Source organism: Cupriavidus sp. CP313, from assembly GCF_054072015.1.
This window is the reverse complement of the sequence record NZ_JBSVZB010000005.1, coordinates 57,374-169,666: the sequence shown is the minus strand read 5'-3', so window position 1 is coordinate 169,666 and position 112,293 is coordinate 57,374. Positions and strand designations below refer to the sequence as shown.

Annotated in this window: 103 protein-coding genes, 2 tRNA genes and 1 pseudogene (1 of these 106 running past the window's edge); 53 read left to right on the top strand and 53 right to left on the bottom strand. The window is 66.8% G+C overall.

The genetic code is table 11. The annotated features are described in order from the left end of the window. Positions 1–16: 16 nt before the first annotated feature. Complete coding sequence (locus ACW4E8_RS09395) at positions 17–451, bottom strand: hypothetical protein (protein ID WP_456804246.1); 435 nt, start codon at positions 449–451, stop codon at positions 17–19. 218 nt (positions 452–669) lie between these two features. Beyond that, positions 670–1,617, bottom strand: coding sequence for an LOG family protein (locus ACW4E8_RS09390; RefSeq protein ID WP_456804245.1), 948 nt, complete (start codon positions 1,615–1,617; stop codon positions 670–672). Positions 1,618–1,621: 4 nt separating this feature from the next. Between ACW4E8_RS09390 and polA the strand changes: the two genes are divergently transcribed. The 4 genes from polA (at position 1,622) to ACW4E8_RS09370 (ending at position 7,970) form a co-directional block, all read left to right on the top strand. Continuing rightward, positions 1,622–4,438: a DNA polymerase I gene (gene polA / locus ACW4E8_RS09385; RefSeq protein ID WP_456804244.1), complete on the top strand. Its 2,817-nt coding sequence runs from the start codon at positions 1,622–1,624 to the stop codon at positions 4,436–4,438. A gap of 157 nt (positions 4,439–4,595) precedes the next feature. Next, positions 4,596–5,921 (top strand): NAD(P)/FAD-dependent oxidoreductase, encoded by a 1,326-nt coding sequence (locus ACW4E8_RS09380; RefSeq protein WP_456804243.1) that lies wholly within the window; start codon positions 4,596–4,598, stop codon positions 5,919–5,921. 158 nt (positions 5,922–6,079) lie between these two features. Continuing rightward, a complete protein-coding gene (locus ACW4E8_RS09375; RefSeq protein WP_456804242.1) occupies positions 6,080–6,958 on the top strand; it encodes a dienelactone hydrolase family protein in 879 nt (292 codons plus the stop codon). Positions 6,959–7,079: 121 nt separating this feature from the next. After that, the gene (locus tag ACW4E8_RS09370; RefSeq protein ID WP_456804241.1) at positions 7,080–7,970 is read left to right on the top strand and encodes a ZIP family metal transporter; all 891 of its coding nucleotides are present in this window, start codon (positions 7,080–7,082) and stop codon (positions 7,968–7,970) included. Positions 7,971–7,972: 2 nt separating this feature from the next. On the opposite strand, the gene ACW4E8_RS09365 is transcribed toward ACW4E8_RS09370, so the two are convergent. The 3 genes from ACW4E8_RS09365 to ACW4E8_RS09355 all read right to left on the bottom strand — a co-directional run bounded on the left by ACW4E8_RS09365 (position 7,973) and on the right by ACW4E8_RS09355 (position 11,112). Beyond that, positions 7,973–8,830: a sulfurtransferase gene (locus ACW4E8_RS09365; protein ID WP_456804240.1), complete on the bottom strand. Its 858-nt coding sequence runs from the start codon at positions 8,828–8,830 to the stop codon at positions 7,973–7,975. A 41-nt stretch (positions 8,831–8,871) separates the two neighbouring features. After that, positions 8,872–9,795 (bottom strand): DMT family transporter, encoded by a 924-nt coding sequence (locus tag ACW4E8_RS09360; RefSeq protein ID WP_456804239.1) that lies wholly within the window; start codon positions 9,793–9,795, stop codon positions 8,872–8,874. 213 nt (positions 9,796–10,008) lie between these two features. Then, positions 10,009–11,112, bottom strand: a complete 1,104-nt coding sequence (locus ACW4E8_RS09355; RefSeq protein WP_456804238.1) for an aromatic ring-hydroxylating oxygenase subunit alpha — start codon at positions 11,110–11,112, stop codon at positions 10,009–10,011. A gap of 392 nt (positions 11,113–11,504) precedes the next feature. Between ACW4E8_RS09355 and ACW4E8_RS09350 the strand changes: the two genes are divergently transcribed. The 4 genes from ACW4E8_RS09350 (at position 11,505) to folE2 (ending at position 15,664) form a co-directional block, all read left to right on the top strand. Continuing rightward, positions 11,505–11,819 (top strand): exodeoxyribonuclease VII small subunit, encoded by a 315-nt coding sequence (locus ACW4E8_RS09350; protein WP_042886746.1) that lies wholly within the window; start codon positions 11,505–11,507, stop codon positions 11,817–11,819. Further along, positions 11,816–12,700 (top strand): polyprenyl synthetase family protein, encoded by an 885-nt coding sequence (locus ACW4E8_RS09345; protein ID WP_456804237.1) that lies wholly within the window; start codon positions 11,816–11,818, stop codon positions 12,698–12,700. The genes ACW4E8_RS09350 and ACW4E8_RS09345 overlap by 4 nt, the downstream gene beginning before the upstream one ends. A gap of 25 nt (positions 12,701–12,725) precedes the next feature. Then, entirely contained in the window at positions 12,726–14,642 is a 1,917-nt protein-coding gene (gene dxs, locus ACW4E8_RS09340) for a 1-deoxy-D-xylulose-5-phosphate synthase (protein ID WP_456804236.1), read from the top strand. 218 nt (positions 14,643–14,860) lie between these two features. Further along, positions 14,861–15,664 (top strand): GTP cyclohydrolase FolE2, encoded by an 804-nt coding sequence (gene folE2, locus ACW4E8_RS09335; protein ID WP_018311640.1) that lies wholly within the window; start codon positions 14,861–14,863, stop codon positions 15,662–15,664. Positions 15,665–15,724: 60 nt separating this feature from the next. Here folE2 and tsaD read toward each other — a convergent pair whose 3' ends face one another. Further along, positions 15,725–16,759: a tRNA (adenosine(37)-N6)-threonylcarbamoyltransferase complex transferase subunit TsaD gene (gene tsaD / locus ACW4E8_RS09330; protein WP_456804235.1), complete on the bottom strand. Its 1,035-nt coding sequence runs from the start codon at positions 16,757–16,759 to the stop codon at positions 15,725–15,727. Positions 16,760–16,916: 157 nt separating this feature from the next. Here tsaD and ACW4E8_RS09325 point away from each other — a divergent pair, with 157 nt between their 5' ends. The 4 genes from ACW4E8_RS09325 to dnaG all read left to right on the top strand — a co-directional run bounded on the left by ACW4E8_RS09325 (position 16,917) and on the right by dnaG (position 21,121). Continuing rightward, positions 16,917–18,176 (top strand): NAD(P)/FAD-dependent oxidoreductase, encoded by a 1,260-nt coding sequence (locus tag ACW4E8_RS09325; protein ID WP_456804234.1) that lies wholly within the window; start codon positions 16,917–16,919, stop codon positions 18,174–18,176. A gap of 141 nt (positions 18,177–18,317) precedes the next feature. Continuing rightward, positions 18,318–18,530, top strand: coding sequence for a 30S ribosomal protein S21 (rpsU, locus tag ACW4E8_RS09320; protein WP_456804233.1), 213 nt, complete (start codon positions 18,318–18,320; stop codon positions 18,528–18,530). 128 nt (positions 18,531–18,658) lie between these two features. Next, complete coding sequence (locus tag ACW4E8_RS09315; protein ID WP_456804232.1) at positions 18,659–19,108, top strand: GatB/YqeY domain-containing protein; 450 nt, start codon at positions 18,659–18,661, stop codon at positions 19,106–19,108. Between the two features lie 201 nt (positions 19,109–19,309). Further along, positions 19,310–21,121, top strand: a complete 1,812-nt coding sequence (dnaG, locus tag ACW4E8_RS09310) for a DNA primase (protein WP_456804231.1) — start codon at positions 19,310–19,312, stop codon at positions 21,119–21,121. Positions 21,122–21,216: 95 nt separating this feature from the next. Here the strand turns inward: dnaG and ACW4E8_RS09305 are convergent, their stop codons facing one another. Beyond that, entirely contained in the window at positions 21,217–21,612 is a 396-nt protein-coding gene (locus ACW4E8_RS09305; protein WP_456804230.1) for a hypothetical protein, read from the bottom strand. Between ACW4E8_RS09305 and rpoD the strand changes: the two genes are divergently transcribed. Next, a complete protein-coding gene (gene rpoD / locus ACW4E8_RS09300) occupies positions 21,602–23,878 on the top strand; it encodes an RNA polymerase sigma factor RpoD (RefSeq protein WP_456804229.1) in 2,277 nt (758 codons plus the stop codon). The two genes, ACW4E8_RS09305 and rpoD, sit on opposite strands and share 11 nt — an antisense overlap. 10 nt (positions 23,879–23,888) lie before the next feature. Next, positions 23,889–23,967 (top strand) — tRNA-Ile (locus tag ACW4E8_RS09295). A gap of 61 nt (positions 23,968–24,028) precedes the next feature. On the opposite strand, the gene ACW4E8_RS09290 is transcribed toward ACW4E8_RS09295, so the two are convergent. Together ACW4E8_RS09290 and ACW4E8_RS09285 are read right to left on the bottom strand one after the other, a co-directional pair. Beyond that, positions 24,029–26,275: a phosphocholine-specific phospholipase C gene (locus ACW4E8_RS09290; protein ID WP_456804228.1), complete on the bottom strand. Its 2,247-nt coding sequence runs from the start codon at positions 26,273–26,275 to the stop codon at positions 24,029–24,031. A gap of 33 nt (positions 26,276–26,308) precedes the next feature. Continuing rightward, positions 26,309–26,500 (bottom strand): hypothetical protein, encoded by a 192-nt coding sequence (locus tag ACW4E8_RS09285; RefSeq protein ID WP_456804227.1) that lies wholly within the window; start codon positions 26,498–26,500, stop codon positions 26,309–26,311. A 409-nt stretch (positions 26,501–26,909) separates the two neighbouring features. Between ACW4E8_RS09285 and ACW4E8_RS09280 the strand changes: the two genes are divergently transcribed. The 3 genes from ACW4E8_RS09280 to ACW4E8_RS09270 all read left to right on the top strand — a co-directional run bounded on the left by ACW4E8_RS09280 (position 26,910) and on the right by ACW4E8_RS09270 (position 30,722). Continuing rightward, on the top strand, positions 26,910–27,263 hold the full coding sequence (locus ACW4E8_RS09280; RefSeq protein ID WP_010813628.1) for a DUF1428 domain-containing protein: 354 nt from the start codon (positions 26,910–26,912) through the stop codon (positions 27,261–27,263). A gap of 603 nt (positions 27,264–27,866) precedes the next feature. Continuing rightward, positions 27,867–29,513: an acyl CoA:acetate/3-ketoacid CoA transferase gene (locus ACW4E8_RS09275; protein ID WP_456804226.1), complete on the top strand. Its 1,647-nt coding sequence runs from the start codon at positions 27,867–27,869 to the stop codon at positions 29,511–29,513. 198 nt (positions 29,514–29,711) lie between these two features. Then, the gene (locus ACW4E8_RS09270; protein ID WP_456804225.1) at positions 29,712–30,722 is read left to right on the top strand and encodes a tripartite tricarboxylate transporter substrate binding protein; all 1,011 of its coding nucleotides are present in this window, start codon (positions 29,712–29,714) and stop codon (positions 30,720–30,722) included. A 36-nt stretch (positions 30,723–30,758) separates the two neighbouring features. On the opposite strand, the gene ACW4E8_RS09265 is transcribed toward ACW4E8_RS09270, so the two are convergent. Beyond that, positions 30,759–30,905: a hypothetical protein gene (locus ACW4E8_RS09265; protein ID WP_456804224.1), complete on the bottom strand. Its 147-nt coding sequence runs from the start codon at positions 30,903–30,905 to the stop codon at positions 30,759–30,761. A gap of 318 nt (positions 30,906–31,223) precedes the next feature. Here ACW4E8_RS09265 and ACW4E8_RS09260 point away from each other — a divergent pair, with 318 nt between their 5' ends. Beyond that, complete coding sequence (locus tag ACW4E8_RS09260; RefSeq protein ID WP_456804223.1) at positions 31,224–32,720, top strand: DEAD/DEAH box helicase; 1,497 nt, start codon at positions 31,224–31,226, stop codon at positions 32,718–32,720. Positions 32,721–32,939: 219 nt separating this feature from the next. Here ACW4E8_RS09260 and gluQRS read toward each other — a convergent pair whose 3' ends face one another. Together gluQRS and ACW4E8_RS09250 are read right to left on the bottom strand one after the other, a co-directional pair. Next, positions 32,940–33,866 (bottom strand): tRNA glutamyl-Q(34) synthetase GluQRS, encoded by a 927-nt coding sequence (gene gluQRS, locus ACW4E8_RS09255; RefSeq protein WP_456804222.1) that lies wholly within the window; start codon positions 33,864–33,866, stop codon positions 32,940–32,942. 11 nt (positions 33,867–33,877) lie between these two features. After that, positions 33,878–34,798, bottom strand: coding sequence for a LysR family transcriptional regulator (locus ACW4E8_RS09250; RefSeq protein ID WP_456804221.1), 921 nt, complete (start codon positions 34,796–34,798; stop codon positions 33,878–33,880). 152 nt (positions 34,799–34,950) lie between these two features. Here ACW4E8_RS09250 and ACW4E8_RS09245 point away from each other — a divergent pair, with 152 nt between their 5' ends. Together ACW4E8_RS09245 and ACW4E8_RS09240 are read left to right on the top strand one after the other, a co-directional pair. Then, positions 34,951–35,649: a pirin family protein gene (locus ACW4E8_RS09245; RefSeq protein ID WP_456804220.1), complete on the top strand. Its 699-nt coding sequence runs from the start codon at positions 34,951–34,953 to the stop codon at positions 35,647–35,649. A 179-nt stretch (positions 35,650–35,828) separates the two neighbouring features. Continuing rightward, a complete protein-coding gene (locus tag ACW4E8_RS09240; RefSeq protein WP_456804219.1) occupies positions 35,829–36,824 on the top strand; it encodes a CobD/CbiB family protein in 996 nt (331 codons plus the stop codon). Positions 36,825–36,854: 30 nt separating this feature from the next. On the opposite strand, the gene ACW4E8_RS09235 is transcribed toward ACW4E8_RS09240, so the two are convergent. The 3 genes from ACW4E8_RS09235 to ACW4E8_RS09225 are packed head-to-tail and all read right to left on the bottom strand — an operon-like array spanning position 36,855 to position 39,409. Continuing rightward, positions 36,855–37,160: a putative signal transducing protein gene (locus ACW4E8_RS09235; protein ID WP_456804218.1), complete on the bottom strand. Its 306-nt coding sequence runs from the start codon at positions 37,158–37,160 to the stop codon at positions 36,855–36,857. 33 nt (positions 37,161–37,193) lie between these two features. Beyond that, positions 37,194–38,165: a ribosome small subunit-dependent GTPase A gene (rsgA, locus tag ACW4E8_RS09230; protein ID WP_456804217.1), complete on the bottom strand. Its 972-nt coding sequence runs from the start codon at positions 38,163–38,165 to the stop codon at positions 37,194–37,196. Beyond that, entirely contained in the window at positions 38,162–39,409 is a 1,248-nt protein-coding gene (locus ACW4E8_RS09225) for a M48 family metallopeptidase (RefSeq protein ID WP_456804216.1), read from the bottom strand. The genes rsgA and ACW4E8_RS09225 overlap by 4 nt, the downstream gene beginning before the upstream one ends. Positions 39,410–39,636: 227 nt before the next feature. Between ACW4E8_RS09225 and orn the strand changes: the two genes are divergently transcribed. Both orn and ACW4E8_RS09215 read left to right on the top strand, forming a co-directional pair. Beyond that, positions 39,637–40,278 (top strand): oligoribonuclease, encoded by a 642-nt coding sequence (gene orn, locus ACW4E8_RS09220; protein WP_456804215.1) that lies wholly within the window; start codon positions 39,637–39,639, stop codon positions 40,276–40,278. Between the two features lie 123 nt (positions 40,279–40,401). Continuing rightward, a complete protein-coding gene (locus ACW4E8_RS09215) occupies positions 40,402–41,283 on the top strand; it encodes an AEC family transporter (RefSeq protein ID WP_456804214.1) in 882 nt (293 codons plus the stop codon). Positions 41,284–41,343: 60 nt separating this feature from the next. On the opposite strand, the gene mog is transcribed toward ACW4E8_RS09215, so the two are convergent. After that, on the bottom strand, positions 41,344–41,982 hold the full coding sequence (gene mog, locus ACW4E8_RS09210; RefSeq protein ID WP_456804213.1) for a molybdopterin adenylyltransferase: 639 nt from the start codon (positions 41,980–41,982) through the stop codon (positions 41,344–41,346). Then, entirely contained in the window at positions 41,979–42,599 is a 621-nt protein-coding gene (gene yjgA, locus ACW4E8_RS09205; protein WP_456804212.1) for a ribosome biogenesis factor YjgA, read from the bottom strand. The genes mog and yjgA overlap by 4 nt, the downstream gene beginning before the upstream one ends. A 49-nt stretch (positions 42,600–42,648) precedes the next feature. Here yjgA and pmbA point away from each other — a divergent pair, with 49 nt between their 5' ends. Then, the gene (gene pmbA, locus ACW4E8_RS09200) at positions 42,649–44,016 is read left to right on the top strand and encodes a metalloprotease PmbA (RefSeq protein WP_456804211.1); all 1,368 of its coding nucleotides are present in this window, start codon (positions 42,649–42,651) and stop codon (positions 44,014–44,016) included. A 66-nt stretch (positions 44,017–44,082) separates the two neighbouring features. On the opposite strand, the gene ACW4E8_RS09195 is transcribed toward pmbA, so the two are convergent. The 3 genes from ACW4E8_RS09195 to ACW4E8_RS09185 form a co-directional block, all read right to left on the bottom strand. Continuing rightward, positions 44,083–44,583 (bottom strand): dihydrofolate reductase, encoded by a 501-nt coding sequence (locus ACW4E8_RS09195; RefSeq protein ID WP_035815758.1) that lies wholly within the window; start codon positions 44,581–44,583, stop codon positions 44,083–44,085. Then, a complete protein-coding gene (locus ACW4E8_RS09190) occupies positions 44,580–45,374 on the bottom strand; it encodes a thymidylate synthase (protein WP_456804210.1) in 795 nt (264 codons plus the stop codon). The genes ACW4E8_RS09195 and ACW4E8_RS09190 overlap by 4 nt, the downstream gene beginning before the upstream one ends. A gap of 143 nt (positions 45,375–45,517) precedes the next feature. Next, complete coding sequence (locus ACW4E8_RS09185) at positions 45,518–46,219, bottom strand: TerC family protein (protein ID WP_456804209.1); 702 nt, start codon at positions 46,217–46,219, stop codon at positions 45,518–45,520. A gap of 521 nt (positions 46,220–46,740) precedes the next feature. On the opposite strand from ACW4E8_RS09185, the gene egtD reads away from it, so the two are divergent. Continuing rightward, complete coding sequence (egtD, locus tag ACW4E8_RS09180) at positions 46,741–47,838, top strand: L-histidine N(alpha)-methyltransferase (protein WP_456804208.1); 1,098 nt, start codon at positions 46,741–46,743, stop codon at positions 47,836–47,838. A 143-nt stretch (positions 47,839–47,981) separates the two neighbouring features. Further along, positions 47,982–49,238, top strand: coding sequence for an SUMF1/EgtB/PvdO family nonheme iron enzyme (locus tag ACW4E8_RS09175; RefSeq protein WP_456804207.1), 1,257 nt, complete (start codon positions 47,982–47,984; stop codon positions 49,236–49,238). A 105-nt stretch (positions 49,239–49,343) separates the two neighbouring features. Here ACW4E8_RS09175 and ACW4E8_RS09170 read toward each other — a convergent pair whose 3' ends face one another. Beyond that, the gene (locus tag ACW4E8_RS09170) at positions 49,344–49,511 is read right to left on the bottom strand and encodes a hypothetical protein (RefSeq protein WP_456804206.1); all 168 of its coding nucleotides are present in this window, start codon (positions 49,509–49,511) and stop codon (positions 49,344–49,346) included. Between the two features lie 266 nt (positions 49,512–49,777). Here ACW4E8_RS09170 and ACW4E8_RS09165 point away from each other — a divergent pair, with 266 nt between their 5' ends. Together ACW4E8_RS09165 and ACW4E8_RS09160 are read left to right on the top strand one after the other, a co-directional pair. Beyond that, complete coding sequence (locus ACW4E8_RS09165; protein ID WP_456804205.1) at positions 49,778–50,617, top strand: hypothetical protein; 840 nt, start codon at positions 49,778–49,780, stop codon at positions 50,615–50,617. 6 nt (positions 50,618–50,623) lie between these two features. Then, entirely contained in the window at positions 50,624–51,061 is a 438-nt protein-coding gene (locus ACW4E8_RS09160; protein ID WP_456804204.1) for a hypothetical protein, read from the top strand. 404 nt (positions 51,062–51,465) lie between these two features. Here the strand turns inward: ACW4E8_RS09160 and ACW4E8_RS09155 are convergent, their stop codons facing one another. From ACW4E8_RS09155 to ACW4E8_RS09135, 5 genes are all read right to left on the bottom strand, one after another. Beyond that, positions 51,466–52,047 (bottom strand): TetR/AcrR family transcriptional regulator, encoded by a 582-nt coding sequence (locus ACW4E8_RS09155; protein WP_022535913.1) that lies wholly within the window; start codon positions 52,045–52,047, stop codon positions 51,466–51,468. Positions 52,048–52,074: 27 nt separating this feature from the next. Continuing rightward, positions 52,075–52,566, bottom strand: coding sequence for a DUF302 domain-containing protein (locus ACW4E8_RS09150; protein ID WP_456804203.1), 492 nt, complete (start codon positions 52,564–52,566; stop codon positions 52,075–52,077). 65 nt (positions 52,567–52,631) lie between these two features. Further along, complete coding sequence (locus tag ACW4E8_RS09145) at positions 52,632–54,098, bottom strand: amidase family protein (RefSeq protein WP_456804202.1); 1,467 nt, start codon at positions 54,096–54,098, stop codon at positions 52,632–52,634. Between the two features lie 672 nt (positions 54,099–54,770). Continuing rightward, complete coding sequence (locus ACW4E8_RS09140; RefSeq protein ID WP_456804201.1) at positions 54,771–56,714, bottom strand: DEAD/DEAH box helicase; 1,944 nt, start codon at positions 56,712–56,714, stop codon at positions 54,771–54,773. Positions 56,715–57,545: 831 nt separating this feature from the next. Continuing rightward, positions 57,546–57,788 (bottom strand): hypothetical protein, encoded by a 243-nt coding sequence (locus ACW4E8_RS09135; RefSeq protein ID WP_013957500.1) that lies wholly within the window; start codon positions 57,786–57,788, stop codon positions 57,546–57,548. Between the two features lie 473 nt (positions 57,789–58,261). Here ACW4E8_RS09135 and ACW4E8_RS09130 point away from each other — a divergent pair, with 473 nt between their 5' ends. Next, positions 58,262–60,316 carry a protein kinase domain-containing protein gene (locus ACW4E8_RS09130; RefSeq protein ID WP_456804425.1) on the top strand — a complete coding sequence of 685 codons (2,055 nt, stop codon included), beginning with the start codon at positions 58,262–58,264 and terminating at the stop codon, positions 60,314–60,316. A 38-nt stretch (positions 60,317–60,354) separates the two neighbouring features. Here ACW4E8_RS09130 and ACW4E8_RS09125 read toward each other — a convergent pair whose 3' ends face one another. Next, positions 60,355–61,431 (bottom strand): formylglycine-generating enzyme family protein, encoded by a 1,077-nt coding sequence (locus tag ACW4E8_RS09125; RefSeq protein WP_456804424.1) that lies wholly within the window; start codon positions 61,429–61,431, stop codon positions 60,355–60,357. A 425-nt stretch (positions 61,432–61,856) separates the two neighbouring features. Between ACW4E8_RS09125 and ACW4E8_RS09120 the strand changes: the two genes are divergently transcribed. The 8 genes from ACW4E8_RS09120 (at position 61,857) to ACW4E8_RS09085 (ending at position 74,184) form a co-directional block, all read left to right on the top strand. Further along, positions 61,857–62,282 carry a DUF4399 domain-containing protein gene (locus tag ACW4E8_RS09120; protein ID WP_340526780.1) on the top strand — a complete coding sequence of 142 codons (426 nt, stop codon included), beginning with the start codon at positions 61,857–61,859 and terminating at the stop codon, positions 62,280–62,282. 59 nt (positions 62,283–62,341) lie between these two features. Further along, the gene (locus tag ACW4E8_RS09115; RefSeq protein ID WP_010813600.1) at positions 62,342–62,770 is read left to right on the top strand and encodes a DUF4399 domain-containing protein; all 429 of its coding nucleotides are present in this window, start codon (positions 62,342–62,344) and stop codon (positions 62,768–62,770) included. A gap of 417 nt (positions 62,771–63,187) precedes the next feature. Further along, a complete protein-coding gene (locus ACW4E8_RS09110; RefSeq protein WP_456804200.1) occupies positions 63,188–64,708 on the top strand; it encodes an efflux transporter outer membrane subunit in 1,521 nt (506 codons plus the stop codon). A gap of 228 nt (positions 64,709–64,936) precedes the next feature. After that, a complete protein-coding gene (locus ACW4E8_RS09105; protein ID WP_456804199.1) occupies positions 64,937–67,549 on the top strand; it encodes an FHA domain-containing protein in 2,613 nt (870 codons plus the stop codon). Beyond that, positions 67,546–68,928: an HlyD family efflux transporter periplasmic adaptor subunit gene (locus ACW4E8_RS09100; RefSeq protein ID WP_456804198.1), complete on the top strand. Its 1,383-nt coding sequence runs from the start codon at positions 67,546–67,548 to the stop codon at positions 68,926–68,928. Before ACW4E8_RS09105 ends, ACW4E8_RS09100 begins: the two co-directional genes overlap by 4 nt. A gap of 90 nt (positions 68,929–69,018) precedes the next feature. Then, positions 69,019–69,771, top strand: a complete 753-nt coding sequence (locus ACW4E8_RS09095; RefSeq protein ID WP_456804197.1) for a peptidylprolyl isomerase — start codon at positions 69,019–69,021, stop codon at positions 69,769–69,771. Continuing rightward, positions 69,752–72,871 carry an ABC transporter transmembrane domain-containing protein gene (locus ACW4E8_RS09090; RefSeq protein WP_456804196.1) on the top strand — a complete coding sequence of 1,040 codons (3,120 nt, stop codon included), beginning with the start codon at positions 69,752–69,754 and terminating at the stop codon, positions 72,869–72,871. The genes ACW4E8_RS09095 and ACW4E8_RS09090 overlap by 20 nt, the downstream gene beginning before the upstream one ends. Next, the gene (locus ACW4E8_RS09085) at positions 72,868–74,184 is read left to right on the top strand and encodes a sigma-54 interaction domain-containing protein (protein ID WP_456804195.1); all 1,317 of its coding nucleotides are present in this window, start codon (positions 72,868–72,870) and stop codon (positions 74,182–74,184) included. Before ACW4E8_RS09090 ends, ACW4E8_RS09085 begins: the two co-directional genes overlap by 4 nt. A gap of 38 nt (positions 74,185–74,222) precedes the next feature. Here ACW4E8_RS09085 and ACW4E8_RS09080 read toward each other — a convergent pair whose 3' ends face one another. Both ACW4E8_RS09080 and ACW4E8_RS09075 read right to left on the bottom strand, forming a co-directional pair. Then, a complete protein-coding gene (locus tag ACW4E8_RS09080) occupies positions 74,223–74,999 on the bottom strand; it encodes a PP2C family protein-serine/threonine phosphatase (RefSeq protein ID WP_456804194.1) in 777 nt (258 codons plus the stop codon). 74 nt (positions 75,000–75,073) lie between these two features. After that, positions 75,074–75,439, bottom strand: coding sequence for a hypothetical protein (locus ACW4E8_RS09075; protein WP_456804193.1), 366 nt, complete (start codon positions 75,437–75,439; stop codon positions 75,074–75,076). Between the two features lie 393 nt (positions 75,440–75,832). Between ACW4E8_RS09075 and ACW4E8_RS09070 the strand changes: the two genes are divergently transcribed. The 3 genes from ACW4E8_RS09070 to ACW4E8_RS09060 all read left to right on the top strand — a co-directional run bounded on the left by ACW4E8_RS09070 (position 75,833) and on the right by ACW4E8_RS09060 (position 76,726). After that, positions 75,833–76,324, top strand: a complete 492-nt coding sequence (locus tag ACW4E8_RS09070) for a lecithin retinol acyltransferase family protein (RefSeq protein WP_456804192.1) — start codon at positions 75,833–75,835, stop codon at positions 76,322–76,324. 34 nt (positions 76,325–76,358) lie between these two features. Continuing rightward, positions 76,359–76,589 carry a hypothetical protein gene (locus ACW4E8_RS09065; RefSeq protein ID WP_456804191.1) on the top strand — a complete coding sequence of 77 codons (231 nt, stop codon included), beginning with the start codon at positions 76,359–76,361 and terminating at the stop codon, positions 76,587–76,589. Positions 76,590–76,651: 62 nt separating this feature from the next. Continuing rightward, positions 76,652–76,726 (top strand) — tRNA-Arg (locus ACW4E8_RS09060). A 420-nt stretch (positions 76,727–77,146) separates the two neighbouring features. Here ACW4E8_RS09060 and ACW4E8_RS09055 read toward each other — a convergent pair. Further along, positions 77,147–77,668: a DUF1643 domain-containing protein gene (locus ACW4E8_RS09055; RefSeq protein WP_456804190.1), complete on the bottom strand. Its 522-nt coding sequence runs from the start codon at positions 77,666–77,668 to the stop codon at positions 77,147–77,149. Positions 77,669–77,696: 28 nt separating this feature from the next. Between ACW4E8_RS09055 and ACW4E8_RS09050 the strand changes: the two genes are divergently transcribed. Then, positions 77,697–77,900: a hypothetical protein gene (locus ACW4E8_RS09050; RefSeq protein WP_456804189.1), complete on the top strand. Its 204-nt coding sequence runs from the start codon at positions 77,697–77,699 to the stop codon at positions 77,898–77,900. Here the strand turns inward: ACW4E8_RS09050 and ACW4E8_RS09045 are convergent. From ACW4E8_RS09045 to ACW4E8_RS09030, 4 genes and pseudogenes are all read right to left on the bottom strand, one after another. After that, complete coding sequence (locus ACW4E8_RS09045; protein ID WP_456804188.1) at positions 77,891–78,271, bottom strand: hypothetical protein; 381 nt, start codon at positions 78,269–78,271, stop codon at positions 77,891–77,893. The two genes, ACW4E8_RS09050 and ACW4E8_RS09045, sit on opposite strands and share 10 nt — an antisense overlap. Before the next feature lie 226 nt (positions 78,272–78,497). Further along, positions 78,498–78,908, bottom strand: a pseudogene (locus tag ACW4E8_RS09040) (helix-turn-helix domain-containing protein); the annotation flags it as partial. Positions 78,909–79,536: 628 nt separating this feature from the next. Continuing rightward, positions 79,537–79,803: a hypothetical protein gene (locus ACW4E8_RS09035; RefSeq protein ID WP_456804187.1), complete on the bottom strand. Its 267-nt coding sequence runs from the start codon at positions 79,801–79,803 to the stop codon at positions 79,537–79,539. After that, entirely contained in the window at positions 79,793–79,960 is a 168-nt protein-coding gene (locus ACW4E8_RS09030; protein ID WP_456804186.1) for a hypothetical protein, read from the bottom strand. The genes ACW4E8_RS09035 and ACW4E8_RS09030 overlap by 11 nt, the downstream gene beginning before the upstream one ends. A gap of 769 nt (positions 79,961–80,729) precedes the next feature. On the opposite strand from ACW4E8_RS09030, the gene ACW4E8_RS09025 reads away from it, so the two are divergent. The 4 genes from ACW4E8_RS09025 (at position 80,730) to ACW4E8_RS09010 (ending at position 83,198) form a co-directional block, all read left to right on the top strand. Beyond that, complete coding sequence (locus ACW4E8_RS09025) at positions 80,730–81,890, top strand: glycosyltransferase family 4 protein (RefSeq protein WP_456804423.1); 1,161 nt, start codon at positions 80,730–80,732, stop codon at positions 81,888–81,890. An 18-nt stretch (positions 81,891–81,908) separates the two neighbouring features. Continuing rightward, the gene (locus ACW4E8_RS09020; protein WP_456804185.1) at positions 81,909–82,634 is read left to right on the top strand and encodes a polysaccharide deacetylase family protein; all 726 of its coding nucleotides are present in this window, start codon (positions 81,909–81,911) and stop codon (positions 82,632–82,634) included. An 87-nt stretch (positions 82,635–82,721) separates the two neighbouring features. Further along, complete coding sequence (locus tag ACW4E8_RS09015; RefSeq protein ID WP_456804184.1) at positions 82,722–82,931, top strand: hypothetical protein; 210 nt, start codon at positions 82,722–82,724, stop codon at positions 82,929–82,931. Between the two features lie 30 nt (positions 82,932–82,961). Further along, positions 82,962–83,198 (top strand): hypothetical protein, encoded by a 237-nt coding sequence (locus ACW4E8_RS09010; RefSeq protein ID WP_456804183.1) that lies wholly within the window; start codon positions 82,962–82,964, stop codon positions 83,196–83,198. Positions 83,199–83,228: 30 nt separating this feature from the next. Here the strand turns inward: ACW4E8_RS09010 and ACW4E8_RS09005 are convergent, their stop codons facing one another. The 3 genes from ACW4E8_RS09005 to ACW4E8_RS08995 form a co-directional block, all read right to left on the bottom strand. Further along, the gene (locus ACW4E8_RS09005; protein ID WP_456804182.1) at positions 83,229–83,600 is read right to left on the bottom strand and encodes a helix-turn-helix domain-containing protein; all 372 of its coding nucleotides are present in this window, start codon (positions 83,598–83,600) and stop codon (positions 83,229–83,231) included. A gap of 5 nt (positions 83,601–83,605) precedes the next feature. Beyond that, positions 83,606–83,908 (bottom strand): type II toxin-antitoxin system HigB family toxin, encoded by a 303-nt coding sequence (locus ACW4E8_RS09000; protein ID WP_456804181.1) that lies wholly within the window; start codon positions 83,906–83,908, stop codon positions 83,606–83,608. A 74-nt stretch (positions 83,909–83,982) separates the two neighbouring features. Next, positions 83,983–84,315, bottom strand: coding sequence for a DMT family transporter (locus ACW4E8_RS08995; protein WP_010813574.1), 333 nt, complete (start codon positions 84,313–84,315; stop codon positions 83,983–83,985). Between the two features lie 265 nt (positions 84,316–84,580). Here ACW4E8_RS08995 and ACW4E8_RS08990 point away from each other — a divergent pair, with 265 nt between their 5' ends. Then, positions 84,581–85,090, top strand: coding sequence for a hypothetical protein (locus ACW4E8_RS08990; protein ID WP_456804180.1), 510 nt, complete (start codon positions 84,581–84,583; stop codon positions 85,088–85,090). 9 nt (positions 85,091–85,099) lie between these two features. On the opposite strand, the gene ACW4E8_RS08985 is transcribed toward ACW4E8_RS08990, so the two are convergent. Then, a complete protein-coding gene (locus tag ACW4E8_RS08985; protein ID WP_456804179.1) occupies positions 85,100–86,278 on the bottom strand; it encodes a benzoate/H(+) symporter BenE family transporter in 1,179 nt (392 codons plus the stop codon). A gap of 333 nt (positions 86,279–86,611) precedes the next feature. Between ACW4E8_RS08985 and ACW4E8_RS08980 the strand changes: the two genes are divergently transcribed. After that, positions 86,612–88,543, top strand: coding sequence for an ATP-binding cassette domain-containing protein (locus ACW4E8_RS08980; protein WP_456804178.1), 1,932 nt, complete (start codon positions 86,612–86,614; stop codon positions 88,541–88,543). Between the two features lie 19 nt (positions 88,544–88,562). Here the strand turns inward: ACW4E8_RS08980 and ACW4E8_RS08975 are convergent, their stop codons facing one another. Next, a complete protein-coding gene (locus tag ACW4E8_RS08975; protein WP_456804177.1) occupies positions 88,563–88,703 on the bottom strand; it encodes a hypothetical protein in 141 nt (46 codons plus the stop codon). Further along, on the bottom strand, positions 88,703–89,914 hold the full coding sequence (locus ACW4E8_RS08970; RefSeq protein ID WP_456804176.1) for an MFS transporter: 1,212 nt from the start codon (positions 89,912–89,914) through the stop codon (positions 88,703–88,705). Before ACW4E8_RS08970 ends, ACW4E8_RS08975 begins: the two co-directional genes overlap by 1 nt. 347 nt (positions 89,915–90,261) lie before the next feature. On the opposite strand from ACW4E8_RS08970, the gene ACW4E8_RS08965 reads away from it, so the two are divergent. The 3 genes from ACW4E8_RS08965 to parC all read left to right on the top strand — a co-directional run bounded on the left by ACW4E8_RS08965 (position 90,262) and on the right by parC (position 95,581). Then, the gene (locus ACW4E8_RS08965) at positions 90,262–92,253 is read left to right on the top strand and encodes a DNA topoisomerase IV subunit B (RefSeq protein WP_456804175.1); all 1,992 of its coding nucleotides are present in this window, start codon (positions 90,262–90,264) and stop codon (positions 92,251–92,253) included. Positions 92,254–92,368: 115 nt separating this feature from the next. After that, entirely contained in the window at positions 92,369–93,166 is a 798-nt protein-coding gene (locus ACW4E8_RS08960; protein ID WP_456804174.1) for a lytic transglycosylase domain-containing protein, read from the top strand. 72 nt (positions 93,167–93,238) lie between these two features. After that, positions 93,239–95,581 carry a DNA topoisomerase IV subunit A gene (parC, locus tag ACW4E8_RS08955; RefSeq protein ID WP_456804173.1) on the top strand — a complete coding sequence of 781 codons (2,343 nt, stop codon included), beginning with the start codon at positions 93,239–93,241 and terminating at the stop codon, positions 95,579–95,581. A gap of 68 nt (positions 95,582–95,649) precedes the next feature. On the opposite strand, the gene ACW4E8_RS08950 is transcribed toward parC, so the two are convergent. After that, the gene (locus tag ACW4E8_RS08950) at positions 95,650–97,479 is read right to left on the bottom strand and encodes an ABC transporter ATP-binding protein (RefSeq protein ID WP_456804172.1); all 1,830 of its coding nucleotides are present in this window, start codon (positions 97,477–97,479) and stop codon (positions 95,650–95,652) included. Between the two features lie 161 nt (positions 97,480–97,640). Further along, the gene (locus tag ACW4E8_RS08945) at positions 97,641–99,323 is read right to left on the bottom strand and encodes an L-lactate permease (protein ID WP_456804171.1); all 1,683 of its coding nucleotides are present in this window, start codon (positions 99,321–99,323) and stop codon (positions 97,641–97,643) included. Positions 99,324–99,734: 411 nt separating this feature from the next. Here ACW4E8_RS08945 and ACW4E8_RS08940 point away from each other — a divergent pair, with 411 nt between their 5' ends. Beyond that, positions 99,735–100,388 (top strand): LysE family translocator, encoded by a 654-nt coding sequence (locus ACW4E8_RS08940; RefSeq protein WP_456804170.1) that lies wholly within the window; start codon positions 99,735–99,737, stop codon positions 100,386–100,388. A gap of 34 nt (positions 100,389–100,422) precedes the next feature. On the opposite strand, the gene ACW4E8_RS08935 is transcribed toward ACW4E8_RS08940, so the two are convergent. The 8 genes from ACW4E8_RS08935 to ACW4E8_RS08900 are packed head-to-tail and all read right to left on the bottom strand — an operon-like array spanning position 100,423 to position 106,243. Continuing rightward, a complete protein-coding gene (locus ACW4E8_RS08935) occupies positions 100,423–101,067 on the bottom strand; it encodes a glutathione S-transferase family protein (protein WP_456804169.1) in 645 nt (214 codons plus the stop codon). Between the two features lie 32 nt (positions 101,068–101,099). Beyond that, positions 101,100–102,290, bottom strand: a complete 1,191-nt coding sequence (locus ACW4E8_RS08930; RefSeq protein ID WP_456804168.1) for an aminotransferase-like domain-containing protein — start codon at positions 102,288–102,290, stop codon at positions 101,100–101,102. A 52-nt stretch (positions 102,291–102,342) separates the two neighbouring features. Beyond that, positions 102,343–102,672 (bottom strand): DHCW motif cupin fold protein, encoded by a 330-nt coding sequence (locus tag ACW4E8_RS08925; protein WP_010813560.1) that lies wholly within the window; start codon positions 102,670–102,672, stop codon positions 102,343–102,345. A gap of 7 nt (positions 102,673–102,679) precedes the next feature. Next, on the bottom strand, positions 102,680–103,138 hold the full coding sequence (locus ACW4E8_RS08920) for a RidA family protein (RefSeq protein WP_456804167.1): 459 nt from the start codon (positions 103,136–103,138) through the stop codon (positions 102,680–102,682). A gap of 11 nt (positions 103,139–103,149) precedes the next feature. Further along, positions 103,150–104,133 carry a DMT family transporter gene (locus ACW4E8_RS08915; protein WP_456804422.1) on the bottom strand — a complete coding sequence of 328 codons (984 nt, stop codon included), beginning with the start codon at positions 104,131–104,133 and terminating at the stop codon, positions 103,150–103,152. A 46-nt stretch (positions 104,134–104,179) separates the two neighbouring features. Beyond that, positions 104,180–104,818 (bottom strand): LysE family translocator, encoded by a 639-nt coding sequence (locus ACW4E8_RS08910; RefSeq protein WP_456804166.1) that lies wholly within the window; start codon positions 104,816–104,818, stop codon positions 104,180–104,182. Continuing rightward, a complete protein-coding gene (locus ACW4E8_RS08905) occupies positions 104,818–105,531 on the bottom strand; it encodes an alanyl-tRNA editing protein (RefSeq protein ID WP_456804165.1) in 714 nt (237 codons plus the stop codon). Before ACW4E8_RS08905 ends, ACW4E8_RS08910 begins: the two co-directional genes overlap by 1 nt. Positions 105,532–105,565: 34 nt before the next feature. Further along, positions 105,566–106,243 carry a VOC family protein gene (locus ACW4E8_RS08900; protein WP_456804164.1) on the bottom strand — a complete coding sequence of 226 codons (678 nt, stop codon included), beginning with the start codon at positions 106,241–106,243 and terminating at the stop codon, positions 105,566–105,568. Positions 106,244–106,327: 84 nt separating this feature from the next. Here ACW4E8_RS08900 and ACW4E8_RS08895 point away from each other — a divergent pair, with 84 nt between their 5' ends. The 3 genes from ACW4E8_RS08895 to ACW4E8_RS08885 all read left to right on the top strand — a co-directional run bounded on the left by ACW4E8_RS08895 (position 106,328) and on the right by ACW4E8_RS08885 (position 110,489). Further along, complete coding sequence (locus ACW4E8_RS08895) at positions 106,328–107,878, top strand: aminotransferase-like domain-containing protein (RefSeq protein ID WP_456804163.1); 1,551 nt, start codon at positions 106,328–106,330, stop codon at positions 107,876–107,878. Between the two features lie 123 nt (positions 107,879–108,001). Next, positions 108,002–109,903 carry a molecular chaperone HtpG gene (htpG, locus tag ACW4E8_RS08890; protein WP_456804162.1) on the top strand — a complete coding sequence of 634 codons (1,902 nt, stop codon included), beginning with the start codon at positions 108,002–108,004 and terminating at the stop codon, positions 109,901–109,903. Positions 109,904–109,976: 73 nt separating this feature from the next. Continuing rightward, on the top strand, positions 109,977–110,489 hold the full coding sequence (locus ACW4E8_RS08885; RefSeq protein ID WP_456804161.1) for a DNA-deoxyinosine glycosylase: 513 nt from the start codon (positions 109,977–109,979) through the stop codon (positions 110,487–110,489). An 18-nt stretch (positions 110,490–110,507) separates the two neighbouring features. On the opposite strand, the gene ACW4E8_RS08880 is transcribed toward ACW4E8_RS08885, so the two are convergent. The 3 genes from ACW4E8_RS08880 to ACW4E8_RS08870 all read right to left on the bottom strand — a co-directional run. Further along, entirely contained in the window at positions 110,508–111,302 is a 795-nt protein-coding gene (locus ACW4E8_RS08880) for a type IV pili methyl-accepting chemotaxis transducer N-terminal domain-containing protein (protein ID WP_456804160.1), read from the bottom strand. A gap of 13 nt (positions 111,303–111,315) precedes the next feature. Next, a complete protein-coding gene (locus tag ACW4E8_RS08875; protein WP_456804159.1) occupies positions 111,316–111,996 on the bottom strand; it encodes a methyl-accepting chemotaxis protein in 681 nt (226 codons plus the stop codon). 242 nt (positions 111,997–112,238) lie between these two features. After that, a protein-coding gene (locus ACW4E8_RS08870) for a LysR substrate-binding domain-containing protein (RefSeq protein ID WP_456804158.1) crosses the window boundary here: on the bottom strand, positions 112,239–112,293 show its final stretch. Its footprint extends 857 nt past the window's final position; only the last 55 of its 912 coding nucleotides appear in the window; its start codon lies off the right edge, out of view; it ends in the stop codon at positions 112,239–112,241.

The window sequence follows — 112,293 nt, the reverse complement described above, 5'->3', positions numbered from 1 at the left end:
CCGTGGGCAAACGAACTCAGAACTTCAGGTTGACCGAAGGCACGCGGTTGACATCGTGCTCGCGGATCTTGGGCGAGCTGTCTTCCGGCTTGCTCATCTCGTATTTGGTGCCGAAACCCGATTTGACCTGGATATCGGTGGCCCGTCCCTTGTCGCGGTACTCGCGCACCTGGGTGCCATCGCGTTCATTGAGCTGGAAGCTCGGCTGGCGCGGCTGGTTCAGTTGCGACTTGGCCGCCGGGGCGATCGGCTGGTTGTTGATCTGGTTCAGCTCCTGCTGCGTCAGCGCACTGCTTTCCTGCGCGACGGCCCAGCCGGAAGCCAGCGCCAGCGCGGCGGCCGCCACGGCGGCGAGGCTGGACACGGACCGCCTGGCAGGCGATTCAGGCTCGCCGGCCACGACGGAAGACCGCGTGGACCGGACCGAGCGGGCGGTGGAGGGGGAGGTCATCAGGTGCTCCTGTGCGGGGCTGCGGCGCAGCTTGCGCGCAGCGCCGCAGCATGCGGCGGTTGGACTGCAACCCGGCGGCGCCGGGCTTGGCAGACGGATAGGTTCCATTCTAGCAATTCCTGCCGTGCGCAGGCCGCCGCCGTGCCCCGAGGGGCACCTGCGCAACGGTACCGGGTGCCGGGTACGTGGCTTGGCGCCGCGCGCCTGGCGTCCATGCCTTACAGGTAGAACATCTCTTCCTTGGGCGGGATCGGCTTGTCGCCGCCGCGCTGCTCGTAGTAGTCGTAGACCGCTTCCAGCACTTCGTGCGGCTCGTCGACGATCTTCATCAGGTCCAGGTCGTGCTCGGCGATCAGGCCCATCGGCAGCAGCGTGAAGCGGAACCAGTCCAGCAGGCCCTTCCAGAAGCGGCTGCCGAACATGATCACCGGCACCGAGCGCGACTTGCCGGTCTGCACCAGCGTCAGCACCTCGGCCAGCTCGTCGAGCGTGCCGAAGCCGCCCGGCATCACGATAAAGGCGTCCGAATTCTTGACGAAGGTGACCTTGCGCGTGAAGAAGTGGCGAAAGCGCATGGCAATGTCCTGGTACGGATTGCCCTGCTGCTCGTGCGGCAGTTCGATGTTCAGGCCGACGCTGGCGGACTTGCCGGCGTGCGCGCCCTTGTTGGCCGCTTCCATGATGCCTGGGCCGCCGCCCGAGATCACGGCAAAGCCGGCGTCCGAAAACAGCCGGGCGATCTCGATGGTGCGCTGGTAGTACGGCGAATCCTCGCGCAGGCGCGCGCTGCCGTAGATCGACACGGCCGGGCGGATCTCGGAGAGGTACTCGGTCGCCTCGATGAACTCTGCCATAATCGTGAACATTTGCCACGAGGCGCGCGCCTTCTTTGCGGTAGCGCGGTCTTCGTCGGCCAGCGCACGCAGGCTGGGGATCATCTTGCGCGGATTGGCGCGCGCGGCCGCAGCAGCGGCCTTTTCAGCAGCAACTTCGGGCGGATTGCCCGCGGCAGCAGCATCGGCCGCCGCGGCGATGGCCGCGGCGTGCTCGGAAGCAGCCTCCGGCGGGGGTTGCACGGTATCGCCGGAAAGGTCAGAAACATCCGGGTCAGCAAGGGGGGCGGTCGAGGCACCGCCTGCAGCGGCACCAGTCAATTTTGAGTCCATGGGAATGTCGGATAGTCCAAAAACACTCTTGCTCGTCGACGGATCGAGCTATCTGTATCGCGCTTATCACGCTCTGCCGGACCTGAGGAATGGGGAGGGTCTGCCCACAGGGGCAATCTACGGCATGATCAACATGCTGCGCAAGTTGCGCAACGACTACCCGGCAGAGTATAGCGCCTGCGTGTTCGACGCAAAGGGCAAGACCTTCCGCGACGACATGTATCCGGCCTACAAGGAACATCGCCCGTCGATGCCGGAAGACCTGGCGCGCCAGATCGAGCCGATCCATGAGGCCGTGCGCGCCATGGGCTGGCCGATCGTGGTGGTGGACGGCGTGGAGGCCGACGACGTGATTGGCACGCTGTCGCGCCAGGCCACGGAGCAGGGCGTGCGCACGGTGGTGTCCACCGGCGACAAGGACCTGGCGCAGCTGGTCAACGGCCAGGTCACGCTGGTCAACACCATGAGCGGCGAGGTGCTCGATCCCCCCGGCGTGGCGGCCAAGTTCGGCGTGCCGCCCGAGCGCATCATCGACTACCTGTCGCTGATCGGCGACGCGGTGGACAATGTGCCGGGCGTGCCCAAGGTGGGTCCCAAGACCGCGGTCAAATGGCTGGCCGAGCATGGCTCGCTCGACGGCGTGATGGCCGCCGCCCCCGGCATCAAGGGCGTGGTGGGCGAGAACCTGCGCAATACGCTGGACTGGCTGCCGATGGCGCGCCAGCTGGTCACGGTCAAGACCGACTGCGACCTCTCCGCCGCGGTGGCGGACTTCCACGCGCTGCGCGAAATCGGCGAGGACAAGGACAAGCTGGTGGCGTTTTTCTCGCGCTACGGCTTCAAGACCTGGCTGCGCGAAGCGACCGGCGAAAGCCTGCCCGATGCCCGCGCCCAGGCCCGCGCCCGCGCGGCCGCCGCCCCCGCGCAAGGCGGCCTGTTCGATGCGCCGGCCGCGGCCGGCGAAGCCGAGGCACCGGCAGCGGACGAGGCTGCGCCGACCGAGATCCGCTACGAGACGGTCAGCACCCAGGGCCAGCTGGACGACTGGATGCGGCGCATCGAGGCCGCGCCGCTGGTGGCGATCGACACCGAGACCACCTCGCTGGACCCGATGCAGGCGCAGCTGGTTGGCATCTCGCTGTCGGTCGTGCCGGGCGAGGCCTGCTATATCCCGGTGGCGCACCGTGGCCCGGACGTGGCGGGGCTGCCCGACCACGGCCAGCTGTCGCGCGAGTTCGTGCTGGGGCGCATGCGTGCGTGGCTGGAAGATGCCAGCCGCCCGAAGCTGGGCCAGAACCTCAAGTACGACGTCCATGTCTTTGCCAACCATGGCGTGACGCTGCGCGGCGTGGCGCACGACACCATGCTGCAGAGCTACGTGCTGGCCTCGCACCGCAACCATGGCATGGACAGCCTGGCCGAGCGCCTGCTGAGCCTGAAGACCATCACCTATGAAGAGGTGTGCGGCAAGGGCGCCAGCCAGATCGGCTTCGACCAGATCGACCTGGCGCGCGCCACCGAATACGCTGCCGAAGACGCTGACGTGACGTTGCGCCTGCACCGCAAGATGTTCCCGCAGGTGGAAGCCGCGGCGGGCCTGCGCCGCGTGTATGAAGAGATCGAGATGCCGGTCTCGGTGGTGCTGCAGAAGGTCGAGCGCAACGGCGTGCTGATCGACGCCGGCCGCCTGGCCACGCAGAGCGCCGAGCTGGGCCAGCGCATGCTGGCGCTGGAGCAGGCCGCCTACGAGGCCGCCGGCCAGCCCTTCAACCTGGGCTCGCCCAAGCAGATCGGCGAGATCCTGTTCAGCCAGATGAAGCTGCCGGTGGTGAAGAAGACCGCCAGCGGCGCGCCCTCGACCGACGAAGAGGTGCTGCAGAAGCTGGCCGAGGACTACCCGCTGCCCAAGCTGCTGCTGGACTACCGCGGCCTGGCCAAGCTCAAGTCCACCTATACGGACAAGCTGCCGAAGATGGTCAACCCGCAGACCGGCCGCGTGCACACCAGCTACGGCCAGGCCACCGCGGTGACCGGCCGGCTGGCGTCGACCGAGCCCAACCTGCAGAACATCCCGGTGCGCACCGAGGAAGGCCGCCGCATCCGCGAAGCCTTTATCGCCGAGCCCGGCAGCGTGATCGTGTCGGCCGACTATTCGCAGATCGAGCTGCGCATCATGGCCCATATCTCGGGCGACGAGAACCTGCTGCGCGCCTTTGCCAACGGCGAGGACATCCACCGCGCCACCGCCGGCGAGATCTTCGGCGTCGCGCGCGAGGCGGTCAGCAGCGAGCAGCGCCGCTACGCCAAGGTGATCAACTTCGGCCTGATCTACGGCATGAGCGCGTTCGGCCTGGCCGGCAACCTGGGCATCGAGCGCGAGGCCGCCAAGCACTATATCGACCGCTACTTCATGCGCTACCCGGGCGTGGCCCACTACATGGAAGAGACCCGGCAGACCGCGCGCGAGCAGGGCTATGTCGAGACCGTGTTCGGCCGCCGGCTGTGGCTGCCCGACATCAACGGCGGCAGCGGCCCGCGCCGGCAGGCCGCCGAGCGCGCCGCCATCAACGCGCCGATGCAGGGCACCGCTGCCGACCTGATCAAGCTGTCGATGATCGCGGTGCAGGACTGGCTGGAGCGCGACGGGCTGCAGACGCGACAGATCATGCAGGTGCACGATGAACTGGTGCTGGAGGTGCCGGAGCACGAACTGGAGCTGGTCAAGGTGCGGCTGCCGGAGCTGATGTGCTCGGTCGCGCAGCTGCGCGCGCCGCTGGTGGCCGAAGTGGGCAGCGGCGCCAACTGGGAAGAAGCGCACTGACGAGGCGGCCTGTCACCCAGCCTGCGCCGCCCATGCGTTGTGGTATCGAATGAAGCGACTGCTGAGTCAGGCTTGCTGGCTTGCCAGTCATGCTGCAATGCAGCAGACTGTGGAAAACGCCTCAGGCAAGAATTCACAAAAACGCATCAGGTAGACCATGACAAAAACAAAGACGCCCCGCATTGTTGTCGTCGGTGGGGGAGCAGGGGGGCTGGAACTGGTAACGAAGCTGGGCGACAAGCTCGGCCGCAAGGGGCAGGCGCAGGTGGTGCTGGTGGACCGCCTGCCCACCCACATCTGGAAGCCGCTGCTGCATGAAGTGGCAGCCGGCAGCATGGACCCCAACACGCACCAGCTGGAATACGCGGCGCAGGCGCGTTGGCATCACTTCGAGTTCCAGCTGGGCGAGCTGACCGGCATCGACCGCAGCCGCAAGACCATCTCGGTGTCGGCCAGCTTCGACGAGGACGGCGCCGAACTGCTGCCGGCGCGCGAGCTGCCCTATGACACGCTGGTGCTGGCGATCGGCTGCGTCACGCATTTCTTCGGCGTGCCCGGCGCGGCCGAGAATGCCATCGCACTGGACGTCGTGGCGCAGGCCGAGCGCTTCCGCAAGCGGCTGATCGCGGCCTGCGTGCGGGCCCAGAACGGGCGCGGGCGCGTGGGCGAGGACGGCCGGCCGCGCGTGGACGTGGCTATCATCGGCGCGGGCGCCACCGGCGTGGAGCTGTCGGCCGAACTGCGCAACACCGCGCACGTGCTCAGCGCCTACGGTCTGCACCAGCTTGACCCGCGCCGCGATGTGCATATCCACGTGATCGAGGCCGGCCCGCGCATCCTGCCGGCGCTGTCCGAGCGGGTCTCGGTCGAGACCGCCAAGCTGCTGAAGAAGCTCGACGTCGATGTCCTGACCAGCGAGCGCGTGACCGAGGTCACGCCGCAGGCGGTGCTGACCGCCAGCGGCAAGCATATCGATGCTGACCTGACCGTGTGGGCGGCCGGCATCACCGCGCCGCCGGTGCTGGCCGCGCTGGGGCTGCCGGTCAGCCGCCAGGGCCAGATCGTGGTCGGCCCGACGCTGCAGAGCGAGGGCGACCCGGACATCTTCGCCTTCGGCGACTGCGCCAGCTGTCCGTGGGCCGAGAAGCAGACCACGGTGCCGCCGCGCGCACAGGCCGCGCACCAGCAGGCCACCTTTCTCTACAACGCGCTGCGCGCCCGGCTGGACGGGCGCCCGCTGCCGTCGTTCGCCTTCAAGGACCTCGGCTCGCTGGTGTCGCTGGGGCATTTCAGCGCGGTGGGCAGCCTGATGGGCGGGCTGATCGGCGGCTCGATGTTCATTGAAGGGCTGATGGCGCGCGTCATGTACACGTCGCTCTACCGGATGCATGTGATGGCGCTGCACGGCGCCGTGGGCATGGCGCTGGACACGGTCTCGCACTGGCTGCGCCGCAAGACCAGCCCGCGCGTCAAGCTGCACTGACGCGCGCCGGGCCGGGGCTTCCCGCGCTGCACCATGCCGCGCGGGCGGTTGGCGTGCGGGGGTGGCTGGAAAGCCGCCCCATGTTTTCTCCATGTCTGCTTAAAATCTGCCGCTGGCGCCGCATGTCGGCCCAGCCACCAACGATCCTGGAGACACGCATGCTCAAACCGGAAGTGGATAGCCTCGTCCCCGGCCAGACGTTCGACCGCCGCGGCTTTGTCAAGACGGCGCTGGGTTCCGCCTTTGCGGCGGCGGCGCTGCCGGTGATGGCCCAGCAGGCCATCAAGACCGACTTTGCCGGCCTGACCGCCGGCGAGGTCACCATCCCCTCGGGCGGCTTCAGCATGCCGGCCTACCGCGCCCAGCCCGAAGGCAAGAAGAACCTGCCGGTGGTGCTGGTGGTCAGCGAGATCTTCGGCGTGCACGAACATATCGCCGACGTCTGCCGGCGCTTTGCCAAGCTGGGCTACCTGGCGATCGGGCCGGAACTGTTCGCGCGCCAGGGCGATCCGCAGAGCTTCGGCACCATCCAGGAGCTGCAGCGCGAGGTGATCGCCAAGGTGCCTGACACGCAGGTCATGGGCGACCTGGACGCCGCGGTGGCCTGGGCCGGTGCCAACGGCGGCGACGTGTCGCGCCTCGCCATCACCGGCTTCTGCTGGGGCGGGCGCATGACCTGGCTCTATGCCGCGCACAGCAAGCGCCTGAAGGCCGGCGTGGCCTGGTACGGCCAGCTGGCGCCCGAGCCGACCCCGCTCAAGCCGAGGAACCCCATCGACCTGGTCGGCCAGCTCCATGCCCCGGTACTCGGCCTGTATGGCGGCAAGGACACCGGCATCCCGCTGGAGCAAGTGGAGAAGATGAAGTCCGCGCTGGCGGCGTCGTCCGACCCGGACGCCAAGGCCTCGCGCTTCATCGTCTATCCCGACTCCGGCCATGCCTTCCATGCCGACTACCGGCCCAGCTACCGTGAAGCCGACGCCAGGGACGGCTGGCAGAAGTGCCTGGACTGGTTGAGGCAGCACGGCGTGGCCTGATCCGGCTGTCCAGGCGCCGCGAGGCGCCTCTCGCCCGACAGCAGGATTGCAAAGTCCCGGCGGATACGTACAATGCGGCCTTTGAGTTATTGCAACATTGTTGCGTTAGCCGCCCGGCGCGATGCGGGCGGAACGGCGGGGCCGCCCGGTACCGCCACCCCGGGAGCCCATCATCCATTCGACGCTTTTGTATATCCTGCTCGCCGCCACGATCTCGGGGGTGGGCAGCATCTTCGGGGCAGCGCTGCTGTCGCTGACGGTGGCGTCCCGCGTGGTCGAGCGCATGGTGAGCTTTTCGGTGGGCGTGCTGCTGGCCACCGCGCTGCTGCATTCGCTGCCCGAGGCATTCGAGTCCGGCGCCGACCCGCGCGCGCTGTTCGGCACGCTGCTGGCGGGGCTGCTGGGTTTCTTCCTGCTGGAAAAGATCTCGCTGCTGCGCCACTCGCACCACCACGAGGGCGACGGGCACCACCACCACCACGGCCATGACCGCGAGGAAGCGGGCCGCAGCGGCCTGACCATCCTGGTCGGCGACACCTTCCACAATTTTGCCGACGGCATCGTGATCGCGGCGGCCTTCCTGGCCGATCCGCATATCGGCGTGGTCACCGCGCTGGCGATCGCGGCGCACGAGATTCCGCAGGAAGTGGGCGACTTCATCGTGCTGCTCAACGCCGGCTTTTCCAAGGCGCGTGCCTTCGCCTTCAATCTGGTGTCGAGCCTGGCGGCCATCGCCGGCGGCGTGGTCGGGTATTTCCTGCTCGACCAGCTGAGCGGCTGGATTCCGTATGTGCTGGTGATTGCCGCCAGCAGCTTCCTCTATATCGCGGTCAGCGACCTGATGCCCCAGATGCAGCGCAAGCCGCGCTGGCGCGAGTCGGCGATCCAGGTGGTGCTGGTGGCCGCGGGCATCTCGGCGATCGTCTTCATCACCAACGGCGTGCACGAGAGTCACAGCCACGGCGGGCACGGCCATATCGCGCCCGCCGCGCCCATTGCCTCGTCACGCTGACCTCAGGCGGCCCCGGTAGCAACCGGGCGCGCCGGGTCGGCGCACCATTCGCTCCATGATCCCGGGTACAGCGCCGCGCCGCCCAGGCCGGCCGCTTCCAGCGCCAGCAGGTTGTGGCAGGCCGTGACGCCGGAGCCGCACTGCATCACAGTCTGCGCCGGGGCGCGTGCACCCAGCACTGCGCCGAATTCCGCGCGCAGGGTCTCGGCCGGCTTGAAGCGGCCGTCCGTCCCCAGGTTGTCCTTGAAGAAGCGGTTGACCGCGCCGGGGATATGGCCGCCAACCGGGTCCAGCGTCTCGTTCTCGCCGCGGAAGCGGTCGGGGGCGCGCGCATCCACCACCAGCAGCGAGGCGCGCTCGAGGTTGTCCATCAGCGCGGCGGCGTCGACGGTCGGCACCAGCGACTTGCGGCGTTGGAACTTGCCGGGGAATTCCGGCTCGTCCGCGGCATCGTGTTCCAGCGGCAGGCCGGCCTTGACCCAGGCGTCCTTGCCGCCGTCGAGCACGGCCACGGCATCGTGGCCGAGCCAGCGCAGCAGCCACCACAGCCGCGCGGCGAACATGCTGCCCTGCGCATCGTAGGCCACTACCGGGGTGTCGTCGTCCACGCCCAGCGCGTGCAGGCGCGCCGCCAGGTCGTCGGCGTCGGGCAGGGGGTGGCGGCCGTTGCCGCCGGTCCTGGGGCCGGACAGCTCGTTGTCCAGGTGCAGGTAGAAGGCGCCGGGCAGGTGGCCGGTGCGGTAGGCCTCGCGGCCGGCGGCCGGGTCGGCCAGGTCGAAGCTGCAGTCGATCACGACGCAGTCGCCGGGGGTGGCCAGCAGCGATTGCAGCGCGGTGACGGAGATCAGCGGTTTCTGCATGGGAATCCTGTTGCGATCGATGGAAATGGGCTTAGAAGATGCTACACCTCGGGATGGACTTCCGCCTCCGGCGACTTGACCGGCGTGGCCGGCGTGGGCTTGGCATCGGTGCCCTGGCGCGCGCGCATCAGCGTGGTGGCGATGCCGCTGGCGATGATCAGCCCCATGCCCAGCCACGACAGCCAGTTCAGCCGGTCGGACCAGATCAGCATGCCCCACACGCTGGAAAAGACGATGCCGGCGTATTGCAGGTTGGCGGTCAGCAGCGTATTGCCGCGCTTGTAGGCGCGCGTCATCGCGGTCTGGCCCAGCGTGGCCAGGATGCCGATGGCCAGCAGCAGGCCGGCGCCGTACCAGGTGTGCGGGCTGGTGCCGCCCAGCAGCATCCACACCAGCCCGGCGATCATGCCGACCAGCGAGAAATAGAACACGATGCGGCCCCCGGGCTCGCCCAGCTGGCCGAGCTGGCGCACCTCGACATAGGCCAGCGCCGTGAACATGCCCGAGATCAGCCCGACCAGGCCGCCGGTCAGCTGGTCCTTGCCGACTGAAGGCTGCAGCAGGCAGATCACGCCGGCAAAGGACAGCAGGATCGCCAGCACCAGGCGCCGGTCGGCATTGCCGCCGGTGCCGGCCAGCGCCGCGCCGGCGCCCAGGATCAGCGCGATCCACACCGGCGACATGTAGTTCAGCGTCATCGCGGTGGCCAGCGGCAGCAGCGAGATCGAGGTGAACCACAGCATCAGCGCGGTCACGCCGAATACGCTGCGCTTGATATGCGACAGCATGTAGGGCGTGCGCACCGGGACCCCGCGCGAGGACAGCAGCACCCACATGATGACCACGCTGATCAGGCCGCGGTAGAAGACGATCTCGCCGGTGGTGTAGAGATCGGATGCCAGCTTGACGCCAACCCCCATCAACGAGAAGGCGAAGGCGGCGAACAGCATCCAGAGCGATTGCATGGCGAGGGCGTGGTGAAGCGAAACGAAGCGAGAAGGAGAGGCGGTCCGGCGCGCGAGCGGGGCTTCGTGTCTGGCCTCGCGTCGCGAAAGCGGTCTGGCGCGGCGGCATGCGCTGCCGGCACCGGACAATGATTCTAGCAGCGCACTTCGCGTCCCAAAGGAAAACGGACCGCCAGGGCGGTCCGTTCTTGCGTGCGTTGTGCGGTTATCGTACTAGCCGGCGTAAGCCATGGCGCGGCGATACCACTCATGGAAATGCTGCATGCCGTCTTCCATCGGCGACTGGTACGGGCCGACCTCGCTGGTGCCGCGCTTGAGCAGCGCCAGCCGGCCGGCATCCATGCGCTCGGCGATCTCGTCGTCCTCGATGCAGGTTTCCATGTAGGCGGCGCGCTCGGCCTCAACGAACTCGCGCTCGAACAGCGCGATTTCCTCGGGGTAGTAGAACTCCACCACATTGCGCGTCTTGCGCGGGCCGACCGGGTGCAGCGTCGAGATCACCAGCACGTTCGGGTACCACTCCACCATGATGTTGGGGTAGTAGGTCAGCCAGATCGCACCGTGCCTGGGCAGCACGCCGTCGTTGAAGCGCAGCACCGCGTCGTGCCACTTCTGGTACGTCGGGCTGCCGGGGCGCTTCAGGCCGGCATGCAGGCCCACGGTCTGCACGCTGTGCCACTCGCCGAACTCCCACTTGAGGTCGTCGCACGAGACGAAGCTGCCCAGCCCCGGGTGGAACGGCACGACGTGGTAGTCCTCGAGATAGACCTCGATAAAGGTCTTCCAGTTGTAGTCGCACTCGTGCACCTCGACGTGGTCCAGCATGTAGCCGTCGAAGTTCAGGTCCTGCGCCACGCCCAGCCTGGCCAGGTCGGCACGCACGTCGCGCTTGCCGTCGAACAGCAGGCCGTTCCAGTTCTGCAGCGGCGAGCGCTTCAGGTGCAGGCAGGGTTGCTTGTCGAAATGCGGCGCGCCGAGCAGCTCGCCCTTCAGGTCGTAGGTCCAGCGGTGCAGGGGGCAGACGATGTTCTGCGCATTGCCGCGGCCGTTGAGCATGATGGCCTGGCGGTGGCGGCAGACGTTGGACATCAGTTCGATGCCGGCGGCGTTGCGTACCAGCATGCGGCCTTCGTCCTCGGCCCTGAGCGTGTGGTAGTCGCCGATTTCCGGAACCATCAGCTCGTGGCCGATATAGCCCGGGCCATTCCTGAACAGCAGTTCGAGTTCTTGTTGATGCAGCGCTTCGTCGAAATAGACGCCGACGGGCAGTTGCGAATCAGCCGGCGCCAGGTTGAGCGCGGTGCTGAGATTGGACATTATCCCCACTCCCAGATGAACAGGTGAAAGCAGTGAACAACCCAACCATCGAAAATTGAATCGATTTGGGAAAGACAGTCGCCAGGTCGGGAGAGACTCCCGTACACCCCTGGCGGCGAACGGGGGATTGTACCCGAGCCAAAAAGTTAAGGGCCTGATTTTTTTGCCTTTTTAGCGAAAAAGTCGACCCGGGTCGTCATTGGGGTGCCGTACCGGGCGCATTCGGAAAGACGACCCGAGCGCACAAGTCACATATGCCCCAAAGGCACTCATCGGAGGCTGCCCCGCGGATGCGCAAGGATGGGGCAGGGGCCGGCTTTGGCGTAAAATCCGGGCTTCCCCATCCGGGTTTCCTTATGATTCGACCGGATTCCATATTTCCAGGGCCAGACATGCCAAAAACGATGACCGCTCCGGTCCAGACCGACGACACCACCGCGGCCTCGGCGCCGCCCGCTTCCTACGAAGCGGCAATGGCCGAGCTCGAGACCCTGGTGGCCAGCATGGAGAGCGGCGAACTGCCGCTCGAGGCATCGCTGGCGGCCTACCGCCGAGGCGCCGAGCTGGTGCGCTACTGCCAGCAAAAGCTGGAGCGCGTGGAGCAGCAGGTCAAGGTGCTGGAGGGCGACGTGCTCAAGCCGCTGGCCGGCGAAGGCAGTGGTGCAAACGGTGGCAATGGCGGCGCGTTGGGGGCGGACGACGAATGACCGACTTCGCCCAATGGATGCAGGCGCAGGGCGCCCGGACCGAAGCCGCGCTGCAGGCAGCGTTGCCCGATGCCAACACCGTGCCGCATACGCTGCACGAGGCCATGCGCTATGCTGCACTAAGCGGCGGCAAGCGCGTGCGGCCGCTGCTGGTGCATGCCGCCGGCGAGGTCAGCGGGGCGGCGCCGGCCGCCTGCGACGCGGCGGCCTGCGCGGTAGAAATGATCCACGCCTATTCGCTGGTGCACGACGACATGCCCTGCATGGATGACGACGACCTGCGCCGCGGCCGGCCCACCGTGCACAAGGCCTATGACGAGGCCACCGCATTGCTGGTTGGCGACGCGCTGCAGACCCAGGCCTTTATCGTGCTGGCCGGTGCCGGGGCGCTCGCGCCCGCGGCGCGGCTGCAGCTGGTGGCCGAGCTGGCGCTGGCGTCGGGCTCGACCGGCATGGCCGGCGGCCAGGCGATCGACTTGCAGAACGTGGGCCGGGCCATGACGCGCGAGGCGCTCGAGGCCATGCATCGCATGAAGACCGGCGCGCTGTTGCGCGCCAGTGTGCGCATGGGTGCGCTATGTGGTGAAATCGACGCCCAGGGCCTGGCTGCGCTGGACCGCTATGCGGCGGCAGTGGGATTGGCGTTCCAGGTGGTTGACGATATTCTGGACGTCACTGCCGATACCGCCACGCTGGGCAAGACCGCCGGCAAGGACGCCGCCCATGACAAGCCGACCTATGTATCGTTGATGGGACTTGACCCGGCACGCGCACTGGCCGGGACGCTGCGCGCCGAGGCACACGAGGCGCTGGCCAGCTTTGGCGAGCGCGCGGACCGCCTGCGGGACCTGGCGGACCTGATCGTGCTGCGCACACATTAAACAGAGAGCCGGCCGAACGGACATCATGACCTACGCACTTCTCAACAAGATTGACGCCCCCGCAGACCTGCGCAAGCTCGACCGGCGTGAGCTCCAGACCCTGGCGGACGAACTGCGCGCCTATGTGCTGGAGTCGGTCTCGCAGACCGGCGGCCACCTGTCGTCCAACCTCGGCACGGTCGAGCTGACCATCGCGCTGCATTACGTCTTCAACACCCCGGACGACCGGCTGGTGTGGGACGTGGGCCACCAGAGCTACCCGCACAAGATCCTGACCGGGCGCCGCGAGCGCATGGGCACGCTGCGCCAGTGGGGCGGCATCTCGGGCTTCCCGCGCCGCAGCGAGAGCGAATACGACACCTTCGGCACGGCGCATTCGTCGACCTCGATCTCGGCCGCGCTGGGCATGGCGCTGGGCGCGCGCACGCTGGGCGAGAAGCGCGTCTCGGTGGCGGTGATCGGCGACGGCGCCATGACCGCGGGCATGGCCTTCGAGGCCCTGAACAACGCCGGCGTCTACAAGGACCTGCCGCTGGTGGTGGTGCTCAACGACAACGACATGTCGATCTCGCCGCCGGTGGGCGCGCTCAACCGCCACCTGGCGCGGCTGCTGAGCGGCCAGTTCTATGCGGCCACCAAGAAGGGCATCGAGAAAGTCCTGTCGGTGGCGCCGCCGGTGCTGGAGTTCGCCAAGCGCTTCGAGGAACATGCCAAGGGCATGATGGTGCCGGCCACGCTGTTCGAGGAATTTGGCTTCAACTACATCGGCCCGATCGACGGCCATGACCTGAGCTCGCTGGTGCCGACGCTGCTGAATATCCGCCAGCGCGCGCTGGAGGGCGGCGGCCCGCAGTTCCTGCACGTGGTGACCAAGAAGGGCCAGGGCTACAAGCTGGCCGAGGCCGACCCGATCCTGTACCACGGCCCCGGCAAGTTCAACCCGGCCGAGGGCATCCGTCCGGCGGCCAAGCCGGCGCGCAAGACCTACACGCAGGTGTTCGGCGACTGGCTGTGCGACATGGCCGCGGCCGACAAGCGCCTGGTCGGCATTACCCCGGCGATGCGCGAAGGCTCGGGCATGGTCGAGTTCGAGAAGCGCTTCCCGGACCGTTACTACGACGTGGGCATCGCCGAGCAGCACGCGGTGACCTTCGCCGGCGGCCTGGCCTGCGAGGGCCTGAAGCCGGTGGTGGCGATCTACTCGACCTTCCTGCAGCGCGGCTATGACCAGCTGATCCACGACGTGGCGCTGCAGAACCTGCCGGTGGTGTTCGCGCTGGACCGCGCCGGCCTGGTCGGCGCCGACGGCGCCACGCACGCGGGTGCCTACGATATCGCCTACCTGCGCTGCATCCCCAACATGATGGTGATGACGCCGTCTGACGAGAACGAGTGCCGTCAGTTGCTGACCACGGCGTTCCACCAGACCTGCCCGAGCGCCGTGCGCTATCCGCGCGGCTCCGGCCCGGGCGCTGCCATTGCCGCCGAGCTCACCACCGTGCCGGTCGGCAAGGGCGTGATGCGCCGCGAGGGCGGTGCGCGCGCGGGGCATCGCGTGGGCTTCCTGGCGTTCGGCTCGATGGTGCACCCGGCCCTGGGTGCCGCCGAGGCGCTGGACGCCACGGTCGCCGACATGCGCTTCGTCAAGCCGCTCGACGTGGAACTGGTCAAGCGACTGGCCGCGGAGAACGACTACCTGGTGACGGTGGAAGAGGGCAGCGTGATGGGCGGCGCCGGCAGCGCCGTGCTCGAAGCGCTGGCCGAGGCCGGCATCGACAAGCCAGTGCTGACGCTGGGCCTGCCTGACCGCTTCGTCGACCACGGCGACCCGGCCTACCTGCTGCAGCAATGCGGCCTGGATGCGGCCGGCATCGAGCGCTCGGTGCGCGAGCGCTTCGGGCTGGACCAGCCCAAGGTCACGGTCGCCTCGCGCGTGGCCTGATCACCTGCTGTCCCGAAGGGGATTCGGCCCTCGCACCACGAGTGCGTCCGAATTCCCTTAAACTCCCCCTTTTTTGTGTTCGCAGCTGCGGGCCGGCGTGCCATTTGCCGGGTCCCGTGGTTTCACACTCGTTGCGCGGCATGGATGGACTGCGAAAATGCCGCGACCGTAAGGGCTCGTGCCGCCCCCCTTGGGCGCGACCCTGGAGGAAACCGTAGATGAATGACATCAATCCCGCCTTTGTCATGCCCGACGTCCAGTCGAGCCCCGACACCCGCCAGATCCCCATCCAGCGTGTCGGCGTCAAGGGCGTGCGTTACCCCGTGACCCTGAAGACCCCGACCGGCATCGTGCCGACCGTGGGCACCTTCAATCTCGACGTGCACCTGCCGGCGGACCAGAAGGGCACGCATATGTCGCGCTTCGTCGCGCTGCTGGAAGAAGAGCGCGCACCGCTGGAGCTGTCCAGCTTCCGGCTGATGCTGGACAAGATGCTGGAAAAGCTGGAAGCCGAGGCTGGCCGCATCGAGGTCACCTTCCCGTACTTCATCAGCAAGATCGCGCCGGTGTCGGGCGTGGAGTCGCTGCTGGACTACGAGGTCACGCTGACCGGCGAAGTGCGCAACGGCGCCACGCGCGTGTTCCTGAAGGCGCTGGTGCCGGTGACCAGCCTGTGCCCGTGCTCGAAGAAGATCTCGCAGTACGGCGCGCACAACCAGCGTTCGCATATCACCATGGACGTGGAACTGGCCGGCGAGCTGCCGGTGGAAGCGCTGGTCCGCATGGCCGAGGAAGAGGCCTCGTGCGAGCTGTGGGGCCTGCTCAAGCGCCCCGACGAGAAGTTCGTCACCGAGCGCGCCTATGAGAACCCCAAGTTCGTCGAGGACCTGGTGCGTGATATCGCCATGCGGCTGAATGCGGATGACCGCATCGTGGCCTATGTGCTGGAGGCGGAGAACTTTGAGTCGATCCACAACCACAGCGCGTATGCGGTGATCGAGCGGGACAAGCGCGTCGACTGACCGTGTTGTCGCTGCCATGAAAATAGCCACCGCATGCGGTGGCTATTTCTTTGATCCGGTTCAGGCCGCCGAAGGCAGGCGGATATCCACCAGGTCCCAGCGCGGCGTCACGCCGTAGCCATACTCGTGCCGCGCCAGTTCGGGCGCGGCCTGCAGCCGCATTGCGCCGGCAAACGCGATCATCGCGCCGTTGTCGGTGCAGAACGCCAGGTCCGGGTAATAGACCTCAAGCTTGCGTTGCTTGCCAAGCTGGTCCAGCCGCTCGCGCAGTTGCCGGTTGGCGCCCACACCCCCGGCCACCACCAGCCGCTTGTGCCCGGTCTGCTTGAGCGCCGCCATCGACTTGGCGGCCAGCACGTCGACAATGGCATCGACAAAGGCGCGCGCCAGGTTGGCGCGGTCCTGCTCGCAGGTATTGGCGAGCTTGCGGGTTTGCGTCAGCACCGCGGTCTTCAGCCCGGCGAAGGAGAAATCCAGGTTGCCCGAATGCAGCATCGGCCGCGGCAGCGCAAAGGTGCCGGGGATGCCGAATTCGGCCAGCCGCGACACTTCCGGGCCGCCTGGATAGCCCAGGCCCAGCAGCTTGGCGGTCTTGTCGAAGGCTTCGCCGGCGGCGTCGTCCAGTGTTTCGCCCAGCAGCGTGTAGTCGCCGATGCCGCGCACTTCCATCAGTTGCGTATGCCCGCCCGACACCAGCAGCGCCACGAACGGGAAGGGCGGCGGCTCGCGCGTCAGCAGTGGCGACAGCAGGTGGCCTTCCAGGTGGTGCACGCCCACCATCGGCACGTTCAGCGCAAAGCCCAGTGCGTTGGCCACCGAGGCGCCCACCAGCAGTGCGCCGGCCAGCCCGGGGCCCTGGGTGAAGGCAATGGCGTCGATGTCCTGGCGGGTACGGCCGGCATCGGCCAGCACCTGCTCCAGCAGCGGCAGCACGCGGCGGATATGGTCGCGCGACGCCAGTTCCGGCACCACGCCGCCGTAGTCGCGGTGCATGGCGATCTGCGAGTGCAGCGCGTGCGCGAGCAGGCCGGCCCCGGTGTCATAGAGGGCGAGGCCGGTTTCGTCGCAGGAGGATTCGATGCCGAGGACAAGCATGGGAAGCGCATAGGGCCGTCTCCGGTCAGGGAAACGGCTGTCGAAACAACAGGTTGCAGGAAGCGCGCAGGGTAGCACAGCGGCGCGCGGCGTGCTTTTCGCTACAATCTGCCCTTTCTCTGGCGGTGGCAATACACATGGATGCGCGAGGCGTGCAATGAGCGGGGCAACATCGGCCCGGACGGGCCGGTATGACGTGGCCGTGCTGGGTGCGGGCGCGGCCGGCATGATGTGTGCCGCCGTGGCCGGCCAGAACGGCGCGCGCGTGGTGCTGATCGACCATGCCACCAAACTGGCCGAGAAGATCCGCATCTCCGGCGGCGGGCGCTGCAATTTCACCAACCTGCAGGCCGGGCCCGCCAACTATCTGTCGTCCAATCCGCACTTCTGCCGTTCGGCGCTGGCGCGCTACACGCCGCAGGATTTCCTTGGACTGATGCGCCGCTACGGCATCGACTGGCACGAGAAGCATCGCGGCCAGCTGTTCTGCAACGACAGCGCCGAAGACGTGATCGCCATGCTGCGCGCCGAATGCGACACCGGCCATGTGCGCTGGCAGACCGGCTGCACCGTGGCCGAGATCCGGCGCGAGGGCGACGACTTCCTGCTGCTCACCGCCACCGGCACGGTGCGGGCCGGGGCGCTGGTGGTGGCCACCGGCGGCCTGTCGATCCCCAAGATCGGCGCCACCGACTTTGGCTATCGCATCGCGCGGCAGTTCGGACTGGGCATCGTCGAAACCCGGCCGGCGCTGGTGCCGCTGACCTTCGACGGCAAGGACTGGGCGCCGTTCGCGCCGCTGGCCGGCGTGTCGCTGGAGGTGGATGTCGCCACCGGCAACGGCAAGGCGGCCGGAGCCTTCCGCGAAGACCTGCTGTGGACGCACCGCGGCCTGTCTGGCCCCGCCGTGCTGCAGATCTCCAGCTACTGGCGCCCCGGCACGCCGATCGCCATCGACCTTTTCGATGGCCAGGATGCCGCCGCCTGGCTGCTGGAGCAGAAGGCCGGCAGCCGCAAGCACCTGGGCAACCTGCTGGCGCAACGGTTGCCGGCGCGGCTGGCCGATGCCTGGTGCGCGGCCTCGGGCGTGGATGCAACCATGCCGCTGCATGATGTGACCGACAAGGCCCTGCGCAAGCTGGGCGCCACGCTCAACGGCTGGCGCATCGTGCCGTCGGGCACCGAGGGCTACCGCAAGGCCGAGGTCACGCTGGGCGGCGTCGACACGCGGGCGCTGTCATCAACCACCATGATGGCCCGCGAGGTGCCGGGCCTGTATTTCATCGGCGAGGCGGTGGACGTGACCGGCTGGCTGGGCGGCTACAACTTCCAGTGGGCCTGGGCGTCCGCGGTGGCGGCGGGGCAGGCCGCGGCCGAGGCGGCGCGCACGTCTTCAGTAGGGCAATCGGTGGCATAAAGGCGGCACGAAGCCGCCAGATGGGTGGCAATTGCCACTTGGGGAGTGTCCGTTGCGCGCCACTTCCGCGGCAGATTGTTGGTGCTACAATCCAGAACTTCGTAAAGGCGCTATCCCGATAGTTCTTTATTTTCTGGCCAAATGACTACGATCCGTCTCAAGGAAAACGAGCCTTTTGAAGTTGCCATGCGCCGTTTCAAGCGCACCATCGAGAAGAACGGGCTGCTCCCAGAACTGCTGGCGCGCGAGTTTTACGAAAAGCCCACCGCCGCGCGCAAGCGCAAGAAGGCAGCCGCCGAAAAGCGCCATTACAAGCGCATCCGCAGCCAGACGCTGCCGAAGAAGCTGTACTGACCCCGGCGCTCCCGCTTGCATCCGACCCGCTGTGGCATACGCTTCGGCGGGTTTTTGCATTCCGGGCCTTGCAGTGGGCGGTCGCCGTCGCCACCTGTGAGTGTCCACCCACTTTCTGGAAGATCACGATGTCCCTCAAAGCCCGTATCAGCGAAGACATGAAGGCCGCCATGCGCGCCCGCGAATCGGAGCGCCTCGGCACCATCCGCCTGCTGCTGGCCGCCATCAAGCAGCGCGAAGTCGATGAGCGCGTGGAACTGGACGATACCGCCGTGCTGGCCGTGGTCGAGAAGCTGATCAAGCAACGCAAGGATTCGATCTCGCAGTTCCAGCAGGCGGGCCGCAATGACCTGGCCGACAAGGAACTGGCGGAAGTCGAGGTGCTGAAGGCCTACATGCCCGCCGCGTTGTCGGACGAGGAAGTCGCCGCCGAAGTCCAGCAGGCCGTTGCCGCCACTGGCGCGGCCGGTCCGCAGGACATGGGCAAGGTCATGGGCGTGCTCAAGGGCAAGCTGGCCGGCCGTGCCGACATGACCGCCGTATCGGCCCTGGTCAAGGCCGCACTTGCAGTAAAGTAAATACTGATTTAATCGGTTGCAAGCAAGATAAGCACCGGATCTGCGTGGTTCGGTGCAGTTGCACGGAGATGTCACGCAGTCCGGGCGGCCCTATCACGCTGCACTACAATATTCCGATAGCAGCCGGGCGCCGCACCGGTCACGCATTCCTAAAAGAAGCCGCCCGCCGCGGGACGGCCATGCCTCAGGACGGTCAGTCGGGTGATTCCGCAATCCTTTATTCAGGACCTGCTCAACCGTGTCGACATTGTCGATGTGGTGGGCAAGTATGTGCAGCTGAAGAAGGGCGGCGCCAATTTCATGGGGCTGTGCCCCTTCCATAACGAGAAATCGCCGTCATTCACGGTGTCTCCGACCAAGCAGTTCTACCACTGCTTTGGCTGCGGCGCCCACGGCTCGGCCATCGGCTTCCTGATGGAATTTTCCGGCCAGTCCTACCCGGAAGCGGTGCGCGAGCTGGCCCAGTCGGTCGGCATGAGCGTGCCGGAAGAGCGGGACCGGCTGCCGCCCGGGCAGCGCGCGGAGCAGCAGGCCCGTTCGGTGGCGCTGTCCGACGCCATGACCCGCGCCACCGATTTCTACCGCCGCCAGCTGCGCGGCGCGCCGCAGGCGATCCAGTACCTTAAGGGCCGCGGCCTGACCGGCGAGATCGCCGCGAACTTTGGCCTGGGCTATGCGCCGGATGACTGGCAGGGCCTGGAGGCCGTGTTCGGCAGCTATCGTGATGACAACGTGTCGGCGCCGCTGGTCGAGTGCGGCCTGCTGATCGAAAGCGAGAAGCGCGATGCGGACGGCAAGCCGCGCCGCTACGACCGCTTCCGTGACCGCATCATGTTCCCTATCCGCAACACCAAGGGGGCCGTGATCGGCTTCGGCGGCCGCGTGATGGGGCAGGGCGAGCCCAAGTACCTGAACTCGCCCGAGACCCCGCTGTTCAGCAAGGGCACGGAGCTGTACGGGCTGTTCGAGGCCCGTCACGCGATCCGGGAAACCGGCTACGTGCTGGTGGTCGAAGGGTATATGGACGTCGTCGCGCTGGCCCAGCTCGGTTTTGCCAATGCCGTTGCCACCCTGGGCACGGCGTGCACCCCTGTGCACGTGCAGAAGCTGCTGCGCCAGACCGACGCCGTGGTGTTCTCGTTCGACGGCGACTCTGCCGGGCGCCGCGCGGCCCGGCGCGCGCTGGAAGCCTGCCTGCCGCACGTGGCGGACAACAAGACCATCCGCTTCCTGTTCCTGCCGGCCGAGCACGATCCGGACAGCTATGTGCGCGAAGAGGGCACCGAGGCCTTTGCCACCCAGGTGCGCAACGCCATGCCGCTGTCGCGCTTCCTGCTGCAGTCGGTCACCGAAGACCTGGACCTGCGCCAGCCCGAAGGCCGCGCCCGGGCCCAGTACGAGGCCAAGCCGCTGCTGCAGGCCATGCCCGCCGGCGGCCTGAGGCTACAGATTGTGCGCGAACTTGCCGATGCCACGGGTACGACACCCGCGGAGATCGAAGCCATCTGCGGTCTGCGCAGCGACCCGGCCCGCGTCGGCCGCTTCGCCCAGCCGCGCCCGCGCACACGCCGCCAGGCCCCGACCGGGCTGGAGCAGCGGGTGATCCAGTTGCTGATGTGCTATCCGGCGCTGTCGGCAAGGCTTGACGAGGATGCGCGCGCGCTGCTGCTGGGCGGCGAGAGCGGCGACAGTGAAGTGCTGGCGCACCTGGTGGAGGCGTGCGACAGCGTGCAGGGCGAAGTCAATTTTGCGGCCTTCAGCGAACACCTGGCCCAGTCGCCCTATGCCGAGGTGTATGCCGTGGCGCGTACCGCGGTGCTGCGAGAAGAGATCGAAGAAGCACCCGCAATACAGGATTTCGATGCGGCCATTACCAAGCTGCTGGCCGAGCCGCTGCGGCGCGAACTCGACGGCCTGCAGGCGGAGGTGGTGGCCGGCACGGCCGATGAAGCGGCCAAGCAGCGCATGCGCTGGCTGGTGGGCGAAATCCACCGGCGGCGCCAACTTGGCTGAGGTGCCTGTGGGTGCCCTGGCTATCAACCAGGAGGCAGCAGTAAGCGTTGGATAAGGGACTGGGCCCGGCCCCGCCGAGCTTAAGCCTTGATTTTTCAGGTGAAAACCTCACCTGACAGGGAGCCGGCTATGTGTGGCGTGCTACAATAGTTGGTTTGGATTGCGAAATCTTTCTCTCCAGTTCTGGTGAAAGTGAGCGTGCCAATGGCAAAGGCCAAAGCAACCGAAAGGGTTACCTCTAAAGCTCCCCAATCAGGGAGCGGCAAGGCGTCTGTGAAAACAACGGCGGCGAAGACATCGACCGCGTCAGTCAAGACACCAGCCCGGTCTGCGCCATCAAAGTCCGTGCGTAGCGCGCAAGCGCCCGCCGTGACGACTCCCACCAGGACTCGCACATCCGAAAAGACAAAGGCCTCGACTTCGGCACGCGAGAGCGGCAAGAGCGCCAGTACGAGCGGCAAGGTCGCCGCGTCTGCACCAGTGAAAGGCAAGAGTATCACCGTGGCGAAACAGCAGAATACCGAAGTCGAGAGCAAGCGAGCGGCAGCCGCCGGCGCCAAGAGTGGGGAAGCCAAGGCTGGCACCACCACTACGGCAACCAAGGCGCGTGCCGCGACACCTGCATCCGTTGCATCCGAGCGTCCCGCTGCGCCGGCAATCAAGCCGGAGCCGAAAAAGCGTGGCCGCAAGCCCAAGGCCGAGATGCAGCACGACGACAGCACAACAGACGACGTGACTGAAGAGTTTTACGAGAACGATACGCGCGCGGCGGCAACACCGTCCGCGGCGCCGAAGACCGAAAAGCAGAAAGCCAAGGACCGCAAGGCCAAGGAAAAGGCCCTGCTCAAGGAGTTCGCCTCGACCCAGCAGGGCACCGAGGAGGAGCTTGAACTGCGTCGCCAGAAACTCAAGGCGCTGATCAAGCTGGGCAAGTCGCGCGGCTACCTGACCTACGCGGAAATCAACGATCACCTGCCGGACGACATGGTCGATTCGGAAACGATCGACACGCTGGTCGCCACGCTGAACGACATCGGCATTGCTGTCTACGAACAAGCGCCGGATGCCGAGACGCTGCTGCTCAACGACAACGCCCCGTCTGCCACCAGCGAGGAAGAAGCCGAGGAAGAGGCCGAAGCGGCCCTGTCCACGGTGGACTCCGAGTTCGGCCGCACCACCGACCCGGTGCGCATGTACATGCGCGAAATGGGCACGGTCGAGCTGCTGACGCGCGAAGGCGAAATCGAGATCGCCAAGCGCATCGAGGCCGGCCTCAAGGACATGGTGATGGCGATTTCGGCTTGCCCGGTCACCATCTCCGAGATCCTGGCCCATGCCGAGCGCGTGGCCAACGACGAGATCAAGATCGACGAATTCGTCGACGGCCTGATCGACCCGAACGCCGAGGTAGTGGCCGAGTCTCCGGCCGCCGCCGCTGCGCCTGCCGCTGACGAGGACCTCGAGTCCGACGACGAGGAAGACGCCGACGAGGACGAGGACGATGAAGGCGACGCCGGTGCCGGCGCCTCCGCGCGCCAGCTGGAAGAACTGAAGCAGAACGCGCTGGAGAAATTCCGCGTGATCGCCGAGCAGTTCGACAAGATGCGCCGCGCGTTCGAGAAGGAAGGCTACAACTCCAAGTCCTACGTCAAGGCGCAGGAAGCCATCCAGGCCGAACTGATGGGCATCCGCTTCACCGCCCGCAATGTCGAGCGCCTGTGCGACACGCTGCGCGGCCAGGTGGACGAAGTGCGCAAGCTCGAGCGCTCGATCCTGAACATCGTGGTCGACAAGTGCGGCATGCCGCGCTCGGAATTCGTTGCCCGCTTCCCGGGCAACGAGACCAACCTCGAGTGGGTCCACACCATCGTCGCCGACGGCAAGGGCTACAGCACCATCGTCGAGCGCAACGTGCCGGCCGTGCACGAGCTGCAGCAGAAGCTGATCGACCTGCAGTCGCGCGTGGTGCTGCCGCTGAAGGAACTGAAGGGCGTCAACCGCAAGATGGCCGAGGGCGAGCGTCGTGCCCGCGAAGCCAAGCGCGAAATGACCGAGGCCAACCTGCGCCTCGTGATCTCGATCGCCAAGAAGTACACCAACCGCGGCCTGCAGTTCCTCGACCTGATCCAGGAAGGCAACATCGGCCTGATGAAGGCGGTGGACAAGTTCGAATACCGCCGCGGCTACAAGTTCTCGACGTACGCCACATGGTGGATCCGCCAGGCCATCACGCGCTCGATCGCCGACCAGGCGCGCACCATCCGCATCCCGGTGCACATGATCGAGACGATCAACAAGATGAACCGCATCTCGCGCCAGATCCTGCAGGAAACCGGCAATGAGCCGGATCCGGCAACGCTGGCCGAGAAGATGGAGATGCCGGAAGACAAGATCCGCAAGATCATGAAGATCGCCAAAGAGCCGATCTCCATGGAAACGCCGATCGGTGACGACGACGACTCCCATCTGGGCGACTTCATCGAGGACACCAACACGCTGGCCCCGGCCGAAGCGGCGCTGCACGGCTCCATGCGCGACGTCGTCAAGGACGTGCTGGACTCGCTCACGCCGCGCGAAGCCAAGGTGCTGCGCATGCGCTTCGGCATCGAAATGAGCACCGACCACACGCTGGAAGAAGTCGGCAAGCAGTTCGACGTCACGCGTGAACGGATCCGCCAGATCGAGGCCAAGGCACTGCGCAAGCTGCGCCACCCGAGCCGCTCGGACAAGCTGAAGAGCTTCCTGGAAGGCAACTAAACGCTTCCAAGGGCCTCTAGCTCATGCCTGGTTAGAGCAGCGGACTCATAATCCGTTGGTGCCGTGTTCGACTCACGGGAGGCCCACCAATGTGAAAAGGGACTGCAGGTTGATACCTGCAGTCCCTTTTTTCTTGCCTCGAAATACTGCTCAGTCCTGCGCCACCACCAACCCCATCGCCGGATCGCTCACCGTATGCCTGCCGGTCTCCACCCGCCCCGCAAAGCGGCGGTAGAAGCCCGGGTCGCTATCGCACGTCACGGCAAAGTCATACCACTGTCCGCTTTCCTCGAGCGACCAATGCACGGATTTGTCGCCGTTGGCGCCGACGGTGACCGGCCACGGGCCATCGGTTCGGTACGCGAGCGCCTGGATGTTGAAGTGGCAGGCCCTGCGGCCGGCGTTGATCAGGTCGACGTAGGCATCGCCATTGGCAATGTCGTAGCAGACGCGGATCTCCGGTGCGATGCCGGTGTCGCCGATGCGGTTGGTATCGCCGCGGAAATGGCGGTGGAAGCCGTTGGGGCCCAGCACCCACAGGTCGTATTGCCCGGCGTTGTCCTGGAACACGTTCCAGGTGTCGCTCAGGGACTTGCCGGCTTCCACGACATAGCGGCGCGGAATGCGGCCCAGCTGGTAGCGGTCGTAGACGTGGAACACCGCGGCTTGCGTGCCAGTGTTGGCGAACACCAGTTCGACCTGCCCCACGGCGCTGCAGCGTGCGCTGGTGTGCAGCTCATACGGCAGCGCGCGTGACGGGCGCGTGCCGGTGGCCTGCAGCGGCAATTGCATGTCGACGGGCAGCGGTACCGCGGGCAGGGCCTGCTGGGCCTTGCGGAGTTGGTCGGCGTCGCTGCGCGTGGTGCGGCCGCCCAGGGTGGGCAGGGCTTCTGAGTTAGGCGTTTTGAAGTTGAACGCGCTGGTCAGGTCGCCGCAAACGGCGCGGCGGAACGGGCTGATGTTGGGTTCGGCCACGCCGAACCGCGCTTCCAGGAAGCGCAGCACGGAGGTGTGGTCGAACACCTGGGAGTTGACCCAGCCGCCGCGGCTCCACGGCGAGATCGCGTAGAGCGGCACGCGCGGCCCGGGACCGTAGACGCGGCCGTCCGCAGCGGGCTGGGTCCTGCTGCCCGGCGGCGCCGGATGGTTGAAGTATTCGGCCTGCATCTCGGCATCGCTCAGCGTCGCCTTGCCGGCCAGCGTCTTGTCGGGGTTCACCGACGGCGCGGAGGGGGAGGGGACGTGGTCGAAGTAGCCGTCGTTCTCGTCGAAGTTGACCAGCAGCACGGTCTTGCTCCAGACCTCGGGCACGGCGGTCAGTGCGTCCAGCACTTCCTGCAGGAACCAGGAGCCCTGGACCGGGCTGGACGGGCCGGGATGCTCGCAGTAGATCGATGGTGCGTTGATCCAGGAAACCTGCGGCAGCCTGCCTTCCTTGATATCGCGGCGGAAGGCGTCGAGGTATTCCTCGGGTTTGGTGCCGGGCAGGGTGTTGGCCACGCCCTTGTACAGCGGGTTGGCGGCGTTGTCGGTGGCCGCATCGTAGGCGTGGTACGGCAGCGGCTGGCCGGTGTTGGCATAGGGTGCGCCCGGTGCGCCGCCGCTGGATACCGGGAAGCCCGACGCCAGGTTGGCCTTGCGGAACTGCTGGAACGCGCCCAGCATGTTGTCGCCCCATTCGTCCGGCATGTTCTGGTAGCAGATCCAGCTGATGCCGGCTGCTTCCAGCCGCTCGGCGTAGGTCTTCCAGGTGTAGCCGGTGTTGGCCGATGCGGGCAGGCCGTCGATTGCGTCCCACTCATTGTTGACGAAGGCCACGTTGGCGGCGGTCGGGCCGTTGGTGCCGGTCAGGTGGAACGAACGGTTCGCGTCAGTGCCCGTATGCATCGAGCAGTGGTACGCGTCGCACAGCGTAAAGGCATTGGCCAGCGCGAACTGGAACGGGACCTCCTTCTCCTTGAAGTAGCCCATCGACGTATTGGTCTTGTACGTCGGCCAGTTGGCCATGCGGCCGTGGTCCCAGGCCTGCTGGCTGTCCACCCAGGCATGCGGTGTGCCGGCCGCGCGCTGCGCGTTGTTGTTGGTGCCATCTAGGTGATACGGGGTCAGCACGGCGCCGTTGGAGCGCTGTTGCTGCCATACCTTGCGCGCATTGGGCAGCGGGATGGTGAAGCGGTCGCCGAACCCGCGCACGCCCTTGAGCGTGCCGAAGTAGTGGTCGAAGGAACGGTTCTCCTGCATCAGGATCACCACATGCTCGACATCCTTGATGGTGCCGGTGGCATTGTTGGCCGGGATGGCCAGGGCCTTGCGGATGCTGGGCGGGAACGCGGCCAGCGCGGCGGCGGCGAAGCCGGTGCCGGCTGCGGCTTGCAGGAAGTTGCGGCGAGAGACCATGGTCTTGTCGGATTGGCGTCGGGACTTGTGTTGTCAGGGGGCGCAGCGGATCACCGGGTCGAGCCGCTTGTCCGGCTTCTTGCCGGTCTGTTCCGGTTGTGCGTTCGGCGTGACAGTCGCGGACGGCGACAGGTTGCCGCCGCCGTCATCGCCACCGCATGCGGTGAGCAATGCCGCCGCGATCAGGGTCGCGGCCAGGGTTCTTGGGAGTTTGCAGGGGAGCATCGGGTTCGCCTGGCTGGGTTGGTGTGGCGGCTGCTGGGAGCCGGAGCCAGGCGAGTGTAGGAAGGCGGGGTGACGTGTCGATGACAGCATGTCCAACGCACGATCCGTGCCGTCCGCCGGGTTGGGGCGGACGGCAGGCAAAGTGGCTACTTCCAGAAGCCTGCGTGCGGTGCCGCGGCTTCGTCCTCCAGGACCGGCCCCACCACATCCACCTGGCGCTGCCCGCGCCGGGCCGAGCAGAGTGGCTGCGGCAGCGGTTTCGGGAAAACATGGTGTTCGAGGTCGACCGGCGTGGGCACCGGACCACCCGCTGAGGGCGCGGCGATGGACTATGGTAGTCAGACGCAATCGCGCGTTTGATCCGATTCGCCCGATTCAATCCGGTTCAATCTGACCAGGAGTGGAATCCATGTCCTATATCGACGGATTTGTATTGGCCGTACCCCAGGCCACTCGCGAGACCTATCGCCAGGTGGCGCAGAAGGCAGCCGCGGTGTTCAAGGAGCACGGCGCGCTGAAGGTGGTGGAATGCTGGGGTGACGATGTGCCGGAAGGCAAGGTCACGTCCTTTACGATGGCGGTGCAGCGCAAGGAGGATGAAGCGGTGGTGTTCTCGTGGATACTGTGGCCATCGCGCGAGAAGCGCGACACCGGCATGAAGGCGGCGATGGCAGACCCGCGCCTGAAGGAAGGAATGGATCCGATGCCGTTCGATGGCCAGCGGATGATCTTTGGCGGCTTCGAGGTGATTGTCGACGAGTGAGCGGGCCGGGCGCCGGCGTGGCAGCGCCGGCGCGCAGGCAAGCCAGTTCAGATCAGGTGGAAGACCATGCCCAGGGCAATCGCGCCGCCCAGGGTTTCCACTGCTGCGAGGGCGAGAAGGTTCTTCAGTACGAAAGCGTCTTCTTTCTTCGTCACCATGGTCTGTCTCCCGGTCATTGGACTTGTTCTGAGGCACCATCGGCTGCGGCGATCCGGCGTTTGCGGTGCCAGGCCGTCGATGTGAGTCCAGTAGACCGCATCCGCCCGCTGGCCGGAAGCTGGCGAAAACCCGCTCGGCGAAAACCCGGATTCCTTCAGGAATGCGACAGGGCCATGATTGACGGGCTTTGCAGGGCGCGTTTGCGGCCTGCCGGCAACGCGGCATGGCAATGGCCCACATTTGGGGGATGCCCGCCGTGGCGCGATGCGCCAAGATCAAGGCGTGGGTGGTCGAGCAGATTGCCCCGCTACCATTTGAGCCCCGCTGCCTCCCCGGCACGCGGGGCTTTTCTACATGGGCCGACGGCGGCTTCGCAAAAATGAAATGCACGGAAAAAACGTCTCGCCACCGATGCGGGACGGCACAACGAAACCGGAGACAGCGATGAAGGTGATCACCGCACGCGAAGCGGCGGCACTCGTGCAGGATGGCTGGACCGTGGCCAGCGCGGGCTTTGTCGGCGCCGGCCATGCCGAGGCCGTGACCGAGGCGCTGGAGCAGCGTTTCCTGCAGAGCGGGCTGCCGCGCGACCTGACGCTGGTGTATTCGGCCGGGCAGGGCGACCGCGGCGCGCGCGGCGTGAACCACTTCGGCAATGCCGGCATGACCGCCAGCATCGTCGGCGGCCACTGGCGCTCGGCCACGCGGCTGGCCACGCTGGCCATGGCCGAGCAGTGCGAGGGCTACAACCTGCCGCAGGGCGTGCTGACGCACCTGTACCGCGCCATCGCCGGCGGCAAGCCCGGCGTGATGACCAAGATCGGCCTGCATACCTTCGTCGACCCGCGCACCGCGCAGGATGCGCGCTACCACGGCGGCGCCGTCAACGAGCGCGCGCGCCAGGCCATTGCCGAGGGCAAGGCATGCTGGGTCGATGCGGTCGACTTCCGCGGCGACGAATACCTGTTCTACCCGAGTTTCCCGATCCACTGCGCGCTGATCCGCTGCACCGCGGCCGACACCCGCGGCAACCTCAGCACGCATCGCGAAGCCTTCCACCATGAGCTGCTGGCCATGGCGCAGGCGGCCCATAACTCGGGCGGCATCGTGATCGCGCAGGTGGAAAGCCTGGTCGACCACCACGAGATCCTTCAGGCCATCCACGTGCCCGGCATCCTGGTCGATTACGTGGTGGTCTGCGACAACCCCGCCAACCACCAGATGACGTTTGCCGAGTCCTACAACCCGGCCTACGTGACGCCGTGGCAGGGCGAGGCAGCCGTGGTCGAAGCGGCAGCGGCGCCGGTGGCTGCCGGCCCGCTCGACGCGCGCACCATCGTGCAGCGTCGTGCGGTGATGGAGCTGGCGCGCCGTGCGCCGCGCGTGGTCAACCTGGGCGTGGGCATGCCGGCAGCGGTCGGCATGCTGGCGCACCAGGCCGGGCTGGACGGCTTCACGCTGACCGTCGAGGCCGGCCCCATCGGCGGCACGCCTGCGGATGGCCTCAGCTTCGGTGCCTCGGCCTATCCGGAGGCGGTGGTGGACCAGCCCGCGCAGTTCGATTTCTACGAGGGCGGCGGCATCGACCTGGCCATCCTCGGCCTGGCCGAGCTGGATGGCCACGGCAACGTCAATGTCAGCAAGTTCGGCGAAGGCGAGGGCGCGCTGATTGCCGGCGTCGGCGGCTTTATCAACATCACGCAGAGCGCGCGCGCGGTGGTGTTCATGGGCACGCTGACGGCGGGCGGGCTGGAAGTCCGCGCCGGCGACGGCCGCCTGCAGATCGTGCGCGAAGGCCGCGTGAAGAAGATCGTGCCGGAGGTGTCGCACCTGAGCTTCAACGGGCCCTATGTGGCGTCGCTCGGCATCCCGGTGCTGTATATCACCGAGCGCGCGGTGTTCGAGATGCGCGCTGGCGTAGGTGGTGAAGGAAGCGAAGACGGCGAAGCCCGCCTCACGCTGGTCGAGATCGCCCCGGGCGTGGACCTGCAGCGCGATGTGCTGGACCAGTGCGCGACGCCCGTGGCCGTGGCGCCAGACCTGCGCGAGATGGACGCGCGCCTGTTCCAGGCCGGGCCCCTGCACCTGTAATCCTGTCATTCGCGGCCGGCGGCGCAAGCACCGCCGCCATATGCATCAAGCAGACGGGCCGGCCATGACCGGTTCGCGAGGAGGCACGCCAGGATCTGTCATGACGTTACTGAACCGCTGTCGCTTCATCCCGGCGCGGCACTGAGCCGCGTATCGATTTTCGACTTATCGCGATTTACCGCAGGACTTAGCCATACCATGCAGAGCACTAGCCGCCGTACCTTCCGCCGTCACTTCGCGCGCCGCCTGGGCGCCGCCTTCCTGACCGCCACGCTGCCGCTCGCCGCCGCGCCGGCCTTTGCCGAGGCCTATCCCGGCAAGGCGATCCGCCTGGTGGTGCCGTTCCCGCCGGGCGGCCCGACCGACACCGCCGCGCGCATCATCGGCCAGAAGATGAGCGAAGCCCTCAAGCAGCCGGTGGTGGTGGACAACCGCCCCGGCGCCTCCGGCACCATCGGCGCCGAGAACGTCGCCAAGAGTCCCGCCGACGGGTACACGCTGCTGGTGCTGGCCACGCCCACGCTGCTGGCGCCGCACCTGATCAACCGCAAGGGCTACGACATCTTCAAGGACTTCACGCCCATCGGCGCGGCCTATGACCTGCCCATCGTGATGGTGGTCAATCCGCAGGCGATGCCGGACGTGAGCAGCCTGCCGCAGTACATCGCCAAGGCCAAGGCCAAGCCCGGCGCGCTGAACTACACCAGCGCCGGCAACGGCAGCTTCGGCCACCTGTCGACCGAGCTGCTGAAGAACCTGGGCCACTTCGACGTGCAGCACGTGCCGTACAAGGGCAGCGCGCCCGCCATCGCCGACCTGCTGGCTGGCCAGGTGCCGATGATGTTCTCGGACATGATCGCCGCGCTGCCGCACATCAAGGCCGGCAAGCTGCGCCCGATCGCGGTGGGCTCGTCCAGGCGCGTGAGCTTCACGCCCGACGTCAGGACGGTGGCCGAACAGGGCTTCCCGGGCTTCGACGCCACCGCCTGGGGCGGGCTGCTGGCGCCGGCCGGCACGCCCAAAGAGGCCGTGGCCACGCTGTCGGCCGAGTTGAAGAAGGCGCTGGCCGATCCGGCCGTGCAGCAGAAAATGCTGGGCGCCGGCACGGTGGCCGCTTATATGCCGCCCGACCAGCTGGCCGCGCGCATGAAGGCCGACTACAGCAAGTGGAGCAAGGTGATCCAGGACAACGGCATCCGCGGCGACTGAGTGATTCGGATGCCGCTACGGTGGCCCGGCTGAAGCTCAGGCGGGCTGCTGCGCTTGCGGCTGGCTGGCCGGCAGCGCCGGCAATGGCAGTGCCGGCTGGCAGGCGGCCGCGGCCAGGCCAAGGAACTGGCTGGAGGTGCGCAGGAACTGCTGGCAGGTCTGGCGGAAAAGCTCGAAGTCCATGTAGGTCTCGGTGAGATGGGGTTGCGCGGTCCGGCCGTGGCCACCGCGCCGCCGGCATCTTGCGTGGCCGATATGACAGTTTCTTGAAATCCCGCCAGCCTGCGCCGCCAACTGTCGCGCCAGGCGCACGCTGCTGCCAGAACGCCCACTGTGCTGGCAGAGGTGCTAAAATGTAAGTCTTTGATTCTCTTGGCCAAATGCTGCAGCCAGCACGGCCGTGCCGGAACCCTCCCGGCGCCAGGCGAGAGTCAGGGCGAGATGAGTTCCAGACGCGTATCCGTTTGTGCCGGGTTCGCCTCCCGCCAGACACCGATACCCATGACCACTACGAACGCACCAGAACCCACTACCGCGGGGCAGACCGCCGTGCAGACATTCGACAGCTTCGGCCTGGACGCGCGCATCCTGCGCGCCTTGTCCGAGCAGGGCTACACCACGCCCACCCCGATCCAGGCACAGGCCATCCCGGTCGTGCTGATAGGCAAGGACATGATGGGCGCCGCTCAGACCGGCACCGGCAAGACCGCGGGCTTCGCGCTGCCGATCATCCAGCGCCTGCTGCCGCTGGCCAATGCCAGCGCCTCGCCGGCACGCCACCCGGTGCGCGCGCTGATGCTGACCCCCACGCGCGAGCTGGCCGACCAGGTCTACGACAATGTCGCCCGCTACGCCAAGCACACCGACCTGCGCAGCACCGTGGTGTTCGGCGGCGTGGACATGAACCCGCAGACCGACGCCCTGCGCCGCGGCGTGGAGATCCTGGTGGCCACGCCCGGCCGCCTGCTGGACCACGTGCAGCAGAAGTCGGTCAACCTGTCGCAGGTGCAGATGCTGGTGCTGGACGAAGCCGACCGCATGCTCGACATGGGCTTCCTGCCGGACCTGCAGCGCATCATCAACCTGTTGCCGGCGCATCGCCAGACGCTGCTGTTCTCGGCCACGTTCTCGCCGGAAATCAAGCGGCTGGCCTCCAGCTACCTGAAGCACCCGGTCACCATTGAAGTGGCGCGCAGCAACTCGACCAACGAGAATGTGCGCCAGATGGTGTACCTGGTCGAAGACGGCCACAAGCAGGCGGCGGTCGTGCACCTGCTCAAGCAGCGCGCCGAGCAGGGGCTGTCGCGCCAGTGCATCGTCTTCGTCAACAGCAAGATCGGCTGCTCGCGCCTGGCGCGCCACCTGGAGCGCGAGGGCATCAACGCCGCCGCCATCCACGGCGACAAGACCCAGACCGAGCGCATGCAGACGCTGGAAGGCTTCAAGACCGGCACCATCGACGCGCTGGTCGCCACCGACGTGGCCGCGCGCGGGCTGGATATCCCCGACATGCCGTGCGTGGTCAACTTCGACGTGCCGTACAGCGCCGAAGACTATGTGCACCGCATCGGCCGTACCGGCCGTGCCGGCGCCAGCGGCGATGCGCTGTCGATCTACGTGCCGGGCAATGACGAGCGCCTGCTGTCCGATATCGAGAAGCTGATCAAGCGCAGCATCCCGCGCGGCAAGCTGGAAGGCTTCGACCCCACCGGCGAGCGCGCCCGCCAGGGCGACACCGAGCGCCGCCGCGAGCGTAGCGACGTGCGCCGCGCGCGCGGCGAGGGCGAAGAGCGTCCGCGCCGCCACGACCACAGCGCCAACCGCCAGGTGTTCCGTACCGCGGATGATCCGTTCTTCTCGCGCCCGTACGAGCCCAGCGCCGCCAGCGTCGCCCAGGCCAAGGCGGCCGATGAAGTGGCCGCTGCGCTGACCCGCGGCCGCCAGGCGCCCAAGCGGCCGGTGGCGGCATTGCTGGGCGGCGCACCGCGCAAGTCCTGATCCTGCCGTAGCCCAACAATGGCCCGCCTGCGCGGGCCATTTGCTTTTATGGGCCCGTTAGTGTCCTGTTCCGCAGATACCTTGCCATGAAATCGCCCAGTTGGCCGCCATGCGTCGTTGCTCGTCGTTGCCATAGCTATGGCTATGGCGCCTCCTCGCGCCTAGCCTGACAGACAACTGGACGATTTCATTTTGGCAAGTTATCTACGGAACAGGACACTAGCCGTGCGGGGGCTGCGGCAGCCTGGCCAACAGCTGGCGCCACCCGTCGGTGGCACGCGCAAGCCAGTCCTTCACATTCTCCGCGTGGTTCGACAGCCCCAGGTGGGTGCCGGCTTCGCGCAGCGCGTCCAGCGGTGCGGTGGTGTCGATTGCCTGCGCACCGTTTTGCTTGCTCAGCTTCTCGCCGGTCTCGTTGACCACCACCGGCACGTGCAGGTAGGCCGGCGTGGGCAGGCCCAGCAGGTGCTGCAGGTGGATCTGGCGCGGCGTCGAGTCGAGCAGGTCGGCGCCGCGCACGATATGCGTGATTCCCTGCAGGCCGTCATCCACCACTACCGCCAGTTGATACGCCCACAGCCCGTCCGCGCGGCGCAGCACGAAGTCGCCCAGCTCGGTCTCCAGGTCCTGGCACTGGCGGCCCTGCCAGCGGTCGTCGAAGCTGAGGGTGGCGGCCGGGCCGTCAGGCACGCGCACGCGCCAGGCGCGCGGCAGCTTGCCGTTCAGGCCGTGGCGGCAGGTGCCGGGATAGCCCAGGGTCTGGTGCCGCTCGCGCACGTGCACCAGCGAATCGGCGATCTCCTTGCGCGAACAGCCGCAGGGGTAGAGCTGCCCGGCGGCGTCGAGGCGGCGCAGCGCATCGGCATAGAACGGTTCACGCCGGCTCTGCCACACCGGCGGCTCGTCCGGCGTCATGCCCAGGCGCTCGAGCGTGAGCAGGATGCCCTCGTCCGCGCCGCGCACGCAGCGCGGCATGTCGATGTCCTCGATGCGCACCAGCCACTGGCCGCCGTGCGCGCGCGCGTCCAGCCAGCTGGCCAGCGCGGTGACCAGCGAGCCCGTATGCAGCGGCCCGGTGGGCGAGGGGGCGAAGCGGCCGCGATAGCCGGCTGCCGCGGCAACCGTCGGTACTGCCGTCACTACCATGAGGCCTGCCCTCAGCCGGCGAAGTCGGGTTGCTGCAGCAGCGCCTGCGCCAGGCGCGGGTCTTCCAGCTTGCTGGCCCACCACTGCAGCGCCTTGCCGCGGTTGCTGGTGCGCCAGGCTACCTTGAAGTTGCCGGGCGCGCGCACCTCGACGGTCTCGCGCGCCTGCAGCACGCCGCTTTCGATATGGGGTTGCGCCATCGGCGCCGGCAGCCAGCCGCAGCCCAGCCCGCGGATCTGCGCTTCCAGCTTGTCGCGCATGGTGGGCACCACCAGCACGTCCTGGCCGGCCAGCACGCCGTGGGTGCGCGCCGGCAGGTTGCGCGAGGTGTCGCCCACCGCGACGATGCGGTGCCTGGCGATCTGGATGGTGGTGAGCGGGCCTTCCTCGGTGGCCAGCGGATGGTGCGCGGCCACCGCGAACACGAATGGCATCGCCCCCATCGGCCGGATCTGGAAGCCCTGCGTGCTGGGCGCATCGTAGGCGCCGCCGATCACCAGGTCGGCGCGGTTGTTGACCAGCGCATCCCAGGCGCCGCCCAGCACTTCCTTGGAAAAGCGCAGCCGGGTGGCGGTGTTCTCGGCATAGAAGTCGTGGATCACCGGCAGCAGCGCGCGGAAGTTGATCAGGTCGTCGACCACGATGGTGAGGGTGGCCTCCCAGCCGGTGGCCAGGCGCTTGACGCGCCGTGCCAGGTCATCGGCGGCATGCAGCAGGTGGCGGCCCTCATCGAGCAGGGCGCGCCCGGCCGGCGTCAGCTCGGCGCGGTGGCGGCGCCGGTCGAACAGCAGCACGTCCAGGTCTTCTTCCAGCTTGCGCACCACGTAGGTCAGCGCGGAAGGGACCTTGCCCATCTCGTGGGCGGCGGCTGCAAAGCTGCCCTTGCGTTCGATGGCGTCCAGGACTTCGAGGGATTCTAGCGAGAGTGCCATGTTCAGAAATTCTGAATGACTGCTTCTAAGTCGATCCCCGTAAATATACGCCTCAAGCCCTAAACTTCCTAGCATCAAAAGCGAAAACGTATGCCGCGACACGGTTACCAAGCCAGTGCTTGCGGGCAACAGGCTCAAGGAGGGCCATCAAAATGATTGAAATCAGAAAGTCTGCAGAGCGTGGCTACGCCGATCATGGCTGGCTGAAGTCCTTTCATTCGTTCTCGTTCGCCGACTACTATGACCCGCAACATGTGCAGTTCGGGCCACTGCGCGTGATCAACGAGGACCGCGTCGCGCCGGGCATGGGCTTTGGCACCCACGGCCACCGCGACATGGAGATCATCAGCTACGTGCTTGAGGGCGAACTGGCCCACAAGGACAGCATGGGCAACGGCAGCGTGATCCGCCCGGGCGACGTGCAGCGCATGAGCGCCGGCACCGGCGTGCGCCATTCGGAGTACAACCACGCCGCGCACGACACCACCCACTTCCTGCAGATCTGGATCATGCCGGCCGAGAACGGCATCGACCCCGGCTACGAGGAAAAGCATTTCAACGCAGCCGACAAGCGCGGCAGGCTGCGCCTGGTGGCCAGCGCCGACGGCGCCGAGGGCTCGGTGGTGGTGCACCAGGACGTGCGCCTGTACGCCGGCCTGTTCGATGGCGACGAGGCCGCCACGCTGGCGCTTGCGCCGGGCCGCCGCGCCTATGTCCACGTGGCGCGCGGCCGGGTGACGGTCAACGGCAAGGCGCTTGAAGCCGGCGACGCAGCCAGGCTGGCGGACGTGGCTGAAGTTGCGCTATCCGGCGGCGATGGCGCCGAAGTGCTCGTGTTCGACCTGCCCTGAGCATCGTCCATTGCCGCATGCGAGAGCCCGCCTTCTGGCGGGCTTTTGCTTTTTGCACTGCGCGCCGGGCCCCGGCAGGTAGCGCTGTGCTATCTTCTCGCTATGCATTGCGCCTGCACCGGCACATCGCCGGCAAGCCCGGAAGGGCCAGGCGTGCCCTTGGAACACCCCGTACCAAGATGACCTTTGTTTCTATTCTCCTGGCGCTGATCGCTGAACAGTTCCGCGCCCTGGGCCGCAACAACCCGATCCACGAGATCGTGCGCGCACTCGGCGACCGCGCGGAACACGCCTTCGACACCGGCCGGCCGCGCGATGCCGCGCTGGCCTGGCTGACCGTGGTCGTGCCGCTGACCCTGGCGGTGATCGTGGTGCACTACCTGCTGGCCTCGATCAGCGTGGCGCTGACGCTCGCCTGGAATGTGCTGGTGCTGTACATGACGCTGGGCTTTCGCCAGTTCAGCCACTACTTCACCGACATCCACGAGGCCCTGAACCGCGATGACGTCCATACCGCGCGCACGCTGCTGCACGAGTGGACCGGCCTGGACACCGTCGAGATGCCGGTCTCCGAGATCGTGCGGCACACGCTGGAAGCGGCAATCATCGCCGTGCACCGGCATGTGTTCGGCGTGTTCTTCTGGTTCCTGGTGCCGGTCGGCCCCGGCGGGGTGGTGCTGTACCGCACCGCCGAATACCTCGGCCGCTACTGGAACCTGCCCTCGACCGAGCGCAGCCCCGCGCTGGGCCGCTTTGCGGCGCGCGCCTTCTATTTGCTGGACTGGATTCCGTCGCGGCTGACGGCGATCGGCTTTGCCATCGTCGGCAACTTCGAGGATGCGGTCTACGCCTGGCGCAACCATGCGCGCAAGTGGAACGATGCCGTCAACGGCATCCTGCTTGCCAGCGGGGGCGGGGCGCTGGGCGTGCGCCTGGGCACGCCGCTGGCCGAGGACGATTCCACCGTGGTGCTGCGCGCCAGCGTGGCCGGCCCGGCCGTGGACTATGCGCCCGGCATGGAAGAGGACAACGGCGGCCCGGAACCGGTGCCGCCCGAATTCGGCACCGAGCCCGGCGTGCGCACGCTGCAGTCGGCCGTGGGCCTGGTATGGCGCGCGGTGGTGCTGTGGATGCTGCTGCTCGCCATGCTGTCGCTGGCGCTCTGGGTCGGCTGAAGCGGGGATGGAAACCGCGCTGCCGGCGCGCTAGTCGCGGGCCGAGCCGCAGCGCCAGCAGGCCCCGAACTGGGCCTCGTGCCATTCCAGGCAGTGGCGGCATTGCCAGCTGGGCCCCGGCGCCGGGTTGGCGGCGGCATTGAGCACGGCCCACGCCTGTGCTTCCATCTCGTCATCGACCAGCCACACCTGTGGCGCACTCTCCCGGAACGGGATCTCGCCGGTTGCCCCGGCCAGCCAGGTATTGCGCAATTCCGCCCGGATGCCGGCCGCCTGCAGGACGTTCCGGCAATGGGCCGCATGGACGAGGGAAGTGGCGGACAGCAGCAGTTTCATGGCAGCGCACCGGGTAACCCAGGTGCGCTTACCTTACCACGGCTTCTGCTGGTTGGATTCGTGCAGCAACTGCATGTAGAGCTGGTGGCGGCGCTCGGAGATCGCTCCCGATGCGACCTCGGCCAGCACGCCGCAGCCGGGCTCGTTGACATGGTGGCAGTTGTAGAAGCGGCACTCGGTCAGCAGCGGCCGGAACTCCGGGAAGGCGCGTTCCAGCATGCCCTCGCTCAGGTGGTACAGGCCGAATTCCTGGAAGCCAGGCGAATCGATCAGCGCGCCCGGGCGGCCGTCCACGGTGCCCCATTCGGCCGGCAGGTGATAGAGCCGCGTGAAGGTGGTGGTGTGCTTGCCGGAGTCAAGCTTGGCCGAGATCTCGCGGGTCTGCGCATCCACGCCCGGAATCAGCAGGTTCAGCAGCGACGACTTGCCCATGCCCGATTGCCCGATCAGGATGCTGGCCAGCCCCGCCAGGCGCGGCTTGAGCGTGGCCAGCGTCTGCGCCGGGTCGGCGCGCACCGACAGCTCCAGCGTGTCGTAGCCCAGCTCGCGGTACAGCGCCAGGCGCCCTCGCGCTTCTTCCAGCCGGTCGGGCAGGTCGGTCTTGTTGAGCACGATCAGCGGCCGGATCTCCATCGCCTCGGCCGACACCAGCGCGCGGCCGAGCAGGTCTTCGGAGAAGCCCGGCTCGGTTGCCAGCACGATCACGACCTGGTCGATATTGGCGGCCAGCAGCTTGGACTTGAACTGGTCGGAGCGGTGCAGCAGGTTCTTGCGCGGCGAGGCCGCGGTGATCACGCACTGGTCGGCGGCGGCGCGTTCCACGCTGACATGGTCGCCCACCGCGCAGTCGCTCTTCTTGCCGCGCGGGAAGGCATGCATGCGCGTGCCGTCGCCCAGCTCGACCACGTAGTGGCGGCCATGGGCGGCGATGATCAGCGCGGATTCGGTGGTCTTGCCGGCATGGCTGCCGCCGCCGGCGTTGCGGTGACGCGCGGCGCGGCTCATGCGTGCGCCAGCAGGCGGTCGATCCGCTGCGCGGCGGGCGGATGCGAGTAGTAGAAGGCGCTGTAGAGCGGATCTGGCGTCAGCGTCGAGGCGTTGTCCTTGTACAGCTTCACCAGCGCGGACACCAGGTTGCCGGCATCGGTCTGGTCGGCGGCAAAGGCGTCGGCCTCGAACTCATGGCGGCGCGACGACAGGCTCGACAGCGGCCCCAGCAGGAAGGTGAACACCGGCAGCGCCAGGAAGAACAGCACCAGCGCCAGCGCGTTGTTTGACACACCCAGGTTGGGCACCACGCCCAGCCCGGTGTAGAACCAGCTGCGCGTGGCCAGCCAGCCCAGCAGCGCCAGGAACACCAGGCTCAGCGCAAAGGTGACGACGATGCGCTTGGCCACGTGGCGGCGCTTGAAGTGGCCCAGCTCATGTGCCAGCACCGCCTCGATCTCGTCGCCCGACAGGCGCGCCAGCAGGGTATCGAAGAAGACGATGCGCTTGGCCGCGCCAAAACCGGTGAAATAGGCATTGCCGTGGGCACTGCGCTTGCTGCCGTCCATCACGAACAGGCCCTTGCTGGCAAAGCCGCAGCGTTTCATCAGGGCCTCGATGCGCTCGCGCAGCGCTTCGTCGGTGAGCGGCTCGAACTTGTTGAACAGCGGCGCGATAAAGGTCGGGAACACCACCAGCAGGAACAGGTTGAAGGCCATCCACACCAGCCAGGTCCAGACCCACCACAGCGAGCCGGCGCGCTCCATCAGCCACAGCACCGCCAGCAGCAGCGGCAGGCCCAGCGCGCAGGCCACCACCAGCATCTTGGCCACGTCGGCCAGCCACAGGCCGAACGTCATCTTGTTGAAGCCGAAGCGCTCCTCGATGCCGAACTGGCCGTACAGCGAGAACGGCAGGTCGACCAGCCCGCCGATCAGCGCCACGCTGGCCACCAGCGCCACGCCGTAGGCATAGCCCGGGCCGAACGTGTCCAGCCAGGACTGGTTGAGCCACTGCAACCCGCCCAGCATGGTGAAGCCGATCAGCACCGCGGCGCCGGCCAGCACCTCGAGCATCGACAGCCGGGTGCGGGCGATGGTGTAGTCCGCGGCCTTCTGGTGCGAGGCCAGGGTGATGGTGTCGGCAAAGCGCGGCGGCACCGCATTGCGGTGCTGCGCCACATGCCGGACCTGGCGGGCGGCCAGCCAGAGCCTGGTCAGCACCATCAGCACCAGGGCGGCGAGAAAGACAATCGTGAACATCGGCAAGAGCCTTGTTGTGGGTGCGGGCGCCCGGCTTTGTGCGCGGCGGGCGTCCGTTGGGACCGCCGGGCCCCGGGGTGGGGCAGGCGGCGGTCCGGGATATCCGGAAAACGCCCCGGCGCTGGTGCGCAAACGGCCATTCCGGACGGATATGCGAGAATTATAAATTGTTCGCGCCCGGCCCTGCCGCGGCCGCTTCCCTGAAATCCCTATCTTCCGCAGTCCCGATGACAAGCCAAGCCACCGCCAAATCCGTCAAAAGTGAAAACAACCTGATCTGGCTGGACATGGAAATGACCGGTCTGCAGCCGGATACCGATCGCATCATCGAAATAGCGATCGTCATTACCGACTCCGAACTCCATATCCTGGCCGAAGGCCCCGTGCTGGTGATCCACCAGAGCGACGCCGTGCTCAATGGCATGGACAACTGGAACAAGGGCACCCACGGCCGCTCGGGCCTGATCGACAAGGTCAAGGCATCGACCCTGACCGAAGATCAGGCCGAGGCCGAGCTGCTGGCCTTCCTCAAGCGCTGGGTGCCGGCCGGCAAGTCGCCGATGTGCGGCAACTCGATCTGCCAGGACCGCCGCTTCATGGCGCGCTACATGCCCAAGCTGGAGTCGTTCTTCCACTACCGCAACCTGGACGTGTCCACGCTGAAAGAGCTGTGCAAGCGCTGGGAGCCGGCCATCCACAAGGGCTTTATCAAGCGCCAGCTGCATACGGCCCTGGCCGACATCCTGGAATCGGTGGAAGAACTGCGCTACTACCGCACGCACTTTATCCGTCACACCGTGCCGGGCGCTGCACCGGCTGCCGATGCGCCGGCGGCCGACGCGCCAGCCGCCGACACGCCCGCGCAATAACCGGGGCCAGCTGCTCCCAAAACAACAACCCACCACAAGCGACGGGTCGCCCGCACCGGGCGGCCGCGTTGCCGCTGCCGGGCGGCCGTGCGCTGCCCCGGGGCGCGCCCCACCCGCCTGCCCATGCTTGAGCGCATCGTCTCCATCATCACGCCGGTCATCCTGATCATCCTGGTCGGGTGGCTGTACGGGCGCAAGGCGCATCCGGACATGGCCGGCATCAACCGCGCCACGCTGGACGTGATCGCTCCGCTGCTAGTGGTGTCGGCCTTCGGAAGCAAGGATTTCGTGCTGGCCGACCAGCTGGTGCTGCTGGGCTGCGCGGTGGCGGTGGTGCTGGGCTCGGGCGTGCTGGCGTGGGCGCTGGCGCGGCTGCTGAAGGCCGATCCGCGCACCTTTGTGCCGCCGATGATGTTCAACAACTGCGGCAACATGGGCCTGCCGCTGTCGGTATTTGCCTTCGGTCCGGCGGGGCTGGCGCCGGCGGTGGCGCTGTTCGCGGCATCGAACCTGATGCACTTCACCATCGGCATGAAGATCGTCAACCGCCATGCGTCGATGGCGCAGATCGCGCGCAACCCCATGGTGCTGGCCACCGTGGCGGGCGTGGCGCTGGCGCTGGCGCGGCCATGGTTCACGCTGCCGGACCCGGTCTACCAGTCGGTCAAGCTGCTGGGCGACGCCACCGTGCCGCTGATGCTGTTTGCGCTGGGCGTGCGCATGAAGGACGTCAGCCTGCGCAACTGGGGCATGGGCCTGGTCGGCGCCGCGGCGTGCCCGCTGACGGGCATTGCGGTGGCACTGCTGCTGGCGCAGTGGGTGCCGCTGACCGAATTGCAGCGTGGCCTGCTCTTTGTGTTTGCCGCGCTGCCGCCGGCGGTGCTGAACTTCCTGGTGGCGGACCATTTCCGGCAGGACCCGGACCAGGTGGCGTCGATCGTGCTGCTGGGCAATATCGCCGCGGTGGTGTTCGTGCCGGTGGGTTTGTACCTGGGCTTGCGCTGAGGCGCGGGGAGGGGGAGCCCGCAGGCGGGCGCCTGGGGGCGATTGGCGCGATTGGTGAGATTACGCCGCGGGCTTGGCCCGCACGGCGTTTTTCGGGCGCCAGGCCTTGACGATGGCCTCATCGGTTTCCATGTAGGGGCCGCCGATCAGGTCGATGCAATACGGCACCGCAGCAAAGATCCCTTGCACCACGGCCTTGCCATCGGCATCGCGCAGGCCCTCAAGGGTCTCGCGGATGGCGCGCGGCTGGCCGGGCAGGTTGATGATCAGCGCGGCGCGGCTGGCGGTCTCGCGGATCACCGCCACCTGGCGCGACAGGATCGCGGTTGGCACGAAATGCAGGCTGACCTGGCGCATCTGCTCGCCAAAGCCGGGCATTTCCTTGGTGCCCACGGCCAGCGTGGCCTCGGGCGTCACGTCGCGGCGCGCCGGGCCGGTGCCGCCGGTGGTCAGCACCAGGTCGCAGCCGGCCACGTCGACCAGGTCGATCAGGGTGCGCGAGATCTGCGCCTGCTCGTCCGGGATCAGCCGCTCCAGCGCCTGCCAGGGCGTGGTCAGCGTGCGCCCGAACCACTCGCGCAGCGCCGGGATGCCTTCGTCCTGGTAGGTGCCGGCCGAGGCGCGGTCCGAGATCGAAACGAAGCCGACAACGAGTTCGTCGGGATGGTTGCGGACAACCGGCTGCGTGGTCTGGGTCATGCCTCGGGCTCCGGGGTAGGGGGTTGGTCCTCGGCGGCGCCGGCCTTGCCATCCTTCACGTCCAGCGCCGTCTTGATCGCCTGGAACAGCTCGCGGAAATAGCGCGGCGGCTTGCTTTGCTCCTTTTCCTTGCGCGCGTTGCGGATGGTGTTGCGCAGCGCCTGCACGTCGATACCGGGATGCTCGGCGAGGAAGCGCGTCAGCGCCGCGTCGTCGGCCAGCAGCAGCTCGCGCCAGCGCTCGATCAGGTGCATGCGGGCGGTTTCGGCCTTGCTGGTGCCCTTGAAGCCCTCCAGCGCTTGCCGGATCACCTCGACCTCTTCGTCCTCGAGGCCGCGCATGATCTTGCCCACGAACTGCATCTGGCGGCGCTTGCCTTCGTGGCTGTTGATGCGGCGGGCCTGGTGGATGGCGTCGGCCAGCGCTTCGGGCATGGGCACGCGCGCCAGGCGGTCCTTGGCCAGCGCTTCCAGCTCGGCGCCAAGGCCCTGCAGGGCGGTCATGTCGCGCTTGCGCTGCGACTTGCTTTTCGGTTCGTCGTCTTCCGGTTCGGGCGCAAAGCCTCCGGGAAAGCGCGAGCCATTCGGATTACGGGAATTTCGCGTCATGCCCGGCATTTTATCTTGCTATGATTGCCGCTTGGACTTTTGATGACACCCGCCCAGCATGGACCAGATCGCAGAACAGACCGCGCACTTCACCTACACCCAGGCCCAGCTCAGCGAGATGGCCGCCGATGTGCTGCGCGTTGCACGCGAACTTGGGGCGACCGACGCCGCCACGGAGATATCCGAAGGCAGCGGCCTGTCGGTATCGGTACGCAAGGGGCAGGTGGAAACCATCGAGCAGAACCGCGACAAGGTGGTCGGGGTCACGGTCATGATCGGCAAGCGCCGCGGCAATGCCAGCACCTCGGACTTCTCGCCGGCCGCGCTGCGCGCCACTGCCGAGGCCGCCTACAACATCGCCCGCTTCACGGCCGAGGACGATTGCGCCGGCCTGGCCGAGGAAGAACTGCTGGAACGCGCGCCACAGGACCTGGAGCTGTTCCACCCCTGGGCGCTGGACGCCGAGCGCGCCATCGACATCGCCACCCGCGCCGAGGCCGCCGCCTTCGCGGTGTCGCCGCGCATCCGCAACAGCGACGGCGCCAGCGTGTCGGCGCAGCATTCGCAGTTCGTGCTGGCGACCACGCGCGGCTTCTCGGGCGGCTATCCGTATTCGCGCCATTTCATCTCGTGCGCGCCGATCGCCGGCAGCGGCAGCGGCATGCAGCGCGATGACTGGTACTCGTCCAAGCGCTCGCCGCTGGCGCTGGCCGCGCCTGAGGACATCGGCCGCTACGCCGCCGAGCGCGCGCTGGCGCGGCTGCAGGCGCGCCAGCTGTCCACGCGCCGCTGCCCGGTGCTGTTCGAGGCGCCGCTGGCCGCGGGGCTGCTGGGTGCCTTCGTGCAGGCGGTGTCGGGCGGCGCGCTGTACCGCAAATCCACTTTCCTGTGCGATTCGCTGGGCCAGGCCGTGTTTGCGCCGCATATCCAGATCCATGAGCAGCCGCATACCCCGGGCGCCATGGGCAGCGCCCCGTTCGACGAGGAAGGCGTGCGCACCCGTGCCCGCGACGTGGTGCGCGACGGCGTGGTGCAGGGTTATTTCCTGTCGACCTATTCCGCGCGCAAGCTCGGCATGCAGACCACCGGCAACGCCGGCGGCTCGCACAACCTGACGCTGACGAGCACGCTGACCGAGCCCGGCGACGACTTCCCGGCCATGCTGCGCAAGCTCGGCACCGGCCTGCTGGTGACCGAGCTGATGGGACAGGGCGTCAACTACGTGACCGGCGACTATTCGCGCGGCGCCTCGGGCTACTGGGTCGAGAACGGCGTGATCCAGTACCCGGTGGAGGAAATCACCATCGCCGGCAATATGGCCGAGATGTTCCAGCAGATCGTCGCCATCGGCGCGGATTCGCTGGTGCGCGGCACCAAGGAAACCGGCTCGATCCTGCTTGAGCAGATGACGATTGCCGGCACCTGAGCGGCGCGCGCCACCCAAAGAAAAAGCAGGCCGGCTGGCCTGCTTTTTTATTTCCCGCGCAATGCCTTACGACTCGTCCGACGGCGGCCGCTCATACGTGACGAAGGCATAGTCGAAGCCATTCGCCTCCGAATGATGCGTTTCGCGCGCGGTTTCAATCCATTGAGTGCGGTCGATCGCCGGGAAGAAGGCATCGCCTTCCACGTCCGCATCGATCTCGGTCACCACCAGCCGGTCCGCGCACGGCATGGCCTCGGCATAGAGCTGCGCACCGCCGATCAGGAAGATCTGCTCCGCGCCCACGCACAGGCGCTGGGCGTCTTCCAGCGAGGCCGCCACCTCGGCGCCCTCGATGCGCAGGTCCGGGTTACGGCTGACCACGATATTGCGGCGCCCCGGCAGCGGGCGGCCGATCGAGTCCCAGGTCTTGCGGCCCATGATCACGGGCGCGCCCATGGTGGTGCGCTTGAAGTGCGCCAGGTCTTCCGGCAGGCGCCAAGGCAGCGTGTTGTCGCGGCCGATGGTGTTGTTGCGGGCGCGGGCGACGACCAGTGTCAGCAGCGTCATACGGCCACCGGTGCCTTGATGGCGGCGTGCGACTGGTAGCCGGTCAGTTCAAAGTCTTCGTAGCGGTAGTCGAAGATGCTGTCGGGCTTGCGCAGGATCTTCAACTGCGGCAGCGCCAGCGGCTCGCGCGCCAGCTGGGTCTGCACCTGCTCGAAATGATTGTTGTACAGATGGCAGTCGCCGCCGGTCCAGACGAAGTCGCCCACTTCCAGCCCGGTCTGCTGCGCCATCATGTGGGTCAGCAGCGCATAGCTGGCGATATTGAACGGCACGCCCAGGAAGATATCGGCGCTGCGCTGGTAGAGCTGGCACGACAGCCGGCCATCGGCCACGTAGAACTGGAAGAACGCGTGGCAGGGCGGCAGCTTCATGCGCGGGATGTCGGCCACGTTCCAGGCCGATACGATCAGGCGGCGCGAATCCGGGTTGGCGCGGATCTGCGCCACCAGGTCGGTGATCTGGTCGATATGGCGGCCGTCCGGCGCCGGCCACGAGCGCCATTGCGAGCCGTAGACCGGACCCAGTTCGCCGTTCTCGTCGGCCCACTCGTCCCAGATGGTGACGCCGTGCTCCTGCAGCCAGCGCACGTTGGTCGAGCCCTGCAGGAACCACAGCAGCTCATGGATGATCGACTTCAGGTGCAGCTTCTTGGTGGTGACCACCGGGAAGCCTGCGCGCAGGTCGAAGCGCATCTGGTAGCCAAACACCGAGCGCGTGCCGGTGCCGGTGCGGTCGGCCTTGTCGGTGCCATGCTCGTACACATGGCGCATGAAGTCGAGGTACTGTTTCATCGGCGCGGGGCGGGATGGGAAGTGACGCGGGCGCTGGTCCCGCAAAGCTGGCATTTTAAAGCAAAAGGGCCATCCCTCAGGATGGCCCTTCACCGGGCTGGCCGGGGCGGGTGCCCCGGCCATGCCTGGCACGGCTTGCCGACTTAGTGGCTGCTGGCCGGTTGCTGCACGCGGCGCTTCTGCACCAGGTAGCCGGCGCCCAGCACGCCGCCGACGATCAGCACGTACAGGCCCCAGTTGACCACCGGGTTGGCTTCGAAGAACGCCTTGATCATCGGCTCGTGCACGATCATCTTGACCGCCGTGAACGCCAGCACGCCCGCGCCCAGGTAGATGATGATCGGGAAGCGGCCCATCAGCTTGAGCACCAGGCTCGAGCCCCACACCACGATGGGGATGCTGATCAGCAGGCCCAGCACCACCAGCAGGAAGCTGCCGTGCGCGGCACCGGCCACGGCCAGCACGTTGTCCACGCCCATCACCGCGTCGGCGATGATGATGGTCTTCATTGCGCCCCACAGGGTCGAGGCGCCCGAGCCGTGCCCCTCGCCGTCGCCTTCATCGGACAGCAGCTTGTAGGCAATCCACACCAGCGCCAGGCCGCCAACCAGCATCAGCCCCGGGATCTTCAGCAGCCAGACCACGCCGATCGTCATGGCCGAGCGCACCACCACGGCACCGACGGTACCCCAGATGATGGCCTTTTTCTGCAGGTGGGCGGGCAGGTTGCGCGCCGCCAGGGCGATCACGATGGCATTGTCGCCAGCCAGCACCAGGTCAATGACGACGATGGACAGCAGTGCCGTCAGGAACTGCATCGTGAACAGATCGGTAAACCACTCCATGAACTCTCCTCAGGGTACGAATCAGCGCGGGGCGCGTATTGGGTTCGCCTGGATTCCTGGAGCACGGGGGATGGGGCCGCCTTTGCAAACCATGAAAACCAGGTTGCAAAGGTCTTGCTCGACCACAGGCGCGGTATGCGCACCGGCGGTCAGCACAACCGGGGACACGGGTCCCGGAATGACGATTGTGCTAAGGGCATGGGCCCCGGAGCTACTCCCCTTTGAGGGACGCGACCCGTTGTGGGGGTCGCGTTGGGCCGCATTATAAACGAACTGCAAGGGATATGCCTCATTAGGAAAGATACTGACTCAAGGTTTCTGATATGCCGCATACGGCGCATATGGGGATCTTGCGGTGCGCGATCCGCCGGATGGGCCTATCCTTTAAGTTCGGCTTCGCCCGATGCGTCCCGGACAGCACAGGGAGGTGTTGCGGAGACCGGCGCGCACGACATGCACAGCGCGGCCTTGGGGATTACGCATTGAAGCAGTGACCATTCGCGACCACACAAGGAAACGACATGCCGGCTGTCCCGAATCCGCCGAATACCCCCTTCCAGAACAAAGCCCCGCAGACGCCTTTCCCACCCCTGAACCACCACAACGGCCATGCGGCCGCACCGCCCGCCTTGGTCGCGCTGGCCAATGGCCGTGCGCACCGGCCGCCGCCCCAGCCGGAGTTCGTGCAGCAATACCGCGAGGACAGCGGCGCGCTGCGCGAGCAGGTGCTGGCCGGGCTGCGTGCCGGGCAGGCCGCCATCAGCCCCAAGTTCTTCTACGACGTGCTGGGCTCGCGCCTGTTCGAGGCCATCACCGACCTGCCTGAGTACTATCCGACCCGCACCGAGGCCGCGATCTTTGCCAGCGCGTCGCCGGCCATCGCCGCGCGTGCCGGCAGCGGCTGCGTGCTGGTGGACCTGGGTGCGGGCAATTGCGAAAAGGCTGCCAGGCTCTTTGGCAGCCTGCGCCCGGCGCAGTACGTGGCGCTGGATATCTCGGTGGAGTTCCTGCGCGCGACGCTGTCGTCGCTGCAGCAGCAGCATCCCGACATTCCGATGCTGGGCCTGGGCGCCGACCTGTGTGCGCCGTTCGATTTGCCCGCCAACGTCAGGCGCGGCAGGCGGCTGTTCTTCTATCCGGGCTCGAGCATCGGCAATTTCGCCCCGGTCGAGGCACTGGCATTGCTGCAGCGCATGCGCGGCGCGGCCGGGCGCGGCGACGGCGTGCTGATCGGGGTCGACCTGCACAAGGACGAAGCCACGCTGGTGTCTGCCTATGACGATGCGCTGGGCGTCACCGCCGCGTTCAACCGCAACGTGCTGCGCAACGTGAACCGCATCGTCGGCACGGATTTCTCGCTGGACGACTGGCGCCATGTGGCGAGCTTCGACCGCGCGGCATCGCGCATCCAGATGCATCTGCAAGCGTGCCGCGACGTGCGCGTGCAGTGGCAGGGCGGGGCGCGCGAGTTTGCCGCGGGCGAGCGGATCCATACCGAGGACTCCTACAAGTACCGCCCGGAGGATTTCACGCTATTGCTGGAAGCCGCCGGGTTTGACGACCCGGTGTACTGGACCGACCCGAGCGGCTGGTTCGCCGTGTTCCACGCGCGCGGCTGATCCGCCCGCGCGGGCGCCATCCGGCAGGGATGGCAGGGAGTGTCATAATGGCCGCGGCCGGCCTGGCGTGCGAGCGCCTGGCCAACAGTTGCCTGCTTCGGTCACTGCCTGTCCACTGTTTACTCCCTGTACCGACTTTCCCGATGAGCGGCTTTCCCATGCTTCCCGATCTCTACTTCACCGGCGGCAAGGCGACCTGGTCCGACCCGCGCCGGCTGCCGCGCGAAGGGCTGGCGCAGGCGCTGGTCGATGCGCGCAACCGCATGCTGGCGTGGCTGGCACCGTTCGGGCAGACGCGCCGCGCCTGGGACGTGCCGCATCAGTACGATGCCGATCCGCCGCTATGGACGCTCGGGCACGTGGCCTGGCATGCGGAGTGGTGGTGCCTGCGCGGCGTGCGCCAGGTGGACCGCGGCGGCGTGCCGGTGCCGGTGGCGTTGGAGCCGTCGCTGCTGGACGGCGCCGACGAGTGGTTCGACCCGGACCGCATCGGCCCCGACGAGCGCTGGGAGGTCACGCTGCCCGACGTCGCGGTGGTCAAGCGCTATGCCGCCGACGTGCTCGACGGCGTGCTGCGCCGGATCGCGCTGCTGCCCGACGACAGCGACCTGACCCTGTACCCGTACCGCCGCGCGCTGCTGCATGAGGATGCGCAGGGCGAGGGCGTGGCCGCGCTGTTGCAGGCGCTGGGCATGGCGCCCACCGAGGCCATCGGCGCCGGTCCGGTGCAGCCTGCGGGGCATGGCGGCACGCTGCATTTCCCGGGCGGTCGCTTCACGCTCGGCTGGAGCGATCCCGACGGCTTTGCCTGGCCGGATGAGCTGCCGCCGCAGCCCACCTACATCCCCGCGTTTGAAATGGACATGGCGCCGGTCAGCAACGCGCAGTTCCTCGAGTTCGTCGAGGACGGCGGCTATGAGCACCCGGCGTGGTGGTCGTCAGCGGGACGCCAGTGGCTGATGACGCAGGAACGCTCGGCGCCGCGCTACTGGTCGCGCCATCCGGATTCGCGCGCCTGGATGGTGGAGCGTTTCGGCTCGCTGCGCACGCTCAACCCGGATGAGGCGGTGCGCCATGTCACGCTGTACGAGGCGCAGGCGTGGTGCGTGTGGGCGGGGCGGCGCCTGCCGGCGGAATCGGAATGGGAGCTCGCCGCGACGCAGAACCGCGGCCTGCAGTGGGGGGCGCTGCGTGAGTGGACTGCCACGCCCTACGAGCCGTACGCGGGATTTGCCGCCGCGCCGTCCGACAGCGAGGTGGTGGGGCGCTTCGGCACGCACCAGGCGGTGCGCGGTGTGTCGTTCGCCAGCCCCGCGCGGCTGCGCCATGTGCGGGCAAGGTGGGCGCGGCTGCCAGAGGATGATCTTTCCTTTATCGGCTTTCGCACCTGCGCGCTGTAGCGGGCTGTACGCGACAACGGAAAAGGGCACCCGAGGGTTCTAGCCGTTAACAAAATCTGTTGAAAACTTGAAGAAATCGCCCTAGGATCCTTGTCCGGCCTAGGGTCACTCCCCAAAGGCTGCCGACGAATTCGTCGGCAGCTTCGTTTTTGACAGCATCTCGCGCGTCACTTCGCCGGAGGAGAAGTCCATGTCCTCTACCTCTGCACTGCCGTCTTCGGAACCGCCGCGCGTCCCAGAATCGATCGCCGGAATCCAAGTCAATTTCTGCAAAAATCCACCATGTGAGAATTTCGGTGTCCCAGTGCCAGGAGCAGCGCGCAAAGGCACGCCGCCGGCCGGGGCGACCAAGAATCCCTACACCCTGACCGGGTCTACGCTCGTCGGGGGCTCAATACGCTGCAACGCTTGCCGGGAACACTCTTCGATGAAGAGCAATCTCGGCGCGCTTTCGCTGCCGGGCATGTGGCAAGACGTTCTCGGTCAAGCCGGCCGGGCGCAACCCGATCGCCCGCCAGATCCGCTCGGACAAGAATCCGTTGATTCTCTCGATGTTGGCGAACAAGATGCCATTGCGCCGCATCTGCGAAGCGGCGAACATTGCACCTCGCGTCCTCTATGAGCGGATCGACTTCTTTCACCAACAGGCTTTGGCGTTTCTCGCGGAACGCGAGTCGAGACTGCCTAAGATGGGATTCCGGCGCCTCTACATTGGCGTCGATCGCCAGGACTACGTGGTCAACTGGACCCACCGCAAGGACCGCCGCAACGTCGTTGTTTCCGCTGTAGCTTCAGCCGACAAGCGGAGTGGCTACGTATTCGCCATGAATCCGAACTTCGATCCAGAGATGGATCCCGAGTCAGTTGAGCGGGAGGCGGACCGCCTCGGGGATTCGGTCCTTCCGCCTCCTCATCGCCGATTCGCCCGCCTCTGGCTTGAATCTGAATTCCGGACGACCGTTGCATCCACCGGGCAACGGCGAGCGTGGTCAACGCTGGCCGGCGAAATTGCTGGCCGGTACGACCAAGCGCGCCAGCGTGACGACGCTGAAGCGCCCGAGGGTTTCACTCGCAATAACAAGCTCCCGCAGAATGGCATGTTGGTGCATGGGGAGTACACGCTCTGGGGGCATTTCCTCCACCTCGAACGCCTCTTGGCTGGCACGGAGAAGTTGCGCTTCTTTTTGGACATGGATGCTGGAATGCGCGCGGCTTGCTTGGGGGCGTTTGCGCAACGGATTAAGGAGCGCAGCGTCGACGCGCTGTTCGTACGCATCTCGAAGGAGATGACCATCGACCAGAAGCGTGTCCTCGTGGCAAAAGCCCGGCAAGAGTTCGAGGAGCGCGCAGCAGCGTATCCAGAGCTGACGGAAAGCTAGATCAAGTTGCTATTGCTGCGCGAGCGCTGCGAAGCCGCTGCGACAATCGGCAAGGTTACGGATCGCTGGGTCTTCCACCCACTGCCTACGATGGCTGAGCCAGAGAAGGCGAGTTGCCTCCTCACGGATTTTGGCGACTATGACCCTGACCATCTGGCCTGGCTGCACAACAAAGTGAGCCTGCTTGCAGTGGACTCCTGGTTCAATCGCATCCGCCGCCGCTCGGCAATGCTGGAGCGGCCAATATCCTCGTCGGCAAACCGCGGGAGGGTGTGGAATGGCTATTCGGCGTACAGGCCTGGGCAGATCGGTAAGCTCCTGACAATCTTGCGCGCCTGTCATAACTACATTTGGCTTGCAGATGGAGTAAAGGACACCCCAGCCATGCGGCTGGGCTTGGCCAAGGCTGTGCTCGACTACAAGGACATCATCTATTTCTCATAGCGACGTGCTGCGGTAGCAATGGGAGTAGCGTTGCCGACGATGTCATCCCCAACAGTAGCCCCCCACGACCCAGCCGCCATCAGCCCACTAGGGTACGGTGCCGCATCCGGGGGGTTCGGGCCCTGCCCGTTACACAACGGTGTTGGGATTTTGTGAAATATGGAGCAGCCTTTGCCAGCCCCCAGGGGGTGGGCTTTCTTTCTGCGTCACGTTGATTTGCGGGGAAGATCGATGGTCCGACGGCAGGGTTCGGCCAGTTTCTGCCGTTCAATTGGGTCACAGGGCGGATGCTCGAACGGCTGCTTCACGCCGGTGGCAGTCGGTGGTCCATCTGCAGGTCACCTTGGTTCTCGGGCATTGAGCTGGCTCAGCCTGAGGAGGCTGGGGCGCGCGCGACGAAATCTTCATACGGGCGACTCTCGGGCAAGGAGGAGCGCTGCCTCGACGCCGCCTTCCAGGATTTGCTCCGCGCGTGCAACGTCTGGCACGGCGCGCGCGAACTGGAGGGTTCCCACCATGAGAGCGAAGATGGCTGTTGCCCGACGACCCGCTGCTGTGGAATCCGCATCTGGGAGCAATGCGGCCAACGTCGCAACGAAGCTTTGCAACCCATCCTCATAGGTTTGCCGTATTGACACCGAGTGCCTAGCGATTTCCGGAAGCAAAGCCGCCGAAGGACATCCGCATGCCAGGTCCTCGCGATGCGCTTGACTGAGGTAGCTTCGAATCACTCCCTCAAGGTCAGCGCCCGTCTGGAGTTTCTGTTCGAGGTCCAGTTGCCGCTCTGCGAGCGCGCCCCCGACCGCCTCGCGAACAAGCTCCTCCTTGGACCCGAAGTGGGGATAGAATGCGCCATTGGTCAGGCCGGCCGCTCCCATGATCCCGCTGATGCCCGCAGCCGAGACTCCCTCTCGGCGGAAGCATTTCGAGGCGACCTCGAGGATATGCTGCCGAGTCGTGGCTTTGTGACCTTTTTCGAAACGCATCTTCTCTCCACTCGTGTCCCGCGGCCGTCAGTTTGCAGCCGCCTCCAACAAGGCTTGGAGGTCGCGATCAAGCTGATGAGCCACGGTATTAACCTCCTCGCTGCCGAACTGGCCGAAAACGGAGGCTGGTCGATCATATTCAAACCCGACACCACCATCGCCATCCTCGCGCAGCAGCACACGGATGGGTGCATAGAGTCCCGCCGACAGTTGATGGCGGGTCATCTTCGACGCGGTGAGCGGATTGCCGATATCGTACTGGATGGATCGGCGCGTCAGCCCTGCAATAGCCAGCAGCGCCCCGTGGTCACGCTGGCCGAAAATGGTAAGTGGCGGACATGCCTCCAACTCTCGAAGCGCGCGCGTGCTTTCGCCGTATCGCAGGAGCGTGAAGATCCCATCATCGATGCGAGGCGCCAAGGCCACGAGCTTGGCTCGAACTTCCTCAAATGGCTTTATCGATTTGATTGTGACGTGCTCAATCGAAATGGTGCGCGTGGAGTACAGTGCATTGGCCATCTGTTGATCCTCATTTCAGTTGCTGTTCGGGGTTGGCCCGTTTCCCACGGAAAGGGGCTAGAACGTCAGAGCGTCGGCGGCTGGGTGCCTAAGACTGCCTCGATCCGGCGGGCAAGCTTCAGAAGCGCCCGGTCGCTCGCCAGCGGGGCGTCCAGCTCAAGACCGATCGGAAGGCCCGCGCGAGACATGCCCGCAGGGAGACTGATACCCGGCAGACCCACGCTGCTCGCTGACAAAGTGTGGTTCGCCAAAGCGAGGTAGCTGACTTCCTGGCCCGCGATGTGGAACTCTTCCTGCTCCTCGATCGAAGGCGCCATGCAGGGCGTCGTCGGCTGCAGAATGGCAAGCGCCCCTCGCGTGACGAATGCCTGGTTCAGGCGGCGCTGGATTTCCGGACGGCTTACGTTGAGCGCAGTCTGATAGGCCTCCACTGAGGTAGCACCTGCACCGGCCGGCAGTACGATGTGCTCCCACGCTTGGCGAAGCTGGGGCTTGAGGCCTTCGTGAATCGCCTCGAACGTGGTCGGAATATTGTGTAGACGGAGGAATCCCGAGACCGCGCCCTGGGTCTCATGGGCGAAAATGCCCCACGTAGTTGTCTGGATGAGGGCGTTGAAATCTTCCCCGAGGTCGATCTCAAAGACCTCGGCGCCGGCGTCCTGCAACCGCCGAACTACCTCACGGAAACGATCCTCGACTTCCGAGTCCACCAAGCCCAGAAACTGCCGCGGCGCGAAGGCCAGTCGGGCTCCCTTAAGGTTGAAATCCCACTCGACGGGCTCCGCAGCCTGCTCCCCGGTGACGACCTGGTCCAGCAGTATGCAATCCTCAACACTACGCGCGAATACACCCGTCGTATCGAGAGTGTGGGAGATCGGTGCGACGCCGTTACGCGGCCAGCGTCCTGTGGTCGGCTTGAACCCGACGACACCACAGAGCGACGCGGGCACACGGATCGATCCGACTGTATCGCCACCCAAGGAGGCGGGCGCTATCCCGGCGGCCACGGATGCGGCAGAACCGCTTGATGACCCTCCCGTGACGCGATCGTGGGCGCGCGGGTTCTTCACCTGGCCATAGCGCTCGTTGTGCCCGGTCAGCCCATAGGACATCTCCACCAGATTGTTCTTGCCGAAGACGAGGGCACCTGCATCCTTGATCGCCCGGACCGCATCGGCGTCTTCCGTCGGAATGAAGTGCGCCAGACGATCGAGGCCGATGCTCGTGGACAGCCCCCTCGTCAGGTAGCTGTCCTTCACCCCGATCGGCACACCCAGTAGGGGACCCTCCGCCCCGGCCGACCGCGCCTTGTCTGCGTTCTTCGCAGCCTCAAGCACGGCGTCTCCGTCGATGGTGATGAAAGCGTTAAGGTCAGCGTGCGACCGAGCCTGCCGCAGCAAAGCCGTGGCGTACGCCTCTGATGTCATCTCACCGCCGCGGATCGCGTCGGCGGCCGCGGCGAGCCCGAGTGAAGCGAACCTCTGCACTTCTGGCTCAGACGTTTGGCTAGAGCTGGCGATCGTGTCGTTCATAAATTCCTCACAAGAAAGGTGTGACCCGGCATTTCACGACCGCGAAGAGGGTCGCAGCCTCATGAAATTACGATCGTAATATACCATTACGATCGTAATGCAAGAGGATTCGCAGGGTATGACTTCGTTGCGAAGCACGGGAGGATCTGGACTGTACTGGGGTCCCACTCGCTGCGAGGGAACTGCGCAGCACTCGATGACTACTATTTGGTCTTACCCGCAGTTGAACGGGAGATGCCGAGATCCGTGGGCTCAAACGGGTAAGAAAATTGGGATTGCTCGCGAGCCGATCCGTTGTTCCGGGGCAGCGCGACGGGCGTGGCTGGACCGAAGAAACCGTTGGTCGACGAACGGCTGCTGTGTCCTCGGAAACCGCCGCCGACTTAGCGACTCGACGTTCGTCTGCTTCGGGTCGTTCTGCGACGCTCAGACCTCATACGAAGGCAACTGCGCAAGCCGCAAAACGCGCGTGCAGCAAACGTCACGCTTCGACCTTGCACCTCAGGAGAGGAAGGGGTGGCTTTCTCCAGCGCAGAACCCCTTGTTTACAGGCAAAAAAACGGGCCCCATCTGAAAGACGGGACCCGTTTTGCTTTTCAACAGATTTTGTTAACGGCTAACCCGAGGGTGCCTTTTTTTTTGCCTGGCAGGTGCGCTTAGCGCACCACCACATCAACGCTCGTAGCGCGAACGGCTGTTGCGGTTGCCGTTGCCGCCGAAACCGCCGCCAAAGCTGCGATTGCCGTCACGGTTGCCGTCGCGGTTGCCGAAGCTGCGGCCTTCGCCGTTGCCGCCGGTGTTGCCGCCGGTGTTGCCAGCGGTGTTGCCACGATAGCCGCCGCCGGTGCGGTCGCCGAAGCCACCACGGTTGTTGTCGCCAAAGCTGCGGGCGGCGCCGTCGCGGTTGCCGAAACCACCGCGGTTGTCGTCGCCGAAGCTGCGGCCGCCTTCGCGGTTGCCAAAGCCACGCGCACCGTCGTTGGCGCCGCGGTAGCCGGCGCCCTGGCCGCCCTGGCCCTGGCCACGGTAGCCGCCTTCACGATTGCCGAAGCCGCCGCGGTTGTCATCACCGAACGGGCGTGCGCCTTCCGGGCGGTTGCCGAAGCCACGGCTCTCGCCGCTGAACTTGCGCTCGCCGAAGCCGGTGCGGTTCTCGCCGCCGCCGAACTTGCGGTCGCCGAAGCTGCGTTCGCCGCCACGGTAGCCGCCGCCATTGCCGCGGGAGTCACCGCGGCCGCCGCCCGGCTTGCCGCCGAAGTTGGAACGCGGCTTGGGCGAACGGCGCGGCTCCAGGCCTTCGATCACCGAAGCGTCGATGCGCTGGTTGGTGAAGCGCTCGATGCGCTTCCACTGGAACATGTCGTTGTGGTTCACCAGGTTGATGGCGGTGCCCGAGCGGCCCGCGCGGCCGGTACGGCCGATGCGGTGCACGTAGTCCTCGGCCTGCTTGGGCAGGTCGAAGTTCACCACGTGGGTGATATCGGGCACGTCGATGCCGCGCGCGGCCACGTCGGTGGCCACCAGCACGCGCAGGTTGCCGCGGCGCAGCGCGGTCAGGGTGCGGTTGCGCGCGCCCTGGGTCATGTCGCCGTGCAGCGCGCCGGCAGAGAAGCCGGTGTCGGACAGGCGCTCGGCCAGCGAATCGGCATCGCGCTTGGTTGCGGTGAAGACGATGGCTTGCTTGAGCGTCGCGTCGCGCAGCAGGTGGTCCAGCAGGCGTTCCTTATGCGACATGTCGTCGGTGAAGTGCAGGCGCTGCTCGATATGGCTCTGGTCGGCGCGGGCCGCGGCGATCTCGATGCGCTGCGGGTCGCGCAGCTGGCGCGATGCGAGCTGGCCGATACGCGCATCCAGCGTGGCCGAGAACATCAGCGTCTGGCGCGAAGCCGGCGTGGCGTTGACGATGGCGTCGATGTCGTCGGCAAAGCCCATGTCGAGCATGCGGTCGGCCTCGTCGAACACCAGCATCTGCAGTGCCGACAGGTCGATGCGGCCGGCGTCGATATGGTCGAGCAGGCGGCCCGGCGTGGCCACCAGGATGTCAGGCATCTTGGACAGCGCGGCCAGCTGCTTGGGGTAGGGCATGCCGCCCAGGATGCTGGCGCAGACGATGCGGCGCAGGTTGCGGCCGTACTTGGCGGCGGCCTCGGTCACCTGCAGCGCCAGTTCGCGCGTCGGCGTCAGCACCAGCAGAGCGGGCTGGGCCGGCGACGGGCGGGGGCGTTTGCCCTTCATGCGCTTGGCGGGCTCGGTCGCGCGCTGCGGCGCCGGCATTTCGCTGATGCGCTGGATCGCGGGCAGCATAAACGCGGCGGTCTTGCCCGAGCCGGTCTGGCTCGAGACCAGCAGGTCGCGGCCGGCGAGGAAGGCCGGGATGGCCTGGGCCTGCACCGGCGTGGGCGTGTTGTAGTTCAGTTCGGAGAGGGCGCGCAGGATGGCCGCATCGAGGCCAAGCGTGGCGAAACCGCTTTCCACGGCCGGGGCTTCTTCAACTGCCGGGCTGGGGTTGAGCAGGGCGTCGAGCTTGTCGAGCGGGCTCTGGGCAGCGTCGGAAGTGATCGAAGCGTCGGTCGCGGAGGCAATAGCTTGCTCCGCACGAATGTCGTGCTGGGTCATGTCGGAATGGTCAAATAAATGCATGGCACCCCGGCAAAGCTAAATGGGGTGGGCGCAGTGCAAAGTCTTAAAAAGGCTTCGGCGCCAATCGGTGAGGCCGTTACGACAGACACAGCTGGCAGTACGGCGGCAGGCAGGGCGGTGGCTGGTCCCGCTAGGCGGTCCGGCCGTATCCCTGGCAGGCAAACAGCTCAGGTTTCAGGCTGTTCAACAGGATCGGAGACGAGGCGACGTCAGGTGAGCGGTGCGTTCTGCTGGGCGGCTGGGGCCATGAAGTGATGACTAGGCGTCCGGCAGCGAGGAAACAGAGCTTGGGAGGGCAGCGGATTCGCCGCGGCAGGCAGCCGGGCGTTTGGCGGATCTCACAGTTGCGAAACTCACGGCGCGGATTATAGCAGAGTACGGAATTTTTGTTGCACTGCGAAAACGTAACCGGATATGTCAGGCGCCAGTCACCTTCCGGGCAGCCTTGCGACGCCCCGGCACTGGCCAGGTTGCAAGGCTGAAACCCCCGCCTATACTGGAGGCGCGAGCACACAGGATGCCCGCACGGGGCGGACGAAAACGCTCCCGCTTGACCTCTTCCAGCGGCATTGGGCCGCTGTTCGCGGCGAGCACTGCGGTCATTGACTCCACGCGCCAGTCTTCCTGCGACTATCCGGGTGGTCCGGATGGGCGTCCGCTTCATGCTTCATGGGCGGAATCATGGGAAGCCTGCCTGGAACAGAATGACCGAACTGCTGACCGCGTGACCCAGGTGGTCCGGGCCCGTCCGCATCCAAAGCCCGCCAGCGATGGCGGGCTTTTCATTTGGGCAGTCGTGGTTGCCGCTCAGTCGTCTGCATCCTTGCCAGCGGCCTTGCGCGGCAGCCGGCCGAGCGGCTGTTCCTGCGGCATCACATAGCGGTTGCCCGGCAATCCGCCCGGGTAGTCGACGATGCGCGCGGCGCCCTGGCGCCGCAAGCCATGCCATGCCTGGCCGCCGGCGGTGCGCCCGCCGCCCAGGATGGCGGTCATGGCCTGCCGGTCGAGATCCATGCTGTCGGGCAAATCCTTGATGACGATCACTGCCATGGCTGTCTCCGGTCAAGCGGCGCCACGGCCATGCGGCCGCGGGACGCTTCAGTATAGGCGAGGCGGTCCGCGGTCTTGCCCGCGGGACCGCCGCGCAGTGCGCTCAGACGGCGGCGAAATTGCCGGCCCATCGGGAGGGACTAACGCAGGGAGTGTGCCAATGCCGTTGCCGACCTCGCCGGGCACGTGCAACTGCCTGAAAACATGGGGGGTTTATTTTCGATGTTCGCTCGCGCGCACTGGCTGCGGGGCGTGCCGCGTGCCGTGGGTGACGGGCCGCGGCCAACAGCCGGCGTGCTGGTGTTGGCGCGGCCGCGACAGTGGCGCACTGCAGGCGATGCGATTGGCAGAGGGCGCCCGCGCGCGGCGTGGCACGCTGGCCTCGCATGGTTTGCGCATGCCATGGGTGCGCACTAGTATCCATCTCGAAGGCAGGGCATATCCGCATCGCGGGATGCGCCGTGCCAGCAACCATGTCGGGGCATCCCGTGGCCAGTCTCAAAGAACTGATCCGCAAGTTCCAGAACGGCGGTCTCTCCGACGACGAGTTTGTTGCGTCGTTCGAAACGGCGCTGGCGCAGGACCCCACCACGCCCAGCCAGGCCGCGCGCGTGGTCATCGAGGAAAACACGCGCTTCCCGTTCCCGCCCGCGGTCTATGCGGAAGTCATGCGGCGCATCGAGCGCCGCGGCGCCACGCAGTACGACGGCGCCACCGAAGCCACGCGCCTGGCCGGCGCGACGCAGACGGGCTCGCTGTATGCGACCTCGCCCGAGCCGGGCACGCTGCCACAGGCGGCGCATACCAAGGGCGTGGGCGATACGCTGAACGGCCGCTTCGTGCTGGAAGAGTGCCTGGGCGTGGGTGGCATGGGCACGGTGTACAAGGCGCTCGACCTGCGCAAGCTGGAAGCGTCGGACCGCAAGCCCTATATCGCCATCAAGGTGCTGAACCTGCAGTTCAGCGGGCACCCCAAGTCGTTGATGGCGCTGCAGCGCGAGGCGCGCAAGGCGCAGACGCTGGCGCACCGGAACATCGTCACCGTCTATGACTTCGACCGCGACGGGCCGGTGGTCTTCCTGACCATGGAATACCTGTCCGGCTCGTCGCTCAGCCATGTGCTCAAGGCCCCGGGCTTCGCCGGCATGCCGATGGCGCGTGCCATGCCGATCATCAACGGCATGGGCAACGCGCTGGCGTATGCGCACGAACGCGGCTTCGTGCACTGCGACTTCAAGCCGGCCAATGTTTTCCTGACCGACAACAGCGAGGTCAAGGTGATCGACTTCGGCATTGCGCGCGGCTTCCTGCCGCCAGCCGACGAATCCGACCGGACCGTGTTCGATGCCGGCTCGCTGGGCGGCATGACGCCAGCCTACGCTAGCCCCGAGATGTTCGACCACTGCGAGCCCGACCCGCGCGACGACATCTTCGCGCTGGCCTGCGTGACCTACGAATTGCTGACCGGCAAGCATCCATACCAGCGGCTCGCGGCCAACCAGGCGCGCGATGCCGCGCTCAAGCCGGCGCAGCCGCCACAGCTGAGCCGCACGCAATGGAAGACCCTGCGCGAGGCGCTGTCGCTCGACCGCAAAACGCGCACGCCGACGGTGGCGCGCTACCTGCAGGGCATGAGCGCGGTGCCGCTGGCGCCGACGCCGCGCCGCTCGCCGCTGATGGCCGGTGGCGTCCTGGCCGTGCTGGCCGGCGTGTCGGCGATCGGCTATTACGCCTGGCATTCGCAGCGCCAGGCCGAAGCGCCGGCGGGCGACACGCGCGTCGAGGCCCCGGCTACACCTGTGCCTGCTGCGCCAGTCACCCCGCCCGCACCGGCTGCCCGTCCGGCAGTGCTGTCGATGGCCGACGTCACCAAGATGCTGGCCGGCGTGCCGTGCTCGCTGCTCACCGCCACCCAGCAGGCGCAGACGTTGCGTGTGCGTGGCTTCCTGGCCGAGAGCGTGGGTGCCGCGCGGCTGCGCGAGCAGCTCAGCGCGTTGCCGGGCGTCAAGGAGCTGAAGGGCGTGTCGATCGACACCCAGCCGCTGGCCGCCGACAAATGCGACGTGGCCACCCTGATCGCGCCGTACTGGTCGGGCTACCGCGAAGGGGGCACGGCTTCGTCGCTGCGACTGCGCGGCCAGGGCACGCAGCTGACCGAGGGTTCACCGCTGGTGCTGGATCTGCGCACGCCGGCGCGCGACTCTTATGTCTATGTCGATTACTTCGCGGCCGACGGCAAGGTGGCGCACATGGTGCCGAGCGCGCGCGTGCCTGCGCACCAGGCGCCGCCCAGCCATGGCGCCACGGTTGGCGACGGTGGCGACTGGATCATCTCCAGGCCTTTCGGCACCGAGCTGGTGGTGTTGCTGACCACGCCCGCGCCGCTGTTCGAGGGCCGGCGCACAGAGGTCGAGTTGCACAAGGACTACCTGAAGGCACTGGAAAAGCCGCTGGCGCAGATGGCACGCACCTATGGGCGGGATCGCATCAGCGCGGACCTGGTGCAGATCTCCACGCGCGCGCGCTGATTGCCGCCAGCTGGCCGGCTTGCCACTTCCGCCAGCCGCTACTTCATGTCGCGCGCCACACGAAAGCCGTTCTGCGACTGCCGCACGCTGGGGCTGTACTTGAAGCGCGTGGACGACACCATGTAGCTCGCCCCTTCGCGCCAGGAGCCGCCGCGGATCACGCGTGCGCCGCAGGCGTTCTCGTTCCACACGCGTCCGTCGGCGGGCGCGCCCTTGTATGTGCTGTGCCAGCAATCGGCCACCCATTCCCACACGCTGCCGTTGACGTCGTGCAGGCCGTACGGGTTGGCCGCGAACGTCCCGACCGCGGCCGGCGCATCCTGGCTCCATGGGTCGCCGCAGTCCTTGCAGTTGGCATTGCCCTTGCGCATATGGTCGCCCCACCAATAGGCACTGGCGGTGCCGCCGCGCGCTGCGTATTCCCATTCCGCCTCGGTGGGCAGCCGGTAAGTCTTGCCGGTGGTCTTGCTGAGCCAGGCCACGTACTGCTGCGCGTCGTCCCAGCTGACGTCGCGCACCGGCGCGGTCTTCGGGCTGTCGGCGACGGTAGGGACGCGCTGGCAGCCGCCGGCGTCGGCGCAGGCATTCCATTGCTCGACCGTGACCTCATAGCGGCCGATGGCAAACGGCTGGCCGATGGTGACGTGATGCGGGGGCTTCTCGGCGGGATCGCTGGCACTGCTGCCCATGGTGAAGCTGCCGGCCGGCAAGGAGACCAGCACCGGGCAGGTCGGGCAATCGCGGATCTCGCCGTTGCGCAGTGTGGTGCCGACCGCGCCGCCCGCCGCTGTGCCCGGGCGCGGCGATGCCGCTGCAGGTGGCGCAGCGGGTGGCGACGCCGGACGCGCTGCCGCGGCGGGTGCGGAGGGGGCCGGGGGCCGCGTGACCTGGCCCCCGGCAGTAGTGCCGGAGCGGGGCGGCGGCGAGGGCGCGGGCGCCTGAGCCTTGGGTGCGGAGGCAGACGTCGCCAACCGCTCCAGGCGGGCCTTGGCCAGCACCGCGAAGCGCCCGTTGGGGTACTGCTTCAGGTAGGCCTCATAGTCGCCGGCGTAATTGCTGTTCTTGATCGATTCCCAGAAGCTCAGCTCGTACTGCTCGTCGGTGTTCTTGGGCATGATGCCTGCGAGCAGCAGCGGTTGCGTGGCCGCAGGGCCTGCGGCAGCGGCGGCCGGCTGCGCAGGCAGCGGCGCGGCGGCGAGCATCGCGGCCATGGCGGCCGCGCGTACGACTGGTAGATTGCGCCACATCTTCACACCTCGCTGGAGCCGCGGCGATCCCGCTGCATGCCGGTGGCTGCCGGCACATGCGTCGGGGGCGCATTGTGGTGTTGCCGAGACGTCGACCGGCTTGCTTCAAGATAGCACAGCGCTTGTGTCTCCGGCGGGGCATTGCCATGCTGCCGCGACGCGCCGGGTTCGCTTTTTCCGGGCTTGCGACCTAACCTGAATGACGAATCGCCGAGCGCTGACCAACAAGCAACAAGAATGGGCTTTCGGGACAACGTGATCGGGTTTCGGACTGTTTCCGGGAGGCGCCGCGTATGTCCAGACGATTCCTGTTCCGCCTGCTGGCGGCTGCCACCCTGGCCGCTGCGCCGTCGCTTTCGCTGTCGACGGCAGCGCCGCCCAATGCCGAGGCCTACATCATCTGGCCGCACGATGGCACGGTCATCAGCGGCGGCAAGTTCTGGGTGCGCATGGGCCTGCGCAATATGGGCGTCTGTCCCAAGGGCGTCGAGTCGCCGCGCTGCGGGCACCACCACCTGCTGGTCGACACCGAGCTGCCGCCGCTGGACAAGGAAATCCCTTCGGACAAGAACCACCTGCACTTCGGGGCGGGCGAGACCGACGCGCGCATTGAGTTGCCGCCCGGCAAGCACACGCTGCAGTTGCTGATGGGCGATGCCAAGCACGTGCCGTTCGAGCCGCCGATCTATTCGAAGAAGATCACGATCACGGTGAAATAGCGGTGCAGCGCGCGCCGCAGAAGCCGGACCAGGCCGATCAGTAAACAGGGGAGAGCACCATGTCCAGACTACTTGCCGCGGCTGTCTTTGCCGCCAGCCTGCTGCTGTCAGCGGTGGTGCAGGGTGGTTCGACGCCGGCGCCGCCCAACGCCTACCTGTATATCGGCTGGCCCAACGACGGGCAGACGATGCCCGCGGGCAAGCCATTCAAGGTGTGGTTCGGGCTGCGCAATATGGGGGTGGCGCCGAAGGACGTGAAGTATCCCAATACCGGGCACCATCATCTGCTGATCGATGCGGATCTGCCGCCGATGGACAAGGAAATCCCCAACGACCGCAATCACCTGCATTTCGGGGCGGGGGAGACCGAGACCATGATCGAGCTGCCGCCTGGCAAGCATACGCTGCAGCTTTTGATGGGCGATGACAAGCACATCCCTACCAACCCGCCGGTTTATTCGAAGAAGATCACGATTTATGTGAAGTAATTGGGGGTGCTGTGGGGGCTGCGCTTTGTATCTCGTAGTTGTTCGATGGCCCCCTCGCTGCGGTTTGCATCTGCCAGATGCAAACCCCAGCGCAGTGGGCACCTTCCCCCCGAGTGTCTCCCGCCCGCCAACACCTACCAGACACCTGTTGGCCGCAACCCGCCACCACCACCCACCGCCAGGCATGCAGCAATGACTCCACAACGCTGCCACAATCGAAAAACTCCCTTGTTTACAGGCATTTAAGCGAGAGCAGCGCGTATGGCCAAGCCCCTGGCACGCTCCCTGCGGTTGTCTCTTCCAACCCGATGCTCGAGACCAACCCCCTAGACAACACCTCCCGCTGACCCCATGCATATCGGGGTTGGTGCGCGCGCCCGCGCGCACCACAATACAGACAGACTTCGCGGCCCCGGCATGCCATGGATAACTCAAGTGCATCCCGCCCGCCGCCGTCGCACGCAGGAACCCATCGTGCCCGAATCCATCATTGCCTCGCCCGGGGTTACGTCAACCGCCGCGCCGCACCGTACTGCCTGGCTGACCGCGCTGGCTGCCTGCACGGCCCTGCTGGCAGGCTGCGCCGACTTCCGGCCGCCGGTGTACCAGCGCCCGGAAACCCCGGCCAAGGCCGAATGGACGCGCCAGGGTTCGATCACGGTGTCGCCGGCCGAAGCGGTGCAGCCCAACTGGTGGCACGGCTTCAAGGATCCCTACCTGAACCAGCTGATCGAACAGGCGCTTTCCGGCAACTACGACATCAAGGTGCTGGCGGCGCGCATCCGCGTGGCCAACGCGCAGATCGGCGAGGCCAGCGCGGGAGCGCTGCCTGTGATCGGTATCGGCGCCGGCGCGAACTTCCAAAAGACCACCGGGCAGAAGTCCACCACGATCTATAACGCCGCCGCCCAGCTGAACTGGGACATCGATATCTGGGGCAAGGTCGAGAAGGGCGTGCAGGCGCAGACCGCCGAGTTCAACGCGACCGAGGCCGACTGGCGTGCCGGCTACCTGACGCTGGTGTCCAATGTATCGACCACTTACTTCCAGATCCTGCAGTTCGACGAGCAGATCGAGCAGCAATCGCGCACCGTCGCCAAGAACGGGCAGATCCTGTCCACCTTCCAGGCGATGTACCAGAACGGCCTGGTGCCCAAGATCCGCGTGATGCAGCAGCAGGCGGAAATCAACCGTCTCAACAAGGACCTGCTCGAACTGCGCCGTTCGCGCGATGTGGCCGAAAACGCGCTGGCGACGCTGGTCGGCGTGCCCGCGGGCAATCTCAAGGTTCCGGCCGGGCGCCTGCAGGACCGCGTGCAGCCGCCCGCGGTGCCGGCCGGGCTGCCGTCGCAGTTGCTGGCGCGTCGTCCGGATGTGGTGGCCGCTGAATACCGCGTGCTGGCGGCCTACAACATCGTCGGCCAGGCACGCCTGGCGCAGCTGCCCACCATCAGCCTGACCGCGAGCGGCGGCACCGCCAGCTTTGCGCTGAGTTCCCTGCTCAAGTCCTTCACCTTCGGCCTGGCGCCCAGCATCAACCTGCCGATGCTCGATCCCAACATACGCGCGCGCGTGAAGACCACCGAGGCGCAGGTGGGTGTGGTGGAAAACGAATATGGACGCACCGTGATGACCGCGTTCGAAGAAGTGGAGAGCGCACTGGTCAACGTCGACGCGCACAAGAAGCAGCGCATCGAGCTGCAGCAGCAGGTTGAGCAGCTGCGCGTCGTGTCCGCGCAGATCGAGGCGCAACTGAAGGAGGGCGTGGTCTCGCAGCTGGAAGTGTTTGAGACCGAGCGCTCGCTTCTGACCGCGCAACTGCAGTTGTTGGCGGTCCACCAACAGATCCTGGCCGACACCGTCACCCTGTACAAGGCGCTCGGCGGCGGCTGGCCCGATACCGATGTGCGCAACGCGGCCTCGAATCCCGCGCAATAAGTGCTGCCAGAGGTTCCGTGGAGGTGTTCATGTGATGCCGGCGTAAGCAACGCGTTGCGCAACGCGTCCGTAGCCCTGGCCGCTTGCCCCGCTGCATGTGCCGCTATCGTGCCAACCGCGCGTCCCGCGCCCGATTGACTAGCCTTAGCCGTCGCCTACTATGTTCTTAGTCGCTTCACTCCCCCTGGCCTGCCACCGCGGCAGCCGCGCTGTTGGCTCGCTGGAAACATGGCTCCTGACGAAGCACTGATCATGGAAATGCCGGTGAAAATGGCCCAGGGATTCACGCGGGAGCTCTCTCAGGATCTGGCGCAGGAATTCGATGTATTCCTGACGCCCGTCGCGCGCCCCGATCTGAGCGAGATCCGCATCGACGAAGACCTGTTCGCCGTCGGCCGCAGCGAGCTGCCGTTCGCCGCCTACCCGGAAGACCTGGCCGCGCCGCTGTCGCGCCGGCATGCGCGCATCTTCGCCGAGCATGGCGCGGTTTATGTGGCGGATCTCGGCAGCAAGAACGGCACGCGCGTGAACGGCGCGGCGGTGGCGCGCCAGCCGGCGCAGCTCAGCGATGGCGATGAGGTGGCCTTCGGGCCTGCGCTGTCGTTCCGGGTCCGGCTGTCGCCGCGCGCGCCGCAGCCCGAGCCGCCGCGGGTGGCGGTGACGCTGGTGCCCGAACGCGGCGATGTCGGACTGCAGCCGCTGCACGTGGACGGCTTCCCGTACCTGATCAGCAAGGCCGACGATGCCTTCGCGCGCTACCGCGACAGCTATCCGCAGCAGGTCAATTACCTGTCGCGGCGCCACGCGCACGTGTACCTCAGGGGTGGCGTGCCGTTCGTGGAAGACCTGGGCAGCACCAACGGCACCTTCGTCAACGGCAAGCGCCTGGCAGACCACGGCGTGCGGCTGGACGACGGCGACCTGATCGCCTTCGGCGGCAACCACTTTGTCTACGAGGCGCAGGTCCAGCGCACGGGCGATGGCGATGCCACCGCGACGCGCTCGATGCTGCAGCCCGTCGCCGCGGCACCGGACAAGCCGGCCGCTTCCCCGGCGCCGGCCGAACGCGACGAGGATGACCGCACCACCTTTGTCGGTGCGGCCGATTCCTTCCTCGACATCTTCTGCGTCGACTACGCCGCGCAGCAGGACGACGAGGTCAACGCCGAGGCCGAGGCACAGGCCGCGGCGGCCACTGCGGCGCACGACGGCGCGCAGGCGCGCCGCAAGCGCGGACGTGCCGCGCTGTTGCTGGCGGAGGGCGCCAGGCTGTTCGGCCTGGACGATCCCGCACGCACACGGCGCGCGGCGCGATGGGGTGGCGCGTTGCTGTTGCTCGCAATACTGGCGGGCGCGGCCGTGTACTGGCGCGGTGCGGCGGAGCGCGAAGTGCAGGCCTTGTTTGCCGCCGGCGATCACGCCCGCGCGGCGCAGGCCGCCGACGACTACCTGGCGCGTCATCCCGACGATGCCCAGGTGCAGGCCCTCGGCGCCGAGGCACTGCTGCGCGCTTACGTGCCCGATTTTGCAGCCAGGCTGAAGGCCGGTGATGTCAGCGGCGCCGATGCCGCGCTGGCCCGGATGCGCAAGCCCAGTGCCCACAACGCCGATGCGCGGCCGCTGGTGGCCGAGCTCGACTGGATCGGCCGGCTCGAACGCTTCACCGCGCAGCGCGGCGCCGACGCGCCGATCCGCCTCTACACCGACGAGGCCCCGATCCGGCAACTGCTGGCGTACTGGAACCAGGACACTACCGCGCACCAGCGCGCGCTCGGGCGCATCGCGGCCGATGTGCCGGCGTTCCGCGATCTCTATGCCGATGCGCTCAGTGATGTGCGCCGCCTGCAGAACGATGCCTCGGTCTACCTGGCGGCGATCGACCGGCTGAACGCCACCATCGCTGCCGAACTCGGCCGCGACCGCCCGGAGGCGTTGCAGCCGGTCATCGCCGAGTATCGCGAGAAGTACCCGCGCCTGGCCGGGCTGGACCGCGTGCAGTCGGACCTGGACCGCTACACCGCGCTGATGCAGGCACTGCGTGCGCGCCGGCCCGGGCCGCTGGTGGCGCGGCTGGCCGACAGCCGCTTCGCCACGCCGCCGTTCCAGGCGCAGTTCACCAACCTGGCCGCGCGCCTGCCGCCGCCGGAGATGTCGCGCCAGTATGCAAGTGCGGCCAGGGCGTGGCAGCAGGGCGACAGCGCTGCGGCGCTCGCCGGGATCAGGCAGATCAGCGGCGGCCCCTGGGCCGACGACCTCGCGCGCGACCTGTCGCACAAGCAGAAGGTGGCGGCGCAGTACGCCGAGTTGCAGTCCGCGCGCGGCAGCAAGGACTATGAGGACCGGCTGCTGGGCTTCTACGCCATGCTCGATGCCGACGAAGACGGCCACTTCGCCAAGGCGGTCGAGGCCGACGTCAACGGCGTGCGCGACAGCGCCCTGCGGCGCGCGCGGGAGCTGATGGGCAGCGCCGTCGCCGCATGGAAGCAATACCGCAGCAATGGCGTGATCGGCAGCGAGCAGCGGCTCGAGCCCGGCATCTCGCCCAAGTTCCGCGCGCAGGCCCGGTTGCTGTCGCAGGCGCAGGGAGACGCGCGCCAGGGCATGCGCATCTTCACGCAACTGCGCGCGGGGGAAAGCGCCGACCTGGCGCAGCTCGCCAAGGTCGAGGAAGAGATCCGCGCCGAGGCCGACCAGCAGCGGCACGCGCTGCGCGAATTGCGCACCGTGCTCGATCCCGCCGTGCTCAAGACCAAGCTGGAACTGATCGGCGGAGAAGACACCGGCAAGGCGCCGGAACCGGCCGCGGCTGCCGCGGCGCCACCGCAAGCGGGGCAGCCATGAAGGACGATGCCCGCCAGGGCGGCCTCAAGCCACTCTCCGAGGCACTGGAAGACCACAGCGCCGAGGGCATTGGCCTGTTGAGTGCCGAGCCGTCGCGCCTGGGGTTGCTGACCATCGTCACGACTTTCGCGCTGGTGCTGTGCGGGCTGGTGTGGTCCTTCGTCGGGCATGCCGATGTCATTGTCACGGCGCAGGGCACGCTGGCGCCGGAATCCGAGGTGCGCCGCTTCTATGCCCCGGTAGACGGCGAGCTGGCCGACCTCTACGTGGCCGAAGGGCAACCCGTGTCCAAGGACGACGTACTGGCGCGCCTGAATGCGCGCGGCGCAATCGAGGCCGCGGCCAATGCCCTGGAGGCGCAGCTCAAGCTGGAAGACTCCGAGCGCGAATGGAAGCAGTTCCCCGACAAGAAGGCGCTGATGGAACGCCGCGCGGCGGCGCTCAAGCAGCAGATCGACGTGGCCACGCGCCAGCACGAGACCCGTATCGCCGAAGGCACCACGCGGCTTGCCGAACAGCAGCGCGCGCAGTTGCAGGAAGCGCGCAGCAACCTCGAGAACGCCCGGCGCGCGCGTGAATTCGCGCGCCAGGAGCAGGACCGCTACGCGCGCCTGCTGGCGTTGCCGGGTGGCGGTGGCGTTTCGCAGTCGCAGGTGGATGCCAAGCGCGCCGCGGCGCAGGACGCGGAGAACAACCTGCGCGTGGCGCAGTCGCGGCTGGCGGAGCTGGACGCACGCCTGGGCCGCGAGCTTACCCAGGCCAGTTCCCAGCTCGAAAGCAGCGGCCAGGACCTGGCCGGGCTGCGCGTGCAGTACGAGGCGGCCCTGCGCGAGATTGCCAACACCGAGGACAAGCTGCGCCTGCAGGTGCAGACCGCCCGCCTGGTGGCGGACGCGGCGGCGCGCATCCGCTTCGAGAACATCGACAAGGACAACTTCCTGCTGATCCTGGCGCCGGTGTCGGGTGTGATCACCGATGTCACCTCCACCCAGCGCGGCGACAAGGTGCAGGCCAACACGCCGCTGGGGGGCATTGCGCCCAAGGATGCGCGCCCGGTGGTGAAGATCGTCATCGCCGAGCGCGACCGCGCTTTCCTGCGCGAGGGCCTGCCGGTCAAGCTCAAGTTCAGTGCCTTCCCGTACCAGCGCTACGGGATCATCGAGGGCACGCTGGAATTCATCTCGCCCGCCACCAAGCCGGGCGGGCCCGACAAGCAGCCGGTCTACGAGGGCCGCGTGCGCCTGGCACGTGACTACTACGCCGTGGCCGACAACAAGTATCCGTTGCGTTACGGCATGACCGCCACTGCGGAGATCGTGGTGCGCGAACGTCGCCTGATCGACCTGGGGCTGGACCCCTTCCGAGAGGTGGCCGGCTAGCGTGGCCGGGGCAGTCGGGGGAAACACAAGCAAAGCACATCTGGACAGCCTGGCGCGCAAGCGCGCGGGGCCGCCAAAGGAGCCGAGAAAATGACTGGCATTGTGCGTATCGACGACGAGGTGCTCGGCGTCGAGGAGTTCGTGCGGCTGCTCAAGCTGACCGGGCAGTTCGAAGGGCTGGTCGAGCAGATCGTGCGCGACAAGCTGACGGTGCACGCGGCGAAGCGGCAAGGCATGGTGGTCACGCCCGAGGAGATCCAGGAACGCGCGGACCAGTTCCGCCGCGTGCAGGGCCTGCATCGCGCCGCCGACATGAACCACTACCTGGATGCGCTGAACATCAGCCTGGACGAGTTCGAGGTCTTTGTCACCGACAACCTCTACCAGGAGCGGATGATGGAGCAGGTCTGCAGCGAGGCCGCGGTGCAGGCGTACTTTGCGCTCAACTCGCCGCGCTTCGACAGCATCGAGGTCAGCCATATCGTGGTCGACAGCGAGGGCAAGGCCAAGGAGCTGATCTCGTACCTGCAGGATGATCCGGAGGCCTTCGCCGAGATGGCGCGCGAGCATTCCATTGCCGACACGCGCGAGCGCGGCGGCGAGATCGGCAAGGTGCTGCGCGGCTCGCTCAAGACCGATATCGAGGCCAAGGTCTTCAACGCCGAGCCGGGGGACCTGCTGGGGCCGTTCCCGTCGGCGGACCGTTCCTTCTTCGAGGTCTTCCTGGTGCGCGACAAGCACCAGGCCACGCTCGACAGCGAGGTGGCAGTGGAAGTGCGACGCCTGCTGCGCGAGGACTGGCTGATGGCCAGGGCGCAGGAACATGTCATCGAAGCCCGCTAGCGAGTCCGGCCAGGCCGGCGATCGCGCCGGCGCGGCTGCCCCGGACAAGCCGGAGGCAGGATCGGCGCTGGCCGCCTTTCTTGCCTCCGTCGAGATCCTGTCGGTGCTGACGCCGGAGGAGCTGGCACGCCTGGCGGAAGCCGCGCAGGTGCTGACCTTTGGCTTCGGCGACACCGTCTGCAATGCCGGCGAAGCGGCGCCGGGCCTGTTTATCGTCAAGTCCGGCTCGGTGCGCGTGTTCAACGAGGAGCACGGCAAGGAAATCAGCATGGGCGTGCGCAAGGCCGGCGAGGTCTTTGCCGATATTGCGCTGCTGCGCGACTACCGGCATGAGTCGTCGGTGCGCGCCTCAGGCAAGACCGAGCTGCTGATGATCCCGCGCAGCGTGGGCGAGCCCGTGGTGGCGGGCAACCCCGCCGCGCTGGCCTTTATCACCAGCTATGTCGCGATCAGTTCGGCCGGCGGCTTTGTCGCGCGGCTCTTCGACCTGCGCGGCAAGCTCGACAAGCAGGAGCTGGAAGACGCCGTGCGCAGCGTCGGCGTCAAGCGCGTGGCGGCCGGCAAGGAGATCCTGAAGCAGGACGGGCGCGAGGACCGGCGCTTGTACGTGGTGCGCCAGGGCACGGTGCGCATCGTGCGCAGCGAGGAGGGCAGCGAGTTCCCGCTGGCCACGCTGGGGCAGGGCGATATCTTCGGCGAGCGCGCCTGCGTGATGCGGCAGGAGCAGCTGGCCTCGGCCATTGCCGAAACCGACGTGCGCCTGCTGGTGATCCCCGAGAAGACGGTGCAGCTGATCCTGGAGCGCAACCCGCGCCTGCGCGAGGTGCTGGAAGAGCGCATCCGCGTGCTGGACCGCGAGCTGCATCGGCAGAAGAAGCTGGCCGAACGGCGCAAGCGCCCGGTGCTGCTCGACCTGCATTCCAAACCGGAGCTGGGCGAGAAGCTGATCCGCCGCTTCGCGCTGGTGGAGCAGGCCGAGGAGATGGATTGCGGCGCGGCCTGCCTGGCGATGATCTGCCGGCACTACGGCATCCCGATGACGCTGGGCAAGTTACGCGAGCTGGCCAACGTGACCACCCAGGGCGCCACGCTGGACAGCCTGGCGCGCGCCGGCGAAGCGCTCGGCTTCACCACGCGCGGGGTGCAGTGCACGCGGGATTCGCTGATGGGCTTCGAGCTGCCCTTTATCGTGCACTGGGAGGGCTACCACTACGTGGTGGTGTATGGGATCTCGTCGCGCTGGGTGTGGGTGGCAGACCCGGCCATCGGCTTCCGCAAGATGAGCGCGGAGGAGTTCGAGCGCGGCTGGAGCGGCACCTGCCTGCTGTTCACGCCGGGCGAGAGCATGACCCAGCTGTCGGTGTCGCGCTCGCCGTGGCTGCGCTTTATCGGCTATCTCGCCCCATACAAGAAGATCCTGGCGCACCTGTTCCTTGCGACCTTCGTGATCCAGATGCTGGGCGTGGTGCCGCCGCTGATCATCCAGAACATCCTGGACGGCGTGGTGGTGCACCAGAACGTTGGACTGCTGCACTTGCTGATCGCGGGGCTGATCATCTCCAGCGTGTTCTCGCAGCTGATGGCGACGATCCGCGCCTACCTGGCCAACTTCATGGTGCGCAACATGGACTTCGCCATGATGTCGCACTTCTTCAAGCACACGCTGTCGTTGCCGCTGTCGTTCTTTGCCAAGCGCAAGACCGGCGACATCTTCGCGCGCTTCCAGGAGAACCAGACCATCCGCGCCTTCCTGACCGAGTCGACGGTGACCACGGCGCTGAACCTGCTGATGGTGTTTATCTACTTCACCATCATGTTCCTCTACAACGTCAAGCTGACGCTGCTGCTGATCGCCTTCGTGATCCCGATCGTGGCACTGACGGTGGTGGTGACGCCCAGGGTCAAGACCTACGCGCGCGAGGTGTTCGCGGCCTCGACCGATGCCAAGGCCCACCTGATGGAGACACTGGGCGGCGCCGAGACTGTCAAGGGCATGGGCATCGAGCGCCCGGTGCGGCTGCGCTGGGAGCGCAAGTACGCCAAGGCGCTCGAGGCGCAGTACAAGGCGCAGGCCTTCCATATCCTGGTGGGGCTGGTGAGCCAGCTGCTCAATGCGGCCACCACCATCGCGGTGCTGTGGGTGGGCGCGACGCTGGTGCTGGAGCGCGAACTGACCATCGGCCAGCTCATTGCCTTCAACGCCTTCATGGGCAGCGTGCTGGCGCCGCTGATGGGGCTGGTGGCGTTGTGGGGCCAGCTCAACGACGCCGGCGTGGCGATGGAGCGCCTCGGCGACGTGCTCGACCTGGAGCCCGAGCAGAAGCCGCAGGACGTACTGTCGCGCGTGATGCTGCCCGACCTGCAGGGCGAGATCGTGATGAAGGACTTGTACTTCCGCTATGGCGGCGAAGACACGCCTTACGTGCTGGAGAACATCAGCTTCGCCATCCGGCCGGGCGAGATGGTGGCCATCGTCGGGCGCAGCGGCTCCGGCAAGACCACGCTGGCCAAGTTGCTGGTGGGCTTCTACAAGCCCACCGAGGGCTCGATGTCGGTGGACGGCTACGACCTGAACGTGATCGACGCGGCGTTCTACCGCGCGCAGGTGGGCTACGTGATGCAGTCCAACCTGCTGTTCTCGGGCACCATCGCCGAGAACATCGCCTGCGGCGACGACAGCCCCGATCGGCGCCGCATCGAGGAGGTGGCGCGCATGGCCGACGCCCATGCCTTTATCAGCAAGCTGCCGCTGGGCTACGAGCAGGTGGTGGGCGAGCGCGGCATCGGGCTTTCCGGCGGGCAGATCCAGCGCCTGTGCATCGCCCGCGCGCTGTACCACGACCCGCGCCTGCTGGTGTTCGACGAGGCCACCTCGGCGCTCGACACGCAGTCAGAGAGCAACATCCTGGCCAATATGCAGGAGATCCTGCGCGGGCGCACCGCAGTCATCATCGCGCACCGGCTCAGCACCATCATGCAGGCCGACAAGATCCTGGTGCTGTATGAAGGCGCCATCGTCGAGCAGGGCCGGCATGAGGAGCTGATCGAGCGCAAGGGCATGTATTTCCAACTGGTGCAGAAGCAACTGAGCGCGGCATGAAGCTATACAACCAGGGTGCCACCCCCGCCTCGGTCACCTCGCCGGTGTCGTTCGCCGGCCTGATCGAGAAGATCGAGATCCTGCGCTCCACGCTGCGCTGGTCGTCGCGGCTTGACCGCCCGGAGATCGAGAAGCTGCTCAAGCAGGCCACCACGCTGCGCGACGAGGTGATGGGGCTGTCGCACAAGGAGCGCTTCGTGCAGGCGGCCTCGGCCGAGGCCGCGCCGCCGCAGGAAGAAGTCGAGCGCATGCCGCGCGAGCGCCGGCAGGCGCTGGTGGAGCGCAGCTTTATTTTCGAAGGGACCTTCGGCGATAACCCCAAGTTGCTGGAGGCACTGGAGATTGCCGAGAAGGCCGCGCCGACCGACCTGCCGGTGCTGATCGATGGCGAGAGCGGCACCGGCAAGGAGCTGATGGCCAAGGTGATCCATGCCAATGGCTCACGCACCGACAAGCCGTTTATCTCGGTCAACTGCGGCGCCATTCCCGAAAGCCTGATCGAATCCGAACTGTTCGGCCACAAGAAGGGGGCCTTCACCGGCGCCAGCAACGACCGGCGCGGCAAGTTCGAGAGCGCGCATACCGGCACCATCTTCCTGGACGAGATCGGCGAGCTGCCGCTGACCGGCCAGGTCAAGCTGCTGCGTGTACTGGAAGCGCACGAGATCCAGCGCGTGGGCTCGGACGAGGCGATCTCGGTCGATACGCGCATCGTCGCGGCCACCAACAAGGACTTGCGCCGCATGAGCCAGGCCGGCACCTTCCGCGAGGACCTGTTCTACCGCCTGAGCGTGATCCACGTCAGCCTGCCGTCGCTGCGCGAGCGGCGTGACGAGATCCCGCTGCTGGTGTCGTACTTCAGTGACGAGGCCGCCGGCATGCTCAAGCGGCGGCCGCTCAAGCTGACGCCGCGGCTGCGCGACTTCCTGCTGCACTACGACTACCCGGGCAATATCCGCGAGCTGCGCAACCTGCTGTACCGGCTGAGCTGCCTGGCCGGCGACACCGCCGACCTGGCCCACCTGCCGCAGGACATCCGGCCCAAGCCCGCCGCGCTGGCGGTGGTCGGCGCGGGCACGGCAGCCGCGGACATCACCATGGCGACGTCGCTGAGCGAGGCCAAGCGCGCCGCCAGCGACGAGGCCGAGCGGGCCTTCCTCGAACGGGGCTTGCAGGAAGTCGGCGGCACCGTCGCCGAACTGGCGCGGCGCTTCGACATGAACCGCTCGCACCTGCAGATGCTGCTGAAGAAGCACGGCATCCACTCGAAGGATTTCCGCGCCAACCGGCAGGCCGAAGGCGGCAAGGGGTAGCAAGGGGGAAGGGGCCGAGGCTGCTGGCGGTCGGGCCTTCAGGCGTCCAGCTCGGGATTGACCAGCGTCTTGTCAGAGCCGTAGGGGTCCGCCGCACGGAGCACCACCACCGACACGTTGTCGCGGCCGCCGGCATCAAGCGCCATCTGCACCAGCGTCGGCGCGGCTTGCGCAACGTCCTGCTGCGCCAGCACCGCCGCGATGTCGTCATCGTCGACCTCGTTGCTCAGGCCATCGCTGCACAGCAGGTAGACGTCGCCATCGGCCACCTCGGTCAGCAGCTGCTCCGGCGCCAGCGTCGGGGCCGCGCCGACGGCGCGTGTGATGGTGTTCTGCGCGGGATGGTGGCGCGCTTCTTCCGGGGTGATCAGCCCGCGCGCCAGCAGGCGCTCGACCTGGTTGTGGTCCCGCGTGAGGCGGGCGAACTGGCCGCCACGCAGCCGGTACAGGCGGCTGTCGCCGGCCCACACGCAGGCGCAACGGCGATCGCCCGCCAGCAGCACCACCACCGTGCTGCCGATGCAGCGCACGCCCAGGCGCGCCGCCTCATCGACCAGCGCCAGGTTCACGCCCTGCAGCGCCGCGCGCGTGGCGTCGACCCGGTCTTCCAGCCGGGGCTGCGGCGGCAGCGTAGCCAGCGCCTGGACCACCGCCTGGCTGGCGAAGTCCCCCACGGCATGGCCGCCCATGCCGTCGGCCACCGCCCACAGGTCCTGGCCGGGCAGGTCCAGGCAAGCGTCCTCGTTGCGTTCGCGCACGCGCCCGACGTCCGTGCATGCGGCCGAGGTCCACTGGAAGTGCGAGTCGAAACCCAATCTTGTCTCCGGTCCGCGTGAAGCTCCGGACGAGCCGGGGCGCTGCCACGGCGGCGCTGGCGCTCAGATCAGCATCAGATCAGCCGGCCGTCGTTCCTCGCGCCCTGGTCGCCCTGGACATTGATATTGGCGTTTGGCGCGTTGTTGCGGATATCGATGTCCTGGAACTGGTTGTTCATCTGATCAGCATAGAAGCTGTAGTTGATCTCGTAAAAGTTGATCACTGTCCCGAGCGGCAGCGCAGACGAGGGCACGAACGGGCGGATCCACCCGAACACCCACCGCCCGCCGGCGCCGCGCACGCGGGCCATGGCGGCGGGAGCAAGGTCGCGGCAGCTGGCGAGGTCGTTGATTGCAAGGGTGGCCTTGATCGGTCTCCGGTGGATGTGGCGTGGCGCCGGGGGCGGTACCCGTATTGAGCAAGGCGCGTGCCACAGCATGGGTCCGGCAGGAGGGCGACCGGAATCCCAAGGCTGGCGCGGCCTGCAGGGAGGGGTGGGGACAACAGGGTCCACGCCGGCAGGCCAGCCACGTTGGCGTGGACCCGACACCCCGGCCAGCCAGTGTCGGGATTCACCCACCACAGCGTACGCATCGCGCGAGCCCTCCCGCCAGCCCGCCCAGGCCTGGCGGCGCGCGGCGAATGGTGGCTGCCAGCCAACAGATCGGCCGCCACGCGGTTGGCTGCCATCCGACAGTCCATCCCCTCCAAAACCCTCGGATTCCCGCCAAGCCGTTGTCCTGCCGTACCTCCCTGCTGTTGGCATGGTTGATGCGGTTGGTCTGGCATGAAGCAGCAATGCCTGCAGCAACCAGACAGACCGAGGCCAGCCATGAACATCCAGGAACAACAAGAACGCGCTACCGGCAGCGACGATCGTTTCGCCGACCCGCTGCCGCTCGGCGCCCACCTGGTCACCGAACGCCACGGCTACGCCCATCATGGGATCTATGCCGGCGCCGGCCGCGTCATCCACTACGCCGGTTTCGCCCGCTCCCTGCAAGCCGCGCCGGTTGAAGAAACTACCCTCGAAGCCTTCGCCGCCGGATTCGGCATCGCCGTCAGGCCGGAACCCTGCGCCTGCTTCGCCGGCCGTCAGGCCGTCGAACGCGCCCGTTCCCGCGTGGGCGAAAACGCCTACCACTTGCTGACCAACAACTGTGAGCATTTCTGCTCCTGGTGCCTGTCCGGCGAAAGCCGCAGCGAGCAAGTGGAAACATGCATGCGCCGCCCGCGCGCCGCGCTGCACATCGGCTGGCTGCTGCTGGGCGCGCTGCTGCAAGCCCAACTGGGCGGCCTGAACCTGGGCCTGAGCCTCGCCTGAACCGCGCGGCCATCACCGAATCAAGGAGCCTGCCATGTCCGGACTGATCGACTGGGAACTGCGCTGCAACCTGCGCGGACAAGCCTGCCACCGCAGCTGTGCCACTGCCGCCGCCAACTGCGCCCGCGGCCGCCGCCGGCCGGGGCGCCGCGCCCTGCGCCATGCCGGCCGGCCGACGCGCCTGCCGTCGTCCGGCCGCCTTGCCGGGCGAGGCCGCCGGGATGGGTCCGCCACCGCCGGCGAGCCGGGCAGGTGCGGATTTTGATATACTCCGGGCCGTCTCCAGGATCACCGCGCCCGCGGTTCCCGATCCTGACAGTCCTGTCCCTCGCCGTAGTTCAATGGATAGAACGAGCGCCTCCTAAGCGCTAGATACAGGTTCGATTCCTGTCGGCGGGACCACAGAATGGTTCGCTGTGGTTCTCTGAAGTTCTCTTTCCCCAAGTAAATCAAGGCATTCCGGGCAATCTACGTTCGCCGTCGTTCTCCAAAGTGCGTTGGCATCCGCAGATTTTCGCCACTCGCGCATGACCGGACACGGCTTCCGTGGGGTGGCATCGACGGCACTGAATGAGCTAGGGTTTCGCCCGGACAGTGAAAGCTTTTGCATCCAGCTCCCACTCTATCCCCGTCAGAGTGCCTGTCACCTGTTGTTTGCCTTCCACTTTGGTAACACCAAGGTATTCGCAAACTTCTCGATCAGATATGCGGCGACCTCTTCATAGGTCGTACAGTCACGCGTGTCCTCCTGCTTCGTCATCTTTGTCCCGGCGCTGAGATGGTTGGTATTCCCTAAATCATGCGTGACGCTGTACGGTGCGCTCATTCGAACTTGCGTGGCCTCATGGTGGCGCGGATATACAGAGGGTGCTTCGGACTTCCATCTCGGTTAAGCCCGAGGTGATAGAGGAGGTTGCCGTGGCCACACATCCTGACGATCCGCAGCACCTCCGTTGCTCGGGCCAGCGCCGCTTTGTGCGCACCCCAGGCGCAGATCACCATCGAGCAGCGGTCGATCGCATCCATCACCGCACAGTCGTTGCGGTCGGGCCGGTCGCCCATCGGCGACGGGTGGGTCAGAACGCCGTCCGGGTCGGTTGATCGCAGCGGGAACAAGTTCACCACCTCCAGCCGACCATACTTGCCGGCCAGCGCACGCTGCAGGCACCGGGTGATCGTCGGGTCGTTGACCTGGTGGTCAGCGGTCGACGGATTGAGCATGATGAAGCCCAGCGCAGGCCGGCTGGTATCCCAATCGCGCCAGAGGCGATAGCGGTACTGCTCGCAGTCTGAAAGGATGCAGCCGGCCTCACCGTCGAAGGTCTGGGTGGTCAGGTGCTTCATGCTACGATCTCCAAAACAGGGGGCCACCATGGGCATTGAGAGCTATAAGGACTACATAGTTCGTGGCTTTGCGAAGCAACTGGCTGATGGCTCGTTCGAAGCCTTTGGCACCGTGCAAAAGGACCATCTTGTTCTGGAGGCGTCTGAGCCTCTGGGCTCCTATGCAACGTTCGAATTTGCCGTCGCGGCAGGCATCGCATGGGCGAAAGCGTGGATTGAGGATCAACGCTGATCCCTCCGGAACTCCACCTCCCACACCCACGGATTGGCTTCCCAGGCTCCGGCGCCGTTGATTTGGTCCCGCAGCAACCGATAGTTGCCACAGGCGTCCTCGGCTTCGTTCGCACCGCAGCCTTCGGCCTTGGCATCTCCCTCGCTGCAGTCCTGCAGCCGCTCAACGCGCACGCCGGTCACTTCCAGCACTAGGCGGCACAGTGCACGCGGCATGTGGATGCCGGGCTTCCAGATGATGGCTTCCGCTGGAGGGGATATTCTCGAAGCAGGCGGGTACGCACGCGGGTAGTCGGCACGGTAGACGGTCGGGCCGGGGTCCAGCGCTGCTGGGGTCTCGCGTACCGTCGGCGCGGGCACCGGGATGGCCACCCACGCGCTGCTGCGCTTCGAAAGCGCGCTGATAGGCGGCTGCGTTCGCAGCGGTTCGCTGGAGACAGAGATGCCAAACGCCCTTCCCTGGGTTAGCGGCACGGGGAAGCACTAGCAATGCTAGTTTTCAAACTCAATAGCGTAGCTAGCTGATAATCATTGGTTGTTCTAATAGCTGAGCTATTTTTAATGGGCGTACAAATACCGCCACTCGGGCTGCTGGAGATGTCTTGATGTCGCGGCCATCCGTCGCAGGGTGCTTGGGAGACTTGGGGCCGACATTTCCTTCCTACGTCGTCGTGGCCTGGGCGCCAGTGCGTCCACTCCTCCCGCATGATACTGGCGTACCCACCTCGCGACGACGCTGGTCCCGCCTCGCAGATCGAACAGCGCTGCAACCTGACGATAGGACAACCCGTCACGCCACATCCACCGCAGGACTGATAACTTGAACTGTACGTCGTACCGGCTGCACTTTTTTTAATGCTATTGTGTCGTGATGGGTATAGCTGCCGACCCAGCGCCGTATGGCCTCGGGATCCAGCCCCATCTCCTTGGCCAGGGCCTTAAAGCCGGCCCTTCCAGTCAAATAGCGTTCGACGCCCCGGCGCTTGAACCTCTCATCGTACTTCGCCATGAAAAACACCCCAAAGGTTGGATCGGTGTCCAACTTTTGGGGTGCAGTTCAAATCCCGGTGGGGCTACTCGTTCGGGTTCGAGTCAGCGCTCCGGCTTCCTCCTTTTTCGCCTCGGCTTTGGCCAAGGCGGGTGGTAGCGTCGGCTTGAGGCCGAGTCAGTCTGCCTTGCTGTGCAGCCCTGACGCGTACGCCGGGTCATATTGCGCTTTCCAGCCCTTTGCAACCCGGTCTATCGCGGTCTGCTGGCAGACGCCCGACTGAATCTGGCGGTGGACTTCAGTGTTTGCCGCGTCGCTCTGGAAAATGCGGGTGCCGGCTGCTATAGGCTGTTCTGGGGAGCATGGCTCAGGCGCTTTAGGTATTGGGTCTTTGTCCACCACGAGCGGTCTACACCAAAGGTGACACGCCGGCGCGTCCGCACGCGTCGGCACCTCTATCGCGTGAACCGCTTTTGCGGAACCGCTCTTGGTCGTTTGATCTTCATCCAATCGCGCGACCGCTCCCGGTACACTGAGCCGGCGCGCTGCCCAATCACTTCGTTCAGTCCCAGCATCAGAGCCTGGCCATGGAGCCAGGCGCCGTTGTCGACGCTGTCTACATAGCGAAGATTCCCCTGCGCTGATTCTTCTACCGACGCGCGAACTTCACCGTGCTCGGGCCGAACTCCACCCATCGACCTACCGGGTGCCGTCGCACTCGCCCGTCGTCGTGGAACGACAGGTAGTCGGGCGTCCAGCGCAGCGCGCGCACGTGGCGCACATCGACGCCATGGACGGTGATCCCGTCTTGCGCCTCGCTGACGCCTTCGCAGGCCAGCCGCTCTTCGACCTGGTCATCAGCGAAGAACTGCGCCTCGAGGAATATGGATGGCGTCGCGCGCCGCTCAGTGGACATGCTGCCACGCTTCGACAATGGCCCCGAAGGTGACCGGCATCACCTTGTGGCGAATGAGGTCAGCGATCTCGTCGTTCTTGGGGTAGCCCATCAAGGGCGAAGCACGCAGCATGCGCAAGATGTTCGGATCAACCTTGCGCGTTGTGGCGACGGCCACGACGACCTCGTTTTCGATCTAATGGAGATGTTGCCAGTGGGGTGCCCGGCGCCGCGGTGGCGGGCTACGATGGCGGGGATAGCTTCGCGGATGGCGGCTTCGGCGGCGAGCATGATGTCCATGGGGGGAGGGCGTCTAAATACTGTATGGATATACAGTATACCCAGCCGCCAAATCGGGCAGCAAATTATTTTCGTGGCACCGAGGTGGCACCGGAAATTTCACAATCATCTGATCCGGCGTAAATAAACGGATTCGTGAAGATTTATGAATCCTGTCGGCGGACCGCAGAATGGATTATCCCCTCGAATAATCCCCTTAAAGCTTCGCAGCTAACAATCCCGGCCGTTTTGTTGCTGTTGGTATGCGCCAGGCCCGCACGGTTCCCTTCATTTTCAGGCAACGAACGACAGCACAAGACTTAGCGGGCCCGCTGCGCGCGGCGTAAGGTCGCTTGCTCCCCCGTGGCCAGTTTCCGCTGCTCCGGTCACTGGCCCTGCGCGGGCGTGGTCAACGAGAACTGTTCTCAATACGTTACGGAATCTTACATCGGTCGCAGAAGCCTGTCGGTGTGCGACGGCAGCGGCACCCGCTTCCTTGAGCGCCATTAGGGGTTTACCTCTGTTTTCGACGGAAATGGCTGCCAAAGCTGACAAAATCGCGTCCTCCGGTGGGAGTTTGGGCCAACCCCTATGGGTCGCCGTGTAATTTTCTGTAATGATTGAGGGATACTCTGACAACAAAAGAGCTCCCAGAGGTGGAGGAGAAATTGCGGGTGCTATTGACGAACTTCCACCGCGGAAACGGTGGCGGGCACGATACGTATGTCATCAATCTGCTGGCAGGTTTGGCGCCGTCGTATGAAGTGACGGTGGCGGCTCCACGGACCAGCCGTCTGTACCGGCTCGCCAGCGGCCGCGCGGGCGTCGAGGTGGCGGCGGTCGACTATGCGCCGCGGGGCCTGCGCTGGCTGCGCGAGTTGTGGGCGCTCTGGCGGCTCATCAGCCTTGGGCGCTTCGATATCATCCATGTCAACGGTTCTGCCGACCACAAGCTGGTCATGCTCGTGCGCCTGGTTGCCTTGCGCCGGCCGCGCATTGTCTATACCAAACACAACGATCACCGCAGCAACAGTGTCGGCAACTGGCTGCGTGCGTGGCTTGGTACCCACCATGTGATTGCGGTCAGCGACTATGTCGCCCGGAAGCTGCGCAGCTCCCCGTACAGCCGTGTGTCGGTGAGCACCGTGTCCCATGGCGTCGACATGGGTCACTTTGCACCGCCGGCGCCGGCGGAGGCCGATGCGCTGCGGGCGCGATACTTCGGTGCCGGCTCGGCATGCACGGTCTTCGTCAGTACCGCGGGTACCCGCTATGAGAAGGGCTGGACGGACCTGCTGGAAGCCGTTGCGCAGTTGCCCGCCCACTTGCGTAGCGGTGTACGCGTGATCCTGGCTGGCGAAGCGCCCTTGCCATGCATGACCGGGAAGGTCGCGGCACTGGGACTCGGAGAACAGGTCGTTTTTACTGGCTTGCTGGACGATGTTCGTCCCACCCTGGGGGCAGGGCACACCGCCTTTGTGCTGTCGCGGAGCGAGACGTTGTCGTTTGCCTGCCGCGAAGCGATGGCGATGGGCCTGCCGGTACTGGTTTCCGATGCCGGCGGCCTGCCCGAGAACGTGACCGATGGGCAGGACGGCTGGGTGGTGCCGTGCGCCAACATCGCGGCACTACGGGCGCGGCTGGAGCAAATCCTGTCAGCGCCCGATCGGCTGGCCGAGATGGGTGAGGCTGCCCTGTCAAAGAGTCGGGCGTACTTTGGCATGGATACCTTCGTCGCCGGCACACTCGCCGTGTACCAGGCGGTTCTCGAGCGGGGAGCGCGGCCTCAACCGCTGCCAGCCGCGCTGACCCAGAGCCGCAGCCAGTAACCGCGCACTTCATACGACATGTCGATCCCGATCCTGACCTATCACCAGATTGATATCGTGCCGCCCCATGGCACGCCGTTTCGTGGCCTGACCGTCAGTCCCGCGCAGTTCCGCCAGCAGATCGCCTGGATGCGCCGGCTGGGCTATCGCGGCCTGTCGATGCGCGAACTCATGCCCTATGTTCGGGGCGAGTCTGCCGGCAAAGTGTTCGGGATTACGTTTGACGACGGCTTCCGCAATGTCCACCGGCATGCGCTGCCCGTCCTGACGGAGTTCGGTTTTAGTGCCACCAATTACTTTGTGTCCGGCCAGATCGACGGCAGCAATGTCTGGGACGCCAGCCAAGGCGTGCCGCCTGCTCCGCTGATGAACGCAGAAGAGGTGCGGGAATGGGCCCGCCTCGGCCATGAGGTCGGCGCCCATACGGTCGACCACGTGCACCTGCCGGCATTGCCGCCGGCGGAAGCCCGCCGGCAGATTGAAACCTCCAAGGCAGCGCTGGAGGACTTGGTGGCGATGCCGGTCACGGCGTTTTGCTACCCTTATGGCGAACAGCATGCGGCGCACCGGGAAATGGTGCGCGAGGCTGGCTACGACAACGCCACGCTGACGCAGCGCGGGCTGGCGCGTGCCGATGACAACCCTTTCGGCCTGCCGCGTGTCCATGTGCATTGCGGCACCAACCTGTTCCGCTTCCTGCAGAAATGCCTGACGCGGCATGAGGACAAGCGGCGGGGCGACTGACCTCAGGCTGCGTTACTGTGGACTAGCCCCGCCGACAGGGACCACATTCCGTTACACATCAATCCACCCAACTCCGGAGAGCTCGCCATGGAACTCAGATACAAAGGCCGGGAGATCTCAATCCAGGCCAAAAAGGACGCGAGCGGCCAGTGGGACTGGTCATATGGCATCCGCGGTCACGGGCACCGGCACAACACCGGGGCGCTCGCTCCTTCGGAGTCGGTCGCGATTGATAGCGCCTATGCGTCCGCGAAACGGGAGATTGACCAAGCCACTTCAGGCGACGCCAACGACTAACTTCCTGAACTCTCACTAGTGGAGAAAGACATGGATCTCCAAGGGTTCACCTATTACCGCGACCACTGGTATGAAGCATCGGCAACGTCTCCTGGCGTTGGCGGGCCCTGGCAAGGTGAGGTGACCATCTGCACGAAAGCGGCAGATGGAGCGCCACTCAAGGTCTTCGATCACCACCTTGTTCCGGGCCAGTTCTTCAGCGAAGGCGAGGCATGGCAGCATGCCTCGGACTGGGCCAGGAAGCAGATCGATGCGCGCTTTGGCTAGCACGCGCACCAGCCGCTGCGCCGCCAGGGCTCACGCCGCACTGCGCTCGGCGATCAGTACGTTCGCAGGAATCTTCAGGTCACGGTGCAGCCGCCGGATCATGGCCAGACTCAGGGCGCGCTTGCCATTCAGCACTTCATATACGCGGTTGAGGTTACCCAGGTACGGTTGCATGTCGCGTGGCGTGAGGCCAGCTTGTTCCATGCGAAAGCGGATCGCGGCGATTGGATCCGGCAGATCCATCGGAAAGTGCCCGGCTTCATACCGTTCCACCAGCATGGAGAGGATTTCCAGCTTGTCGCCGTCGGGCGTATCGGGCGCAGGGTTTGCGTCGACCAGGGTGGAGACCGCGGCCAGCGCTTCCTGGTAGTCGGCTTCGGTGTGCAGGGGGCGGATATCCATGGTGATCACTCCATTTCCACGGTGGCGGCGTCAATGCGGTCATAGTCGAGATGGGTGCCGACGAACTTCACGTAGACGATGCCCAACCGGTATGCGATAGCGACGATGAGCCGGTACTTGTTCCCGCCGAGATTGAAGACCACGCGGTTGCTGCCAACGAAGCTGGCACTGGCGTAGCGCGCCTTGATGTCCATGGGCGCGGTCCAGGCCGCGCAGCGGGCTTCTTCATGCCAGGCAAGCAACGGTTGCCTGGCCTCGGGGTGGAACTTGCTGAACTGGAGCAAAGACCTCTTCGCTATGATTCGCATGTGGGCATGCTAGTCCCAAAATGGGACTGCGGCAAGAGTGGGTGGGTGTCATCCACTGCCGAGCATACCCACGATCAATGCGCGCTCGTCTTCGAAAACAGCTGAATGACGGCGACGCCGGCAATAATCAGACCAATCCCAGCGCAAGCCGCCAGATCCGGCACCTGCCGGTACAGCACCACCGCGATCAGCGACACCAGCACGATCCCGGCCCCGCTCCAGATCGCATAGGCGATGCCGACCGGCACCGTGCGCATCACCAGCATCAGCAAATAGAACGCCGCCACATAGCCGGTCACGACCAGCACGCTGGGCACCAGCCGCGTAAAGCCCTGCGACGCCTTCAGGCTGCTGGTGGCGATGACTTCGGCGACGATGGCGAGGGCGAGGAGCAGGTATCCGTTCATGGGAGTGCATAAGTGGGTGGGCCGAAACGGGCCGAAGCCGGCATCTTAGCGCCCCCGCATGTTGCGCCAAAGCCGCGTCCCTCCCTTGCGGTGGTTGTGCAAAGCTGCGATGGGGGATTGAATGTGGTTATAAAGACGAAAACAAGCGGGCGCATGGCCGGCCCGCGGCACAAGAAAGTCCTACAAAGCAGTCGCGGTAGTTAGCCCGACCAAGCCGGCACGAACCTCACGATGCCGGCGGCGGGCATGGGGTAAGGGGAGCGGTATGCATCACAATGGCATCGACGGCACGGCCGCCTGGACGTCTTCGCAGGCCGGGGACGGGGAGCCCGCGCCGGACGCGAATCCGTGGCAGGACACCATCGCCGCGGCGGACCACGCACTGGAAGAGGCCTCGCGCATCCAACGCGGCGTGCAGCACAACCTGAAGCTGTTGCAGGAAGTGCGGTCGCTGCGCGAGGAGTTGCGCAAGGCCCATGCGGAGGTAGATCGCTACCGGGGCATGCACGCCCGGGTGGTGGTCAGCATGCGTCAGCTGGACGAAGACCATATGGGGGAAATGAGCCGGCTCCAGGCGGCGAACGAGATGCTGCAGGTGCGCCATCGTGTCTACAAGCTGATGGCCGAGCACTACGCGCGCGTGGCGTTGAACCTGGATCCGGAAACTTTCGCGGCCCACCGCGACCGCGTGCTGCAGCATGTCTTGTTCCAGCGCCGCAGGGGCGTGTCGCCCGACGATATCCGCTACGCGGACGTGGCTTTCCTGATGCTTTAGCGGCGATGCTCAGGCGGCGCGCTGGCGCAGCACGTGGAACGCCAGCATGCCGCCCACCACGCCCCAGAACGCAGAGCCGACACCCGCCAGGGTCATGCCGGACGCCGTGATCATGAAGGTCAGCAGCGCGGCTTCGCGCTCGGCCGGGATTTGCATGGCCACGGTCAGGCCGTTGGCGATCGAGCCCATCAGCGCGAACGCGGTCACGCCCACCACCAGCGCTTGCGGAAAGGCCGCAAACAGCGCCGCGATGCTGGCGGCCAGCGTGCCCGCGACCAGGTAGCCCACGCCGCAGACCACGGCCGCGGTATAGCGGCGGTTGCGGTCGGGGTCGGCCTGCGGGCCGGTGCAGATGGCGGCGGTGATCGCCGCCAGGTTGACGCCGTGCGAGCCGAACGGCGCCAGCACGGCCGAGGTCAGGCCGGTGATCGAGATCAGGCGCGAGGCCGGCACGTGGTAGCCGTCGGCTTGCAGCACGGCCAGCCCGGGGATGTTCTGCGAGGCCAGCGCCACGATGAACAGCGGAACCGCCATGCTGACAAAGGCCGACAGCGAGAACGCCGGCGTGGTCCACACCGGCACCGCCAACTCCAGCCGCACGCCCGAGAAATCGAGCTGGCCGAGCACGCCGGCGATCACCGCCCCGGTCAGCAGCACCCCTGGCACCGCATAGGCCGGCCACAGCCGCCGCCCGAGCAGGTAGGCGGCGAACATCGCCAGCAGCAGCACGGTCTGGTGCTGCGCCTGCACGAACACATCCACGCTGATGCGGAACAGGATGCCGGCCAGCAGGGCTGAGGCGATGCTGGCGGGCAGGGCGCGCATCAGCTTGTCGAACCAGCCGGTCATGCCGGCCGCGGCCATCATCAGCCCGGCCAGCAGGAAGGCGCCGATGGCTTCCGCGTAGGGCACGCCGGGCAGGCTGGCGATCAGCAGCGCGGCGCCGGGCGTGGACCAGGCCACCACGATCGGCACGCGCAGCGCCAGCGACAGGCCGATGGTGGTGATCCCCATGCCCATCGACAGCGCCCAGATCCAGGACGAGATCTGGGCATCGGTCAGATGGGCGGCCTGGCCGGCCTGGATCATCAGCACCAGCGAACTGGTATAGCCGGTGAGCGTGGCGACCAGCCCGGCGACGAGCGCGGACACGGACAGGTCGGACAATTTCAGTGAAGCGGTGGTCATGAGGGCGGCGGCAGGCCATTGGCACGGCCGACATCTTCGCATGAGTGCCTTGGCCGTACCAATTTGCCGCGGCGGCGTCCCGAAATCGCCGTTGACGGGACTTTCCCTTACGGACTTTTCCGACTGGAGCGGGCAGGGGGTCGTTGATATGCTGGCTTCGTGCCTTGCGAGCAGGGCACCGAGGAGAGACTCTTGGGCCCGCAGTGCGCGGGCCCTTCTTTTTTGGGGCCAGCCTTGGCCTGGCCCCGGTCGTCTACAATGCGGGCTGCCGTGCCACGCCAGCCCTGGCTGCCAGGCCGTCCCTCCTTTCTCTCGTCGTCTCGTCTTTCTCCCATGGCCCTGTTTTCCATTACCGACGCCCAGCTTGCCTTCGGGCACGTGGCCCTGCTCGATCACACCGACTTTTCGCTGGAGGCCGGCGAGCGCGTGGGTTTGATCGGGCGCAACGGCTCGGGCAAGTCCTCGCTGCTGAAGATCGTGGCGGGGCTGTCGGCGCCGGACGATGGGCTGATCGCACGCCAGAGCGGCGTGACCAGCACCTACGTGCCGCAGGAGCCGCAGTTCGAGGCGGGCATCACCGTGTTCGACGCCGTCTCCCAGGGCATGGGCGATGCGCACGACCTGCTGGTGCGCTACGAGGCCGCCGCCGACCGCGTGGCCGAGAACCACGACGACGAAGCCGCGCTGGCCGAATTGCACCGGCTGCAGTCCGAGCTCGATGCCGCCGGCGCCTGGCAGCTGCGCACCCGCGTGGAAACCACGCTGGCGCGCCTGGAGCTGGATTCGCACACGCGCGTCGAGGCACTGTCCGGCGGCCTGCAGAAGCGCGTGGCGCTGGCGCAGGCGCTGGTGGCCGAGCCCGACATCCTGCTGCTGGACGAGCCCACCAACCACCTCGACGTGGAAGCGATCCGCTGGCTGGAAGACCTGCTGCTGGGCTTCCGCGGCAGCGTGCTGCTGATCACCCACGACCGCGCCTTCCTCGACCGCGTCGCGACCCGCATCATCGAACTGGACCGCGGCCGGCTGGTGTCCTTCCCCGGCAACTTCGCCGCCTACCAGGCGCGCAAGGAAGAGATGCTGGCGGCCGAGCAGGTCGAGCAGGCCAAGTTCGACAAGCTGCTGGCGCAGGAAGAGGTGTGGATCCGCAAGGGGGTGGAGGCGCGCCGCACGCGCAGCGTGTCGCGCATCCAGCGGCTGGTGGCGATGCGCAACGAGCGTGCCGCGCGCCGTGAAGTCCAGGGCAACGTCAAGCTGGAGGTGTCGCAGGCCGACCGCTCCGGCAAGATCGTGTCGGAGCTGACCGACGTCAGCAAGGCCTATGGCGACAAGGTGGTGGTGCGCGACTTCACCGCCACCATCATGCGCGGCGACAAGGTCGGCCTGATCGGCCCCAACGGCGCCGGCAAGACCACGCTGCTGCGGCTGATCCTGGGCGAACTGGCGCCGGACAGCGGCACCGTGCGCAACGGCAGCAACCTGCAGGTGGCGTACTTCGACCAGATGCGTACCGCGCTGGACCTGGAGCGCTCGCTGGCCGACACCATCAGCCCCGGCAGCGACTGGGTCGAGGTCAACGGCCAGCGCAAGCATGTGATGAGCTACCTGGGCGACTTCCTGTTTGCGCCGGAACGCGCGCGTTCGCCGGTCAAGTCGCTGTCTGGCGGCGAGCGCAACCGGCTGCTGCTGGCGCGCCTGTTTGCGCGTCCGGCCAATGTGCTGGTGCTGGACGAGCCGACCAACGACCTCGACATCGACACGCTGGAACTGCTGGAAGAACTGCTGCAGGACTACAGCGGCACTGTGTTCCTGGTCTCGCACGACCGCGCTTTCCTGGACAACGTGGTGACCTCGACCCTGGCCGCCGAGGGCGATGGCGTGTGGCGCGAGTCGGTGGGCGGGTATTCAGACTGGGTCGAGCAGTCGGCCCGCAGCGCGGCGCTGCAGGCGGCGCGCAAGCCGGAGCAGAAGGCGGCAGAGCCGGCAAAGGGCAAGGATTCGCGCGAGGCGCGCGGCGCCAATCGTACGGTCAAGCTGTCGTACAAGGAGCAGCGCGAACTGGATGGCCTGCCGGAGCGCATTGCCGCGCTGGAAACCGAGCAGAAGACGATCTCGGCGCAGCTCGCGGACGGCTCGCTCTATGTCAGCGATGCACCCAAGGCCGCGCAGCTGGGCACGCGGCACGACGAGATCGAAATGGAATTGCTGGAGGCGCTGGAGCGCTGGGAAGTGCTGGAGGCGAAGTCAAAGGGCGAGGGAGCCTGAGGGTCAGGCAAGCCGGCCCTTACCCGCACCAGGCCAGCACCATATTGGTCAGATCGACCATGAACCCCGGCCGCAGGTAACCCACGAACCCAAGCGCCAGCAGCCCGGCCAGCACCGCCAGCCCGGCTGCCTTCGCCACGCGGACGCGGGCCGTTGTCATCACGCCGCCGCCGGCTGCGCGCGCACCAGGGCCTGCTCGCGGATCGGCAGGTTCACCAGCGCGGCCACCACGCCCAGCGCAATCGAGATCAGCCACACCGTGTTGTAGCCGCCGGTGCGGTCATAGAGGTAGCCACCCAGCCAGGCACCCAGGAAGCTGCCGATCTGGTGCGAGAAGAACACCACGCCCGACAGCATCGACAGGTATTTCACGCCGAACACCTGGGCGATGATGCCGTTGGTCAGCGGCACCGTGGACAGCCACAGGAAGCCCATCAGCGCCGCGAACACCCAGGTGCTGGCCACCGTCAGCGGCAGCAGCAGGTAGCCGGCGATCACCACCGAGCGCGTCACGTAGATGGCGGACAGCAGGTAGCGCTTGGGCAGGCGCTGGCCCAGCGCGCCGGCGGTATAGGTGCCGAATACATTGAACAGCCCGATCAGCGCCAGCGCCACGACGGCGACTTTCGGGTCGGTCAGGCCCTGGTCCTTCAGGTACGGCGCCAGGTGCACGCCGATAAACACCACCTGGAAGCCGCACACGAAGTAGCCCAGCGTCAGCAGCTGGAAGTTGCGGTTGCCGAAGGCTTCGTGCACGGCCTGGCCGATGGTCTGGTGGTGGCCGCCGGTGTGGGCCGCTTCGCGCGGCTCGCGCAGCGTCAGCGCCAGCGGCAGCATCACGCAAGCCATCAGCGCCATCACATACAGCGCATTCTGCCAGCCCAGGCCGGAGATCAGGCCCTGCTCCACCGGGATCATCAGGAACTGGCCGAACGAGCCGGCCGCGGCGGCGATGCCCATGGCCCAGACCCGCTTTTCGGGGCTGGCCACGCGGCCGATCACGCCGTAGACGATGCTGTAGGTGGTGCCCGACTGCGCGATGCCGATCATCACGCCGGCGCCGGTGGCGAAGGCGGTGCCGCTGGTGGCCAGCGCCATCACCACCAGGCCGGCCACGTACAGCGCGATGCCGATCAGGATGATGCGCAGCGCGCCGAACTTGTCGGCGAGCGCGCCTGCAAAGGGCTGGCTGGCGCCCCACATCAGGTTCTGCAGCGCCAGCGCGAAGGCGAAGGTCTCGCGGTTCCAGCCATGGGCCTGGGTGATCGGCAGGTTGAACAGGCCGAAGCCGTGCCGGATGCCCATCGAAAGTGTCACGAGCAGTCCACCGCACACAAGTACGGTGGTCAGGGAAAGTTGTCGGTTCTGCATGTCTTGGCTCGATGTGCGGCAGTCCCGCCGGGTAAGCGCGGTGCCGACAGGGGATTGTGTGTACTTGTTGTTGTCCGTGCCGGGACGGCAATCAGGCTTGCCGGGGCCGGGTGCTGGCGAGTTTACTCCGGCTCGGGAAAACGCGTACTGCGCCGCCCGCGTTGCCGGCGCCCTGGCAAAAAGTGGCGGTGGCCCGGCAAACCGGCGCCGGCGCAGGTCGGCAGGACGAACGCGTTTTTGGCGGGTTTGCCGTCGCCTGCTTCCATTACAATGCAGTGCCCGGTGCCCCGGCGCGTGCACAGTTGTGCGCCCTGGCGCAGCCGGACCATCACTTTCGTAGCGACTCCATGGCGAGCAAAACCAGTCAGTACAGCGAATCTTCCATCCGGGTCCTGAAGGGTCTGGAGCCGGTCAAGCAGCGCCCCGGCATGTACACCCGGACCGACAACCCCCTGCATATCGTGCAGGAGGTGATCGACAACGCCTCGGACGAGGCCCTCGGCGGCCACGGCTCCGAGATCCTGGTGACCCTGCATCGCGACGGCAGCCTCAGCGTGGAGGACGACGGCCGCGGCATCCCGGTGGGCATCCACCCGGAAGAAGGCGTGCCGGTGGTCGAGATCGTCTTCACCCGGCTGCACGCCGGCGGCAAGTTCGACAAGGGCAAGGGCGGTGCCTATGCCTTCTCGGGCGGCCTGCACGGCGTGGGCGTGTCGGTGACCAATGCCTTGTCGACGCAGCTGGACGTGACCGTGTGGCGCGACAGCATGTGCTCGACGCTGACCTTCTCCGGCGGCGACGTGACCGTGCCGCTGGCCTCGCGCAAGATCGAGCGTGGCGAGAAGAAGAGCGGCACCCGCGTGCAGGTGTGGCCGGATGCCAAGTATTTCGACTCGGCCGCGATCCCGCTGGCCGAGCTGCAGCGCCTGCTGCGCAGCAAGGCGGTGCTGCTGCCGGGCGTCAAGGTCACGATGGTGACCGAGAAGACCGGCGAGCGTCAGACCTGGCAGTACGACCAGGGCCTGAAGGGCTACCTGGTCGAGGCGCTGGCCCAGGGCAGCGGCGCCGAGCTGGTAATCCCGATGTTCGAGGGCGAGCACTTTGCCGACCCCGACGCCAATCCCGGCGAAGAAGGCTTTGCCGACGGCGAAGGTGCGTCGTGGGTGGTGGCCTGGACCGAAGACGGCGCGCCGGTGCGCGAGTCCTACGTCAACCTGATCCCCACGCCGGCCGGCGGCACGCATGAATCCGGCCTGCGCGAAGGGCTGTTCCAGGCGGTCAAGAGCTTTATCGAGATGCACGCGCTGCAGCCCAAGGGCGTCAAGCTGATGAGCGAAGACGTGTTTGCGCGCGCCTCGTTCGTGCTGTCGGCCAAGGTGCTGGACCCGCAGTTCCAGGGCCAGATCAAGGAACGCCTGAACAGCCGCGACGCAGTACGGCTGGTGTCCACCTTCAGCCGCCCGGCGCTGGAGTTGTGGCTGAACCATCATGTCGAGTACGGCAAGAAGCTGGCCGAGCTGGTGATCCGCCAAGCCCAGGCGCGCACGCGCGCGGCGCAGAAGGTCGAGAAGAAAAAGGGCTCCGGCGTGGCCGTGCTGCCCGGCAAGCTGACCGACTGCGAGTCCACCGACGTGACCCGCAACGAACTGTTCCTGGTCGAGGGCGACTCGGCCGGCGGCTCGGCCAAGATGGGCCGCGACAAGGAGTTCCAGGCCATCCTGCCGCTGCGCGGCAAGGTGCTCAATACCTGGGAGACCGAGCGCGACCGCCTCTTTGCCAACAACGAAGTGCACGACATCGCGGTGGCGATCGGCGTGGACCCGCACGGCGCCAACGACGAACCCGACCTGTCCAACTTGCGCTACGGCAAGATCTGCATCCTGTCCGACGCCGACGTGGACGGCGCGCATATCCAGGTGCTGCTGCTGACGTTGTTCTTCCGGCACTTCCCCAAGCTGATCGACACCGGCAACGTCTGTGTGGCGCGTCCGCCGCTGTTCCGCGTCGATGCGCCCGCGCGCGGCAAGAAGCCGGCGCAGAAGCTGTACGCGCTCGACGAAGGCGAGCTGTTGGCCATCCAGGACAAGCTGCTCAAGGACGGCGTCAAGGAAAACTCATGGCAGATTTCCCGCTTCAAGGGCCTGGGCGAAATGAACGCCGAGCAGCTCTGGGAAACCACCATGAACCCCGACACGCGGCGCTTGCTGCCCGTGTCGCTGGGCGAATACGACCTGCCGCAGACCGTCGAGGTGATGAATATGCTGATGGGCAAGGGCGAGGCCGCGCAACGCCGCAGCTGGCTGGAAGAGAAGGGCAACGAGGTCGAGGCCGATATCTGAGGGAAGTGAGCGGCACCTGGACGGTAAGCGTCGGCCGGGGATTGGGTAGATAATCCCCAGTCTCCCTGGCCGTCATTCCCGATGGTCGCCAACTGACAGCAATCCGGAACGCACGATGACGACGAGAATTCCCGGCAAACCATGGCGCAAGGCGGCGGCAGCCGTCGTGGCGCTGGCCGGGCTCGCCTTCGTGCCGGCGGCGCATGCCGAGCTGTGGGGCTTTATCGATGCCGACGGCGTGGCGCACTTTGCCGACCAGAAGCTCGACGCGCGCTACAAGCTGTTCATGAAGGACGGCGGCAAGCTGGATACTGCGCGCCTGGCGGCGCGGCAGTCGCAGGCGGCCGCTGGCGCGGACATCGACCTGGAGCAGCACAAGCTGTACCGCTACGTCGTCAACCATCCCAATATCAAGACCGTCGAGCCGCTGATCCACCAGATCGCCGGCAAGCAGGACGTCGATCCCGCGCTGGTCAAGGCGGTGATGGCGGTGGAGTCGGGCTTCAACCCGGGCGCGGTGTCGCCCAAGGGCGCGATCGGCCTGATGCAGGTGATCCCCGACACCGGCGCGCGCTTTGGCGTGAGCGCCGATGCGCGCCGCACCGTCGAGCAGAAGCTGGCCGATCCACGCACCAATATCACCGCGGGCGTGCGCTACCTGAGCTGGCTGATGCAGCTGTTCCCGAACAACCTGGAGCTGGTGCTGGCTGCCTATAACGCCGGCGAGGGCGCGGTGCAGCGCTACAACAACCGCATTCCGCCTTACCCGGAGACCCAGCAGTATGTCAGCACCGTGCTGCAGTTTTACCGCCTGTACCAGCCGCAGCAGGGCGCGGTGCTCAAGCGCGCCAGCGCCAGCGCGGACGGCCCGCGCGTGAAGATGGTCATCGGCGGGCGTCGCGCCATGCCCTGACCGGCATACCCGAACAACAAGCAACCCGGCGCGCCGGCAGTTCAACGTGGCGCGCCGAATTCTTGCCTACCCATGGAACAACAAGACATCACGTTTCAACCTGAAGAGCCGGCCGATTCGCTGACGCTGGCGCGCTACGCCGAGCGCGCCTACCTTGACTACGCCGTCAGCGTGGTCAAGGGCCGCGCGCTGCCCGAGGTGGCCGACGGCCAGAAGCCGGTGCAGCGGCGCATCCTGTTCGCGATGCACGAGATGGGCCTGCGCGCCGACGCCAAGCCGGTCAAGTCCGCGCGCGTGGTCGGCGATGTGCTGGGCAAGTTCCACCCGCATGGCGACCAGTCCGCCTATGACGCGCTGGTGCGCCTGGCGCAGGACTTCTCGCTGCGCTACCCGCTGATCGACGGCCAGGGCAACTTCGGCTCGCGCGATGGCGACGGCGCGGCGGCGATGCGCTACACCGAAGCGCGCCTGACGCCGATCTCGCGGCTGCTGCTCGATGAGATCGATGAAGGCACGGTCGATTTCGCCCCCAACTACGACGGCTCGATGCAGGAGCCCAGGCTGTTGCCGGCGCGGCTGCCGTTCGTGCTGCTCAACGGCGCCTCGGGCATCGCGGTGGGCATGGCGACCGAGATCCCGCCGCACAACCTGCGTGAAGTCGCCGCGGCCACCGTGGCGATGATCCGCAATCCCAATATCACGCTGGCCGAGCTGCTGGCGCTGATGCCGGGGCCGGACTATCCGGGCGGCGGCCAGATCATCTCGCCGGTGTCCGATATCGCCCAGATCTACGAAGGCGGCCGCGGCAGCCTGAAGGTGCGCGCGCGCTGGACCATCGAGGAGATGGCGCGCGGCCAGTGGCAACTGGTGGTGACCGAACTGCCGCCGAACACCTCGGCGCAGAAGGTGCTGGAAGAGATCGAGGAAATCACCAATCCCAAGATCAAGACCGGCAAGAAGGCGCTGACGCAGGACCAGCAGCAGCTCAAGGCCACCGTACTGGCAGTGCTGGATGCGGTGCGCGACGAATCGGGCAAGGATGCGCCGGTGCGGCTGGTGTTCGAGCCCAAGAGCAAGAACGTCGGCCAGCAGGAGTTCATCCATACGCTGCTGGCGCATACCAGCCTGGAGTCCGGCGCGCCGATCAACCTGGTGATGATCGGCACCGACGGGCGCCCGCGCCAGAAGGGCCTGCGCGACATCCTGTCAGAGTGGATCGCGTTCCGCTTCGACACCGTCACGCGCCGCACGCGCCACCGCCTGGGCAAGGTCGAGGACCGTATCCATATCCTCGAAGGCCGGATGCTGGTGCTGCTCAATATCGACGAGGTGATTCGCATCATCCGCGAGAGCGACGAGCCCAAGCCGGCGCTGATCGAGGCCTTCGGCCTGAGCGACCGCCAGGCCGAGGACATCCTGGAAATCCGGCTGCGCCAGCTGGCTCGCCTCGAGTCGATCAAGATCGAGAAGGAGCTCAAGGAGCTGCGCGAAGAGCAGGCCGAGCTGGACGTGCTGCTCAAGTCCGAGACCATGATGCGCCGCCGCATCATCAAGGAGATCGAGACCGACGCCAAGCAGTACAGCCCGGAAGACAAGGACCCGCGCCGCACCCTGATCCAGGAAGAACGCCGCGCCGCGGCCGAAGTGCGCGTGGTCGACGAGCCGGTGACGGTGGTGATGTCGCAGAAGGGCTGGGTGCGCACGCGCCAGGGCCATGGCCACGATGCGCAGCAGTTCACCTTCAAGGCCGGCGACGCGCTCTACGGCACCTTCGAATGCCGCACCGTCGACGTGCTGCTGGCCTTCGGCACCAACGGCCGGGTCTATTCCGTGCCGGTCGCCAGCCTGCCTGGCGGGCGTGGCGACGGGGTGCCCATCACCACGCTGATCGAGCTGCAGCCCGGCAGCCAGGTCGCGCATACCTTCGCGGGCGCTGCCGAGCAGCGCATGCTGATTGCCACCGCGGGCGGCAATGGCTTCCAGACCAGGGTGGGCGACATGATCAGCCGGCAGAAGGGCGGCAAGTCGTTCCTGACGCTCGATGACGGCGACACGCCGCTGGTGCCGGCGCCGCTGGGCGACGAGGCGACTCATGCGGCCTGCCTGTCCGGCAACGGCCGCCTGCTGCTGGTGGCGCTCGATGAAGTGAAGGTGCTGTCCGCAGGCGGGCGCGGCGTGATCCTGATGGAGCTGGAGCCCAAGGAGAAGTTGCTGCAGGCAGTGGGCGTCGGCGCGCCGGGGCTGATGCTCTCGGGCGTGGGGCGCGGCGGCAAGCCGACCTCGCAGAAGCTGGCAGGCGTGGCCTTGCAGGCCTACGTGGGCAAGCGCGCGCGCAAGGGCAAGGCAATCGAGGCCAGGCTCAAGGAGCCGCGCATCGATCCGGTGCGGATCGAGCCGCCAGCCAGCGGCAACTGACCCGCGACCGCCCGGCAAATCGGCCCTGCATTGCAGGGCCGATTTTTTTGCCGGCGGCAGGCAACGACTCAATCCACGCCGACGAAGCCCCCGGTCTGGTGCGCCCACAGCCGCGCATACAGCCCGCCGTGCGCCAGCAATTGCGCGTGCGTGCCGCTTTCCACGATATGGCCGTTGTCCAGCACCACCAGCCGGTCCATGCGCGCAATCGTCGACAGCCGGTGTGCGATGGCGATCACGGTCTTGCCCTGCATCAGGGTTTCCAGGCTTTCCTGGATCGCAGCCTCGACTTCGGAGTCCAGCGCGGAGGTGGCTTCGTCCAGGATCAGGACCGGCGCATTCTTGAGCAGCACGCGCGCGATGGCAATGCGCTGGCGCTGTCCGCCTGACAGCTTCACGCCGCGCTCGCCGACCTGCGCCTCCAGCCCGGTATTGCCGTGGGCGTCGATCAGGTGCGGGGTGAATTCGTCGGCGCGGGCGCGGTGCAGGGCTTCGGCCAGTTCAGCCTCGGTGCTGGCGGGCTTGCCGTAGCGCAGGTTGTCGCGGATCGACCGGTGCAGCAGCGAGGTGTCCTGCGTGACCATGCCGATCTGTGCGCGCAGGCTTTCCTGCGTGACCGCGGCGATGTCCTGGCCGTCGATCAGGATGCGGCCGCGCTCGACGTCGTAGAGACGCAGCAGCAGGTTGACCAGCGTCGACTTGCCGGCGCCGGAGGGGCCGACCAGCCCGATCTTCTCGCCAGGGCGCACCGTCAGGTCCACGCCTTCGATGACGCCTGAGCCCTTGCCGTAGTGGAATCCCACCTGCTCGAAGCGGACCTCGCCATGGGTCACGCGCAACGGCTTCGCGTCGGCGCGGTCGGTCACCACGCGCGGCACGGCAATCGTCTTCATGCCGTCCTGCACCTGCCCGACATTCTCGAAGATGCCGTTGACCACCCACATGATCCAGCCCGACATATTGTTGATGCGGATCACCAGCCCGGTGGTGAGCGCAATCGCGCCGGTGGTGACATGGCCCTCGCTCCACAGCCACAGCGCCAGCCCGGTGGTGCCGGCAATCAGCGCGCCGTTCATGGCGGTGATGGTGATGTCCATGCCGCTGATCATGCGTCCGGCCAGGCGCACCTTGTCGGTCTGATCGGCCATGGCGTCGCGCGCGTAGTCTTCCTCGTGCCGGGTATGGGCGAACAGCTTGAGCGTGGTGATATTGGTGTAGCCGTCGACGATGCGTCCCATCAGCCGCGAGCGCGACTCCGTGGCCACCACCGAGCGCTGCTTCACGCGCGGCACGAAATGGAGCAGGGCAGCCACATAGCAGACGATCCACAGCAGCAGCGGGATCATCAGCCGCCAGTCCGCCTGCGCGAACAGCACCAGCGCGCTGACCGCATAGATCACCACGTGCCAGATCGCGTCCACCGCCTGCACGGCCGAGTCGCGCAGCGAGAAGCCGGTCTGCATGATGCGCTGCGCGATGCGCCCGGCAAAGTCGTTCTGGAAGAACGACAGGCTCTGCTTGAGCACGTAGCGGTGGTTCTGCCAGCGGATCAGGTTGGCCAGGCCGGGGTTGATGACCTGGTGCACCAGCACGTCGTGCAGGCCGAAGAAGATCGGGCGCAGCAGCAGTGCCACCGCCGCCATCCACAGCAGTTCATTGCGATGCCGGCTGAAGAACTCCGCGCCGGGCGTGGTCTGGGCCATGTCGACCAGCCGGCCGAGGAAGCTGAACAGCGCCACCTCGATCAGCGCGCCGACCAGGCCCACCAGCAACAGCAGCGCGAACACGCCCCAGACTTCGCGCAGGTACCAGGCATAGAAGCGCCAGACCTGGCCGGGCGGCTCGTGGTCGGGCATGCCCCGGAAGGGGTCGATCAGTCTTTCCAGGCGACGCAACATGGCAGGGTTCCCGTTGTGCCCGGCGCGCCCCGGCGTCTTCGTGGGATGTGGGGGCGCGCGTGCGGCGGATCAGACACAACATGATACGCGCCTTGCACAATGGAAAAGCCCCGCCAGGGGCGGGGCCTTGTCTGAATCGCAGCGCGGAAACTGCTGAAGGGTCAGGGGTGGTGGATGACCATATGCGTGAACGGCGGCACGTAGGCCTGCAGGGTCACGAACAGGCCCACCAGGATCGCCAGCACGATCGAGTGGAAGAACACATAGCGCAGGATGTCGCCCTCGTGGCCGTACCACTTGGTGGCGGTGGAGGCCACCACGATGGACTGCGCATCGATCATCTTGCCCATCACACCGCCCGAGCTGTTGGCCGAGGCCATCAGCACCGGCGACAGGCCCAGCTGCTCCGCGGTGGTCTTCTGCAGGCCGCCGAACAGTACGTTCGAGGCCGTGTCCGAACCGGTCAGCGCCACGCCCAGCCAGCCCAGCATGGTGCCGAACAGCGGGTAGAACACGCCGGTGTGGGCGAATGCCAGGCCCAGCGTGGCATCCAGGCCCGAGTAGCGGGTCAGGTAGCCGACGCCGAACATCGCGCAGATGGTCAAGAGCGAGTAGCGCACCAGCTTGATCGTTTCCCAGTACTCCTTGAACAGGCGCGGCACCGAGTAGCCCATCAGCAGGCCACCGGCGATGGCCGAGACAAAGATGCCGGTGCCGGCCATCGACAGCACGTTGAAGTTGAAGACCGCGCCTTCGATGACGTCCTTGGGCACGACCGGCGGCACCTTGACGATGGCCTTGTCCAGCCCCGGGATCGGGAATTTCCACGCCCACAGGCTATCCATCAGCTTCTTGAACTCGGGGACGCCCCAGACAAAGACGAACACCGTCAGGATCACCCACGGCATCCAGGCCTTGGCCACCGAGATGCCGACCGAGGCGGCGCTGGCGCGCGCATCGGCTTCGAGCGCTTCGGGATGGTCGACCTTGGAGTCGTCGTGGCGGCCCAGGATCCTGGTCGAGGTCCAGATCTCCTTCGGATGCCAGACCTTCAGGAACAGCGTCAGCGAGCCCATCGACACCAGCGCGGCGATCACGTCCACCAGCCACGGGCCGTGGAAGTTCGACACCAGGAACTGCGGGATTGCAAAGCTCACGCCCGCCACCAGGATCGCCGGCCAGATCGCCAGCATGCCGCGGAAGCCGGCAAAGGCCCAGATCAGCCAAAACGGCACGATCACCGAGAAGAACGGCAGCTGGCGGCCGATCATGGCCGACAGGTCGAGCAGGTCCAGCCCGGTCACCGACGCCAGGCCGATGATCGGGGCGCCCAGCGCGCCATAGGCCACCGGCGCGGTGTTGGCGATCAGCGCCAGGCCCGAGGCGGCCAGCGGCGAGAAGCCCAGGCCGATCAGGATGGCGCCGGTCACGGCCACCGGCGTGCCGAAGCCGGCCGCACCCTCGAAGAAGGCGCCGAAGCTGAACGCCACCAGCAGCAGCTGCAGGCGGCGGTCCTCGGTGATGCCGGAGATCGAGTTCTGCAAGACCTTGAATGACCCATTAAGGGTTGTCAGCCGGTGCAGGAAGATGATGTTCAGCACGATCCAGCCGATCGGGAACAGCCCGGACACGATGCCCAGCCCCGCCGCCTTGCCGGCCATCGCCGCCGGCATGCCGAACACCGTGGAGGCGACCACGATGCCGATCAGCAACGCCAGCCCGGCCGCCAGGTGGGCCTGCATATGAAAGAACGCCAGCGCTGCCAGCAGCACGGCGACGGGAACGCCCGCGGCAATGGTCGACAGCGCCATATTGCCTAGCGGGTCATAGACTTGACTCCACACGATCGATGTCCTCCTCAGGTTGGCTCAGGCGCCGGGACGATCTGCGTGCCCTCGGCGCCGTGCATGCGCTTTGCACCGGCGAGCGGCATCCGCCGCGCGCGGGAAAGAACCAGCGATTGTAGGAACGGGTTCCGTGGTCGCTGCCGTACATTGCGTCATGCCTGGCATGAGCCACATTCAGGGATCAGGGTTTCCCTGGGGGGCATTGCGGCGCACGTGGTGCCTTCCAGGCACACCGGCCAGAGTACTCTAAACGGCGCCTGTTGCAAAAGTCTGCGTGCCTGCCACCGGCTCGCATGACTGGCCCGGCAGCCATGCCGGCACTGGCGCAAGCGCCGGCGGTCGGCGCATACTGGCGGGCGTCATGCCGCGGGCGCGCTGCCCGCATCCAACCATTGAATGAGGCTGCCCATGACCGAATTCCTTCCCCCCTGGCCTTTACTGACCGCATTCGTGCTGGCCAGCCTGGTGCTGGCCATCACGCCCGGCCCGGCCGTGGTCTATATCGTCACGCGCACGCTGGCGCAGGGCCGGCAGGCCGGGCTGGCCTCGATCGGCGCGGTGGCGCTGGGCAACCTGGGCAACGCGATCGGCGCTTCGCTGGGGCTGGCGGTGCTGTTCTCGGTGTCGGCGCTGGCGTTTTCGGTGGTCAAGTACGCGGGGGCGGCCTACCTGATCTGGCTGGGCATCCGCGCATTGCGTGGCGGCGGCGCGGCGGCTGACGGCGGCACGGCGGAGGTGGCGCCACGCAGCCTGCGCCAGGTGGTGCGCGACGGTTTCGTGGTGGCGCTGCTCAATCCCAAGACCGCGATTTTCTTTGCGGCCTTCCTGCCGCAGTTCATGAACCCGGCAGGCTCGGCGCTGACGCAGAGCCTGGCGCTGGGCGTGGCCTTCGTGCTGATCGCCGCGACCACCGATGCCTGCTATGTGATGGCCGCCGCCGCGGTGATGCCGGCACTGCGCCGCGCCGGCAGGGCGCGCGCGTTCGGCCGCTACCTGACCGGCGTGGCGTTTATCGGGCTGGGGGTATTTACCGCGGCGTCGGGCTCGCGCGGGGCGAAGTAAGGCAGGACCGCAGGAAAGAAAAAACTGCCGCCGCTCAGCGCAGCGGCAGTTCCAGGATGCCGTCCGCGGCGGGGCGGGCGCGCATCGCGCTCAACCAGCGCTCCAGGTCGGGGCGCGGCTGGTGCTTGAGCGGCAGCCCCATCCAGCGGTGTGTGGCGCAGGCCAGCGAGATGTCGGCCATGGTGAAGCGGTCGCCGCCGATGAACTCGCGCCCGGCCAGCGCCTTGTCCAGCAGCGCGGACAGCGGCTCGGTGCGCTCGCACGATGCCTGGATGGCAGCCTCGTCGCGCTCCGCTTTTGGCTTGCGCACCAGGTTCAGGAACGCCGTCACCATGGCCGGGCTGAAGGCGGTGGTCTGCCAGTCCATCCAGCGGTCGGCCGAGGCGCGTGCCTTGACGTCCTCGGGCCACAGCGTGCCTTCGCCGTAGCGCGCGCACAGGTACCGCACGATCGCATTGGATTCCCACAGCACGAACGGCTCGCCGCCGACATCGGTGCCGCGGAAATCCTCGATCACGGGGATCTGGCGGTTCGGGTTCAGGCGCACATAGGCCTCGGTGTCGAGGTCGCCCTTGGTCACGCCGATATCCACGCGCTCATGGTCCAGGTGCAGCTCGCGCGCGCACCAGACCACTTTCTGCACGTTGATGGAGGAGAGTCGGCCCCAGATACGCAACATGTCGGCTCCTGTGGTGATGTGCGCCCGTGGCCTCAGGCGGCGCGCGCCTGCTTGGCGGCGGCCGCGGCGATGGCTTCGCGGAACAGCTCGCCAAGGATGGCCACGCCCTGCTCGATGCGCTCGGCCGACACCGTGACAAAGGCCAGGCGCAGCGCGTTGCGCTTCGGGTTGCTGGCGTAGAACGGCGCGCCCGGCACATAGGCCACGTTGCGCTTCACGGCTTCTTCCAGGATCACCATGCTGTCCAGGCCCTCGGGCAGTTCCATCCAGATGAACATGCCGCCTTCGGGCGCGTTCCAGGTCACGCCCTCGGGCATATGGCGCTTGAGCGCGTCCAGCATGTACTGGCACTGCTTGCCGTAGAGCTCGCGGATGGTCGGGATATGCGTGTCGAGCAGGCCGTCGCGGATGGTCTCGTAGGCCACGCGCTGGGTGAAGGTCGGCGTGTGCAGGTCCGCCGCCTGCTTGGCCTGGCACAGCTTGAAGTGCAGCTCGGGCGGGGCGATCACATAGCCCAGGCGCATGCCGGGGGCCAGGATCTTCGAGAACGAGCCCATGTAGATCACGCCGTCCGGGTTCATCGACAGCAGGCTGGGCAGCTGGTCGCCGGTGTAGCTGAGCGCGCCGTAGGGATCGTCCTCGACCAGCAGCACGCCCTGTTCCCTGGCGCGGGCCACCAGTGCCTCGCGGCGATCCAGCGGCAGGCGGCGCCCGGTCGGGTTCTGGAAGTTGGGCAGGGCGTACAGGAAGCGCGCGCCGGCGGTCAGCTCGGGCGTCAGCGCCTCGGGCAGGAGACCCTTGTCGTCGCTGGGGATCGAGACGAACTCAGGCTCGAACAGCGAGAACGCCTGCAGCGCGCCGAGGTAGCTGGGCGTTTCCACCAGCACCTTGCTGCCCGGGTCGATCATCACCTTGGCGATCAGGTCCAGTGCCTGCTGCGAGCCGGTGGTGATCAGCACGCGCTCGACCGGCGCGCCATGGCGCTTGGCGACGAACTCGCGCAGCGGCAGGTAGCCTTCGGTCGCGGCGTATTGCAGCGCCGCCTGCGGGTTGTCGGCGAATACGCGGGCCGTCGCTGCCTCCATGGCCGCTACCGGAAACGAGGCCGGCGACGGCAGGCCGCCGGCGAACGAAATGACTTCCGGACGCTCGGTGACCTTCAGGATTTCGCGGATGGCCGAGCTGGTCAGTTGCTGCGCCCGGCGGGAGATGGCCCATTTCATGATGTGTCTCTTGTGGTCTGGGGGATTCTGGGCTGAGCGGCAAGCCTGCCGCTCAGTCAACGATAAATAGTCGTGCGCCCTTCGGCGAAGAAGAACGGTGCGCTTCCGCCTGGTCGGCTACCTGGTAGCTGGTACCCGCGCCGAGCACGAACTGCCGGCCGTCTTCCAGCTCGGTATGGAGCTCGCCGTCCAGCACGAACAGGATATGGCCCTTGCTGCACCAGTGGTCGGCCAGGTAGCCGGGAGAATATTCGACCATGCGCACGCGGATGTCGCCGAACTGGCGCGTGCGCCAAGTGGCCTCGCCCTGCTCGCCGGGGTGGCGGGTCGGCGCGATGGCCGACCAGTCGGTGGTGCCGAAGGGCAGGTTGTCGATGCGCATGCGGGCTTCAGGCCTTCACTTCGGCGATCATCTCGATTTCGACGCAGGCGCCCAGCGGGACCTGCGCCACGCCGAAGGCGCTGCGCGCATGCTTGCCCTTGTCGCCGAACACTTCGGCCAGCAGCTCCGAGGCGCCGTTGGTGACCAGGTGCTGCTCGGTGAATTCGGGGGTCGAGTTGACCAGGCTCATCAGCTTGACGATGCGGGTGACGCGGTTCAGGTCGCCCACATGCGCGTGCAGCGTGGCCAGCAGGTCGATGGCGATCGCGCGCGCGGCGGCCTTGCCGGACTCGGTATCGATGTCCTTGCCCAGCTTGCCGGTCCATACCTTGCCGTCCTTGCGGGCGATATGGCCCGACAGGAACACGGTGTTGCCGGTTTGCGCGGCCATCACATAGGCGGCGGCGGGGGCGTTGACGGCCGGCAGTTCGATGCCGAGGCGGGCAAGGGTGTCGTAGACGGACATGTAGGCTCCAGTCAGTGAATGCGTCCAGGGAGGATCGGTGGCGTTTCCGGGGCGGGGGCAGGTGCGCTTTGCTGCACGGCGGCGCGGCGGCCGAGGGCCACGACGGCGATCACCGCCACCGCGAAGGCGATGGTGGGGGCGTCAAGCGGCTCGGCCAGGATCAGCGCGCCGCCCGCCAGCGTCAGGAACGGCTGCAGCAATTGTATCTGGCCGACGCGGGCCACGCCGCCTTTTGCGAGGCCGGCGTACCAGAAAAGGAAGCCGACAAACATCGAGAACACTGAAACATAGGCCATGCCGCCCCAGGCGCGCGGCGACGCCGCGGCAATCGCCGGCAGGTCGCGCAGGGTCAGCCAGGCCACCACCTGCACCAGCACCGGCAGCGACACCACCAGCGCCCAGCTGATGGTTTCCAGCCCGCCCAGCTCGCGCGACAGCTTGCCGCCCTCGGCATAGCCCAGCGCGCCCAGCACCACGGCGGCGAACAGGTACCAGTCCGCATGCTGCAGGCCGCCGGCACCCTGCCAGACGGCAAAGCCCACCACCAGTGCGCTGCCGGCCAATGCCGACAGCCAGAACGCCGGCGACGGCCGCTCACGCCCGAACCAGGCGGCGAATACCGCGGTCGCCAGCGGCAGCAGGCCAATCACGATGGCGCCGTGGCTGGCCGGCACCTCGCGCATCGCCAGCGAAGAAAACAGCGGGAAACCCGCCACCACGCCCAGCGCGGTCACGGCCAGCCGCGGCCACTGGCCGCCGTGCGGGCGGCGGCTGGCGGACAGCGCGCCGCGCCAGGCCAGCAGCGCCAGCGCCAGCAGCGCGGCCAGCACGGCGCGCGCCAGTGCGACAAAGATCGGGTCCAGCTCGGCCACCGCCATGCGCGTGAACGGCAGCGTCTGGCTGAAGATCGCCACACCGACAAAGCCGAGCAGCATGCCGCCGGAGGCCGGTGGGGCAGACGTCAGTGGCGGTGAAGCGGGGCGGCTGGTGGGCATGGTCGGGCTCTTGGTTGTCATTGGCTCGGAATCGGATCGCCGGGTGTCAGTGCACGCCCGGGCTGGCACTGACCGCAATCCACAGCGCGGTCAGCGCCAGCGCCGCGCCCATGGCGCGGTTGAACCAGCGCACGCGCTGGCCTTGCTGCAGCCATTGCCGCAGCGACGCGCCCAGCACGCCGTACACGCCGTTGCTGACAAAGCCCAGCACGCCGAACACGCCGCACACCAGCAGCACGCGCTGCACCGGCGAGGGCGCGCCCGTCATGTAAGAGGCCGCGACCGCCAGCGCCAGCATCCACGCCTTGATGTTGGCGTACTGCAGCACCGCCGACTGCCACACGCTCAGCGGGCGCAGCACCTGCTTCTGCGCCAGCACCGTGCTGCGCGCGATCTTCCACGCCAGCCACAGCAGGTAGGCCACGCCGGCCAGGTGCACGATGGCGGCCAGCGCGGGCTGGCCCAGGATCAGCGCGCCCACGCCCAGCGCGCACAGCGCCAGGATGCTGGCAAAGCCGAAGGCCACGCCCACGCAGTGCGGCAGCGTGGCGCGCAGCCCGAAGTTGGCGCCGGTGACCGCGGCAATGGTGGTGTTGGGCCCGGGCGTGAACAGGCCCACCGTCAGCAGGGTCAGCAGGGCCAGGAACTGCGCGGCCGTCAGGCCGGTGAGCAAGCCGGACGCCATCACGCGAACGCAACCACCACGCGCCGGTTGGTGCGGCTTTTCTTCTCGATCTTGGTCACCACCACCGCGCCGATCTCGCTGGTGTTGGCCACGTGCGTGCCGCCGCAGGGCTGGCGGTCCACGCCGGGGATCTCGATGATGCGGATGCTGGCCGTGCCCGCCGGCGGCGCGGCGCCGATGGTGCGCACCAGCTCGGGCTGGGCGGCCAGTTCCTGCGGCGTGATCAGCGTGGTGCGCACTGCGGTGTTGGCGTGGATCAGCGCGTTCAGGCGTTCGGTCAGGTCGGCCTTGTCCAGGGTTGATTCCGGCAGGTCGAAGTCGACGCGCGCCGACTCCGGCGAGATGCCGCAGCCGGTCACCGGCACCGGGATCAGCGAGCCCAGCAGGTGCAGGCAGGTATGCAGCCGCATCAGCTTGTGGCGGCGCGCCCAGTCGATGGTCACGGTGACGCGCTCGCCCACGCGCGGCAGCGGCGCATCCGGTGCGGGCACATGCAGGATGCGGCTGCGGTCCTCAGCGTAGATGGTGTCGGCGATGGCGAGCGCGCGCCCGTCGGCCAGTGCCAGCGTGGCGGTGTCGCCGGCCTGGCCGCCGCTGCGCGCGTAGCACACGGTTTCGTCGAGTTCGATCCCTTCGGCGCTGGCCGCCACCACGGTGGCGGTGCAGTGGTCGAGGTAGGGGTCTTCGTCGAAGCGCTTGCGGGTGGCGGACATCGGGGGTCTCCTTGTGGGCTTATTCTGGGTGTGGCTAGCGCAGGGTGCGGATGCCCTGCGCGGTCTCGATTTCGGCAATCAGTTCGGGCGGGCCGTCGGCCTGCTCGATGGCGATGAGGTGGTTGGCGCCCAGCCAGGCCAGCCCCTGGCGCAGCAGCTCGGCGCGCGGGTGGCGCCCGGACAGCTTGCGCAGCGCCAGGTCCTGCCGCGGCAGGCTGACGCCGGGGTAGCTGGCCACGTCCCACTGGATCAGGCTGGGCAGCAGGCCGTCGCCGGCGCTGTCGGCTTCGCCCGGCCAGGCGGGCAGGCTGCCGTCCTCGGGCACGGTGATGCGCCAGTGCAGGCCGCTGCGGGTCATCGGGATGACCGGGGTGATGCGCTCCGGATACTGCGCCTGCCACCGGCCCAGGTCGGCGGGGCGTTCCACCCGCGCGGCCCAGTGCAGCAGGAACGGGCCGTCGCGCAGGCGCTGCTGCACGGCCTCGGTGTCCAGGCCGAACCAGCGCGCACGGGTCGGCGCCGTTGCCGCCGGATCGACCGCGATCACTTCCAGGTAGACGCCGCCGAACATGCCCAGCACGCGGTTGTGCGTGCCCATGGCCGTGTGCGCACCGCCACCCTGGGGCGCAATGCCCAGCAGGCCGGCAACATGGTCCGTGCCGGCGTCCAGGTCGAGCGCGGCGATGACGAGGTGATCGAGGGTGAGCTTCATCTTGGCTTGATGGTAGACAAGGTAGTCGGTACAGTACCGGTACAGTTGAGCGGATCGTATTCAGTACAGTTGCAGGAGCAGCACATGGATGCCAACAGCAGGGATGGCGAAGCCGGCAGCGACACCGCCACCGTCGCCCGTCAGAAGGATAGCGGAGGCGACGCCCAAAGCACATCGGGGCATGCCTCCGGCCGCGCGCTGCGGCTGGTGGTGCCGCCCACCGAGCGCTTCCCGGATCCGATCCCCTCGGCGCAGATGACGCTGGTCGAGCAGCTGACCGAATGGGCCCGCATGCGCATCGACGAGCGCGTGTTCCGCGCCGGCATGCGCATGCCGTCGATCCGGCAGCTGGCGCAAGAAAAGGGCATCTCGCGCTTTACCGTGGTCGAGGCCTATGAGCGGCTGGTGGCGCTGGGCTACCTGGAATCGCGCCGCGGCTCCGGCTTCTACGTGCGCGAGCGCGCCCCGGCCGCGCCCGCGGCGCCGGTGTCCGGCAACGTGGCGGCGGCGCGCAATATCGACGTGACCTGGCTGCTGCGCAGCATGTTCCATACCGCCGAGGCACACAAGGCGCCCGGGCTGGGCTTCCTGCCCAATGACTGGCTCGACGGCGAACTGATCGCCAGCGCGCTGCGCGGGCTGGGCCGCCAGCCCGGCAACCATTTCCTGGCCAGCGGCACGCCGCAGGGGTTCCTGCCGCTGCGCCAGCAGCTGCGCACCCGGCTGGAAGAACTGGAGATCGGTGCCAGCGCCGAGCAGATCGTGCTGACCTCGGGCATCACCCAGGCCCTGGACCTGATCGCGCGGCTCTACCTGCAGCCCGGCGACACGGTGCTGGTGGGCGACCCGGCCTGGTTCGTGATGTTCGGCCGCTTTGCCGCGCAGGGCGCCCAGGTCATCGGGGTGCCGTACACCGCCGAAGGGCCGGACCTGGGGGCGCTGGAGCGCATCGTGCAGGCACGGCGGCCCAAGCTGTTCGTGATCAACTCGGTGCTGCACAACCCCACCGGCACCTCGCTGTCGGCGGCCAAGGCCTTCCAGCTGCTGCGCCTGGCCGAGCAGTACGACTTCCTGATCGTCGAGGACGATATCTACTGCGACCTGTGCCCGCCCGGCCACGCCGCCACCCGGCTGGCCAGCCTGGACCAGCTGCGCCGGGTGATCTACCTGGGCAGCTTTTCCAAGACGCTGGCGGCCAACCTGCGCGTGGGCTTTATCGCCGCGCCCCCGGAGATGGCGTCGGCGCTGACCGACAGCAAGCTGCTGGCGGGGCTGGCCACGCCGGAGATCAACGAGCGCGTGCTGTACAAGGTGCTGACCGAGGGCCACTACCGCAAGCATGTGGAGCGCGTGCGCACCCGGCTGGACCGCGCCCGCGACGAGACCCGGCGTGAGCTGGAGCGCCTGGGCCTGCGGCTCTTTCCCGGCCAGCACGCCGGCATGTACCTGTGGGCCGATACCGGCCGCGATACCAACGCGATCGCCACCGCGGGGCATGAAGAGGGCTACCTGTTCGCCCCGGGCAGCCTGTTCTCGCCGTCGCAGATGCCGTCGGGCTGGATGCGCTTCAACGTTGCCAGCAGCGGCCACCCGGACATGCTGGCCTTCCTGGCGCGCCAGCTCGAGCGCCTGTAAGTCACACCCCGGCAGCACCCGGGCCTTGAAAAATGGCCCGGGCGGCCCTATGTCTGGCGGCACCGGCCACATGACCGTGGCCACACCCACTTTCCAGATTCGCCTGTTTCCAAGAGGAGAACCATGACCGCACCGCACGAGACGATGAGCTTCCAGGCGGAAGTGAAGCAACTGCTGCACCTGATGATCCACTCGCTGTACAGCAACAAGGAAATTTTCCTGCGCGAGCTGGTCTCGAATGCTTCGGACGCCACCGACAAGCTGCGCTTCGAGGCGATTGCAAATCCGTCCCTGCTGGAAAACGACGCCGACCTGGCCATCCGCATCGAGGCCGACCCGCAGGCGCGCACACTGACGATCATCGACAACGGCATCGGCATGAGCCGCGACGAGGCCATCCGCAATCTCGGCACCATCGCGCGCTCGGGTACCAAGGAATTCTTCCAGCAATTGTCCGGCGACCAGCAGAAGGACGCCGCGCTGATCGGCCAGTTCGGCGTGGGCTTCTACTCGGCCTTTATCGTTGCCGACAAGGTCACGGTCGAAACGCGCCGCGCCGGCCTGGGCGCCGAAGACGCAGTGCGCTGGGAAAGCACCGGCGACGGCGAGTTCACCATCGATGCCATCGCCCGCACCGAGCGCGGCACCACCATCACGCTGCACCTGCGCGAGGGCGAGGACGACTTCCTGTCGGCCTGGCGCCTGAAGGGCATCATCCAGAAGTACTCGGACCATATCTCGCTGCCGATCCGCATGCCCAAGGAAGTGTGGGACGCTGAATCCAGCACCTACCAGCGCACCGCCGAGTGGGAAAGCGTGAACCAGGCCAGCGCGCTGTGGACCCGCGCCAAGTCCGACATCACCGACGAGCAGTACACCGCCTTCTACCAGCACATCGCGCACGACAACGAGGCGCCGCTGGCCTGGACCCACAACCGCGTGGAAGGCCGCAGCGAATACACCCAGCTGCTGTATATCCCGGCGCGCGCCCCGTTCGACCTGTGGGACCGCAACCACAAGGCCGGCCTGAAGCTGTATGTCAAGCGCGTCTTCATCATGGACGACGCCGACCAGTTGCTGCCGGGCTACCTGCGCTGGGTCAAGGGCGTGGTCGATTCTGCCGACCTGCCGCTGAACGTATCGCGCGAACTGCTGCAGGAAAGCCGCGACGTCAAGGCCATCCGCGAGGGCTGCACCAAGCGCGTGCTGTCGATGCTGGAAACGCTGGCCGACAGTGAAGAAGAAGCCGAGCGCGCCAAGTACACGACCTTCTGGCAGCAATTCGGCCAGGCGCTCAAGGAAGGCATCGGCGAAGACCAGGCCAACCTGGAGCGCGTGGCGAAGCTGCTGCGCTTTGCCTCCACGCACAACGACACCGCCGAGCAGAACGTGGCGCTGGCCGCCTACGTCGGCCGCATGAAGGAAGGCCAGGACAAGATCTACTACGTCACGGCCGATACCTGGTCCGCCGGGAAGAACAGCCCGCACCTGGAAGTGTTCCGCAAGAAGGGTATCGAAGTGGTGCTGCTGACCGACCGCGTCGACGAATGGATGCTGTCGTTCCTGCGCGAGTTCGACGGCAAGGAACTGGTGTCGGTCGCGCGCGGCGACCTGGACCTGGGCAAGCTCGCCGACGAAGCCGAGAAGGCCGAGCAGGAAAAGGCCGAGGCCGACTGGAAGGACGTGGTCGAACGCGCCAAGGCCGTGCTCGACGGCAAGGCCAAGGACGTGCGCGTGACGCTGCGCCTGACGGCATCGGCCTCATGCCTGGTCTCTGACGAAGGCGACATGAGCGGCTACCTGCAGCGCCTGCTCAAGCAGGCCGGCCAGAAGGCGCCGGACGCCCAGCCGATCCTGGAACTGAACCCGGAACACGCGCTGGTGCACAAACTGCGCGATCTCCCCGAGGGCGATGCCTTCAGCGACCGCGTGCAGGTGCTGTTCGACCAGGCGCTGCTGGCCGAAGGCGGCATGCTGGATGATCCGGCCGCCTACGTGCAGCGCGTCAACAAGCTGCTGGCCTGACGCCCCGGCTGCCCTCGCCGCGCAGGCGGCGGGGGATTCCCATCTCAATGTGTTGTAACGGAGCGCGTGACCGATGACGCTGAAGCGGTGCTTCCCGCCTGTCGTTGACGCCGGCACGCGCATCCTTGTTCTCGGCAGCCTGCCGGGCGAGGCGTCACTGGCGCAAAGCCAGTATTACGCGCATCGGCAGAATCAGTTCTGGCGCCTGACCGGCGATGTTCTGGGCGAAGACCTGGTCCACATGGACTATGCCGCGCGGCTGCAAACGCTTCTGGCGCATCACGTCGGTCTGTGGGACGTGGTGGCGCAAGCGAAGCGAGAGGGTAGCCTGGACAGCAACATCCGGGATCACGCCGGCAACGACCTGGCGAGCCTGATCGAATCACTACCCAAGCTGGCTGTCATCGCCTTCAATGGCGGCACTGCTGCGCGTATCGGTTTGAAGGCCCTTGGGCAGCATGACGACCATCACCGAATCATCAAGCTTCCTTCCAGTAGTCCCGCTCATACCTTGCCCTACCCGGAAAAGCTGCGCGCCTGGCAGGAATTGCAAGCGTGGCTGCCTGTAAAGCCGCGTCTGGCATAGCTCGTTCACGCACCCACGTTACCTGGGCATCCCTTCATACATGCCGGTGACGTCATCCATCACCTGAAGAATACGCTCGCTGGTCGTGGCGATGTTTCTCAACTGTTCCGCGCGACTGACCCCGGTCTGATTGAGTGCCTCTTCAAAGAACAGCCACTGAGAGCCGGCCAGCAGCAGTTCGCGACGGATTGCCTCGGTGTTTTGCGGCGCCGAGGTGAGAAGCTCCTGCGCGGCTGCGAATTCCCTGGTAGCCGTGTCCAGATCCTGCGCCATCTGGGGGGAGGTAATGCCCCAGGCGCGGAACATGCTGATCTTGGCGATTCTCTGCGAGAGCATCCGCTGGCGGCCGGCAACGTTGATCAGCTTACCCATCGTGGTGCCGGAGTGTTTCTCGAGCTGGAGGGTTCCCTGCTGCGCAAGCTTCAGCACGTCCTCGCTTATTTTTGCGATGGTTTTCGCGTTATCGAGATTCGGATCGCCGCCGGACAGCAACTGCTTATAGGGAATCCATGTCTGCTCGAGCCTGGCGTAGGTGTCCTTGATCTCCGGCGTGGGCGCGAACGCCTTCAGCTCCATGAGCTGCTTGTCGAAGAGCGCCGCGGACTGCTCGAGAATCTTCTTCGAACGTTCGACTTCAACGCCGAGGCCAGCCTGGCAGTAAGCCTTGGCCATGCGCTGAGACAGCATGCGCTGGCGGCCCGCCTTGTTGATCGCCGCGTTGATCGTCAGCGTTTCGGCGGAAGCGGTCCCGGCCAGGGCCAGCACCAGGACGCTGCAGACAATCAGGCAGAAGGAACAGAGGTAACGTTTCAAGGGCGTCTCCGCATCAAACTCTGGTTGGTCCTTTGGACGCATCGCTCGAGCCGACGACGTGGCGGATCAGCTGATCCATTTCCTTGATGATGTCCGCAAGCACCTGCGTGATCACCGAGAACTCCCTGCCGTACTCTCCCGCCCGTGCCGCCGAGATGCGCGCATTCATTGCGACGATGTTCGCCTGCATTGAAATACCGCTGAGGCGCTCGGCGAGGTCGGTCTGGCGTTTGCGCACAGCGACCTCGCAACGGTGCATTTCCTCCTGGTAGGCCTGCGTGACGGTCTGCAGCAGTTCAAGTATTGGCGTGGCCTGCGTCACAAGCACATCGAGGGATGACGCTTGCCGGCTGGCGTCGGCCAGTGGTGCGTCTATTGCTGTTCTGACCCGGGCGATGAATTCACGGATACGCGCGTCAGCGCGCGCACTACCAAAGTACAGTTGCTGCAAGGCGCCGGAGAATGTGCCGGGGAAACGCTCATTGCCCGTCACGAGATCCGAATGCGCCGACTCGAACATTGACAGGCACTTGCGTGCGATATCAAGCGCGGCAGTGTCCCCCCGCGAAGCGAGCAACAACTGGAGGACGATCCGTTGCGACAGCATGCGCTGCCTTCCGGAAAGGTTGATCAATGCGCCGATGGTTTCGGCGGACACTTCGGTCTCGGGTGACTGAGTAGGGAGAGCGTTCATGCCATGCCTTGCAGGTAGTGTCGACGCAGACGCAAACCGCGCTGACCGGCAAAGCAAAAGCGCCCCGAAGCGAGATGCCTGCGAACCGGTTGTCCGGTTCGTGGGCCATTCGCTTCGGGGCGTCGTTGCCCGGGATGCTCCTTTTCGGAGCATGTCATCGCGACTTGCCAGTTTGTTTCAAGGCCGCCGTTGGCCTGTGTGTCCCCTACGCAATATCTATGCCATAGCTCGCGGAAGTTGCATCAGGCCTTCAGGCTTCCTTCGGCGGCACCTGCCTCGTGCTGCTGCAGCAGCCAG

Coding starts and splice junctions, on each gene's coding strand:
- ACW4E8_RS08990 (WP_456804180.1), top strand. CDS start 84,581: ATGCATCACAATGGCATCGACGGCACGGCCGCCTGGACGTCTTCGCAG.
- ACW4E8_RS09115 (WP_010813600.1), top strand. CDS start 62,342: ATGTCCAGACTACTTGCCGCGGCTGTCTTTGCCGCCAGCCTGCTGCTG.
- ACW4E8_RS08965 (WP_456804175.1), top strand. CDS start 90,262: ATGGCGAGCAAAACCAGTCAGTACAGCGAATCTTCCATCCGGGTCCTG.
- ACW4E8_RS09395 (WP_456804246.1), bottom strand. CDS start 451: ATGACCTCCCCCTCCACCGCCCGCTCGGTCCGGTCCACGCGGTCTTCC.
- ACW4E8_RS09125 (WP_456804424.1), bottom strand. CDS start 61,431: ATGCCCAAGAACACCGACGAGCAGTACGAGCTGAGCTTCTGGGAATCG.
- ACW4E8_RS08930 (WP_456804168.1), bottom strand. CDS start 102,290: ATGAAATGGGCCATCTCCCGCCGGGCGCAGCAACTGACCAGCTCGGCC.
- parC (WP_456804173.1), top strand. CDS start 93,239: ATGGAACAACAAGACATCACGTTTCAACCTGAAGAGCCGGCCGATTCG.
- ACW4E8_RS09235 (WP_456804218.1), bottom strand. CDS start 37,160: ATGAAACTGCTGCTGTCCGCCACTTCCCTCGTCCATGCGGCCCATTGC.
- tsaD (WP_456804235.1), bottom strand. CDS start 16,759: ATGCTTGTCCTCGGCATCGAATCCTCCTGCGACGAAACCGGCCTCGCC.
- ACW4E8_RS08980 (WP_456804178.1), top strand. CDS start 86,612: ATGGCCCTGTTTTCCATTACCGACGCCCAGCTTGCCTTCGGGCACGTG.
- ACW4E8_RS09110 (WP_456804200.1), top strand. CDS start 63,188: ATGCCATGGATAACTCAAGTGCATCCCGCCCGCCGCCGTCGCACGCAG.
- ACW4E8_RS09120 (WP_340526780.1), top strand. CDS start 61,857: ATGTCCAGACGATTCCTGTTCCGCCTGCTGGCGGCTGCCACCCTGGCC.
- ACW4E8_RS09190 (WP_456804210.1), bottom strand. CDS start 45,374: ATGAAACAGTACCTCGACTTCATGCGCCATGTGTACGAGCATGGCACC.
- ACW4E8_RS09350 (WP_042886746.1), top strand. CDS start 11,505: ATGCCAAAAACGATGACCGCTCCGGTCCAGACCGACGACACCACCGCG.
- ACW4E8_RS09370 (WP_456804241.1), top strand. CDS start 7,080: ATGCGGGCGGAACGGCGGGGCCGCCCGGTACCGCCACCCCGGGAGCCC.
- ACW4E8_RS09185 (WP_456804209.1), bottom strand. CDS start 46,219: ATGGAGTGGTTTACCGATCTGTTCACGATGCAGTTCCTGACGGCACTG.
- ACW4E8_RS08885 (WP_456804161.1), top strand. CDS start 109,977: ATGACGCTGAAGCGGTGCTTCCCGCCTGTCGTTGACGCCGGCACGCGC.
- ACW4E8_RS09155 (WP_022535913.1), bottom strand. CDS start 52,047: ATGCGTTTCGAAAAAGGTCACAAAGCCACGACTCGGCAGCATATCCTC.
- rsgA (WP_456804217.1), bottom strand. CDS start 38,165: ATGAGCCGCGCCGCGCGTCACCGCAACGCCGGCGGCGGCAGCCATGCC.
- ACW4E8_RS08895 (WP_456804163.1), top strand. CDS start 106,328: ATGGATGCCAACAGCAGGGATGGCGAAGCCGGCAGCGACACCGCCACC.
- ACW4E8_RS09145 (WP_456804202.1), bottom strand. CDS start 54,098: ATGAACGACACGATCGCCAGCTCTAGCCAAACGTCTGAGCCAGAAGTG.
- gluQRS (WP_456804222.1), bottom strand. CDS start 33,866: ATGGTAGTGACGGCAGTACCGACGGTTGCCGCGGCAGCCGGCTATCGC.
- ACW4E8_RS09130 (WP_456804425.1), top strand. CDS start 58,262: ATGTCGGGGCATCCCGTGGCCAGTCTCAAAGAACTGATCCGCAAGTTC.
- ACW4E8_RS09000 (WP_456804181.1), bottom strand. CDS start 83,908: ATGCGAATCATAGCGAAGAGGTCTTTGCTCCAGTTCAGCAAGTTCCAC.
- ACW4E8_RS09315 (WP_456804232.1), top strand. CDS start 18,659: ATGTCCCTCAAAGCCCGTATCAGCGAAGACATGAAGGCCGCCATGCGC.
- ACW4E8_RS09175 (WP_456804207.1), top strand. CDS start 47,982: ATGAGCGGCTTTCCCATGCTTCCCGATCTCTACTTCACCGGCGGCAAG.
- ACW4E8_RS09100 (WP_456804198.1), top strand. CDS start 67,546: ATGAAGGACGATGCCCGCCAGGGCGGCCTCAAGCCACTCTCCGAGGCA.
- ACW4E8_RS09010 (WP_456804183.1), top strand. CDS start 82,962: ATGGATCTCCAAGGGTTCACCTATTACCGCGACCACTGGTATGAAGCA.
- orn (WP_456804215.1), top strand. CDS start 39,637: ATGACAAGCCAAGCCACCGCCAAATCCGTCAAAAGTGAAAACAACCTG.
- ACW4E8_RS09135 (WP_013957500.1), bottom strand. CDS start 57,788: ATGGCAGTGATCGTCATCAAGGATTTGCCCGACAGCATGGATCTCGAC.
- ACW4E8_RS09265 (WP_456804224.1), bottom strand. CDS start 30,905: ATGGACTTCGAGCTTTTCCGCCAGACCTGCCAGCAGTTCCTGCGCACC.
- mog (WP_456804213.1), bottom strand. CDS start 41,982: ATGACCCAGACCACGCAGCCGGTTGTCCGCAACCATCCCGACGAACTC.
- yjgA (WP_456804212.1), bottom strand. CDS start 42,599: ATGCCGGGCATGACGCGAAATTCCCGTAATCCGAATGGCTCGCGCTTT.
- ACW4E8_RS08875 (WP_456804159.1), bottom strand. CDS start 111,996: ATGAACGCTCTCCCTACTCAGTCACCCGAGACCGAAGTGTCCGCCGAA.
- ACW4E8_RS09260 (WP_456804223.1), top strand. CDS start 31,224: ATGACCACTACGAACGCACCAGAACCCACTACCGCGGGGCAGACCGCC.
- ACW4E8_RS09290 (WP_456804228.1), bottom strand. CDS start 26,275: ATGGTCTCTCGCCGCAACTTCCTGCAAGCCGCAGCCGGCACCGGCTTC.
- ACW4E8_RS08925 (WP_010813560.1), bottom strand. CDS start 102,672: ATGCGCATCGACAACCTGCCCTTCGGCACCACCGACTGGTCGGCCATC.
- ACW4E8_RS08905 (WP_456804165.1), bottom strand. CDS start 105,531: ATGTCCGCCACCCGCAAGCGCTTCGACGAAGACCCCTACCTCGACCAC.
- ACW4E8_RS08970 (WP_456804176.1), bottom strand. CDS start 89,914: ATGCAGAACCGACAACTTTCCCTGACCACCGTACTTGTGTGCGGTGGA.
- ACW4E8_RS09390 (WP_456804245.1), bottom strand. CDS start 1,617: ATGGACTCAAAATTGACTGGTGCCGCTGCAGGCGGTGCCTCGACCGCC.
- ACW4E8_RS08985 (WP_456804179.1), bottom strand. CDS start 86,278: ATGACCACCGCTTCACTGAAATTGTCCGACCTGTCCGTGTCCGCGCTC.
- ACW4E8_RS09015 (WP_456804184.1), top strand. CDS start 82,722: ATGGAACTCAGATACAAAGGCCGGGAGATCTCAATCCAGGCCAAAAAG.
- ACW4E8_RS08975 (WP_456804177.1), bottom strand. CDS start 88,703: ATGACAACGGCCCGCGTCCGCGTGGCGAAGGCAGCCGGGCTGGCGGTG.
- ACW4E8_RS09360 (WP_456804239.1), bottom strand. CDS start 9,795: ATGCAATCGCTCTGGATGCTGTTCGCCGCCTTCGCCTTCTCGTTGATG.
- polA (WP_456804244.1), top strand. CDS start 1,622: ATGTCGGATAGTCCAAAAACACTCTTGCTCGTCGACGGATCGAGCTAT.
- ACW4E8_RS09365 (WP_456804240.1), bottom strand. CDS start 8,830: ATGCAGAAACCGCTGATCTCCGTCACCGCGCTGCAATCGCTGCTGGCC.
- ACW4E8_RS08935 (WP_456804169.1), bottom strand. CDS start 101,067: ATGTTGCGTATCTGGGGCCGACTCTCCTCCATCAACGTGCAGAAAGTG.
- ACW4E8_RS09355 (WP_456804238.1), bottom strand. CDS start 11,112: ATGTCCAATCTCAGCACCGCGCTCAACCTGGCGCCGGCTGATTCGCAA.
- ACW4E8_RS09055 (WP_456804190.1), bottom strand. CDS start 77,668: ATGAAGCACCTGACCACCCAGACCTTCGACGGTGAGGCCGGCTGCATC.
- ACW4E8_RS09245 (WP_456804220.1), top strand. CDS start 34,951: ATGATTGAAATCAGAAAGTCTGCAGAGCGTGGCTACGCCGATCATGGC.
- ACW4E8_RS09020 (WP_456804185.1), top strand. CDS start 81,909: ATGTCGATCCCGATCCTGACCTATCACCAGATTGATATCGTGCCGCCC.
- ACW4E8_RS09375 (WP_456804242.1), top strand. CDS start 6,080: ATGCTCAAACCGGAAGTGGATAGCCTCGTCCCCGGCCAGACGTTCGAC.
- dxs (WP_456804236.1), top strand. CDS start 12,726: ATGACCTACGCACTTCTCAACAAGATTGACGCCCCCGCAGACCTGCGC.
- ACW4E8_RS09140 (WP_456804201.1), bottom strand. CDS start 56,714: ATGACCCAGCACGACATTCGTGCGGAGCAAGCTATTGCCTCCGCGACC.
- ACW4E8_RS09085 (WP_456804195.1), top strand. CDS start 72,868: ATGAAGCTATACAACCAGGGTGCCACCCCCGCCTCGGTCACCTCGCCG.
- ACW4E8_RS09095 (WP_456804197.1), top strand. CDS start 69,019: ATGACTGGCATTGTGCGTATCGACGACGAGGTGCTCGGCGTCGAGGAG.
- egtD (WP_456804208.1), top strand. CDS start 46,741: ATGCCGGCTGTCCCGAATCCGCCGAATACCCCCTTCCAGAACAAAGCC.
- ACW4E8_RS09215 (WP_456804214.1), top strand. CDS start 40,402: ATGCTTGAGCGCATCGTCTCCATCATCACGCCGGTCATCCTGATCATC.
- ACW4E8_RS09380 (WP_456804243.1), top strand. CDS start 4,596: ATGACAAAAACAAAGACGCCCCGCATTGTTGTCGTCGGTGGGGGAGCA.
- ACW4E8_RS09195 (WP_035815758.1), bottom strand. CDS start 44,583: ATGACGCTGCTGACACTGGTCGTCGCCCGCGCCCGCAACAACACCATC.
- pmbA (WP_456804211.1), top strand. CDS start 42,649: ATGGACCAGATCGCAGAACAGACCGCGCACTTCACCTACACCCAGGCC.
- ACW4E8_RS09240 (WP_456804219.1), top strand. CDS start 35,829: ATGACCTTTGTTTCTATTCTCCTGGCGCTGATCGCTGAACAGTTCCGC.
- ACW4E8_RS09105 (WP_456804199.1), top strand. CDS start 64,937: ATGGCTCCTGACGAAGCACTGATCATGGAAATGCCGGTGAAAATGGCC.
- ACW4E8_RS09075 (WP_456804193.1), bottom strand. CDS start 75,439: ATGCTGTGGCACGCGCCTTGCTCAATACGGGTACCGCCCCCGGCGCCA.
- ACW4E8_RS08920 (WP_456804167.1), bottom strand. CDS start 103,138: ATGTCCGTCTACGACACCCTTGCCCGCCTCGGCATCGAACTGCCGGCC.
- ACW4E8_RS08940 (WP_456804170.1), top strand. CDS start 99,735: ATGACCGAATTCCTTCCCCCCTGGCCTTTACTGACCGCATTCGTGCTG.
- htpG (WP_456804162.1), top strand. CDS start 108,002: ATGACCGCACCGCACGAGACGATGAGCTTCCAGGCGGAAGTGAAGCAA.
- ACW4E8_RS09035 (WP_456804187.1), bottom strand. CDS start 79,803: ATGTCCACTGAGCGGCGCGCGACGCCATCCATATTCCTCGAGGCGCAG.
- ACW4E8_RS08915 (WP_456804422.1), bottom strand. CDS start 104,133: ATGCCCACCAGCCGCCCCGCTTCACCGCCACTGACGTCTGCCCCACCG.
- ACW4E8_RS09225 (WP_456804216.1), bottom strand. CDS start 39,409: ATGTTCACGATTGTCTTTCTCGCCGCCCTGGTGCTGATGGTGCTGACC.
- ACW4E8_RS09270 (WP_456804225.1), top strand. CDS start 29,712: ATGCAGAGCACTAGCCGCCGTACCTTCCGCCGTCACTTCGCGCGCCGC.
- ACW4E8_RS09150 (WP_456804203.1), bottom strand. CDS start 52,566: ATGGCCAATGCACTGTACTCCACGCGCACCATTTCGATTGAGCACGTC.
- ACW4E8_RS09050 (WP_456804189.1), top strand. CDS start 77,697: ATGGGCATTGAGAGCTATAAGGACTACATAGTTCGTGGCTTTGCGAAG.
- ACW4E8_RS09250 (WP_456804221.1), bottom strand. CDS start 34,798: ATGGCACTCTCGCTAGAATCCCTCGAAGTCCTGGACGCCATCGAACGC.
- rpsU (WP_456804233.1), top strand. CDS start 18,318: ATGACTACGATCCGTCTCAAGGAAAACGAGCCTTTTGAAGTTGCCATG.
- ACW4E8_RS08995 (WP_010813574.1), bottom strand. CDS start 84,315: ATGAACGGATACCTGCTCCTCGCCCTCGCCATCGTCGCCGAAGTCATC.
- ACW4E8_RS08910 (WP_456804166.1), bottom strand. CDS start 104,818: ATGGCGTCCGGCTTGCTCACCGGCCTGACGGCCGCGCAGTTCCTGGCC.
- ACW4E8_RS09345 (WP_456804237.1), top strand. CDS start 11,816: ATGACCGACTTCGCCCAATGGATGCAGGCGCAGGGCGCCCGGACCGAA.
- folE2 (WP_018311640.1), top strand. CDS start 14,861: ATGAATGACATCAATCCCGCCTTTGTCATGCCCGACGTCCAGTCGAGC.
- ACW4E8_RS09090 (WP_456804196.1), top strand. CDS start 69,752: ATGTCATCGAAGCCCGCTAGCGAGTCCGGCCAGGCCGGCGATCGCGCC.
- ACW4E8_RS09070 (WP_456804192.1), top strand. CDS start 75,833: ATGAACATCCAGGAACAACAAGAACGCGCTACCGGCAGCGACGATCGT.
- ACW4E8_RS09285 (WP_456804227.1), bottom strand. CDS start 26,500: ATGCTCCCCTGCAAACTCCCAAGAACCCTGGCCGCGACCCTGATCGCG.
- ACW4E8_RS09280 (WP_010813628.1), top strand. CDS start 26,910: ATGTCCTATATCGACGGATTTGTATTGGCCGTACCCCAGGCCACTCGC.
- ACW4E8_RS09275 (WP_456804226.1), top strand. CDS start 27,867: ATGAAGGTGATCACCGCACGCGAAGCGGCGGCACTCGTGCAGGATGGC.
- ACW4E8_RS08900 (WP_456804164.1), bottom strand. CDS start 106,243: ATGAAGCTCACCCTCGATCACCTCGTCATCGCCGCGCTCGACCTGGAC.
- ACW4E8_RS09065 (WP_456804191.1), top strand. CDS start 76,359: ATGTCCGGACTGATCGACTGGGAACTGCGCTGCAACCTGCGCGGACAA.
- ACW4E8_RS09325 (WP_456804234.1), top strand. CDS start 16,917: ATGAGCGGGGCAACATCGGCCCGGACGGGCCGGTATGACGTGGCCGTG.
- ACW4E8_RS08960 (WP_456804174.1), top strand. CDS start 92,369: ATGACGACGAGAATTCCCGGCAAACCATGGCGCAAGGCGGCGGCAGCC.
- ACW4E8_RS08950 (WP_456804172.1), bottom strand. CDS start 97,479: ATGTTGCGTCGCCTGGAAAGACTGATCGACCCCTTCCGGGGCATGCCC.
- ACW4E8_RS09005 (WP_456804182.1), bottom strand. CDS start 83,600: ATGGATATCCGCCCCCTGCACACCGAAGCCGACTACCAGGAAGCGCTG.